We start from the raw sequence: 111,903 nt of genomic DNA on the forward strand, positions 1-111,903 counted from the left end.
TGCCGACCTGACGCTGGTCGATCATGGCGCCGGCAAGTCGTATCTCGGCTTCATCCTCTACGATCTGTTCTTCAAGACGCAGCAGGACCGCTCGCATATCTACGGCATCGAAACGCGCGAGGAGCTGGTGCGCTCATCCACCGCGCTTGCCGAGCGGCTCGGCTTCCCCGGCATGTCGTTCCTGAATCTGTCGGTGGCGGAGTCGATCACCTCGGACCGGCTGCCGGCGACGGTCGACATGGTCACCGCGCTGCATGCCTGCAATACCGCCACCGACGACGCGATCCGTTTCGCATTGACCAAGCGCGCGAAGTACATCGTCGTGGTCCCCTGCTGCCAGGCCGAGGTCGCGGCGGTGCTGCGCAGGAACAAGTCGAAGTCGCTCGGCAATCCGCTGACCGAGATCTGGCGCCATCCGCTGCATACGCGCGAATTCGGCAGCCAGGTCACCAACGTGCTGCGCTGCCTGCAGCTGGAGGCGCACGGCTACCAGGTCACGGTAACCGAGCTGGTCGGGTGGGAACACTCGATGAAGAACGAACTGATCGTCGCGCAGTACAAGGATTTGCCGCGCCGGCGGCCGGCGGAGCGGCTGGCTCACGTGCTCGAAACACTGGGGCTCGAGGAAATGCGCGAGCGGTTCTTTACGCCCGCCTGAGGTTCAGCAGCAGAGCGCCCGTGGCGGGAGCCCACTGACCGGCGCTTACTGGGCGTCTTCCCCCGCCATCCAACGCCGCCAGCCTTCGTGGCCGAGCCGGCGCATGGTCTCCTCGTTGCGCTCGTAGATGTCCGCCGCGTCGGGAAAGGCCTCGACCGCGCGCGCAATGCTGTCTTCGCGCAACAGATGCAGGATCGGATACGGTGCCCGGTTGGTGTAGTTCTCGATATCGTCCGCGTCGGTGCCGGCGAACTGGTATTGCGGGTGAAAGCTGGCGATTTGCAGCACGCCGGACAGGCCGAGGCTGTCGAGCACGCGCTCGGCCAGGTACAGAAAATCGTTGTAGTCGGCGAAGTCTGCCAGCATCCGCGGAACGATCAGCAGCGTGGTGTCGATGTGCGCGGGATCGGCCGCGGCCAACCCCTTCAGCTCGGCCTCGACCGTATCGAGCAGCGTCTCGGCATCGGTCGCTTCGCTGACCACGTAGCGGATCTGCTCCTTGACGTGGACGCTCTTGGCGAACGGGCACAGATTGAGCCCGATCACCGCGCGCGTCAGCCAGTGACGCGTGGCATCGACGATCTGCTGCTGCTCCGCCGGCGACATCACTCAGGCCGCCTTGCCGACCCGGTTGACGATATCGAGCGCGACCGCCTCGGCCACCTCGATGCCGTCGATCGCCGCGGAATAGATGCCCCCCGCGTAGCCCGCGCCCTCGCCGGCCGGATAGAGGCCCGCGACATTGACGCTCTGGTAGTCGTCCTTGCGGCGGATGCGCAGCGGCGACGAAGTCCGCGTTTCGACGCCGGTCAGCACGGCGTCGTCCATCGCGAAGCCGGGCACCTGCCGTTCGAATGCCGGCAGCGCCTCGCGAATCGCCTCGATCACGTAGTCCGGCAGCGCGGTGCTCAGATCGGTCGGCGTCACGCCCGGCTTGTACGACGGCTCGACCGTGCCGAGCGCGGTCGATGGCCGCCGCGCGAGGAAGTCGCCGACCAGCTGGCCCGGCGCGCAGTAGTTGCGTCCGCCCAGTTCGAAGGCGCGCTCTTCCCAATGCCGCTGGAAGTCGATGCCGGCCAGCGGTCCGCCCGGATAGTCGGCGGGCGTGATGCCGACGACGATGCCCGCATTGGCATTGCGCTCCGCGCGCTTGTACTGGCTCATGCCGTTGGTGACCACCCGCCCCGGCTCCGATGCCGCCGCTACCACGGTGCCGCCCGGGCACATGCAGAAGCTGTAGACCGAGCGGCCGTTGCTGCAGTGGTGCACGATCTTGTAGTCGGCCGCGCCCAGCAGCTTGTTGCCGGCAAACTTGCCGAAGCGGCTGCGGTTGATCATGCCCTGCGGATGTTCGATGCGAAAGCCCAGCGAGAACGGCTTGGCTTCCATGAACACGCCGCGTCGGTACAGCATCTCGAAGGTGTCGCGCGCGCTGTGGCCGACCGCCAGCACGACCTGCTCGCACGGCAGGTAGTCGCCGTTCGACAGCTGCAGGCCGCGGACGCGGCCGCCTTCGATGTCGATGTCGTCGACGCGCGTGCCGAACCGGATCTCGCCGCCGAGGGCGAAGATCTCGGCGCGGATGTTCTCGACCATCTTGACCAGCCGGAACGTGCCGATGTGCGGCCGCGCCTTGAACAGGATGTCCTCGGGCGCACCCGCCTTGACAAACTCGTGCAGCACCTTGCGGCCGTAGTGCTTCGGGTCCTTGATCTGGCTATAGAGCTTGCCGTCGGAGAAGGTGCCGGCCCCGCCCTCGCCGAACTGCACGTTCGATTCCGGATTGAGCACGCTCTTGCGCCATAGCCCGAAGGTGTCGCGAGTGCGCTCCCGCACTTCCTTGCCGCGCTCGAGAATGATCGGGCGAAAGCCCATCTGCGCGAGGATCAGCCCGGCCAGCAGGCCGCACGGGCCCATGCCGATCACCACCGGTCGCGGCGTCGCCGTGTGCTGCGGCGCCTGCGCGACGAAGCGGTACGTCATGTCCGGCGTCACGCTCCAGTTCGGCTTGCCGGCGATGCGCTTGCGCGCCGCGTCCTCGTCCTTCACCTCGATATCGACGATATACGTCAGCTTGATATCGGAGCGCTTGCGCGCGTCGTGCGCGCGGCGGAACACGGTAAAGGACACCATGCCATCGCCCTTGACGCCGATGTCGATCAGACGCGCACGGACAGCGGCCTCCAAGTCACTTTCGGAATGGTCGAGGGGGAGCTTGAGTTCACTGAGGCGTAGCATGGGGGACAAGGTATTCGGCGGCCGAGCGGCGGGTCCGATGGCCAACCCGCAATTCTAAAGCCTTTCGGTGCCGTCGGCCGCTCGCGACCGCCCCTTCCTTGCCCAGCCGGTCCGTCAGTCCTGCGCCGGCGCCCGCCCCAGCAGCGCGGCGTAGCGGGCCATGTCGACATTGCCGCCGGACAGGATGATGCCGACCCGCTTGCCGGCGATCTGGACCTTGCCCGCAAATGCCGCGGCGGCGGCCAGGCAGCCGGTGGGCTCGACCACCAGTTTCATGCGGCCGGCAAAGAAGCGCATCGCCTCGATCAGTTGAGCGTCGCTGACCGTGACGATATCGTCGACCAGTTGCTGCAGTACCGGGAAGGTGTGGCGGCCCAGATGCTGGGTCTGCGCGCCGTCGGCGATGGTGTCGGGCGTGCCGATTTCGACGATGCGCCCCGCGCGCAGGCTTTGCTGGCCGTCGTTGCCCGCTTCGGGCTCGACACCGATGATGGTGCAGCCCGGATGCATCGCCCGGGCCGCCACGGCGCAGCCCGACAGCAGACCGCCACCGCCCAGCGGCACCAGCAGCACGTCCAGCGGACCGGCCTGCTCGAACAGTTCCTTGGCGGCCGTGCCCTGGCCGGCCATCACGTCCGGATGGTCGAACGGCGGGATCAGCGTCAGTCCCTGCTCGCGCGCCAGCCGCTCGCTGATGGCCTGGCGGTCCTCGGTATAGCGGTCGTACAGCACGACTTCGCCGCCATAGCCGCGCGTCGCGGCGATCTTGGCCGCGGGTGCATCCTTGGGCATCACGATCACCGCGCGCGTACCGAACAGCCGCGCCGACAACGCGATCGCCTGTGCATGGTTGCCCGACGAGAAGGCCGCGACACCGGCGGCGCGCTGTGCGGCGGACAGCTGCGCGATCGCGTTGTAGCCGCCGCGAAACTTGAAGGCACCCATGCGCTGCAGGTTCTCGCATTTGAAGAACAGCCGCGCGCCGGTCTGCGCGTCGGCGGTGGCCGAAGTCAGCACCGGCGTATGGTGCGCGACGCCGCTGATGCGGCGGTGCGCCTCCACGACATCGATGAACGAGATGGCCAATTGCGTCATGGGACAGCACTCCTTGCAGGGAAAAAAAGTACGCGATTCGAATGGGACGGGCATCGGCCGGGCTCAGTGCGCCAGGCGCCGGCGGCGCCAGCCGGAGAGTATGCGCGCGATGCGGGCCCGGGAAAATACCCAGGCACGTTGGCGCAGCCGCACGGTGGTATCGCGCCGCGCACGCACGGAACACCAGCCCGAGCGGGACAGCGTGACCACGCTGCCGGACGCCAGCGTCCGGCGCGGCCAGTGCAGCGCGCCGGCCAGCAGCAGCGGCGGCTCGACCAACTCCACGTCGCCATCGGCGACATGCAGTTCGGTGCCGGCCCTGGCGTGGAAGCCCACCGCATGGCCGGCATGCAGCATCAGGGCGCGGTAGTGGTAGATCGGATGTGGCAGCAGCGACAGGATGGACATGAGGGGCCTCGGGCTCGGGCGTCAAATTCAGGGTCGGCGTCGGGGTCGGGTTCGGCTGCGGCAGCAACCGCGGCGGCGCCTCGTGCCGCCGGCACGACCAGACGGACCGGCCGGTTCGTCAGTGCCGCGATCGACTGAACGCAGCGTACCGGCCGCGGCCGCGGTGCGGCAGGCACACCGCACCGGAACGGACAGCAGAACAGAGCCCCATCCTTTGCTCTGTTACGATACGGCGGATACTTTTCTGTATCTGTTGCGCATCGGCCGGATGCGCCACCATGCCGCATGGACTCCGCCCCGCTGTATCGCCAACTCGCCGGCCACTATCGGCAGGCCATCGCCGCGGGCACGCTGCTGCCGGGCGAACGGATGCCCTCGATACGGGCCCTGATGGAGCGCCACGACGTCAGCCTGTCGACGGCGCTGCAGGCGTGCCGCGAGATGGAGGCGCAAGGGCTGCTCGAAGCGCGCCCCCGCTCCGGCTACTTCGTCCGCCCCCCGGCACCGCAGACCACACCGATCGCCGAACCGTCGGCATCGCTGCCCGATCCCGCCCAGTACGTCGGCATCCACGCGCGCATCTCGGCGATCATCGCGCGCGGCCGCCGGTATCCCGACGCGGTCAATCTTGCGGGCGCCTGCGCGCCGCCCGAGCTCTATCCGGTCGAAGCGCTGCGCCAGGCCACCGGCCGCGCGCTGCGCCGCCACCCCAATCTGCTGGGCAGCGCGGTCGAGCCCGACGGCCATCCGGCACTGCGCGCCGCGCTGGCGCGCCAGGCGCTGCAGGCCCGCATGACGCTGGCGCCGGAACAGATCGCCATCACGCATGGCTGCACCGAGGCGCTGAACCTCGCCTTGCGCGCAGTGGCCGGCCCGGGCGACGTCATCGCGGTCGAATCGCCGACCTATTACGGATTGCTGCAAATCCTCGAAAGCCTCGGCATGCGGGCGCTCGAGGTCCCGTGCAGTCCGCAGACAGGGCTGTCGCTGGAGGCGCTGGAACTGGCCGCGCAGACCTACGACAACATTCGCGCGGTGGTGGTGGTGCCGAACCTGCAGAACCCGCAGGGCAGCATCATGCCGGACGCGAACAAGGCGCGGCTGGTGCAATGGTGCGAGGCCCGCGGCATCGCGCTGATCGAGGACGACTGCTTCTCGACGCTGGCCGACGACGACACGCCGCTGGCGGCCGCCAAGGCATGGGACCGCAGCGGCAACGTGATCTACTGCGCGTCGCTGCACAAGAATCTGGCGCCCGGCATGCGGCTCGGCTGGATTGCCGCCGGCAGATGGCAGGCCCGCGTCGAGATGCTGAAGTTCAGCCAGTCGCGGCCGAACGAACTGCTGTCGCAGATCGCCGTGGCCGAGCTGATGGCGTCCGGCGATGTCGATCGGCATCTGCGGCGGCTGCGCGCGCGGCTGCGCCACCAGCGTCATTGGGCAGCGGAGACCATCGCGGCGCTGTTTCCGCCCGGCACGCGGCTGTCGGCACCGCAGGGCGGCATGCATCTATGGGTGGAATTGCCGGACCGGCTGTCGTCGGAGGCGGTGTTCGAGCAGGCGCTCGAAGCCGGCGTGCGCGTGATGCCAGGCGTGGTGTTCTCCAACTCGAGCCGCTTCGACCATTGCCTGCGGATCAATATCGGCGCGCCGCGCTCGACCGCGCTGGAGCGGGCGTATCGGAAGCTGGCGGGAGTGGTGGCGCGGCTGTCGCCACGCTAGGAGGAGCGGTGGGACGCGGTGCATGGCACCGCGTCCTTGCAGCGGCTGCGGTCCCGAAGCCGGCAGCGCTACAGGAAGACGATCAGCGCGACGCCGGCGGCGATCAGGCCGAACTTCACCACGTAATAGACCTGGCGGTTCCACGCTTTCAGGCGGCGGCGATATTGGCCGCCCAACCAGACGATGCGGAACAGCTTGTTGATCATGCCGGTCTGGTCGTTCTCGTCGTTCGGCGAACTGGCGGCGCTCATCACCTTGCGGCCCAGCCAGCGATTGATCTTGCCGGCCCAGCCATAACGCATCGGCCGTTCGATGTCGCAGAACAGGATCAGCCGGTTCTGGTCGCTGCGGTTCTCCGCCCAGTGCAGATAGGTCTCGTCGAAGACCACGCCCTGCCCGTCGCGCCAGCTGTGCCGCTCCCCGTCGACCTCGATGAAGCAGCGGTCGTCGTTCGGCGTGGCCAGCCCGAGGTGGTAGCGCAGCGAACCGGCGAACGGATCGCGGTGCGGATTGAGCTTGCCGCCCGGCGGCAGCTCGGCAAACATCGCGGCCTTGACGAACGGCAGTTCGCGCAGCAGCGCGACCGTGCGCGGGCACAGCTGCTCGGCCGACGGGTGATGCGCCTCGTACCACTTCAGGTAAAAGCGCTTCCAGCCGTATTTGAAGAAGGAATTGAAGCCGGCATCGTCGTTCTTCTCGGCCGCCTTGATCTTGCGCATCGCGGCCAGCGCCAGCCCTTCGTCGCGGATCTCGGGCCAGGCGGCGCGCAGCTTCTCCAGTTCAGGGAAGCGCTCCACCGGGATGAACGGCGTGCGGGGAACGCCGGAGAACGCGTACATGAAGCAATTGACCGGCGCCACCAGCGCCGAATGATCCAGCAATTGCCGCCAGATGCGCAGACGCACCTTGCCGCGGAAATGCACATACAGAATCGCGCCGAGATAGGCCGCGACAATGATCCACTTGACCACCTCGAACTCCCCCTGAGCTGCCTGGTGCCAGCCTGTTGCCGTGCGGGCAAAGGCACACCATTAGCAATGAAGGATCGTAGTTTACCTAAATGGCAGGCTCGGCGCTGGAGAGCGGGATCAAGGCTTGCCGCGGGACTGGCGGGCGATGCGCTCGATCAGCGCGCGGGCGTCGTCGGGAGCGCCCTGCAAGGTCAGAAGGCGCGCGTTCAGCACCATGTTTTCGAGGACCAGCTTGGCGGTCGAGGCCCACATGGTGGCCAGCACCGCGTCGACCGGCATGCCGGCCGCTTCCATTGCCTGCGAGCGCTCGGCCACCAGACGGCAGACCAGGGACCGCAGCGCGCCGTCGTCGAATGGCAGGTTCGCATAGTCGATCGGATCTTCCTTCTCGACCTCCACCATCAATTGCATCAGCATGTCCTCGGTCATCGGCAGCTCCTTGCGGGATGATGCGGGTGGCCCCTTGCGGGATCGGGCAGCGGCGGCGCGGGCGCGGGGCCGATGCGACCGAAGCTACGGCAAACGGCGCCGGGCTGTCAATTCCGGGCCCTCGCCCGGTGCGACGAATCGATCCCGGCCAGCGATAGAAAATGGCCTCGCACGCAAGCTGAACAAAGCGCGGGCGGCACGGTCAGATCACGTGGTTCTCATTCTCATTTCGACCGGAGACGCACGAACAATGACGAAGCGTTTGTTGTCCGCCATGCGGCAGTACGCATGGTTCCAGGGAGTCAAGCATCACGTCGTCCAGGGTGTCGAGGCGCTGGCCGAGCTGCTGAAGTCCCCTTCCGTCGCCGCGCGCGCGGTGGCCGCGATCATCGCCGAGACCGAGCACGGCGTGCAGGTGTGGGTGTCGTACTTCGGCAAGCCGCTCGACCCGCATACCAACTACGTGCTGTGGCCCACCCGCGCGCTGAAGGCGGCGCGCCGGCGCGTCGCGCTTCCGGTCTTTCCGGCCCGCGATCGGCCCGAAGGTTGACGGCGTAAAGTCGACGGCGTCAATCGCCATCGGACAGGCGTGCTGTAGGCCACGTCCCGACAGCAGGCGCCCCGGGGCCGCCACTAGAATGGACATCACACCGCCAACCCACAGCACGGAGGCCGAGATGGACATGCCCGAACCGGTACACGACGAAGCGCTGGTCAACCTTTACCTCGAGCGCATCTCGGCGCTGTCGGTCAGCGCGTTCGATGGCGCCGATGTCGGTGACGAACTGCAGCAGCTGATGACCGAGGCGGTCAGCGAATGCGACGCCAGCAAGACGGCTCCGGTCGGCAACAATCTGCAAGTCCTGGTGGCCAGGTTGCGCGAACGCGCCGAGGCCGCGGAGCGTGAAGATCAGCCGGCGATACGCGAGACGTTCGAACAGGCGATCGCGCTGGCGGGCGGTTCCGCGGTGTAAGCGCGGCAAGGCGCGGACGACCCGGCCCCGATGCATCGAACACGGAGGCAGTGAAGGCGGTACTTGTCAGGGGGATACTGCGAGGGACGGAACTGCGTGCCGCTGAGATGTCTGCACGGTACCTGGTTCAATGGCCAGGCACCGTGCGTAACGACGACATCTCGGGAATCTGGTTGCGGGGGCAGGATTTGAACCTGCGACCTTCGGGTTATGAGCCCGACGAGCTGCCAGACTGCTCCACCCCGCGTCTGGAAGAACAACATTATGCAGCAATCGCGCCGCCATTGCAAGCCTTATTGTCGGCACGAACTCCGGCCGCGAAGCGGCAATCCATCACAACGTGACATGATGGCGCACGACTCCCGCGATGCCGCCACGGGCCTCAGCACTCCGGACCGAGAATGCGATCGACGCGCGCGTAACCCGCGCTGAAGGCCGCGACCTCGGCGGCATGGCGGGTCGCAAAGACCTGCTCGCCGCTGGAGATCATCTCGACATCGCCGGCATCGCTCGGATCGCCACCCTCCTGCCCGATGCGGACCTCGTAGGTCCATCCCGAGGCTCCGCCACCCTCTCGCTCGGACACCAGCACATAAACGTCCATGCCGCGATAGTCCTCGACACGCCAGTCGTCGTCATGCATCGCACCTCCTGCAATGGGCCTGGTACACAGGTTCAGGCTAGCCAGCGTGCGGCGCAGGCGCAAGGCGGCGAAGGCTGACGCGGCTGTCGGAGAACGGCGCAGTCGAAACGCAATTTGACAGTGAGCCTGCTCGATTCGTGCCATCATCCTCGCCATTGCAGAACCCATGTCAGCCAGGCATTCCCGCCTGGCCGCAAGCCCGGCCAGAACCCCGCACCAACGTCAATGCATCATGGAAAATCGCAAGATGGACCGAATCGATCGACTGGAACAATCGGTGACCCGGCTCGAGGGCGACGTCTCGATGTTGAAGACCGACGTGTCGACTCTAAAGGCCGACGTCTCATCGCTGAAGACGGACGTCTCGTCCCTGAAGACGGACGTGTCGTCCCTGAAGACCGATGTCGCCCACCTGACCACCAGTGTCGCGGACATCCAGACCACGCTGACGCGCCTCGACGCCAAGCTTGACCTCGGCGAGATCCGGGCCTCGGTCGAACGCGCGCATACCGACATCTACAAGTGGGTCGCCACGCTTGCCATCTCCGTCGCCGCGCTAGGCTTCGCGGCATACGCTGGACTGAAGGCCGGCGCCAACGTCCAGAGCGGCCGCCCAAGCGCGGTGGCAAACAGCGAGAATCCGGCCGCGCTGTAAGGGGGAGCGCTCGATCAGCGTCGATCGCCACGCTGACGGCCGGGCATCCGCGGCAATCCAGCCCCCACCGGCAACACCAAAACAAAAACGGCCTGGAGAGAAGACTCTCCAGGCCGTTCGTACTGCATGTAGGTGGCGCGGCTGGCAGGATTCGAACCCACGACCCCTTGGTTCGTAGCCAAGTACTCTATCCAACTGAGCTACAGCCGCACGCGAGAAAGAGATTATATCGCGTTTTTTGTTTTTGGGAAGCCCCCGGCGCCATCTTTTTCGGCGTCACCGTTGCAGGCCGCTGTTCCTATAATGTCTGCCTGCCAAGAAGTGATCCGTACCATGAGCAAGGCATTTGTCAAAGAACCGTCGGACGACGAAGACGACGACCTTCCCGAAGGCGCGACCCCGCTGCCTGCCGGCACCAAGAACTACATCACCGCGCAGGGCTACCAGCGGCTGCGCGGCGAGTTGATGCACCTGATCGATGTCGAGCGACCCGAGATCGTACAGATCGTTTCGTGGGCCGCGTCGAACGGCGATCGTTCGGAAAACGGCGACTACCTGTACGGCAAGAAGCGTCTGCGCGAGATCGATCGGCGCATCCGCTTCCTGACCCGCCGGCTCGACAAGGCCGAGGTGGTCGACCCTTCGCTGCAGGGCGACAACGACCAGATCTTCTTCGGCGCGACGGTGACCTACGCCAACCAGTCCGGCGAGGAAAACACCATCACGATCGTCGGCATGGACGAGGTCGATCTGGACGCGCACCGGGTCAGCTGGATCTCGCCGATCGCCAAGGCGCTGATCAAGGCCCGCGAAGGCGATACCGTGCCGCTGCGCACGCCGAGCGGCATCGAACAGATCGATATTCTGGAAGTCCGCTATCCGAAGCGCGGCGAGGCCTGAGGCCCTGCCGACCCCGGCCGCGCGTCAGCCGTCGTTGCGGTCGCGGAAGATGCGGATGACGTCGGTGTTGCGGCGCAGGGCCCGCATCACGTTGGCCAGGTGCAGGCGGTCGTGGACCTGGATCACGAACTGCATATAGGTCGCTTCCTGCCGGCCGTTGTCCTGGTGCTCCATCGCGACGTGGGCGACGTTGGCGTCGGCGGCGGTCAGGTCCGCCGCCACGCGCGCGACGATGCCCTTGACGTTGCGCACCAGCACCTTGATCGAGACGTCGAAGGCACGCGTGGTCTTGTTGGCCCACATGACCTCGATCCAGTGCTCGGGATCCTTGCTGTGCAGCCGCTTGGCCACCTTGCAGTCCTGGACATGGATCTGCAGCCCTTCGCCCTTGCCGAGATAGCCGACGATCGAATCGCCGGGAATCGGCCGGCAGCACGCCGAGAAGATCATCGACATGCCCTCGTCGCCGGTGATCGGCACCGCGGGCGCCTCCTCGCCGGCAAAGGTCTGCACCGCCGCCATCAGCGCGGTATCGAAGTCGCCGGACAGCTCCTGCAGCAGGATTTCCATGCGCTTGGCGACCACCGCCGGCACGCGCCGCCCCAGCGCCAGGTCGGCGAAGATGTCGTCGCGCTGCTTGTTACCGGTCCACTGGATCATCCGTTCCCAGACCGGCTGCGGCACCGCCTTCAGGTCGATGCCCAGCTGGCGCGCGGCCTGCTCCAGCAGCCGCTCGCCGAGCTGGATCGCCTCGTCGAGCTTGGTCGTCTTCAGATAGTGGCGGATCGCCGCGCGCGCCTTGCCGGTACGCACGAACGACAGCCAGGCGGGATTAGGCTTCGAATACGGCGCGGTGATGACCTCGACGATATCGCCGCTCTTCAGTTCGGTACGCAGCGGCAGCAGCTCGTTGTTGATCTTGACCGCGACGCACTGGTTGCCGAGATCGCTGTGCACCGCATAGGCGAAGTCCAGCGCCGTGGCCCCGCGCGGCAGCGCGCGGATATGGCCCTTGGGCGTGAACACATAGACCGCGTCCGGGAACAGGTCGATCTTGACGTGCTCGAGGAATTCCTGCGAATCGCCGGTCTGGCTCTGGATATCGAGCAGCGACTGCAGCCACTGGTGCGCCTGCTGCTGGATATCGTTGATCTGGTCGGCGTGATGCTTGTACATCCAGTGCGCGGCCACGCCAGCCTCGGCGATCTGGTGCATCTCGCGCGTGCGGATCTGGAACTCGACCGGCGTGCCGAACGGGCCGACCAGCGTCGTATGCAGCGACTGGTAGCCGTTGATCTTCGGGATCGCGATGTAGTCCTTGAACTTGCCGGGCATCGGCTTGTACAGCCCATGCAGCGCGCCGAGCGCCATGTAGCAGTGCATCTGCGTCTCGACCACCACGCGGAAGCCGTAGACGTCGAGCACCTGCGAGAACGACAGCTGCTTGTCGTGCATCTTGCGGTAGATGCTGTACAGGGTCTTCTCGCGGCCCGACAGCTCCGCCACGATGCCCGCGTTGGCCAGCGCGCTCTGCGCGGCCTCGAGGATGCGCGAGACCACCTCGCGGCGATTGCCGCGCGCCGCCTTGACGGCTTTCTCCAGCGTCGCGTAGCGGAACGGCGAGCCAACCTTGAACGACAGCTCCTGCAGCTCGCGATAGGTGCTGTTCAATCCGAGCCGATGCGCGATCGGCGCGTAGATCTCCATCGTCTCCAGCGCGATGCGCCGGCGCTTCTCGGGCGGCACGAAGTCCAGCGTCCGCATGTTGTGCGTGCGGTCCGCCAGCTTGACGAGGATCACGCGCACGTCGCGCGCCATCGCCAGCAGCATCTTGCGGAAGCTCTCCGCCTGCGCCTGCTCGCGGCTCTGGAATTCGAGCTTGTCCAGCTTGGTCAGGCCATCGACCAGTTCGGCGACCTTGGGACCGAACTTCTCGGCCAGCTCGCTCTTGGTGATGCCCTGGTCCTCGATCACGTCGTGCAGCAACGCCGCCATGATCGACTGCGCATCGAGCTTCCACTCGGCGCACAGCTCGGCGACCGCCACCGGATGCGTGATATAGGGCTCGCCGCTCTGCCGGTACTGGCCGAGGTGAGCTTCGTCGGAAAACTGGAAGGCCTCTCGGACGAGGGCCTGGTCGGCAGGCTTCAGGTAATTGAGCCTCTCCATCAGCCTGGAGATGGAGATTACCTGTTGCCGCGGCGGCACCGCGGGCTGCGAGGTCGGGCCGAAGAAATGCCGGTACGTCTGCGCGAGGACCGCGTCGATGAACAGGCCGTCCGCAGCCTGGGCAGCCGGCGCGGCCAGCGCGATGCCGTTGTCGATCTCGCGCGGCTGCGCGGACGCGGCGCTCGCGGCCCGGCCCTTGGCCGGTGCCATCGCCGGGGCGACGGCGCGCTCGCCGACCACGTCGTCGCCCAGGGGATCGGGCAGGTTCGGCGCGCCGGTACGCGCCGCGGCGCGCGTCTCCCCCGTGCTGCCCGGCTTGGGCGACGATCGCGAGGAAGAGCGCGGCGACGAGGGCATGATGGCGGCCTGTGGTTCAGACGTGGGCAACGAATGCGATCAGGACAATCCGGTCGACCAGGGCGACGATCGGGCGGGATTCCAGGATAGCTCGCAATGCCGTTGAAAACCGGGCCGCCGGCCGATCAGGTCGGAACCTTCTTCAGCATTTCGATGCCGACCTGGCCCGACGCGATCTCGCGCAGTGCCACCACGGTCGGCTTGTCCTTGGCCTCGACCTTCGGCGTGTGCCCCTGCACCAGCTGGCGCGCGCGGTAGGTCGCCGCGAGCGCGAGCTCGAAGCGGTTCGGGATGTGTTTCAGACAATCTTCGACGGTAATACGCGCCATATCAAATCTACCTTGAGACAGAACCTATGCGATGGCCGCCATTTTACCGCAGGTGGCCCGCGGCCCCGCGGCCTCGCCTTCAGTGGATGCCGAGTTCGATGAACAGATCGGCGTGCCGCGCCTTCTGCGACGAGAAACGCAGCCGCGTGGCACGCACCACGCAGCGCAGCTTTTCCAGCGCTTCGTCGAACACGTCGTTGATGATCACGTAGTCGGCTTCGGAGGCATGCGCCATCTCGCTGCCGGCCGCCAGCAGGCGCCGCACGATCACGTTGGGCTCGTCCTGCCCGCGCTTGCGCAGACGCTCTTCGAGCGCGGTCAGCGACGGCGGCAGGATGAAGACCTCGACCGCATTGGAGAAGCGCTTGTGCACCTGCTGCGCGCCCTGCCAGTCGATCTCCAGCAGCACGTCGTGGCCATGCGCCATCTGCTGCTCGATCCAGACGCGCGAGGTCGCGTAGTAGTTGCCGTGGACCTCGGCCCATTCGAGGAAGTCGCCGCGATCGCGCGCCTCGCGGAAGGCTTCGATCGTGGTGAAGTGGTACTCGCGTCCGTCCTGCTCGCCGGGACGCGGCGGCCGCGTGGTATGCGAGATCGACAGGCGGATCGACGGGTCCTGCGCCAGCAGCGCGTTGACCAGCGTGGATTTGCCCGCGCCGGACGGGGCCACCACCATGAACAGGTTGCCGGGGTAGACGGTGTCGATCGCGGTATGCGACTGCGCCGGCGCGTTGGACGCAGGATGGGGCTGAGTAGTGTCGCTCATGTTGGTCATTCGAGATTTTGAATCTGTTCGCGCATCTGCTCGATCAGCAGCTTGAGCTCCATCGACGCATCGGCCAGTTCCTTGGCCGCGGCCTTCGAGCCCAGCGTGTTGGCCTCGCGGTTCAGCTCCTGCATCATGAAGTCGAGCCGCTTGCCGACCTGGCCGCCCTTGTCGAGGATATGCCGGGTCTCGTTCAGATGCGCCTCGAGCCGGGACAGCTCCTCGGCGATATCGATGCGGATGCCGTAGACGGTCGCCTCCTGGCGGATGCGCTCGCCGATCTCGTCGCGCGACATCGACGGCATGCCGTTCGGCGCGACCAGGTTGAAGGCCTCCTGCAGCCGCTCGGTCAGCTTCTCCTGGTGCTGCGCGATCAGGTCCGGCACCGCGGGCGCGAGGCGCTGCACGATCGCCAGCATCGCGTCGATGCGGTCGACCAGCGCGGCCTTCAGCGCATCGCCCTCGCGGCGGCGCGCTTCGAGCAGCTGCGCCAGCGCGTCCTTGGCGGCGCCGAGCACCGCGTCGCGCAGCGCATCCTGCGACAGCTCGGGCTCGATCAGCACGCCGGGCCAGCGCAGGATCTCGCCCATGCGCAGCGTGCCGGCCTGATCGAAGGTCCTGGCGACGGTGGTTTCGAGCTCGCGCAGCTGCGCGAGCAGGCCGGTATTGAGCGCCAGCGCCGCGCCGCCCGCGTCGGTGCGCTGCAGATTGATGCGGCACTCGAGCTTGCCGCGCGACAGCTTGGCCATCAGCATCTCGCGCAGGGCCGGCTCGAACGCGCGGCACTCTTCCGGCGCGCGGAACAGCAGATCGAGGAAGCGCGAATTGACGGTGCGGAATTCGACCGACACGGCGGCGGTCCTGCCGCTGGGCGCGCCATGCGCGTCGGTCAGCGGTGCCTGGCGCGTCGCCAGGCCATATCCGGTCATGCTATGGATCATGGATTCGTCTCTTGAGGGGGCTGGCGGCGAGGGCCGCACGACGCGGCGACCGCGGCCTGCCCGGCAGTGGGCTGACCAACACTGATTGAACACAGTATTGTAAAGAACTTTGCCCGGCGGCCCCCTCGCCGCCCCGCTACCGCGCCACTGCCGCGCCGCCGCCGTGCGGGACCCGGCGCGGCGCGCGGCCGCCAGCATCCGCGGGCACCCGGCGTTAAAATCGCGCCTGTTCCCGATTTTCCTTCCAAGAGAGCCTCCATGCGACCCAGTGGACGCGCGGCCGACGCGCTGCGCCCGATCACCCTGACCCGCCACTACACCCGGCACGCCGAAGGTGCGGTGCTGACCGCCTTCGGCGACACCAAGGTACTGTGCACCGCCAGCGTGCTGGCCAAGGTGCCGCCGCACAAGAAAGGCAGCGGCGAAGGCTGGGTGACCGCCGAATACGGCATGCTGCCGCGCGCCACCCATACCCGCTCGGACCGCGAGGCCGCGCGCGGCAAGCAGTCGGGCCGCACCCAGGAGATCCAGCGGCTGATCGGCCGCGCGCTGCGCTCGGTATTCGATCTGTCGCGGCTGGGCGAATACACGCTGCAGCTTGATTGCGACGTGCTGCAGGCCGATGGCGGCACCCGCACCGCCGCGATCACCGGCGCCTTCGTCGCCGCCCATGACGCCGTCTCGGTGATGCTGCGCGACGGCCTGATCGCGGAAAGCCCGATCCGCGACTTCGTCGCCGCGGTATCGGTCGGCATGGTCGACGGCGTGCCGGTGCTCGACCTGGACTACGCCGAAGACAGCGCCTGCGACACCGACATGAACGTCGTGATGACGGGCAGCGGCGGCTTCGTCGAGGTCCAGGGCACCGCCGAGGGCGTGCCGTTCTCGCGCGCGCAGCTCGACGCGATGACGCAGCTGGCCGAGCGCGGCATCGCGCAGCTGGTCACGATGCAGCGCCAGGCGCTGGATCTGGCATGACGGCGGGCATGACGGCAAACATGACCGCGGGCATCGCCATGCGCGCCGCGCAACGCCTGGTGCTGGCCTCGAACAACGCCGGCAAGCTGCGCGAGTTCGGCGCGCTGCTGGCACCGCTGGGCTTCGACGTGGTGCCGCAGCGCGAGCTCGGCATCCCCGAGGCCGAGGAACCGCACGTGACCTTCGTCGAGAATGCGCTGGCCAAGGCGCGCCATGCCAGCCGCCTGTCGGGCCTGCCCGCACTGGCAGACGACTCCGGCATCAGCGTCGACGCGCTGGGCGGCGCGCCCGGCGTCTACTCGGCGCGCTACGCGCAACTGGCCGGCAAGGAGAAAAGCGACGCCGCCAACAATGCCCATCTGATCGCCGAGCTGGCAGGCCACAGCAATCGCCGCGCGCACTACTACTGCGTGCTGGTGCTGGTGCGCCATGCCGACGATCCCTGCCCGATCATCGCGGAAGGGCGCTGGGACGGCGAAGTGGTCGATGTCCCGCGCGGCGACGGCGGCTTCGGCTACGACCCCTACTTCCTGCTGCCGGCGCTGGGCAAGACCGCCGCCGAACTGTCGGCGGAAGAGAAAAACCGCGTCAGCCATCGCGCGCTGGCCCTGCAGGCACTGTGCGAGCGGCTGCGCCAGGACGCGGCCATGGATAGCGCCACGCAAAACGCCACCGATAGCGCGACCGATAGCGCGACCGATAGCGCCACCGATAGCGCTACCGAAAACGCCGCGAACACGTCCGCGCACGGCCGGCCATGATCCCGATCCTTCCCGTCACCGGCACCGCGCCCGCCCCCGCTTCGTCCGGCGGCGACAGCGTCGGCCTGTGGCTCAAGCCCGGGCAGATTTCGCTGCCGGCCTCGCCGCCGTTGTCGCTGTATGTGCACGTGCCCTGGTGCGTGCGCAAATGCCCGTATTGCGACTTCAATTCGCACGCGGCGCCCGACGGCAGCGAGATTCCCGAGGCCGCGTATCTCGACGCGCTGCGAGCGGACCTCGAGCAATCGCTGCCGCTGGTATGGGGACGCCCGGTCCATACGGTGTTCATCGGCGGGGGCACGCCGAGCCTGCTGTCGGCCGCCGGCATGGACCGGCTGCTGTCCGACATCCGCGCGCTGCTGCCGCTGGACGCCGATGCCGAGATCACGATGGAGGCCAACCCCGGCACCTTCGAGGCCGAGCGCTTCGCCAGCTATCGCGCCAGCGGCATCAACCGGCTGTCGATCGGCATCCAGAGCTTCAACGACGAACACCTGCGGGCGCTGGGCCGCATCCACGGCGGCGCCGAGGCCCGCGCCGCGATCGACATCGCGCTGCGCCACTTCGACAACGTCAATCTGGACCTGATGTACGCGCTGCCACAGCAAACGCTGGCGCAGTGCCGGCAGGACGTCGAGACGGCGCTGTCGTACCGCACTTCCCACCTGTCGCTGTACCACCTGACGCTGGAACCGAACACGCTGTTCGCGCGCTTTCCGCCGGCGCTGCCCGACGACGACACCGCCTACGAGATGCAGGACTGGATCGAGGCGCGCACGGCCGAAGCCGGCTATCGCCACTACGAGACCTCGGCCTATGCGCAGCCGCATCGCGAGGCGCGCCACAACCTGAACTACTGGCGCTTCGGCGACTACCTCGGTATCGGGGCCGGTGCGCACGGCAAGCTGTCGTTCCCGCATCGCGTGCTGCGCCAGATGCGCTACAAGCATCCGGCCACCTATATGGCGCAGGCGATGGCAGGCAACGCGGTGCAGGAAGCGCGCGATGTCGATGCCGCCGAGCTGCCGTTCGAATTCATGCTGAACGCGCTGCGGCTGACCGACGGCGTGCCGGCGAGCCTGTTCCACGACCATACCGGCCTGCCGCTGCATGCGATCCGCCGCGAGCTGGCGCAGGCAACCGAAAAGGGCCTGCTGGACCCGGACCCGACCGTGATCCGCCCGACCGAGCTGGGACGGCGCTTCCTGAACGACCTGCAGGAGATCTTCCTGAAGTCGTGAGTGGCAGCGGGACAACCCGCCGCACCCATGAAAAAAGGCCGCGATTCGCGGCCTTTCTCCATTCCATTGCTGCCCTCGCAGCGGCGGAACTCGCTCAGATCGGCGACGCCATGTCGTTGGCGACCTGCACCCGCTGGCCGACCTGCAGATTGTTGGCCTGGCGCTGCGTCACGGTGGCCATGCGGCCATCGTCGAGTCGTACGTGCACGCGATAGACGGTCTCCATGCCGCCGGTGGCGCGCTGTTCGATCTGGTTGCCGGCCACGCCGCCCGCCACCGCACCGCCAATCGTCGCGATGGTCTGGCCGCGGCCGCCGCCGATCTGGTGGCCGAGCAGGCCGCCGGCCAGACCGCCGATCACGGTGCCGAGCAGACCCGAGCTGGCGCCGCGCGGTTGTTGAATCGGTTCGATCGCTTCGACGCGACCGTAGAACACCGAGCCGGCCGGCGCCTGGTAGGACCCCTGGCCGTAACCCGTGTTGGCCGCCGGGGCGCCGTAGCCATAACCGCCACCGGGCGCCGCGCAGCCGGCGGTACCGATCGCGGCCGCCAGCGCGGCCATGCCAAACAAAGTCTTGCCATTCATTTAATGTTCTCCTGACTGGGACGAGAAGAGACGGGATGCGGCGCACCGCCGCTTCCCTCCTGCCCTAGGAGGTATACATCCAGACAAGGTTCCGCGATGTCGGACGGACGCCGACAGGGCCGGTTTCTTGTCTTCCCGCGGTGCAAGATGTGTAACGAGGCGTTTCCGACCCCACCGGGATACCGCCTTGCTATAATGCGCGGCCGGCGCAAGGCCGGCCCGTCATGGGACTGGAGACGTGGCCGAGTGGTTTAAGGCAGCAGTCTTGAAAACTGCCGATGGGGTGACCCATCCGTGAGTTCGAATCTCACCGTCTCCGCCAATCGCAGCACAAGACCCTCACGGCCACACATCCCCGACGCAATGAAAAAGCCCCGCATGACGCGGGGCCGGAACATCTCGTACGGCGGTCTTTCGATCGTCAATCGATCGTGATCTTGCCGGTCTCGATCACGTTCTTCCAGCGCTGCAGCTCCTGGTTCTCGAACTGCGCGAACTGCTCCGGCGTATTGGCGACGACCTCGAAGCCGGTCTCGGCCAGCTTGGCGCGCATCTTCGGATCGGTCAGCGAGCTGACCAGCGCGCCGTGCAGCCGCGTCTTGACGTTGGCGGGCAGCCCGCGCGGCGCGGCGACGGCCTGCCACGAATAGACCTCGACATCCTTGACCCCGGCTTCGGCCAGCGTCGGCACATCGGGCAGCAGCGGCGAGCGCTTCTCCGAGGTAATGGCCAGCGCCTTCAGCTTGCCGGCCTTGATGTGCTGGATCACCGCGTTGATGTTCTGGAACGAGACCTCGACCTGTCCTGCCAGCAGGTCCTGGATCGCCGGGCCGCCGCCCTTGTACGGCACGTGCAGGCCGTCGGTGCCGGTCTTCTGCCAGAACAGCGCCGCGGTCAGGTGGTCGGACGAACCCGCGCCCGACGACGCGAAGCTGACCTTGCCCGGATTCTTCTTCATATGGGCCACCAGGTCCTGCACGCTGCGCGCGGCGACCGACGGATTGGCGACCAGCACGTTGGGCGCGCGCACCGCGACCGTCAGCAGGTCGAAGTCCTTGGCCGGATCGTACGGCAGGTTCTTCTGCAGGAACGGGTTGACCGCATAGACGCCGATCGACGCAATCATGATCGTGTAGCCGTCGGCCGGCGCGCGCTTGACCATCGCCGCGCCGATCGCGCCGGTCGCGCCCGGGCGGTTCTCGATGACGAAGGGCTGGCCCAGCTTTTCATTCAGCGGCTGCGCCAGCATGCGGGCAATGGTGTCGGTCGATCCGCCAGGCGGGAACGGCACCACGACCGACACCGGTTTCTGCGGCCAGTCCTGCGCGGCCGCGGTACCGCTGGCCAGCAGGCCGCCGGCGAACGCGCCGGCCAGCATGCCCGCGGACAGCATCAGCCGCGGCAGGCGGCGCACACAGGTGATGAAGGACTTGCTCATGTTGTCTCCTGAATCTCTGTTCGTTGTCGAAGGGATCGCCGGCACCGGCTACCGGACCATGCACGGCGCCTTGTTGTCGAATTTCCAGCCGGGGATCAGGAACTGCATCGCCACCGCGTCGTCCCGCGCGCCCAGTCCCATGCTGCGATAGCGCTGATGGGCCTTGTCCAGTTCGGCCATGTCGATCTCCACGCCCAGCCCGGGCCGCTTTGGCACCTGCACCATGCCGCCCTCGATCTTCAACGGCTCCCTGGTCAGGCGCTGGCCGTCCTGCCAGATCCAGTGCGTGTCGATCGCGGTGATCCGTCCCGGCGCGGCCGCGGCCACATGCGTGAACATCGCCAGCGAGATGTCGAAGTGGTTGTTCGAATGCGAACCCCACGTCAGCCCCCACTCCGCGCACATCTGCGCGACGCGTACCGAGCCCTGCATCGTCCAGAAGTGCGGATCGGCGAGCGGAATGTCGACCGATTGCAGCCGCACCGCATGGCCCATCTGGCGCCAGTCGGTGGCGATCATGTTGGTCGCGGTCGGCAGGCCGGTCGCGGTGCGGAACTCGGCCATGATCTCGCGGCCCGAATAGCCATCTTCGGCGCCGCACGGGTCCTCGGCATAGGCGAGCACCCCGCGCTTGTCGCGGCACAGCCGGACCGCCTCGGCCAGCGACCAGGCGCCGTTCGGATCGAGCGTGATCCGCGCCTTGGGAAAGCGCTCGGCCAGCGCGACGATCGCCTCCATCTCCTCGTCGCCGCGCAGCACGCCGCCCTTGAGCTTGAAGTCGTTGAAGCCGTAGCGCTGATAGGCGGCCTCGGCCAGGCGCACCACCGCCTCGGGGGTCATCGCCTCCTCGTTGCGCAGCCGGAACCAGGCATCGTCGGCCTCGGCCTCCTGGCGATACGGCAGCGTGGTGCGCTTGCGGTCGCCGATATAGAACAGGTAGCCCAGCATCTCGACGGCGTCGCGCTGCTGCCCTTCGCCGAGCAGCGCGGCGACCGGCACATCCAGATGCTTGCCCAGCAGGTCGAGCAGCGCCGCTTCCAGCGCGGTGACCGCATGGATCGTGATGCGCAGGTCGAAGGTCTGCAGGCCGCGCCCGCCGGCATCGCGGCTGGCGAAGGCCTGGCGCACGCGATTGAGCACCGCCTGCCAGGCGCCGATGGGCTGGCCGACCACCAGCGGGCGGGCGTCCTCCAGCGTCTGGCGGATGCCCTCGCCGCCCGGCACTTCGCCGACGCCGGTGCGGCCAGCGCTGTCCTTGAGCAGCACCACATTGCGCGTGAAGAAGGGACCGTGGGCGCCGGACAGGTTCATCAGCATGCTGTCGTGGCCGGCGACCGGGATCACGGTCAGTTCGGTGACGACGGGCGTGGCGCCCGGCGCGGAGATCGAGGGGTCTGTCATGAAGCGTCTCGGAAGGCTGTCTCGAACGGCTTGTCGCTACGGCCCCTGCCGCACCGGATGGTGGCAACGAGAGGCGTGCGATAAAGTCGGTTATCAGTCGTCGTATAACTTACGACGCAGTATAATGAGCCGTTCGCGAACCGGTCAAGCACCGTACATACCCTATGAAAGCCTCGACCCTGGCCCCCACTCCGCTGCGCCGCCGCGGCCGTACGCTGGCCGAAGAAGCGGTCGCCAGCCTGACCGACAGCATTCGCCAGGGCACGCTGCGCCCCGGCGACAAGCTGCCCACCGAATCGGAAATCATGGCCACGCTCGGCGTCAGCCGCACCGTGGTGCGGGAGGCGCTGTCGCGCCTGCAGGCGAGCGGCCTGGTCGAGACCCGCCACGGCATCGGCACCTTCGTGCTGACGCCGCCCCCGGCCGAATCGGCCTCCCCCTTCCGCATCGATCCGTCGGCCATGGTCACGGCGATGGACGTGCTGGCGATGCTGGAATTCCGCGTCAGCATCGAAGCGGAAGCCGCGGGCCTGGCGGCCGTGCGGCGCAGCGACGCGGATCTGGCCGAGATGCGGCGCGCGCTGGACGAACTGAAGCGCACCGCCGCGTCCGGCGGCGACTCGGTCGCCTCGGACTTCGCCTTCCACCTGGCCGTGGCGCGCGCCACCGGCAACCGCTACTTCAGCGAGATGCTGGGCCACCTGGGCGCCTCGGTGATTCCGCGCGGCCGGCTGCACGTCACCCCGGGCGACCGCGAGCAGTATCTGGAACGGGTCAATTTCGAACACGACAGCATCTACGACGCGATCGAGCGCCGCGACCCCGATGGCGCCAAGGCGGCGATGCGCATGCACCTGACCAACAGCCGCGAACGCCTGCGCAAGGCGTCGGCCGCGGCGGCCAATACGCAGGCCTGACTCCGCAAGCCTGATTCCGCAAGCCGGATTCCGACGCCCTGCCCACCGCCCCTCCGGGGGTTAACCCCCGATGCGAAACGCTTGCACTTAAGTTGTATGATGTCTTACGATATCGACCATCGAAGGACGCCCCCCTGCCGCGGCGCCTTCACCGTCCAATGTTGCGCATCGGGCAGGACGCCCGGCCTTTTCATCGGTAAATCGGAAAATCGGAAACCACCATGTCCCTGAATCCCCAAGACCTCAAACAGATCATCAGCGCCGGCCTGCTGTCGTTCCCGGTGACCGATTTCGACGCCAACGGCGACTTCGCCGCCGCGTCCTACGCCAGGCGCCTCGAATGGCTGGCTCCGTACGGTGCCAGCGCGCTGTTCGCGGCCGGCGGCACCGGCGAGTTCTTCTCGCTGGCCCCGAGCGAGTACAGCGACATCATTCGCACCGCGGTCGACACCTGCCGCGGCAAGGTGCCGATCATCGCCGGCGCCGGCGGTCCGACCCGCGTCGCGATCGCCTATGCGCAGGAGGCCGAGCGCCTGGGCGCCCACGGCGTGCTGCTGCTGCCCCACTACCTGACCGAGGCCAGCCCCGAAGGCATCGCCAACCACGTCGAGGCGGTCTGCCGCTCGGTGTCCTGCGGCGTGATCGTCTACAACCGCGCGGTGTGCCGCCTGAACGCGGTGCAGCTGGAACGGCTGGCCGAGCGCTGCCCGAACCTGATCGGCTACAAGGACGGCCTGGGCGACATCGAGCTGATGGTGTCGATCCGCCGCCGGCTGGGCGAACGCTTCGCCTATCTGGGCGGCCTGCCGACGGCCGAGGTCTACGCCGCCGCCTATCGCGCGCTGGGCGTGCCGGTCTACTCGTCGGCGGTGTTCAACTTCATTCCGAAGACCGCGATGGACTTCTATCGCGCAATCGCCGCCGAGGACCACGAGACCGTCGGCCGCCTGATCGACACGTTCTTCCTGCCCTACCTCGACATCCGCAACCGCAAGCAGGGCTACGCGGTCAGCATCATCAAGGCGGGCGCCCGCCTGGTCGGCCACGATGCCGGCCCGGTGCGCGCGCCGCTGACCGATCTGAGCGAAGAGGAATGCGCGATGCTGCAACGGCTGATCGACAAGGTCGGCGGCCAGTAACTCCTTCCGTACGCGCCGTGTCCGGCCTTGCCGGCGCGGCGCGCGCCATCATGCCTCCGGCGCATCGGCCGCTCGCGGTATCGCACCGCGGCGGCCGTTGCGCCATCGACGTTTTCAGGAGAAGCCAATGAAGATCACCGGAGAGATGCTGATCGGCGCCAGCGCCGTGCGCGGCCACGACGCCGTGCTGCAGGCGATCGACCCCGCCACCGGCGCGACGCTGGGCCCAGACTTCCATGGCGGCGGCGCGGCCGAAGTCGACCGTGCCTGCGCGCTGGCCGAACAGGCCTTCGACGCCTTCCGCAACACGCTGCCGGCGCAACGCGCGGCCTTTCTGGAGCGCATCGCCGACGGCATCGAGGCGCTCGGCGACACGCTGATCGAACGCGCCCATCGTGAAAGCGGCCTGCCGCTGGCGCGGCTGCAGGGCGAGCGCGGCCGCACCGCCAATCAGCTGCGCCTGTTCGCGCGCGTGCTGCGCGACGGCCGCTGGCAGCAGGCCACCTGGGACAGCGCGCTGCCCGAGCGCACGCCGCCGCGCCCCGACCTGCGCATGCAGAACATCGCGCTGGGCCCGGTGGCGGTATTCGGCGCCAGCAACTTCCCGCTGGCGTTCTCGGTGGCCGGTGGCGATACCGCGTCGGCGCTGGCCGCGGGCTGCCCGGTGGTCGCCAAATCGCACCCGGCCCATCTGGGCACCTCCGAGCTGGTCGGCCGCGTGATTCAGCAGGCGGTGGCCGACGCCGGCCTGCCCGAGGGCGTGTTTTCGCTGGTGCTCGGCGCCGGCAACGAGATCGGCACGGCGCTGGTCGCGCATCCGGCGATCCAGGCGGTCGGCTTCACCGGCTCGCGCGCCGGCGGCCTGGCGCTGACGCGCGTGGCGCAGCAGCGGCCGCAGCCGATCCCGGTCTATGCCGAGATGAGCAGCATCAATCCGGTGTTCCTGTTGCCGGCGGCATTGGCCGCGCGCGGCGAGCGCATCGCCACGGAGCTGGTCGATTCGCTGGTGCTCGGCGTCGGCCAGTTCTGCACCAACCCCGGCCTGGTGATCGCGATCGACGGGCCGGCGCTCGCCGCGTTCCGCGCGGCCGCGGTGCAGGCGCTGGGCGGCAAGCCCGCCGGCACGATGCTGACGCCGGGCATCCACCAGGCCTATCAGCAGGGCGTGGCAAGCCTGGGCGAGATCAACGGCCTGCAGCGCATCGGCACGGGTCTGGCCGGCAGCGGACCCAATCAGGCCTGCGCCGCGATGTTCGAGACCAGCGCCGCGCAGTTCATCGCCGATCATCGGATGCAGGCGGAGGTGTTCGGCCCGTCGTCGGTGCTGGTGGTCTGCCGCGACATCGACGAGATGGCCGCGCTGACGCGCAGCCTCGAGGGACAGCTGACCGCCACCGTGCATGCCGATGCCGGCGACCATGCGGCGGCCGCGCAGCTGCTGCCGGTGCTCGAGCGCAAGGCCGGACGCGTGCTGTTCAACGGCTATCCGACCGGCGTCGAGGTGTCGTATGCGATGGTGCATGGCGGCCCCTTCCCCGCGACCTCGGACGCGCGCACGACCTCGGTCGGCGCCGCGGCGATCTCGCGTTTCCTGCGCCCGGTCTGCTATCAGAACGTGCCGGCCGAATTGCTGCCGCCGGCGCTGCACGACGACAATCCGCTCGGCCTGTGGCGGCTGCGGGACGGGGAGCTGGGCCGCACGTGACCGCCGGCGTTGTCGCCGCCGCGCAGGCAGCGGTTCCGGCGGCGCTCAGGGACGCCGCGCTCCCGCCGGCGCGGGAACGACGGCGCGGGAACGACGGCGCGGGAACGGCGGCGCGGGAACGACGGGGTGCCCGGCCATGACCGGCGGCGACTGTGTGATCCATCCCACAGTCGCTGCAGGTCGACGTACGTACAGTGACGGTGTCACCGCAACGTGTGCCAGCCGGCCACAGAGGATCGCCATCATGACCACCCCGCCGCCCCTGCGCATCCCGCCCGAATCCGCCCATGTCGCGGTGGTCGGGCCGGTGCGGAATTGCGGCGCGACGATCGCGGGTGAAGTGGCGCACCTGCGCAAGGTCCTGGCCGGCTTCGCGTCGGTCAGCTTCCTGCTGGTCGAGAGCGATTCCTCCGACGATTCCGTGCAGCAGCTGCGGCAGCTCGCCGCGCAGGTCCCCCGCTTCGCCTTCGAGTCGATGGGCTCGCTGCGCGAGCGTCATCCGGCGCGCTGCGACCGCATCGCGCTCTGCCGCAATGTCTATGTCGAGCGCCTGGCCAGCGATCCGCGGTACGCGAAGATCGATTACGTGATTGCCGCCGACCTGGACGACATCAACCATGGGCTGACCGCCGACGCGGTGCTCAGCTGCTGGCGCAGCGAGGTGGACTGGGCCGGCATGACGGCCAACCAGCGGCTGGGTTACTACGATATCTGGGCGCTGCGCCACCCGGCCTGGTCGCCGGTCGACTGCTGGGCCGCCTATCGCGACATCGTCGACGTGGTGGGGCATCGCCAGGCACTGGAGATGTGCGTGGCCTCGAAGCAGATCCGCGTGCCGGCCGACGCCGCGCCGATCGAAGTCGAATCGGCCTTCGGCGGCTTCGCGGTGTACCGGCGCGATGCCTTCGTGACGGGGCGCTATGTCGGGCTCGACGCCAACGGCGGCGAGATCAACGAGCACGTGTCCTTCCACGCCGACCTGCGCGCGCGGGGATATCGCATCTATATCAATCCGGCGATGATCAACGCCGATTTCACCGAACACACCTATCACAAGACGCGCCTGGGCCATCTGCGCAAGGAGCTGATGTGGCGCGTGCGCGAGACCGCCGATTCGCTGCATTGCCGCGAGCAGCTCGAATCGGCGATCGACGCGATCAAGCGGCGGCTGGCGGGCCCGATCGACCCACCCGGCAGGCTGCGCTGACGCCGCGGCGCATCAGCGCATCAGCGCATCAGCTCACCGGCACACCGCCGGGCCGTACGTCCTCAAGCCGCCGCGCGCAGCGGCGCGGCAGCGCTCGCTGCCGAAGCCGGCGCCGCCGAAGCCGCGGGCGCCGCGATGGCGCCGCTGCGCGAGCGCCCCGAACTCAGATAGCCCGCGATCGATTCCTGCGTGACCTCGCCCAGGTAGACGCCGTCGGCATCGACCACCGGCAGCCAGCTGGTGTTGTGCTGATACATCCGCGACAGCACGATGCGCAGATGCTCGTCGAACGCCGCGGTCGCGGCGAACGGACGCAGCACGTCGCCGCAGAACTGCTTGCCCGCGGCCGGATTGCGCGCGTCGCGGCGCGCCACATAGCCGAGCGCGCGCTGGTCGCGATCGAGCACCGGCAGATAGCGCACGTCGGCGTCGTCCATCAGCGCCAGCGCCTGCGCCAGCGGCATCTGCGGCGTCGCGGTGGCGCCCATCGTGGCGGCATCGCCGGCGCGCACCAGCAGCAGACGCTTGAGCGTGTTGTCGTGGCCGACGAAGGCCTGCACGAACTCATCGGCCGGATGCGCCAGCAGCGCGTCGGGATGGTCGAACTGGACCAGCTTGCCGGCGCGGAACACGGCGACCTTGTCGGCCAGCTTGATCGCCTCGTCGATGTCGTGCGAGACCATGATCACGGTCTTGCCCAGCTGGCGCTGCATCTGCAGGAACTCGTTCTGGATGCTTTCGCGGTTGATCGGATCGACCGCGCCGAAGGGCTCGTCCATCAGCAGCACCGGCGCGTCGGCGGCGAGCGCGCGGATCACGCCGATGCGCTGCTGCTGGCCGCCGGACAGCTCGCGCGGATAGCGCGACAGCATCCGGTTCGGATCGAGCTGCACCATCGCCATCAGCTCGCGCGCGCGTTCGCGGCAACGCTGCTTGTCCCAGCCCAGCAGGCGCGGCACCACGGTGATGTTCTGCTCGATCGTCATGTTGGGGAACAGGCCGATCTGCTGGATCACGTAGCCGATCTTGCGGCGCAGCGCCACCTCGTCGATGCCCGCGGTGTCCTCGCCCTCGATCAGCACGCGGCCCGAGGTCGGCGGGATCAACCGGTTGATCATCTTCAGCGTGGTGGTCTTGCCGCAGCCCGACGGGCCGAGGAACACGCAGATCTCGCCGCGCGGCACCGTCAGCGACACCGAGTCGACCGCGCGCACCAGCGCGCCATCCTTCTGCGTGAACGATTTGCTCAGTTGGTCCAGTTCGATCATGTGCGGATTCCTTTGGGCGTCAGCACGCGCTGCAACCACTGCAGGCACGCGTCCGCCACGATGGCGAGCAGGCTGACCAGGACGGCGCCCACCGCGAGTTTGCTCATATTGCTCTGGCTGATCGCTTGCAGGATCAGCACGCCGAGACCGCCGGCGCCGATCAGCGCGGCGATGGTCGCCACGCCGATGTTCATCACGACCGCGGTGCGCACACCGCCGAGGATCACCGGCACCGCCAGCGGCAGGTCGACCAGCCGCATCCGTTGCCAGGTGGTCATGCCGATGCCGCGCCCGGCCTCCTGGATGCCGCTGTCGATGCCGGCCAGCGCCACGTAGGTGTTGCGCAGGATCGGCAGCAGCGAATAAAGGAACACCGCGGTGACGGCCGGCAGGTAGCCGAGCGCGTGGCCGAAGCGCGCGAACACCGGGATCATCAGGCCGAACAGCGCGATCGACGGGATCGTCAGCACGATCGTGGCCAGCGTCATCATCGGCGTGGCCAGCCAGCGCCAGCGCGTGGCCAGGATGCCGAGCGGCACGCCGATCAGGATCGCCAGCCCGACCGCCGCGCCGACCAGCGCGAGATGCTCGCCGGTCATCTTCAGCAGCGTGGGCCAGCTGTGTTGCAGATAGGAAATCAGGTCCATGGAGTGTCCGTGCTTGTCCTTGGTTGTCCTTCGTTATCCCGGCCGGGCCGTCAGATCAGCCCGCGCTGGCGCAGGAAGTCGGCCGCGACGGCATCGACTGGTTTCTGCTCGATGTCGACGCGGTAGTTCATCTCCGTCATCGACGCGTTGTCGAGCGCCGCAGCCAGCGCGTTCAGCAGCTCGGCCAGTTGCGGGTGCGCGTCGAGCACCGCCTTGCGCACCACCGGCACCGCCTGGTAGGCCGGGAAGAAGCCCTTGTCGTCGCGCAGCAGCACCAGATCGAAGCCCTTGACGCGACCGTCGGTGGCGTAGACGAGGCCGGTCTCGACCTGGTCGTTGCGCAGCGCGGTATAGACCAGGCCCGGATCGAGCTGGATCACGTCGCGGCGCGTCCATGGCAGCCCGTAGGCGGCCTTCAGCGGCTCAAGGCCGTCGGGCCGCGCGGCGAACTCCATGTCGACCGCGAAGTTGTGGCGCTTGTCCTCGCCCCCGGCGCGGATCTTGTCGGCGAGCTCGGACAGCGAGGTCACGCCGGCCGCCTCCGCACGGTGGCGCGGCATCGCCAGCGCATAGGTGTTGTTGATCGTCGAAGGTTGCAGCCACACCAGGCCCTTGGCCGCGTCGAGCGACTTGACCCGGGCGTAGCTCTGCTCGGCATCGAGCTTCTCTTCGACGCGGTTGAAGACGACCAGCGCGGTGCCGGTGTAGTCCCACACCACGTCGAGCTGTCCGCTCTCCATCGCCTGCCGCATCAGCGTGCTGCCCAGGCCCGCGGTCAGCTCGGTGTTCAAGCCCTTGGCGCGCAGATATTGCGAGGTCATCGACGACAGGATCAGCTGCTCGGTGAAATTCTTGCCGCCCACGCGCACCGGCGCGGCATCGGCGGCCGTCGCGGGGGTGTTCGCCACCAGCGCGGCGGCGCCGAGCAGCGCGGCCAGCCACGCGCGCGGACGAAGCGATCGCATCAGCGTCATGGTGTTCTCCTTGATGTTCCGCTTCATGCCGCCAACCCTCGCCGGCGCAGATAGAAGCGTCCGCCCGCGGCGAACAGCGCATCGAGCGCCAGCGCCAGCAGCGCGGTGGCCGCGGCGCCGAGCAGCAGCAGCGACGGCTTGTTCAGATAGATGCCGGGGAAGATCAGTTCGCCGAGGCTGTTGGCGCCGATCAGGAACGACAGCGGCACGGTGCCGACGTTGATCACCAGGCTGGTACGCACGCCGGCCAGGATCACCGGCATCGCGTTGGGCAGCTCGACCCGCAGCAGCCGCTGGCGCGGCGTCATGCCGATGCCCTTGGCCGCCTCGAGCAGCGCGGGCGGCAGGCCGCGCAGGCCCTCGCAGGTATTGCGCACGATCGGCAGCAGCGAGGCCAGCCACAGCGCCAGTATCGCGGGGCGCTCGCCGATGCCGAGCACCGCCAGCGACAGCGCCAGCACCGCCAGCGACGGCACGGTATTGCCGATGTTGAAGACCTGCATCAGCCGGTCGGCCCAGCGCCGCAGCGCCGGCCGCGACAGCAGGATGCCGGCCGGCACGCCAGTGGCGAGCGCCAGGGCCATCGACCACGCCACCAGGCGCAGGTGGTCGGCCACGTCGAACAGCAGGCGTCCGCGGTGTTCCGCGATCGTGTCGACGCCGACCCAGGCCAGCAGGCCGGCCAATGCCAACACGATGAAACCGGTCCAGCCGAGTCCACGCCAGATTCGCTGAGACATCTTTTCTCCCGTAAGCCAGCCGGCGTCGCGATCGGCGGATCGGCGGATCGGCCAAACGGCGACAGGCGGCGACAAAAGCACGGCACGACAGGCGCAACAAGGCGCGACGGCCGCGACGGCGGTCCATGAAGGACGACGGCGACGGACCAGCGCGATGGCGGACCCGATGGGGACATGCGCCATGGCGGCGGACCCGGCCGGGTCCAGACTAGATTGGTGCTGTCCGCCATGACCGGCGGGATGCCGGCGGACGGACGGTGGGCGCCCATTGCCGCACGAGGGGGCGAGGCGATGGGGGCCCGGTGACGGACCGCGGGTGCCGCCCGGAACGGGCAGGCGCCAGCGGCCCTGGCGCGGCGCTGCGGATCGTTGCGACGGTCGGTGCGGCGTCGGCAGGAGCCAGACGGACGCGGACGATCGCAGACGGTAAGTCCAGACCTCGCAGGCCAGTGGCAGCGCAAAATTGAAGGTTCCGACGCGCCGCCGGTCAATCGGCCGTGGTCGCGAAATCGGCCACGGCGAGCGCTAAGCTCAAGCGGCTAATTTGCAACAACGGATGGCAAAGAGGTCGCTATTCTAACCAACTTCAGCGATCTTGTCACCCCGCCCGTCAACCGGCCGTCTTTTGGCGTCTTTTTGCGCGTCCCGCGGCTTGGCCAAACGCCTGAGAAGGCACCCAGCATGGCGGCGATCCGCGTTCCAGTGGCGTTCCAGTGGCGTTCACAAACCAGGCCCTATCATTCCATCCACAGAACGCTCTTTTGCCCTGCTCCCGGCTACCGCTTTCCCGCCAAACCCTTACATTGAGGGGGTACCGCGGCGCGAGGCGCCGCTCGCCAAGACACAGGAGATCGACATGGACGACATCCGCAACCTGAACGAATTGACCACCGTGCCGGCGGCCGCCGAGGAAGCGGTGCGGCGCACCCGTACCATCGACCGCGTGGTGCGCGGCATCGCCACCTCCGATGGCGCCGGCGTCAAGCTGACGCGCGTGCTGACGCAGAACCTGCAGCGCCGGCTCGACCCGTTCCTGATGCTCGACGCCTTCGGCACGGACCGGGCCGACGACTACATCGGCGGCTTTCCGGCCCACCCGCATCGCGGCTTCGAGACCATCACTTACATGCTGGCCGGACGCATGCGCCATCGCGACAGCGCCGGCAACGAGGGCCTGCTGGAAAACGGCGGCGCGCAATGGATGGTGGCCGGTGCCGGCGTCGTGCATTCGGAGATGCCGGAACAGCAGGATGGCCGCATGGAGGGCTTCCAGCTGTGGCTTAACCTGCCGGCCAGCGACAAGATGACGGCGCCCTGGTATCGCGACCTGCCGGCCGCGGCGATCCCGACCGTCGCGCTGCCGGGCGGCGCCACGGTGCGCGTGCTGGCCGGCGCCTCGCACGGCGTGCAGGGCGCGATGACGCGACCCGTCACCGAGCCGCTGTATCTCGACGTATCGCTGCCGGCGGGCCAATCGTTCGCGCAGACGGTCCCCGCCGGGCATAACGCCCTGGTCTACGTCTATCGGGGCGAGGTCAGCATCGGCGAGGGCGACGCGCTGGCCGCGCTCGACGCGCAGCGGATGGGCGTGCTGGCCAACGAGGCGGATGCCGACGGCGTGATCGTCAAGGCCACGCAGGACGCGCGCTTCCTGCTGATCGCCGGCAAGCCGCTGGGCGAGCCGATCGTGCAGTACGGACCGTTCGTGATGAACAGCGAGGCCCAGATCCACCAGGCGCTCAGCGACTTCCGCGACGGCCGGTTCGAGGGGAAGGTGCAGAGCGCGGGGTAAGGCGGCCCTCTCCCCGACCCTCTCCCGCAAGCGGGAGAGGGAGAACACCCACCCGACCCCTGACATGCTGCCGGTTTGCTCCCCTCTCCCGCTTGCGGGAGAGGGGCCGGGGGAGAGGGCAGCGCCGTGCCAGCCCTACCCGTTCCCCTCCACCGCCGCCACCCCCTTGCCCTTGCGCAGCCGCGCGCGCAGGTCGCCCATCATCGGCCAGATCAGCACCAGGATGGCCAACGTCATGATCGTGCCGACCAGCCCGTTGGACCAGAAGATATCGAGCGAACCCGACGACACCAGCATGGTCTGCCGGAACGCGTCCTCGGCGCGATCGCCGAGCACCAGCGCCAGCACCAGCGGCGCCAGCGGATAGTCGAGCTTCTTGAGCACGTAGCCGATCACGCCGAAGCCGAGCATCAGCCAGACATCGAACAGCGCGTTGTTGACCGTATAGGCGCCGATCGCGCAGACCACCAGGATCAGCGGCGCGATGATCGAGAACGGGATCCGCAGGATCGCGGCGAACAGCGGCACCGTCGACAGCACCACCAGCAGCCCGACGATATTGCCCAGGTACATGCTGGCGATCAGCCCCCAGACGAACGGACCCTGCTCCTGGAACAGCAGCGGCCCCGGCTGCAGGCCCCAGATCATCAGGCCGCCAAGCAGCACCGCGGCGGTCGCCGAGCCCGGAATGCCGAGCGCCAGCATCGGCAGCAGCGCGCTGGTGCCGGCCGCGTGCGCGGCGGTCTCGGGCGCGACCACGCCCTCGATATTGCCCTTGCCGAACGAGTCCGGATCGCGCGCCATCCGCTTGGCCACGCCATACCCCATGAACGACGCCGCGGTGGCGCCGCCCGGCGTGATGCCGAGCCAGCAGCCGATCGCCGACGAGCGCAGCACCGTCATCCAGTAGCGCGGCAGCTCGGCCCAGGTACGCAACACCACCTTCAGGTCGATGCGCGCCTGCTTGCCGCGGAAGGCCACGCCCTCCTCCATCGTCATCAGGATCTCGCTGATGCCGAACAGCCCGATCACCGCCACCAGGAAGTCGAAGCCGCGCAGCAGCTCGGTCGAGCCGAACGTCATCCGCAGCGTGCCCGAGACCGTGTCCATGCCGACCGCCGCCAGCAGGAAGCCCGCGCACATCGCGATCAGGATCTTGGGCTTGGCCTCCTTGCCCATGCCGACGAAGCTGCAGAAGGTCAGCAGATAGACCGCGAAATATTCCGGCGGGCCGAAGCGCAGCGCGAACTTCGCCACCAGCGGCGCGAGGCAGGTGATCAGCAGCACGCCGGCCATCGCGCCGAGGCACGAGCCGGTGAAGGCCGACGTCAGCGCGCGGCCTGCCTCGCCGCGCTGCGCCAGCGGATAGCCATCGAAGGTGGTCGCCACCGACCAGGCCTCGCCCGGGATATTGAACAGGATCGACGTGATCGCGCCGCCGAACAGCGCCCCCCAGTAGATGCAGGACAGCATGATGATGGCCGAGGTCGGATCCATCGAGAACGTCAGCGGCAGCAGGATCGCGACGCCGTTGGGGCCGCCCAGCCCGGGCAGCACGCCGACCACGATGCCGAGCAGGATGCCGACGAACATCAGGCCGACGTTCTGCCACGACAGCGCGACCGAGAAGCCGTGCATCAGCGCGTTGAATTCCTCCATGGTGCCCCTCCTAGAAGCCGAGCGCCGCTTCCAGCGGCCCCTTCGGCAGCGGCACCCGGAACTGGATCTCGAAGATCCAGAACAGCACCAGATTGATCCCCGCGCCCAGCAGCACCGCCCGCCACCATTCGGCCTTGCCCACCGCCATCATGAAGCCGGCGATGAAGATCGCCGATGCGACGTAGATGCCGAGCCAGCCGATCAGCGCGACATAGACGGACAGCGGCAGCAGGATCACGCAGACCTGCCGCAATTGCTGCCAGCTGGCGAAGATCGCGTCCGCTGGCGTGCGCCACGCCTGCCATGCCACGGCCAGGCTGCACACCAGCACGATCACGCCGACGCGCAGCGGAAAGTAGCCGGCCTCCGGACCGTCGGCGGCCCAACCGGCGCCGATGCGGTGATTGCTCCAGATCACCACCGCCGCGGCCGCCAGCAGCAGCGCGGCCACCGCCAGCTCGACCGCGCGCAGCGACATGCCGCGTGCGCCCGCATCGGCATGATCAGCGCGGTCGGCGTGCGCGGCGGCGGCCGCATGCTCTTGCTGTGTTTCCATCGAAAGCTCTCCCAGTCGGTGCGCGCGGCGGCCCGCGTCGAGCCGGCCGCGCGTCGTTGGCGGTGCCGGCTCAGCGCGCGGCCATGAAGCCCGCGTCCTTCAGGATGTCGCGGTGCGCGTTCTCGTCCTTGACGAGGAAATCCTCGAGCGCCTTGCCCGCGACGAATTCGCTCTTCAGCGCATTGCGCTCGAGGTACTCCTTCCACTCGGGCGTGGCGACGATCTTGCGCATCAGCTCGACGTAGTACTTCTGTTGATCGGGCGTGATGCCGCCGGGCATCATGAACACGCGCAGCATCTGGTACTGGACGTCGAGCCCCTGCTCCTTGCAGGTCGGCACGTCGCGCCAGCTCTGCGACTGGGTGACCTTGGTGGTGTAGCCCATCCGTTCGGGCGCGAACACGCACAGCGCGCGATGCTCGCCGGCGCGCCACTGGCCGATCGATTCGGACGGGTTGTTGACGTTTGCGTCGATATGCTTGCCCGACAGCTGCGTGGCCGCCTCGCCGCCGCCCTTGTACGGCACGTAGATGAACTTCGCGCCGGTCTTCTTCTGGATCAGCGTGGTGATGATCTGGTCCTCGCGCTTGGAGCTGGTGCCGCCCATCTTGACCTTGCCGGCGCCGGCCCTGGCGCCCTCGACGAACTCGGCGACGGTCTTGTACGGGGCCTCGGCATTGGTCCACAGCACGAACTCGTCCTGCGCGACCATCGCGATCGGCGTCAGGTCGCGCCAGCTGAACGGCAGGTGGCTGACCATCGGCACCGTGTACAGCGCCGACGATGTCACCAGCAGCTTGTGCGCATTGCCCTGCGACGCCTTGGTGTCCATCAGGCCCTCGGCGCCGCTGGCGCCGGCCTTGTTGACCACGATCACCGGCTGGTTCATCAGCTTGTGCTTGGCGATGATGCTCTGGATCGAGCGCGCCATCTGGTCGGACGCGCCGCCCGCGCTGAACGGCACGACGATCTCGACCGGCTTGGTCGGCTCCCATGCCCATGCCGCGGCCGGCGCGCCGCCGATCGCGAGCGCGGCCGCGCCGAACGCCAGCATCGAACGCTTGCCCTGCTTGCTGTGCTTGCTTTGCATTGCCTGTCTCCTCGTTGGAATGTCACATCGGCCCGCCGCGTGCCGGCCGTCGAGCGGCCTTGTCCGGTCTGTGCGGCGGACTGGTTTGCGGCCGGAACGGCAACGGTGCCGGCCTGTCCTCCCTGTATTGCTACCCCCTCGCTAGTCCGTCACCGCCGCCGCTGCGCGTACCGTCAACGCCGCGGCCAGCACGCGCGCCACGTGCCAGGCCTGCGCGTCGGCACCGTCAAGGATCTGATGGCGGCAACTGGTGCCGTCGGCAACGACGATGGCATCGTCCGTCCGCGCACGCACGGCCGGCAGCAGCGACAGCTCGGCCATCGCCAGCGACGCCTCGTAGTGCTCGGCCTCGTAGCCGAAGCTGCCGGCCATGCCGCAGCACGAGGACTGGATCGGCGTGACCTTCAGCTCGGGAATCCAGCGCAGCACCGTCTGCACCGGCGTGAACGCGTCGAAGGCCTTCTGGTGGCAGTGGCCATGCACCAGCGCCTCGCGCTGCGGCAGCGGCTGCAGCGCCAGCTGCTTCAGGCTCAGGCGCCCCGCCTGGCGCTCGCGCACCAGGAACTCCTCGAACAGGAAGGCGCCGGCGGCCAGCCGCGCCGCCTCGTCGCCATAGCCGTAGCCGAGGAATTCGTCACGCAGCGACAGCAGGCACGACGGCTCGAGCCCGACGATCGGCACGCCGCGCGCGACGTACGGCTGCACCGCGTCGAGCAGCCGCCGCGCCTCCTGCCGTGCCTGCTCGACCAGGCCCGCGGCCAGGAAAGTGCGGCCGCAGCAGAGCGGCCGCTCGCCCGGCCGCATCAGCGGATGCACGGTGTAGCCGGCGGCTTCGAGCACGGCCTGCGCGGCGCGCGCGTTCTCGGGCTCCATGTGGTTGTTGAAGGTGTCGACGAACAGCACCACCTCCCGAATTCCTCCGGAGGCCGCATCGCGCAGCGGTTGGCTTGACGATGCGGCCAGGGAAGCGGTGCCCGTCGCAGCGCCGGCGGTGGCCGGGGTGGCATCGCCGCGGCCGGCACGCGCGATCGTCGACAGAAACGAACGCTGCCAGCGCGGCAGGCTGCGCTGCGGCGCGAAGCCGAGCGCGCGCCTGGCCCACGCCGACAGCAGCGGAATGCGGTCGGCCAGCGCCATCAGCGCCGGCATCCGGCTTGCCAGCGGCGCATAGCGCGGCATGAAGGCCACCAGCCGGTCGCGCAGCGTCAGCCCATGGCGCCGTGCCCACGCATGGCGCGCCTCGATTTTCATCCGCGCCATGTCGACGCCGGTCGGACAGTCGCGCTTGCAGCCCTTGCACGACACGCACAGGTCCAGCGCCGCCTTGACGTCCTCGCTCGCCAGGCCTTCCTCGCCCAGCTGGCCCGACACCGCGAGCCGCAGCGTGTTGGCGCGTCCGCGCGTGACGTGCTGCTCGTCCCGCGTGACCCGGTAGCTCGGGCACATGGTGCCGGCGTCGAACTTGCGGCAGTGGCCGTTGTTGTTGCACATCTCGACCGCGGCGGCGAGCCCGCCGGTGCGATCGCCGCCGCTGCCCGGCGGCGTTTCCTCGCCGCTCAAAGGATCGCGGCTGACGTTCCACGCCGACCAGTCCAGCGCCGGCTGCAGCGGCAGCCGCTGGTAGCCGGGCGGGAAGCGGAACAGCTCGCGCGTGTCCATCTTCGGCGGCCGCACGATCTTGTCGGGATTGAAGCGGTTGTCCGGGTCGAACAGCGCCTTGATCTCGCCGAAGGCCGCATGGATGCGCGGGCCGTATTGCCAGGCCACCCATTCGCCGCGGCACAGGCCGTCGCCGTGCTCGCCCGAATAGGCGCCCTTGTACTCGCGCACCAGCGCGGCGGCCTCCTCGGCAATCGCGCGCATCTTCTGCGCGCCGTCGCGGCGCATGTCCAGGATCGGCCGCACGTGCAGCGTGCCGACGCTGGCGTGCGCGTACCAGGTGCCCTCGGTGCCGTGGCGATGGAACACCTCGGTCAGCCGGCGCGTGTACTCGGCCAGATGCGGCAGCGGCACCGCGCAGTCCTCGATGAAGGAGACCGGCTTGCCGTCGCCCTTCATGCTCATCATGATGTTCAGGCCCGCCTTGCGCACTTCCCACAGCGCCTTCTGCGCGCCGGCGTCCGGCATCTTGACCACCGAACCGGGCAGGCCGAGGTCGCCCATCAGTTCGTCGAGCGCATCGAGGTCGGCGCGCAGCGCGGCGGCATCCTCGCCGGCGAACTCGACCAGCAGGATCGCCTGCGGCTCGCCGCGCAGCGCCGACGCGATCACCGGGCGGAAGGCCGGGTTGGCCATCGACAGGTCGATCATCGTGCGGTCGACCAGCTCGACCGCGACCGGCGCCAGCCCGACGATATGCTGGGTCATTTCCATCGCCTGGTAGAAGGTCGGGAAATTGACCACGCCCAGCACCTTGTGCGCCGGCAGCGGTGCGAGCTTCAGCGTGATCTGCCGGCTGTAGGCCAGCGTGCCTTCGGAGCCGACCAGCAGGTGCGACAGGTTGGCGTGGCCGTCGTCGGTATAGGCGCGCGGGTTCTGGCAGTCGAACAGATCGATGTTGTAGCCGGCGACGCGGCGCAGCACCTTGGGCATGCGCTCGGCGATCTCGTCGCGTTCGCGCGTGGCGATCGCGCGCAGCTGCCCCAGCATGGCCTGCACGCGCGGATCGGTGGGCGCCTGCGCCAGCGATCCGAAATGGCACTGCGCGCCGTCGGCCAGCACGGCGTCGATCGCCAGCACGTTGTGCACCATGTTGCCGTAGGCCAGCGAGCGCGAACCGCAGGAGTTGTTGCCCGCCATGCCGCCGATCGTGCATTGCGCGCCGGTCGAGACATCGACCGGAAACCACAGCCCATGCGGCTTGAGCCAGGCGTTCAGGTGATCGAGCACGATGCCCGGCTCGACCGTGACGGTGGCCGCGACCGGATCGAAGTCGATCACCTGGTTCAGCCACTTGCTGTTGTCGATCACCAGCGCCTCGCCGACGGTCTGGCCGCACTGGCTGGTGCCGGCGCCGCGCGCAAGCACCGGCGCATGCGCGTCGCGTGCAATCTCCAGCGCCAGCAGCAGGTCGCGCTGGTCGCGCGGCACCACCACGCCGACCGGCATGATCTGGTAGATCGACGCGTCGGTCGCATAGCGGCCGCGGCTGGCGCGGTCGAACAGCACGTCGCCGCGCAGCTCGCGCCGCAGCCGCGTGGCCAGCGGCGAGCCGGGCCCGCCTTCGGCGCGGACGAAGTGCAGCGGCTTGACGATCGGCGAGGCCAACGAAGGGCTCAATGGCGTGGACAGATCCGTCATCGCAGCTCCATCCGCTCAGGCAGCGGCCTTCAGCACCGGCGTGTCGGCATGGGAAGTCAGGTACTCCATCGCCGCCGCGACGCCGCTGCCGTGCAGCGGCACGCCCGACAGCTTCAGCCCCATCTCGCAGCCCGACAGCGTCGCCATCAGCGTCAGGTCGTTGCAGTCGCCGAGATGGCCGATGCGGAACATCTTGCCGCGCATCTTGCCCAGCGCCTGGCCCAGCGACATGTTGAACCGTTCGTAGATGCGCTTGCGCACCGCGTCCGCGTCGACGCCCTCGGGCATCATCACGCCGGTCAGCACCGGGCTGTAGACGGCCGGATCGGCGCACTGGATCTCCAGGCCCCAGGCGCGCACCGCACGGCGGGTCGCCTCGCCGAGGCGCTGGTGGCGCGCGAACACGTTGTCCAGCCCCTCCTCCAGGATCATGTCGAGCGCCTCGGACAGGCCGTACAGCAGGTTGGTGTTCGGCGTGTACGGCCAGTAGCCGTTCTTGTTGGCCTCGATGATCTCGTCCCAGCGCCAGAAGCTGCGCGGCATGCGCGCCTCCTTGCTGGCGGCGATGGCCTTCGGCGACAGCGCATTGAAGCTGATGCCCGGCGGCAGCATCAGGCCCTTCTGCGAGCCCGACACCGTCACGTCCACGCCCCACTCGTCGTGCCGATAGTCGGCCGAAGCCAGGCCCGAGATCGTATCGACCATCAGCAGCGCCGGATGGCCCGCCGCATCGATCGCGCGGCGCACCGCGGCGATGTCGGAGGTCACGCCGGTCGAGGTCTCGTTGTGCACCACGCAGACCGCGCGGATCCGATGGCCGCTGTCCTCGCGCAGCCGCGCCTCGATCATGTCGGGCTGCACGCCGCGCCGCCACCCCTCGATGCCCGGCAGGCCGAGGAATTCCGGCTGCAGGCCGAGCGACTCGGCCATCGACTTCCACAGCGTGGCGAAATGCCCGGTCTCGTACATCAGCACGGTATCGCCCGGGCTGGTCGTGTTCGACAGCGCGGCCTCCCAGGCGCCGGTGCCCGAGGCCGGATAGATGATCACCGGATGCTCGGTCTTGAAGATCTTGCGGATGTCGGCCAGCACCTTGCGCCCGAGCGCCCCGAATTCCGGCCCGCGATGATCGATGGTCGGATAGCTGATCGCACGCAGGATGCGATCCGGTACCGGGCTGGGTCCCGGGATCTGCAGGAAGTGGCGGCCGGCGGGGTGAAAGTCGAGCGAGATCATGGGACTGGTGCCTCCTTGTTGAATTTTGAATTCAAAATACTGTAGCAGCCGAGGTCGGCCAGCCCAAGCGGAAATTGCCGCATAAGCGCGCTCGTTTACCCCGATTGCCGGCGCCATGCGGGCTGGGGGACAGTTCCGCGCGACTCTGCGCTAGAATGGCCGGGACATCACGGATAAGGACGTTGAATGCAAAATTCCGCCGAAGGGGCGCCGCTGCCCGACAGCGGCGCCACCCCGCTGCTGCCCCGGCTGGAGCGCCAGCGCCTGCACGACACCGTGGTCGAGCACCTGCGCAAGTTCATCACCGAAGGCGTGCTCAAGCCCGGCATGAAGCTCAACGAGCGCGAGCTGTGCGAGACGCTGGGGATTTCGCGCACGCCGCTGCGCGAGGCGTTCAAGGTGCTGGCCGCCGAGAACCTGATCGAGATCTCGCCGAACCGCGGCGCCAGCGTGTCGCGGATGACCGAGGCCGAGATCTGGGAGACCTTCGAGCTGATGGCCGGCCTGGAAGCCTTTGCCGGCGAACTGGCCTGCGAACGCATCACGCCGGCCGAGCTGGCGCAGATCAAGGCGCTGCATTACGCGATGCTGGCCTGCCGCGCGCAGAACGATCTGTCGGGCTACTACAGCCGCAACCAGGAGATCCACGACCGCATCAACGCGGCCGCGCGCAATGGCGTGCTGCGCCAGACCTATCTGTCGATCAACCGCCGGCTCAAGGCGCTGCGCTTCCGCTCCAACCAGCAGACCCAGAAATGGGACCGCGCGGTGCAGGACCACGAGGCCATGATCCAGGCGCTGGAAGCGCGCGACGGCAAGCGGCTCGCCGCGATCCTGCGCCAGCATCTGCTGGAAAAGCGCGAGGCGGTGATGCAGGGCTCGCTGGCCGCGGAGCGTACCGGCGGCGAGGCGGGCGACAACACGGGGGCTTCGGCGTCCGCGGCCTGAGCGCGCCGGCCGGACTTTCCAGGCCCGCGCTCGCCGGGCCTTCCCCCTCCTTTCCCTTCCCTCGCCGCGCATCCGGCATGCGACTTGCAACCGTCCGCCATCCGTTGCGGGGCCTGCGGCGGCGGTCATGGCGGCCGTTGCGGGACCCGCGCACTTATATAATCCCGACCTGATAACAGGCATTACGCTTCCGTGATGACGCGGCCAGGTGCGCCGGCCATGCTGGCCCCGCCTTGCCGCTGTTCACTGCTGACCGCTGCCGCCGTGCCGTGGCGCCGCTTCCCCGCGGTCTGCCCCGGCGCCGCGCAGTGCCGACGGACGAAGCTGCCACGACAACCAGAGCCGCCTCAGTGACATCCAATTCCACCCCCAGGCTGGCGCTTGCCCATATCGTCAAGCGCTATCCCGGCGTGACCGCCAACGACGACGTCTCGCTGACCGTCGCTCCCGGCGAAATCCATGCCGTGCTCGGCGAGAACGGCGCCGGCAAGTCGACCCTGATGAAAATCATCTTCGGCGCGGTCAAGCCCGACGCCGGCCAGATGCACTTCAACGGCGCGCCGGTCGTCATCGACAGTCCGCACGACGCCCGCGACCTGGGCATCGCGATGGTGTTCCAGCATTTCTCGCTGTTCGACACGCTGACCGTGACCGAGAACATCGCGCTCGGCCTGCCGGCCGCGCAGCGCGGCGGCACCTCGATGAAGGCGCTGGCCGCGCGCATCCGCGAGACGGCCGCGCGCTACGGCCTGCCGCTCGAGCCCGAGCGCCATGTGCATACTCTGTCGGTCGGCGAGCGCCAGCGCGTCGAGATCGTCCGCGCGCTGCTGGCGCGGCCGCAATTGCTGATCCTCGACGAACCGACCTCGGTGCTGACGCCGCAGGCGGTGCAGACGCTGTTCGTCACGCTGCGCCAGCTCGCCGACGAAGGCACCAGCATCCTCTACATCAGCCACAAGCTCGACGAGATCCGCGCGCTGTGCCATCGCGCCACCGTGATGCGGATGGGCCGGGTCACCGGCCTGTGCGATCCGCGCCAGGAAAGCGCGGCCTCGCTCTCGCGCATGATGATCGGCGGCGAGCCGCCGCGCGAGGCGCGCGTGGCGACGCCGCGCGGCACGCTGCGGCTGTCGGTGCGCGCGCTGTCGCTGCCGCGCGCGCATGCCTTCGCCACCGCGCTCGAAGACATCTCGCTCGATCTGCATGCCGGCGAGATCGTCGGCATCGCCGGCGTGTCGGGCAACGGCCAGCAGGAACTGCTGGCGGCGCTGTCCGGCGAGGACACGCGCGCCGCGCGCGAGGCGATCGCGCTCGACGGCAAACCGGTCGGCCGGCTCGATGCCCGGGCGCGCCGGCGCGCGGGCCTGGCCTTCGTGCCCGAGGAGCGGCTGGGCCGCGGGGCGGTACCCGGCATGAGCCTGGCCGACAATACGCTGCTGTCGCACCAGGACCCGCCCTATGTGCGGCGTGGCCTGGTCTCGCCGAAGGCGGCGGCCGGGCTCGCCGCCGCGATCATCCAGCGCTTTCGCGTCAAGGCCGGGGGCCCCGACGCGCTGGCGCGCAGCCTGTCGGGCGGCAACCTGCAGAAGTTCATCGTCGGCCGCGAGATCGAAAGCGGCCCCGGCGTGCTGATCGTCGCGCAGCCGACCTGGGGCGTCGACGTCGGCGCCGCCGCGCAGATCCACAACGAGCTGCTGGCGCTGAAGGCCACCGGTTGCGCGATCCTGGTCGTCTCGGAGGAGCTCGACGAGCTGTTCGCGATCTGCGACCGGCTGCACGTGATCGCCAAGGGGCGGCTGTCGCCGTCGATCCCGGTCGAGGACGCCACGCGCGAACAGGTCGGCCTGTGGATGAGCGGACTGTGGCAGGGCGGACCCGGCGGCCAGGACGAAGGCCGGCAGGATGTCACGGAGGCGCGCGTCCATGGCTAGATCGCCCGGCTTCGCCTTTCCCCTGTCGCTGGCCCCGCGCGGCCTGCCGTCGCGCCCGATGGCCTATGCCTCGCCGGTGATCGCGCTGGCGCTGACGCTCGCTTTCGGTGCGCTGCTGTTCGTGCTGCTCGGCAAGGACCCGATGGCCGCGCTGAAAGTCTTCCTGGTCGATCCGGTCAAGGACAAGCGCGCGCTCGGCGAGGTGCTGCTCAAGACCGTGCCGCTGGTGCTGTGCGCGCTCGGGCTGTCGGTCTGCTACCGGGCCAACGTCTGGAACATCGGCGCCGAGGGCCAGCTGATCCTCGGCGGCATCTTCGCCGCGGCGACGGTGCTGTGGTTCGACGTGCCCGGCCATGCGGTCAGCGGCGTCGCGGTGCTGGTGCTCGCTTCGCTCGCCGGCATCGCCGGCGGCATGCTGTGGGCCGGCATCACGGCGCTGCTGCGCGACCGCTTCAACGCCAACGAGATCCTGGTCTCGCTGATGCTGACCTATATCGCGCAGCAGCTGATCCTGTACGTGGTCAACGGCCCGCTGAAGGATCCGCAGGGCATGAACTTTCCGCAGTCCAAGGTGTTCTCGTCGGAATTCCTGCTGCCCAACCTGATGTCGGGCTCGCGGCTGCATGCCGGCTTCGTCGTGATGCTGGTGCTGGTGGCCGTGATGACGGTGTTCCTGTTCCGCAGCTTCGCCGGCTATCGGCTGCAGATTGGCGGCACCGCGCCGTCGGCCGCGCGCTATGCGGGCTTCTCGGCGCGTGCCTCGCTGTGGATGGCGCTGCTGATCTCCGGCGGCTTCGCCGGCCTGGCCGGCGCCTTCGAAGTGGTGGGACCGATCGGCCAGCTGCTGCCGTCGATCTCGCCGGGCTACGGCTTCACCGCGATCATCGTCGCGTTCGTCGGCCGGCTGCATCCGGTCGGCGCGGTGTTCGGCGGCATCGTGATGTCGCTGTTCTATATCGGCGGCGAGATGGCGCAATCGCGCCTGGGCCTGCCGTCGGCCATCGGCTGGGTGTTCCAGGGGATGCTGCTGTTCTTCCTGCTGGCCTGCGACAGCCTGATCGACCACCGCCTGCGCTGGCGCGCGGCGGCCGCCCGTTGATCCGGCGACTCTACCGATATCCGCTCATGGAACAATTCGCTCCCCTTGTCGCCACCGCGATCAATGCCGGCACGCCGCTGCTGCTGGCCGCGCTCGGCCTCTTGATCAACGAACGCGCCGGCGTGCTGAACCTCGGCGCCGAGGGCATGATGCTGGTCGCCGCGGTGTTCGGCTTCATGGTCGGCTACCAGACCCAGTCGCCGCTGCTCGGCTTCGTCGCCGGCGCGCTGGCCGGCATGGCAATGGCCACGCTGTTCGCCTGGCTGGCGCTGGTGCTGGCCACCAACCAGGTCGCCACGGGCCTCGCGCTGTCGATCTTCGGCACCGGCCTGTCGGCCTTCATGGGCCAGCGCTTCGTCGGCCATGCGATGCCCGCGCAGGGCAGCAAGGTGCCGGTGCTCGGCGACCTGCCCTTCGTCGGCCCGGCCTTGTTCCAGCATCACTGGATGGTCTATGCCAGCGTGCTGCTGTGCCTGGCCATCATGTGGTTCCTGTTCCGCACGCGCGCCGGGCTGACGCTGCGCGCGATCGGCGAATCGCCGGAGTCGGCGCACGCGCTCGGCTATCCGGTGCGCTGGATCCGCTTCGCCGCGCTGCTGTTCGGCGGCGGCTGCTGCGGGCTGGCGGGCGCCTACCTGTCGCTGGTCTATACGCCGATGTGGGTCGAGAACCTGGTCGCCGGGCGCGGCTGGATCGCGCTGGCGTTGACCACCTTCGCCACCTGGCGGCCCGGCCGCGTGCTGGTCGGCGCCTGGCTGTTCGGCGGCGTGACGATCCTGCAGTTCTATCTGCAGGGCATCGGCGTGTCGGTGCCGTCGCAGATCCTGTCGATGCTGCCGTATGCGGCCACCATCGTCGTGCTGGCGCTGATCTCGCGCAATCCGGCGTGGATCCGCCTGAATATGCCGGCGTCGCTGGGACGGCCGTTCCGTCCCGGCAACGCCTGACCCGTTTCGATCGACGGCGCGGCGAACAGGGGTCGCCGCGGGGCCGCGCCGCCGTCTGCAAGCAGAGCCAACCCGCCATCCATCCCGCAAGCATTCGCGCATTCAACACAAGGAGAAATCGATGAACGTCACGCGCAGGAAGTCCCTCGCGACGCTGGCCGCCACCACGCTGCTGGCGGCCGCCACGCTGGCCGGCTGCGGCAAGAAGGAGGCCGAACAGCCGGCCCCGGGTGCCGCCTCCGCGCCGGCCGCCGCCGGCCAGGCGGGAGAGCCGTTGAAGGTCGCCTTCGTCTATATCGGACCGGTCGGCGACGCCGGCTGGACCTATGCGCACGACCGCGGCCGCAAGGCGGTCGAGGAGAAGTTCGGCGACAAGGTCAAGACCACCTATGTCGAGAACGTGCCCGAGTCGGCCGCGGACGCCGAGCGCGTGTTCCGCGACCTGGCCAGCCAGGGCAACAAGCTGATCTTCGGCACGACGTTCGGCTACATGGAATCGATGCTGAAGGTCGCCCGCGAATTTCCGGACGTCCGCTTCGAGCACGCGACCGGCTTCAAGACCGCGGAGAACGTCGCGCAGTACGACGTTCGCACCTACGAGGGCGCCTACCTGGCCGGCGTGGTCGCCGGCAAGATGAGCAAGACCGGCAAGATGGGCGTGGTCGCGTCGGTGCCGATTCCCGAGGTGATCCGCAATATCGACTCGTTCGCGCTCGGCGCGCGCAGCGTCAATCCGAACGCGACCGTCAAGGTGGTCTGGGTCAACAAGTGGTTCGATCCGGGCAAGGAACGCGAGGCCGCGACCACGCTGATCGGCCAAGGCGTCGACATGCTGATGCAGAACACCGACTCGGCCGCCGTGGTGCAGACCGCACAGGAAAAGGGCGTGCACGCGTTCGGCTGGGACAGCGACATGAGCAAGTTCGGTCCGAAGGCCCACCTGGCGGCGTCGGTGATCTCGTGGGGCGTCTACTACAACAAGGTGGTCGGCGACGTGCTCGGCGGCACCTGGACCAACGGCACGACCTGGTGGGGCCTGAAGGAAAACATGATCGACCTGACCGGCTTCAACGCCGATGTGCCCGAGGACGTCAAGGCGCTGGTCGCCGAGCGCCGCCGCGGCATCATCGAGGGCAGCGCGCCGATCTGGAAGGGCCCGATCAAGGACAACACCGGCAAGGAGCAACTGGCCGAAGGCCAGGTCGCCGACGACAAGTTCCTGCACGGCATCAAGTTCTATGTCGAGGGTGTGGAGGGGCAGATTCCGGGTTGACCGGAACGCTCCGGCAGTGCCCTTTACCGCCTGTTTGCCCCCTCTCCCGCCGCGCGGGAGAGGGGAGCAAACCCTACCCCCTACCCTTCACCGCATCCCCCTAGGGAACTTGAACCGCGGCGAACCGGCCCAAGCTATCCTGTTGTCGTGCCGCGCATTTCCAGCCGCGGGTGCACAGTGTGAAGGAGGCCTCTCATGTGGAAACGATTCTCGGCGCTTTGGACGCTCGTGCGGCGGGATGGGCGCCTGCTCTGGCATGCGCTGCGGCACCCGGACGCGCCCGGCTGGCTCAAGCCGGCGGTGATAGGCGTGGTGCTGTACGCGCTGTCGCCGATCGACCTGATTCCGGACGTGGTGGCGGGACCGGGCATCGTCGACGATCTGGTGCTGATTCCGCTGGCGGTCCATCTGATCCTGAAGCGCCTGCCACCGCATATCCTGCGGCAGGCGCAGATGCGGACGCAGTCGACCACGGTCAGGCCGCACTGACCTCGCGGTAGCGGGCAAGAAGAAAGGGCGCCAACCGGCGCCCTTTGTCGTTGCGATCCCGCCGTTGCCGTCCCCGCGCAGGCGGGGATCCAGTGACACCGCAAGTCGCCGGGTTCCCGCTTGCGCGGGAACGACAGCCGCTCACCTTATGGAATCAGCACGGTCGAGCCGGTGGTCTTGCGCGCCTCCAGCCCGCGATGCGCCTGCGCAACCTCGGACAGCGGATAGCGCTGCCGCACCTCGATCCTGACCTTGCCGCTGCGCACGATGTCGAACAGCTCGGCCGCCATCGGCTCGAGCAGCTCGCGCTGCGTCACATAGGTCATGATGGTCGGCCGCGTCAGCTTCAGCGAGCCCTTCGCGCCCAGCACCGAGATATCGACCGGCGGCACCGGACCGGAGGCATTGCCGAAGCTGACCATGGTGCCGCGCGGCGCCAGGCAGTCCAGCGAATCGTTGAAGGTGTCCTTGCCGATCGAGTCGTAGACGACCGCCACACCCTTGCCGCCGGTGATCTCCTTGACGCGGTCCAGGAACGACTCGCGCGTGTAGACGATGGTGTGGTCGCAGCCGTGCGCGCGCGCCAGCGCGGCCTTGTCATCGTTGCCGACGGTGCCGATCACGGTGGCACCCAGCGCCTTCAGCCACTGCGATGCGATCAGGCCGATGCCGCCGGCGGCGGCGTGCAGCAGCACGGTGTCGCCCGGCTGCACGCGGTAGGTGTCGCGCACCAGGTACTGCACCGTCATGCCCTGCAGCATCATCGCGGCGGCCTGCTCGAACGAGATATCGTCCGGCAGCTTGACGACGATGTCGGCCGGCATCACGCGCACCTGTGCATAGGCGCCGGTGGGACGGCCGGCATAGGCGACGCGATCGCCTTCGCGCAGATGCGTGACACCCGGCCCGACCGCCTCGACCACGCCGGCGCCTTCCATGCCGATGCCGCCGGGCAGCGGCTGCTTGTACAGGCCGGTGCGGAAGTAGACGTCGATGTAGTTCAGGCCGACCGCCTCCTGCCGGATGCGGATCTCGCCCGGGCCGGGCTCGCCGACCTCGACGTCGACCCACTGCATCACTTCAGGACCGCCGTTCTCGAAGATGCGGATGGCTTTGCTCATGGTTCGGTTCTCCTTGGGGATCATCGGATGGGAAGCGCCGCGGCGCTGCCGCACCGGCTCAGGCCGCCGGCGTCTCGGCGCGCCGCCGCATTTCGGCGATCAGCATGTCGGCGGTCGCCACATTGGTCGCGCACGGTACGTCGTGCACGTCGCAGGCGCGCACCAGCGCGTTGATGTCGGGCTCGTGCGGCTGCGGCGTCATCGGGTCACGCAGGAAGATCACCGCGGCCACCCGGCCCTCGGCCAGCTGCGCGCCGATCTGCAGGTCGCCGCCCCACGGGCCCGACAGCATGCGCGTGACGGGCAGCCCCACCTCGTCGATCAGCCGGCCGCCGGTGGTACCGGTGGCCAGCAGTTCGCAGTGCACGAGGAAGTCGCGGTGGCGGCGGGCGAAGGCGACGATATCGTCCTTCTTGCGGTCGTGGGCGATCAGCGCGATGCGCGGCGGAACCGCGGCCACAGGGATGGTCGTCATGCGCGCGCTCAGAAGGTGCCGGGGTAGGCGCCGCCGTCCAGCAGGATGTTCTGCGCGGTGATGTAGGCCGCCTGCTTGCTGCACAGGAATGCGCAGGTCGCGCCGAACTCGGCCGGGTCGCCGAAGCGGCGCGACGGGTTCTGCGCGGCGCGGCGCTGCGCGACTTCATCGACGGTCAGATTGGCCTTCTTCGCCGCGCCTTCCATCGTCTTGTACAGCCGGTCCGTATTGAACGGCCCCGGCAGCAGGTTGTTGATGGTCACGCCATGCTGCGCGACCTCGCGCGCCACGCCGGCGACGAAGCCGGTCAGGCCCGAACGCGCGCCGTTGGACAGGCCCAGCACATCGATCGGCGCCTTGACCGCGCCGCTGGTGATGTTGATGATGCGGCCCCACTTGCGCGCGATCATGCCGTCCACCGTCGCCTTGATCAGTTCGATCGGCGTCAGCATGTTGGCGTCGAGCGCGGCGATCCAGTCCTCGCGGTTCCAGTCGCGGAAGTTGCCCGGCGGCGGGCCGCCCGCGTTGTTGACCAGGATGTCGAGCTCGCCCAGCTTGGCCGCGGCCTCGAGCGCCTGCTGGCGGCCTTCCGGCGTCGTGATGTCGGTCGCCACCGCGATCACGCGGCGGCCATGGCGCGCGCGCAGATCGGCGGCGGCCTTGTCCAGCGCCTCGGCGCCGCGCGCGACGATCACCACATCGACGCCCTCGGCGGCCAGCGCATCGGCGCAGGCAAAGCCCAGGCCCTTGCTCGCGCCGCACACCAGCGCATGCTTGCCTCGCAGTCCGAAATCCATGCTCCCTTTCTCCTTGATTCGCTAGTTTGTATTCACGCCTGAGTTCAAGCCCGCGCGGCCTTGCCGCGCGACAGCAGATAGATGCCGCCCATCACCAGTGCGCTGCCGGCCAGCTGCACCACGGTGATCGGCTCGCCCAGCAGCCAGAAGCCGAGGAACAGCGTCGACACCGGGCCGATCATGCCCGCCTGCGAGGCCATCGGCGCGCCGATGCGCGCGACCGCCATCATCGTCAGCGACACCGGCAACACGGTGCAGAACACCGCGTTGATCACGGACAGCCACATCACCGGCGCCGGCTGCAGCAGTTCGCCCCAGGGGCGTCCCAGCACCAGATATTGCACCACGCAGCAGGCGGTGGACACGCACATCGCATAGGCGACCAGCCGCAGCGAGCCGATGCGCGCGACCAGCTCGCCGCTGGCGATCAGATAGACCGCGTAGCTCAGCGCGCTGCCGAGCACCAGCGCGGCGCCGAGCCATACCTGGCTGCCGCTGACGTCGAGGTCGTGGGCCAGCACCAGCACGATGCCGGCATAGGCCAGCAGCAGCGAGATCCACTGCTGCCGGCTGATATGGCGCTTGAAGCCGAAGGCGGTGGCCAGCACGACGAAGGACGGCGTCAGGAACAGGATCAGCCGCTCCAGCCCCGCGGTGATGTATTGCAGGCCGAGGAAATCGAGAAAGCTCGACAGGTAGTAGCCGATGAAGCCGAGCATCAGCACGCGAGCGCGATCGGCCCAGGACAGCGGCGGCAGCCGCAGCGACTGCCACCAGCCGATCGCCATGAACAGCGGCACCGCGAACAGCATGCGCAGCGTGATGACCATCACGGCGTCGACGTTGTAGCGGTACATCAGCTTGGCGACGATGGCCTTGCCGGAGAACAGCACCGCGCCGATCGCGGCGACGGCAAGCCCGGTGCGCTGCCGCGCACCGGCGGAAGCGCTGGCGGGGCTGGCGAGGGATTTCTGGGAAGCGGGCACGGGTATGGTGCAAACGGCCTGTCCGCGCACGGTCGCCGACAGGCGGGCGCGGCAAGGCACGACATCGGGAAAGGTTGGGAATTGCCGTCGCGTCGGCAACGCTTGAAGTTGTCGTCCGACAGACGCGAGGATTGTATGTCAAAAGGCGCAAAGGCATCGGAGGCCCGCTCGAAGCCGCTGGGTCCCCGCTTTCGCGGCGACGACGCGGAGTCGATCCATTACAATCCCGCACCAACGGCCAACCAGACCGACAAGCCAGACGTCCCGGCCTGACCCAGGCCCCCGCCCTTCCCGCCCAGCCGCTACCCGCCATGAAGCAAGATCCGCGTTTCCCCAACCTGTTCATCCTCGACCACCCGCTGATCCAGCACAAGCTGTCGCACATGCGCGACCGCGACACGTCGACGCGGACCTTTCGCGAGCTGCTGCGCGAAATCACGCTGCTGATGGGTTACGAGATCACGCGCAGCCTGCCGCTGACCACGCGCCATATCGACACGCCGCTGGTCAGCATGGATGCGCCGGTGATCGCCGGCAAGAAGCTGACCATCGTGCCGGTGCTGCGCGCCGGCGTGGGCATGAGCGACGGCCTGGTCGAGCTGATCCCGTCGGCGCGGATCGGCCATATCGGCGTCTATCGCGACGAGCATCATCGTCCGGTCGAATACCTGGTACGGCTGCCCGACCTGGAGGACCGCAGCTTCATCCTGTGCGATCCGATGGTCGCCACCGGCTATTCGGCGGCGCATGCGGTCGATGTGCTCAAGCGCCGCGGCGTCAAGGACGAGGCGATCACCTTCGTCGCGCTGGTGGCAGCGCCCGAAGGGGTCGAGGTCTTCCAGAAGGCCCACCCGAACGTCAGGCTGTACGTGGCCTCGCTCGACAGCCATCTGGACGAGCACGCGTACATCGTGCCGGGCCTGGGGGATGCGGGCGACCGGTTGTTCGGCACCAAGAACTGAGTCGGCGGCTGGGGGCGCTTGCCCTCACCGCCGCGCCCTTCCGCCGCGCCCATCCGCCGTGCGGCGGAAGATGGCCGGGGAAAAGCGCAGCGCCGCTGGCTACCGGCGCTTGCGCCCCGACCCCAGCAGGCTGCCGAGCACGCCGCGGATCAGTTCGCGGCCGACCTGCGAACCCATGGTGCGCGCCGCCGACTTGGCCATCGATTCGAGGATCGAATCGCCGCGGCCGCTCTTGCCGGTGCCGCGCGTCAGGCCGCCGAACAGATCGCCCGCCTCGTCGAGCCAGCCGCGTTCGCCGGCCTGCTGCTGCGCGGGCTCGCCACCGGCCTGCCCGCCGTTCTGCGCCCCGTCCTGCCCCGTCTGTGCCTCCGCGCTCTGCGCGGCCCTGCCCTTGAGCCGCTCGTAGGCCGATTCCCGGTCCACGGCCTTCTCGTAGGTGCCCGCCACCAGCGACGAGGCCAGCAGCTGCTTGCGCTCGGCCTCGTCGATCGGGCCGATGCGGCTGCCCGGCGCCAGCACCCAGGCGCGCTGCGTGATGCCGGGCGTGCCCTTGGCGTCGAGCAGCGAGATCAGCGCCTCGCCGACCGCCAGCTCGCCGATCGCCTTCTCGACGTCCAGCTCGGGATTGGCGCGCATCGTCGTGGCGGCCACCTTGACCGCCTTCTGGTCGCGCGGCGTGAAGGCGCGCAGCGCATGCTGGACGCGGTTGCCGAGCTGGCCCAGCACGGTGTCGGGAATATCGATCGGGTTCTGCGTGACGAAGTACACGCCGACGCCCTTCGAACGGATCAGCCGCACCACCTGCTCGATCTTTTCCAGCAGTGCCTTCGGCGCGTCGTTGAACAGCAGGTGGGCCTCGTCGAAGAAGAACACCAGCTTGGGCTTGTCGAGATCGCCCGCCTCGGGCAGCTTCTCGAACAGCTCGGACAGCAGCCACAGCAGGAAGGTCGCGTACAGCCGCGGCGCGTGCAGCAGCTTGTCGGCGGCCAGGATATTGACCATGCCCAGACCCTTGTCGGTCTGCATGAAGTCGTCCAGGTTCAGCATCGGCTCGCCGAAGAACACGTCGGCGCCCTGCGATTCGAGCGCGACCAGGCCGCGCTGGATCGCGCCGATCGACGCGGCCGAGATATTGCCGTACTCGGTGGTGAACTGCGACGCGTTGTCGCCGACGTACTGCAGCATCGCGCGCAGGTCCTTGGCGTCGAGCAGCAGCAGGCCGTTGGCATCGGCGATGCGGAACACCAGGTTCAGCACGCCCTGCTGGGTGTCGTTGAGCTCGAGCATGCGCGACAGCAGCAGCGGGCCCATGTCGGACACGGTGGCGCGCACAGGATGGCCCTTCTCGCCGAACACGTCCCACAGCGTGGTCGGGCAGGCGCCCCAGACCGGTTCGGGCAGGCCCAGGTCGGCCAGCCGCCTGGCCAGCTTGTCGGACAGCTGGCCGGGCTGCGAGATGCCGGTCAGGTCGCCCTTGACGTCGGCCATGAAGACCGGCACGCCGAGCCGCGAAAAGCCTTGTGCCAGCGCTTGCAGCGTCACGGTCTTGCCGGTGCCGGTGGCGCCGGTGATCAAGCCGTGGCGATTGCCCATCTGCGGCAGCAGGGCCAGTTCGTGCTGGGCGTTCTTGGCGATAACGATGGGGTCGGCCATGCTGGGGCTCCGGTGAATGACGAGGCGAGGAATGAATCGAGGATCGCGCGATGGTGCGGCGCCACGGAGCGGGCCTTTGGCCGGTGCGGCAAAGGCCGGGCCGGCGGTCTGGCGCGCGGGGGCGCGTGATAAAATCCCCGGCTGATTATATCCAGCAGTGATTGCCAGCAGTCATGGCCTGCCGCTGATGATTCCATCACCCGGCGCGTGCATCGCAACAAGCCGAGGGCGTCCTCGAACGTCCGCCGGCCCGGCCGCCACCTTCGGCCATGCTGCGCTTGCCGCGCTGCACGCGCATCGCGTACCTGTTCCGCCTCGGAGAGAAACATGGCCGGTCATTCCAAATGGGCCAATATCAAGCATAAGAAAGCCGCCGCCGACGCCAAGCGCGGCAAGATCTGGACCCGCCTGATCAAGGAAATCACCGTCGCCGCCAAGCTGGGCGGCGGCGATCCCGACTCCAATCCGCGCCTGCGCCTGGCCATGGACAAGGCCACGGACGCCAACATGCCGAAGGACAACATCCAGCGCGCGATCCAGCGCGGCGTGGGCGGTCTGGAAGGCGCCAGCTACGAGGAAATCCGCTACGAGGGCTACGGCCTGTCCGGCGCCGCGATCATCGTCGATTGCCTGACCGACAACCGCACCCGCACCGTCGCCGAAGTGCGCCACGCCTTCTCCAAGCACGGCGGCAACATGGGCACCGAGGGTTCGGTCGCGTTCATGTTCACGCACTGCGGCCAGTTCCTGTTTGCCCCGGGCACGCCCGAGGACAAGCTGATGGAAGCCGCGCTCGAGGCCGGCGCCGACGACGTCGTGACGCACGAGGACGGCGCGATCGAGGTCACCTGCCCGCCCAACGACTTCGGTGCCGTCAAGGCGGCGCTGGAAGCGGCCGGCTTCAAGGCCGAGGTCGCTGACGTCGTGATGAAGCCGCAGAACGAAGTCAGCTTCACCGGCGACGATGCCGTCAAGATGCAGAAGCTGCTCGACGCGCTGGAAAATCTCGACGACGTGCAGGAAGTCTTCACCAACGCGGTGATCGAGGACTGAGCCGGCGCTCCGCCCCTCCCCTCTCCCCGGCGGCCGCCGCCCACGCAATGCGGCGGCCGCCCTCCCCAAAGCTTTATCTTCTGGCAGTGGATCATGAAAGTATTGGTTGTCGGCTCGGGCGGACGTGAACACGCGCTGGCCTGGAAACTGGCCCAGTCGCCCAAGGTGCAGGTCGTCTACGTGGCGCCGGGCAACGGCGGCACGGCGCTGGACAAGCGGCTGCAGAACGTCCCGGTGACCGATCCGGCGGCGCTGGCCGAGTTTGCCCGGCAGCAGAGCGTGCATTTCACCGTGGTCGGTCCCGAGGCGCCGCTGGCGGCCGGCATCGTCGACGTGTTCCGCGCGCAGGGCCTGCGGATCTTCGGCCCGAGCAAGGCGGCCGCGCAGCTGGAATCGTCGAAGGACTTCGCCAAGGCCTTCATGCACCGGCACCAGATTCCGACCGCCGCCTACCAGACCTTCGCCGACGCCGGCCAGGCGCACGCCTATATCGATGCGCAGGGCGCGCCGATCGTGATCAAGGCCGACGGCCTGGCCGCGGGCAAGGGCGTGGTGGTCGCCACCACGCTGGAAGAGGCGCACGCCGCGGTCGACATGATGCTGGCCGACAACAAGCTCGGCGATGCCGGCGCGCGCGTGGTCATCGAGGAATTCCTCGAGGGCGAGGAAGCCAGCTTCATCGTGATGGTCGACGGCGCCAACGTGCTGGCACTGGCGACCAGCCAGGACCACAAGCGCCTGCTCGACGGCGACGCCGGCCCCAATACCGGCGGCATGGGCGCCTATTCGCCGGCGCCGGTGGTCACGCCGGCGCTGCATGCGCGCGTGCTGCGCGAGATCATCATGCCGACCGTGCGCGGCATGGAGAAGGACGGCATCCCGTACACCGGCTTCCTGTACGCCGGCCTGATGATCGACAGCGAAGGCAATCCGAAGACGCTCGAATTCAATTGCCGCATGGGCGATCCCGAGACGCAGCCGATCATGGCGCGGCTGAAGACCGACCTGTTCGACGTGATGGAGCACGCGGTCAATGGCCGGCTCGACGCGGTCGAGCTCGACTGGGACCGCCGTACCGCGCTGGGCGTGGTGATGGCCGCGCACGGCTACCCCGATGCGCCGCGCAAGGGCGACCTGATCACCGGCATCCCGGCCGAGACCGACGACAGCGTGACGTTCCACGCCGGCACCACGCTGGCCGACGGCAAGCTGCTGACCGCCGGCGGCCGCGTGCTGTGCGTGGTCGGGCTGGCCGATACCGTCAAGGCGGCGCAGCGCGCGGCCTATGCGGCGGCCCAGCAGATCCACTTCGACGGCATGCAGTACCGCTCCGATATCGGGTATCGCGCGATCAAGCGCTGAAGTCTTTCCCTGACCCGGCCCTCTCCCCGCGGGAGAGGGAGAACACCCTCGCAGCACAAGCCGCCCGCGTGCCGGTCCCGCCGCACCATGACGGGGCAGCGGCTACAATCCTGACCATGCTGATGATCGACTCCCAGGCAGTCCGCGCCTATCTGCTGGATCTGCAAGACCGCATCACGGATGCCGTCGCCGCCATCGACGGGCAGCCGTTCGCCACCGATGCCTGGGAAAAGCCGCCGACCGAACGCCTGCGCGGCAGCGGCCGCACCCGCATCCTCGAAGGCGGCGCGGTGATGGAGCGCGCCGGCGTCGGCTTCTCGCACGTGCGCGGCGACGCGCTGCCGCCTTCGGCCAGCGCCAACCGGCCCGAACTGGCCGGGCGCGGCTTCGAGGCGATGGGCGTGTCGCTGGTGTTCCATCCGCGCAATCCCTACGTGCCCACGGTCCATATGAACGTGCGCTGCTTCCTCGCGGTCAAGGAAGGCGCCGACCCGGTCTGGTGGTTCGGCGGCGGCATGGACCTGACGCCCTACTACGGTAATGCCGACGACTGCCGGCATTTCCACGCGACCTGCAAGGCCGCGCTCGATCCGTTCGGCGCCGATCTCTATCCGCGCTTCAAGCGCTGGTGCGACGACTACTTCTTCCTGAAGCATCGCGGCGAGGCGCGCGGCGTCGGCGGCGTGTTCTTCGACGACTTTTCCGCGCTCGGCTTCGACGACAGCTTCGCGATGATGCGCGCGGTCGGCGACGGCTTCCTCGACGCCTACCTGCCGATCCTGCGGGCGCGCAAGGACACGCCCTACGGCCCGCGCGAACGCGACTTCCAGGCCTATCGCCGCGGCCGCTATGTCGAATTCAACCTGGTGTTCGACCGCGGCACGCTGTTCGGCCTGCAATCGGGCGGACGCACCGAATCGATCCTGATGTCGATGCCGCCGCAGGCCGCCTGGCGCTACGACTGGCAGCCCGAGCCGGACAGTGCCGAAGCGGCGTTGTACACCGACTTCCTGCCGGCGCGCGACTGGGTCTGAACCTCACCGATGAACACCACCGCCTCCGCCGCCAGCGCGCCGATCCGGCCGGGCCCGGCCGACGATCCGGGTCCCGCCGGGCACGGCCGCCCCTGGCGCCTCGGCATCCTCGGCGGCACCTTCGATCCGCCCCATGTCGGCCACCTGGCGCTGGCGCGGCTGTGCATCGACCATCTGCAGCTCGACGAACTGCTGTGGATCCCGACCGGCCAGTCCTGGCAGAAGGGCAACGACGTGACGCCGGCCGCCGACCGGCTGGCGATGACCGAGCTGGCCGCCGCGGCGCTGGCCGACGCGCCGGCGCGCGTCCACGCCAGCCGCATGGAGGTCGATCGCGCCGGCCCGAGCTACACCATCGACACGGTGCGCCAGCTGCGCGAGCATTACGGCGCCGAGGCCTCGCTGGCCTGGCTGATGGGCGCCGACCAATTGCTGCGCCTGCACACCTGGCATGGCTGGGAGGACCTGCTCGACTACGTCCACCTGTGCGTCGCGACCCGGCCCGGTTTCGCGCTGGAGCAGCTCGATGGCCCGGTGCGCGATGCGCTGGCCCAACGCCGCGCCGACGCGCACCTGATACAATCCACGCCCTCCGGCCGGATGTGGATCGACCAGACGCTCGCCGTCGACCTCTCCTCCACCGCCCTGCGCCAGCGCCTTGCCGCCGGCCAGCGCGCGGATGACCAACTCCCCCCGGGCGTGGCACACTACATCGCCACCCACGGACTCTATCGCCAGGACTGAGCAGGACCGTGGAACCGGGCCGGCCTTGGCACTGGCCCGGGACGCGGCTACGGCCACCGATCCCTCGCTGACAAAATACAAGGGCACCACCAAGGCACCATGGATATTCGCAAACTGCAACGCGCCATCGTCGATGGCCTCGAGGACGTCAAGGCACAGGACATCAAGGTGTTCGACACCACGCACCTGACCGAACTGTTCGACCGCGTGGTGATCGCCAGCGGCACCTCGAACCGGCAGACCAAGGCGCTGGCCGCCTCGGTGCGCGACACCGTCAAGGAGGCCGGCGGCCACATCATCGCGGTGGAAGGCATGGAGACCGGCGAATGGGTGCTGGTCGACTGCGGCGACGCGGTGGTGCATATCCTGCAGCCGCAGCTGCGCCAGTACTACAACCTGGAAGAGATCTGGGGCGACAAGCCGGTGCGGATCAAGCTCGGCGCGGGCGCCAAGGGCCTGGCCAAGGCCAGCGAGCGGATGGACGAAGAGGAGGACGCCGAGGAGGCGCCGCGCACCCGCACGCGCCGCGCCGTCGGCGAACGCCCGGCGCTGGCCCGCCTGCCCGAAGGCATGAAGGAGCCGTCGCCGCCGATGGGCCACGAGGACACCGACCCGGACGCGATCGCCACGCAACGCAAGCCGGTCGCGCGCGCCCGCACCACCAGCGTCAGCGGCGCCGCGCCGGCGCGCAAGGCTCCGGCCCGCACGGGCACCGGCAGCGGTGCCGCGCGCAAGACGGCGGCCAAGACCGCCACGAAGACGGCCACCAAGACGGCCACCAAGACGGCGGCAAAGACGGGAACCGGTACCGGCGCCCGCACCGCGGCCAGGACCACCGCCACGCGCAGCGCCGCCGCCAAGACCGCGGCGCCGCGCAAGCGCGCCACCCGCTCGGCCTGAGCCGCCCCCGCTCCCGCAGCAGCGCGTCGCCGTGCAGTTGCTGATCGTCGCGGTCGGGCACAAGATGCCGGCCTGGATCGAGTCCGGCTTCGCCGAGTATGCCAAGCGCATGCCGCCGGAGCTGCGTATCGTGCTGCGCGAAATCAAGCCCGAGGCGCGTACCGCCAGCAATAACGCGGCGACCGTGATGCAGCGCGAGGCCGCGCGCATCGAGGCCGCGCTGCCGCGCCAGTGCCGCATCGTCGCACTGGACGAACGCGGCCGCGACCTGACCACGATGCAGCTGGCCGAGCAGCTGACCGGCTGGCAGCGCGAGGGCGGCGACGTCGCCTTCCTGATCGGCGGGGCCGACGGGCTCGATCCGGCGCTGAAGGCGCGCGCGCAGACGCTGCTGCGGCTGTCCAGCCTGACGCTGCCGCACGGCATGGTGCGCGTGCTGCTGGCCGAGCAGCTGTACCGCGCCTGGACGGTCACGCAGAACCACCCTTACCATCGGGTCTGATCCCGCTCCCCGGTATCAACCGGCGTTCCATCCCGTCGTTCCACCCTTGTCCCTGAGCGCGCCCGCCGCGCCCGTGCCACCGTGCTCCACGACGTCCTCTACCTCGCCTCCCAAAGCCCCCGCCGCCGCGAACTGCTGACGCAGCTCGGCGTGTCCTACCAGTTGCTGCTGCCCGACGACGACGAAGACGCGGAGGCGCTCGAAGCGGTGCTGCCCGGCGAGACGCCGGACGACTATGTGCAGCGGGTCTGCGCGCTGAAGGCCGAGGCCGCACTGCGCCGCCGCGAACGCCGCGCGTTGCCCGACGCCCCGATCCTGACCTCCGACACCACGGTCTGCCTGGGCGGGCGCATCCTCGGCAAACCCGAGCATGCCGACGACGCCGCGGCGATGCTGGCGGCGCTGTCCGGCACCACGCATCGCGTGCTGACCGCGGTGACCGTGGTCTCGACCCTCGGCGCGCACCATGCGCTGTCGATCTCCGAGGTCAGTTTCCGCGCGATGCGGGAGGACGAGATCGCCCGCTACGTGGCCAGCGGCGAGCCGCTCGGCAAGGCCGGCGCGTATGGCATCCAGGGCCGCGCCGCCGAGTTCGTGCAGCGGATCGCGGGGAGCTATTCGGGTATCATGGGCCTGCCCCTGTTCGAGACGGCAGCACTGTTGCGACAGGCCGGCCTGCGCTTCTGAAGCGCACCGCCACGCAACGCCGAGCAAGGCGCCGGTTCGCCCGCCGACCGCGCCGCACGGCATCCAGGGGACCAACCTGCTCCGCCGCGACGGATCACCGTCGGCGGAGCCAGCCAGCCGGCGACGGATCGCACACAACATGACCGAAGACATCCTCGTCAATATCACCCCGCAGGAAACGCGCGTGGCCATCGTGCAGCAGGCCGCGGTGCAGGAGCTTCATGTCGAGCGCACGCTGACGCGCGGACTGGTCGGCAATATCTATCTGGGCAAGGTCGTGCGCGTGCTGCCCGGCATGCAATCGGCCTTCATCGACATCGGGCTGGAGCGCGCCGCCTTCCTGCACGTTGCCGATATCTGGCACCGGCGCGAACCGGACCGCAACGGCAGCACGCAGCTGGCGATCGAGAAGACGCTGTTCGAAGGCCAGGCGCTGATGGTGCAGGTGATCAAGGACCCGATCGGCACCAAGGGCGCGCGGCTGTCGACCCAGGTCAGCATCGCCGGCCGTACGCTGGTCTATCTGCCGCAGGACCCGCATATCGGCATCTCGCAGCGCATCGAGGGCGAGGTCGATCGCGAGGCGCTGCGCGCCCGCGTGCAGGGGCTGGTGCCCGAGGACGAGCGCGGCGGCTTCATCGTGCGCACCATCGCCGAGGAGGCGACCGACGAGGAGCTCGGCAACGACATCGCCTATCTGCGCAAGATCTGGGGCGCGATCCGGCTCAACGCCACCACGCTGCCGGCGCCCAGCCTGCTGTATCAGGATCTGAGCCTGGCGCAGCGCGTGCTGCGCGATTTCGTCAACGACGCCACCGGCGTGATTCAGGTCGACTCGCGCGAGAACTACCAGAAGCTGGTCGAGTTCGCGCAGGAATACACGCCGGCGGTGCTGCCGCGGCTGTCGCACTACACCGGCGAGCGGCCGATCTTCGACCTGTTCAATATCGACGCGGAGATCGAGCGCGCGCTGTCGCGGCGCGTCGACCTGAAGTCCGGCGGGTATCTGATGATCGACCAGACCGAGGCGATGACGACGATCGACGTCAACACCGGCGGCTATGTCGGCGCGCGCAATTTCGACGACACGATCTTCAAGACCAATCTCGAGGCGGCGCACACGATCGCGCGCCAGCTGCGGCTGCGCAACCTGGGCGGCATCATCATCATCGACTTCATCGATATGGAGAACGCGGAGCACCGCGACGCGGTGCTGTCGGAACTGAAGCGCGCGCTGTCGCGCGACCGCACCCGCATCACCGTCAACGGCTTCTCGCAGCTGGGCCTGGTCGAGATGACCCGCAAGCGCACGCGCGAATCGCTGGCGCACGTGCTGTGCGAGCAGTGCCCGGTCTGCCAGGGCAAGGGGCAGGTCAAGACGCCGCGCACGGTGTGCTACGAGATCCTGCGCGAGATCATGCGCGAGTCGCGCCAGTTCAATCCGCGCGAGTTCCGCATCCTGGCCTCGCAGGAAGTGATCGACCTCTTCCTCGAAGAGGAAAGCCAGCACATGGCGATGCTCGGCGACTTCATCGGCAAGCCGATTTCGCTGCAGGTCGAATCGACCTTCCATCAGGAGCAGTACGACATCATCCTGATGTAGCGCAACCCGTCCGGATTTCCACTAGGGTCTGACCGCATGTCATTGCCGCCGCGATCCCCTATAACGAATGCAGGAATGGCACGGCAGGAGCGGACCATGACGGGGCGGCAAGCGACGAGGGCCGGACTGGCCTGGACCTGGCAAGGCGCGCCGTGGGTGGGCGCGATGCTGATCGCAATCTGCGGCATCCAGGGCTGCGCGCCCGTGCAGGAACTGGCCAAACGCGCGCCCTCGTTGCCGCCGGCCGCGCCCGAACGCCAGGTTACCCCTGCCCCGCCGCCACCGATCGCTGCGCGCGTGATCGAACTGGCCGGCTACTGCAGCCGTACCGAGGACGACGGCTTTCGCGAAGAGGCGCGGGTGCGCGTGATCGCCAACGAGGTACAGGCGCTGAACTGGAAGCTGTGGGTGCCGCGGCGCCGCGGCTCGTGCGCCTTCGATCTGAGCGAATTCCGGCAGGTCCAGAAGGCCCCGCATATCGAGCTGGTCGCACGCGACGACAGCGGCTGCAAGCTGATGGTCTGGCAGGATCCGCGGCGCGTCACGCTGGCGCATGCCAACTGCCAGAAGCGCTGCACGCCGGGAATCTACGAGGAAGCGTGGCCGGTGATGTTCGACCCGGGCAGCGGCATGTGCGCGCAGGTCAAATAGGGCGGCAATCAGGGCGGCAATCAGGGGGGCAATCAGGGCGGAACCTCGCCGCGCACCGGCCGGCCTGAACCGCGACCGTCGCCGGCGCCGTGCGAGCGATCATTCGGCCCGACCGCCGCCGGTGCCGCCAGTTCGCGGCCGATGCATATCAAGGTTGCCAGCCGCGCCAGGCAGCTTGCCGGCCACGTATCCGAGCGCCGCGCACATCCCCACCAACGCAACGATCCCCGCTGCCGCGAAGAGGGCGGGGATCGCCATGCCAGTCATGACGAGGGCACAGACGATGCCGCCAACCACCGCGCCCTGCGCTACCCTGACCAGCACGCGGCCAACAATGCGACCGGCGCCCGGCACCGGAGCCTGCGGCATGCCGCGCGCCCGCACGAGCCACCAGAGCCCGCTCTTGAGCCGCTCCGCCAGCCGGGGCGCTGCCGGAGCCTGCGGCGCCTGCCATGCGGGCAACAGCGGCGCGGCTTGCTGGGCGCCAACCGCGGGGGCGTTGCGGGGCGCTCGGCCCAGATGGGACGGCACGGACACCGTGCGCGTGGGTTGCGATGGCGATTGCGGGAGACTAACGCGGTGCCCGACTCTCATGTGGCGGCCTCGATGTTGGCGAATTGACTGGGGAAGGATGCGGTGATCCGGTTCGGCGAACCGTCACCGCAAGCAAGACCCGGATCATCCGCAATCGAGGCCGCGGTTGCTTTCGCAATCGCCGTGCCCTATTGCAATTGGTCCACCAACGTCGGCATTGGCATGCCGACGTTCAGCCGCGCTTGACCCAGACCACGAGCCCACCCGCGATGCCGAGCGTGCGGCGGTCCGGACGGTAATCCATGGTGCCGGGAAACTGCTGCGCGTCGCGCTGGCCGATGCGCCAGGCGCAGCCGTCCAGCAGCGCGATCGCCTCGGCCTCGGGCTTGCCGACCAGCGCGTCGTCGGCGAGCTTGTCGGCGGCGCAGCCTTGCGGCGTGGCCGCGCCTCCCATCGGCGGCGGCGGCGGGCCAGGCGGCGGTTCGCTGGCGCAGGCGGTCAGCATGGCCGCGCCGGCAGCGGCGCCAGCCAGCCGGCCCAGGCCACCGAGGCCAATCCAGCGCGAAAGCAGGCGGGAAACAAGCGATCGGTCGACGATCCGGTGCATGCAATCTCCTTGCAGGTCGATGGCGGACAGCGTGTGCCGCCGGGAGTCATGGGGGCCTTGGTCATCAGGGCAGTGACCACGACGGCCGTGGCGAGAACGGCCGTGGTCGGGACGGCGTCGTCAGGACGACTTTGCCTTGGGCACGCGCCCCATCAGGAAGAACTCGTCGTTGGGGCGCATGCCGATGGTGTTGGCCATGCGGTTCGACAGGCCGAAGAAGGCGGTGATCGCGGCGATATCCCAGGCGTCCTCGTCGGAGAAGCCGTGCGGGCGCAGCGCGTCGAAGTCCGCCTCGTCGATCTCGTGCGAGGCCTGGCAGACCTTCATCGCGAAATCGAGCATCGCGCGCTGCCGCGGCGGCAGGTCGGCCTTGCGGTAATTGACCGCGACCTGGTCGGCCAGCAGCGGCTTCTTCTCGTAGATGCGCAGGATCGCGCCGTGCGCGACCACGCAATAGAGGCACTGGTTGACGCCGGAGGTGGCGACCACGATCATCTCGCGCTCGCCCTTGGTCAGCCCGCCCTCCTTGTCCATCAGCGCGTCGTGATAGGCGAAGAAGGCGCGAAACTCGGCCGGCCGGTGCGCCAGCGCGAGAAAGACATTGGGCACGAAGCCCGCCTTCTCCTGCACCGCCAGGATCCGCTCGCGGATATCGTCGGGGACCTGCTCCAGTGTCGGCACGGGGTAGCGGCTGATCGGCTTGTCGGCCGATGCAGTCGAGGACGGACTGGCTTGCTGCGATTCGCTCATCGTGGTCTCCTCGGTGGGTTCCGGTTGATCCGGCTGTCGGCATGGCCCCGCGCGGTGTGCGGGGGCCTGCGACAGTATCGGCCAGCCACGGCGGCACGCCAAGCCTCGCCGGCCGGCGGCTAAGCGCGCGGCCGGTTTACTGCGAGGCCGGCTTACTGCGAGGCCAACTTACTGCGTCGCGAACTGGATCCGGTGCAGCCCGGCGTACAACCCGTTGGCGGCCAGCAGTTCGGCATGGGTGCCGTGCTCGGCGATGCGGCCCTGGTCCAGCACCGCGATGCGGTCGGCGTTCTCGATGGTCGACAGCCGGTGCGCGATCACCAGCGTGGTACGGCCGACCATCAGCGATTCGAGCGCGGCCTGGACCTGGCGCTCGGACTCGGAGTCCAGCGCCGAGGTGGCCTCGTCCAGGATCAGGATTGGCGCGTCCTTGTACAGCGCACGCGCGATCGCCAGGCGCTGGCGCTGCCCGCCGGACAGCTTCATGCCGTTGTCGCCGATATTGGTCTGCAGGCCCTCGGGCAACGCCTTGACGACGTCGGTCAGATAGGCGGCTTCCAGCGCGCGTTCGACCCGCGCCGTGTCGATCTGATCGGCCGAGTGCACGCCATAGGCCACGTTGGCCGCGACGGTGTCGTTGAACAGCACCACGTCCTGGCTGACGAAGGCGATCTGGCGGCGCAGGTCCTTCAGCGCCAGCGCATCGAGCGGCTGGCCATCGAGCAGGATGCGTCCTTCGGTCGGGTCGAAGAAGCGCGGCACCAGATTGACCAGCGTGGTCTTGCCGCTGCCCGACGGGCCGACCAGCGCCAGCACCTCGCCCGGGCTCACGCGCAGCGACACGTCCTGCAGCGCCGGCCGCCCGGCATCGCCGTAGCGGAAGCCGACGCGCTCGAACACCAGCTCGCCGCGCGCGCGCTCCAGCGGCAGTCCGCCATGCTGCGGCTCGACCGGCTCGTCGATCAGCCGGAAGATCATTTCGGCGGCGGTCATGCCGCGCGTCAGCGGCTGGTTGATGTCCGTCAGATGCTTCAGCGGCGAGATCAGCAGCAGCATCGCCATCACGAAGCCGGTGAAGCCGCCGATGGTGGTCTGATTGCCCTGCGCCTGCACCATCGCGATGGTGATGATCACCGACAGCGCCAGCGCCGCCAGGAACGCGGTGACCGGCTGATTCAGCCCGCCCGCGACCGCCATCCGCATCGAGTAGTTCTTCAGCCGCTCGGCCATCGCGCGAAAGCGCGCCAGTTCGTAGGTCTCGCCGCCGTGCAGCTTGACCACCTTGAAACCGCCGGCCGCTTCCTCGACGACGTAGGCGGCGCTGTTGGTCAGCGTCTGGTGCTCGCGGTTGAGCTTGCGCAGGCGCCGGTTGATCTTCGACATCAGGTAGCCGATCACCGGCAGGATCACCGCCACGATCAGCGTCAGCCGCCAATTCGTGTAGAACAGGTAGATCAACAGCGCGACCACGGTCAGCGAGTCCCGCACCAGCGTGATGAACACGCTGGTCAGGATCTGCAGCACCTGGTTGACCTCGAAGATCACCGCATTGATCAGCGACGCCGCGGTATTGCGATGGAAGAACATCGCGGGCACATGCAGCATCCGCTCGAACATCTGCAGCCGCATCTTCAGCAGCACGCGGTTGGAGATCAGGCTCAGCAGATAGCCCGAGGCGAACTGCGCCAGGCCGCGAATCAGCGCGACGCCGGTCAGGATCGCCGGCACATGCCAAAGCTTGCCGGCGTAGTCACCGCCGAAGCCCTTGTCCAGCAGATCGTTGACGACCTTGGGGATCACCCCTTCGCTGGCGGCCACGACGGCCATCGCGACGATGGCGGCGATAAAGATGCGCAACTCCGGGCGCAGGTAGGACCAGAGTCGGGCGGGTATGGTTTGCACACCTGGCGTCGATGGGCGGGACAAGAACACTCCTTCGGAATAATCAGAGGCACCGGTGAGCCCGGGCCGGGGACCGGAAGCGGGCACCGGCGGGGTCGGCGCGGCGCAGGGGCCGGCAGGGGCCGGGGTACAATGGCGCCGCGCTCGACCGGGGCGATACCGTGCCGATGGCGGTCGGATCGCGGCTCGGTCGCGTCAATACAGCAGGCCATACGACCACGTCAATGAAACTCTCCGTCGTCATCATCACCCGCAACGAAGCCCACAATATCCAGGCCTGTCTGGAGAGCGTGAAGTGGTGTGACGAGGCGATTATAGTGGATTGCATGAGCGCGGACGCCACCCCGGCGATTGCCCGGGACATGGGCGCGCGCGTGATCCAGACCGAAGACTGGCCCGGCTTCGGGCCGCAGAAGAATCGCGCGGTCGACGCCGCGACGGGCGACTGGATCCTCAGCATCGATGCCGACGAGCGCGTCAGCCCGGCGCTGCGCGACGAGATCCTCGCCGCGATCGCCACTGACAGCGCCGACGGCTACGAAATGCCGCGGCTGTCGCAATTCTGCGGCCGCTTCATCCGCCATGGCGGCTGGTATCCCGACTATGTGACGCGGCTCGTGCGCCGAGGCCATGGGCGCTTCAGCGATGCGCTGGTGCACGAGAGCCTGATCGTGCAGGGCCGGCTCGGCCGGCTGCGCGAACCGCTGACGCACTACAGCTATCGCGACTACTCCGACGTGCTGCGCAAGATCGACAGCTATTCGTCGGCCGGCGCGCGCCAGGCATTCAGCCGCGGCAAGCGTTCGTCGCCCCTGGCCGCCGCGGGCCACGGCCTGTGGGCCTTCGTGCGGACCTGGCTGCTTCGCCGCAGCATTCTCGACGGCGCCGAGGGCTTCGGCGTCGCGCTGATGAACGCGCAGGCGAGCTATTACAAATATCTGAAGCTGTGGTACCTGGGCCGGCAGCAGGCCGGCGGCCAATGAACGGCCGCCCATGACCCCGGCTTTCCTTCCGTCCCGATATCCGTGTCCATGAAGATCGGCATCTCCTGCAACCGCTTCGGCAAAGGCGGCGGCTTCGAACGCTATGCGCTGGACCTGGCGCGCGGCCTGATCGCGCGCGGCGAGCGCCCGGCGGTGTTCGCGCGCCGTTTCGACACCGACATCCCGGAGTACGGTCAGGTCGACCGCCATCTGGTGCGCGTGCGCTGGCTGCCCGGCAAGATGCGCGACACCGCGTTCTCGTGGGGCATGCGCGACGCGCATCGCCACTGCGATCTGCTGATCGGCTGCAACCGCGTGGTCGGCGCCGACCTGGCGGTCTGCGGCGGCACCCATCGCGGCTACCTGCGCGCATCGGGACGCGCGTCGACCTTCTGGGACCGGCGCCAGATCGAACTGGAATCGCGCCACTATGCTGCCGCGCGCTGCGTGGTCGCGCATTCGCAAATGATGGCCGACGAGCTGGCCGAGCTCTATGGCGTGCCGGAGGACCGGCTCGCGCTGCTCTATCCGCCGGTGGACATCGCGCGCTTCCGCCCGATCGACGATGCCGCGCGTGCGGCATTGCGCCAGCGCTTCGGCTTCGGCGACACGCCGGTGTTCCTGTTCCCGTCGTCCGACCACTCCCGCAAGGGGCTCGATGTGCTGGCCCGCGCGCTGGCCGACAGCGGCCTCGATGCAACGCTCGCCGTCGCCGGCCGGCCGGTCGGCAAGTCACTGCCCGGCGTGCGCGAACTGGGCTACTGCGCCAACATGGCCGAGCTCTATGCCGCCGCCGATTTCACCGTGCTGGCGTCCAGCTACGAGCCGTTCGGGCTGGTCGGCATCGAGTCGGTGCTGTGCGGCACCCCTGTGCTGCTCGCGGACAATATCGCCTGCCTCGAGGTGATGGACGATGCGGTGGCGCGGCGCTTCCCGCGCACCGACGTGGCGGCGATCGCCGCCGCGATGCGCGAGGCCGTCGCCTGGTCGAAGGATGGCGGCGCGCGGATCGCCGAGCCGCGCCGTCATCTGCGCTACAACCCCGAACCGGCGGCGCATCTCGATGCGCTGCTGCGGCTGGGTGGCGCCTGAGAGAATTCCGCCTCGGGTCCGGGACCTACGGTCCGCTCAGCGCTGCCTGGTGGCAGCCGCGGCTTCCAGCTGCCGGGTGCGGTTGGCGATGATGCCCAGCAGCGTCGCCGACGTCAGCCCGAAGAAGGCGGTGTTCATCACCAGCGTGAAGACGTCGATGGTCAGCCCGAACACCACCGTCCCCAGCGTCAGCACCAGGCCCATCGCGGCCGCGGTCGCGATGTCGGGATCCGGCGAATGACGATGGCGCCAGAAATGGATCGTCGAGCCGTAGTACAGCAGCAGCAGTGCCGCCAGCCCCAGCAGCCCCATCTCGGCCAGCGTCGAGAACAGCTCGTTGTGCGCGTGCGGATGGACGATCGCCGGCGAAGCCTCGCCGCGCTCGGCCAGCACCTGCAGATTGTCCTTCAACGTGCCCTTGCCGACGCCCAGCGCCGGCTCCCGCTCGAACAGCGTCCAGGCCGCCTGCCACAGCTGCAATCGCAGGCCGATCGAGGTATCGGCGTCGCCGTGCGCCAGCCGCTCGAAGTCCGAGGTCGCCGCGGCAATCCGGCTCTGCACCACCGGCGTATTGAGCGCCGCCATCGCCCCCAGCGTCAGCGACGCGGCAAACACCAGCATCAGCCGGCGCGGGCGCACGCGCGCCAGGTCGAAGCGGCACAGCAGCACCCACAGCATCACCGGAATGGCGATCCAGCCGCCGCGGCTCTCCGACGCGTACGACGCATAGCAGCCGGCCGCCAGCCCCAGCAGGCGCAGCACCTGCTCCCAGCGCGGGCGCCCGCGTTCGGCCAGCGGAATCGCGCCCATGAAGCCGAGCACCAGCGCGGTGTCGCCGAACGGAATCGGATTGGTGAAGGGGTTGCCGGCGCGGCCGGACATCACCCACTCGGCCGGCGAGAACAGGATCAGCACGGACCAGAAGCAGGCGCCCAGCGCGCCGGCCACGCAGCCCCACTGGAACGGCCGCAGCCGCTCGGCCGGCACCGCGGCGAGCAGCAGGAAGATCGGCACGGACAGCAGCAGCCGCGATGGCGAGTCGAAGGCGCGTGACGGCACCTCGCCGGTCAGCAGCGCCTGCAGGCCGATCGCCAGCGGATAGGCCGTCATCGCGACGACATACCACTTGTAGCGCAGCAACAGTTCGCGGCTTTGGCGGCGGTTCTCGGCCTGGCTCAGCCACAGCAGGCTGAAGGCCAGCACGACGAAGAAGCAGTAGCCGGTGCCGCCCTGCAGGGTCAGCATCAGCACAGGGGACAGCGCCGCGGCGATCGCCGCGACACCGATGGAAACACGATGCATGCTCATGGGGTGAAATACGGATCGGCGCCGGAACGGCGTTGGCGGGCACATTGGCCATGAGCCGGAAACAAGGGGCGGCCAGGGCCGCCACGCGGCGCATTATACCGTTGCGCCTTGCGCCACCCTCCCTGCGAGGGGGGGGCCGGAGCGGCATGGTATCGTTCGGCCTTGCCGCGATGGGGCCAAATGCGGGCCACGCGCGTGGCGAGCGCAAATGCAAGCAGATTGGCAAGCGCAAGCGGATTGGCAAGCGGATTGGCAGGTAGAGAGGGAGCGAGGATGAGCGGTACGGTGAATGGCGGCGAGGTGCGGGCGACGGCCGACACGGCCGACACGGCGGACGCGGCGGACGCGGCGAATGCGCGGGACCGCGCGTGGCCGTCCGCGACGCTGCTGCTGATCACCTACAACCAGCGACGCTTCATCGCCGACGCGATCGCCGGCGCGCTGGCCCAGGACTACCCGGACCTGGAGATCATCGTCTCGGACGACGCCTCGACCGACGACACCTTCGCCGCCGCGCAGCAGGCGCTGCAGGGCTACGCCGGCCCGCATCGCGTGACGCTGCGGCGCAATCCGGTCAACCTCGGCATCAGCGGACACCTGAGCCAGCTGGTCGAGCTGTCGCACGGCGAGCTGATCTTCGTCGCCGCCGGCGACGATATCTCGCTGCCGACGCGCTGCCGCGAGGTCGCCCAGGCCTGGCTCGCGCACGGCCGCAAGCCGGACCTGATCGCCACCGACCTGATCGACATGGACTACGAGGGCATCGACCACGGCACCATCGCGCACAGCGAGCTCGGCATCTATGACGGCGTGGACCGCTGGATGGCCGAACCGCCGGTCGTCATCGGCGCCTCGCATACCTGGACCCGCCGGCAGTTCGAACGCTTCGGCCCGATCGCGCCGGGCATGATCTCCGAAGACCAGATCACCACGCTGCGCGCCGTGCTCGGCGGCGGCGCCATCACGCTGCGGCGGCCGCTGGTGCGCTATCGCCGCGGCGGCGTCTCGGGCAAGCGCAAGTGGCGCACGCCTGCCGACTTCGTCAGGCGAATCCAGCTGACCAACCGCAGCTCGCTGGCCGAGACGCTGCAATTCATCCAGGACGCCGAACTGGCAGGCGCCGGCGATGCGATGCGGCGCCACAAGGCCGGCAAGCTGGCGCGCGAAACCTTCACGCGGGACATCTTTGCCGCCACCAGCACCGGCGAGCGCCTGCGGCTGCTGTTCGGCTCGCGCGGCGTACGGCTGGGCCATCGGCTGCGGATGTTCCTCTATGCCGCCTGCCCCGGCGTCTATGCGCCGTTCTTCGCACTGGGGAATCTGGTGAAGGGGATGAAGGGATGAAGGGGTCAGGGGATGAAGCGCTGAGGGGCTTCGGTACTCCTCTCTGCCGCGTGCGGGAGAGAGGCTTGGAGAGAGGAAGCGGGCGCTTCCTGTAACCCTCAACGCTCGCTGAACCGCCCTGTTGGCTCTCCCCTACCCTCTCCCGCAAGCGGGAGAGGGAGCCGGTAACACCCGATATCGGGAAGGCACGCGTCCCGCCAGATCGATGCCTCGCTGGCCCCTCACTCGTACAGCGTACTGACGCACTCCGGCGACAGCGCCGCGCGCAGCGCCGCCAGCGTGTCGTCCGACGGCACCACCTGCCAGGCCTGGCCCAGCACCGCCTCGCAGACCGCCGAGGCGCTCGCGTACTGGATGCAGACCGGCAAGCCCGCGCCGCCGGCGGATTGCGCCAGATGCGGGGTCAGCAGTTCGCGCAGCATCGCGGTCGACGAATTGCCGTTCAGCGACAGCTTCAGCGCGCGCGCATGGCGGATGCGGGCAGTGGTCAGATCCATCACCGTTTCCGCGGTGAAGCGCACGCCGCCGGTGAAGGTGTCGTGGCGCGCATTGCCCTGCGCGATCAGCAGTTCGTCCTCGCGGAACATGTGCCGGTTGGCGTCGAACAGCTCGTTGAACACCGTCATCTCGATCTGTCCGGTGCCGTCGTCGAGCAGCACGATCAGCATCTTGCCGCGCTGGGTCATCTGGGTGCGGATGCCGGTGATCACGCCGGCGACCATCTTGCCGCGCACGTCGCGGCCATAGCCGCCGCCGTTGCCCTGCACTTCCTTTTCCAGCGCGGCCAGCGTGCCCTTGACGAAGCGCCGCACCTCGTCGCGATAGGCATCGAACAGGTGGCCGGAGAAGTAGTAGCCGAGCGCCTGCTTTTCTTCCTGCAGCATGCGCTTGGGCGTCCACGCCGGCTCGTCGATCAGCTCGGGACGGTGCGCGTCGCCGTCGTCGGCCATCAGGTCGAACAGCGACACCTGGTTGGCCGATTCGGCCTTCTGCTCGGCCGCCTCCATCGCGCGCGGCACCGAGGCCAGCAGCTGGGCGCGGTTCGGATGCAGCGTGTCGAAGGCGCCGGCGCGGATCAGCGCCTCGATCGTGCGGCGGTTGACCTGGCGGCGGTCGACACGCTCGCAGAAGTCGAACAGGTCGGTAAAGGGCCGTTCCTCGCGCGCGCGCAGGATGTCCTCGATCGCGCCCTGGCCCGAGCCCTTGATGCCGCCCAGTCCGTAGCGGATCGTCTTCGCATCGGTCGGGGCGAAACGGTATTCGCTGGCATTGACGTCCGGCGGCAGCACGCGCAGCCCGTTGGCGCGGCAATCCTCGTAGAGGATCTTGACCTTGTCGGTGTCGTCCATCGCCAGCGACATGTTGGCCGCCATGAATTCGGCCGGATGATGCGCCTTCAGCCATGCGGTGTAGTAGGCCAGCAAGGCATAGGCGGCCGCGTGCGACTTGTTGAAGCCGTAGCCGGCGAACTTCTCCATCAGGTCGAAGATCTCGTCCGCCTTGTCGGCCGACAGCCCGTTCTTCGCGGCGCCCTCGCGGAACAGCTCGCGATGCTTGGCCATCTCCTCGGGCTTCTTCTTGCCCATCGCGCGGCGCAGCAGGTCGGCGCCACCGAGCGAGTAGCCGCCGATGATCTGCGCCATCTGCATCACCTGCTCCTGATAGACCATGATGCCGTAGGTCTCTTTCAGGACGGGTTCGACGCGCGGGTCCGGATATTCCACCTTCTCGCGCCCGTGCTTGCGCGCGCAGAAACTGGGGATCAGGTCCATCGGACCCGGGCGGTACAGCGACACCAGCGCGATGATGTCCTCGAAGCGGTCGGGCTTGGCGTCCTTGAGCATGCCCTGCATGCCGCGGCTTTCCAGCTGGAACACCGCCACCGTGTTGGCGGACTTCAGGATGTCGAAGGCGGCCGGATCGTCGAGCGGGATCTGGCTGCAGTTCCAGTCGGCCTTGCCCGGATCGAGCCGGCGGATATAGCGCTCGGCCCAGTCGAGGATCGTCAGCGTGGTCAGGCCCAGAAAGTCGAACTTGACCAGGCCGGCGGCCTCGACGTCGTCCTTGTCGTACTGGCTGACCACGCCGCTCATGCCGTCGTTCTGGCCGCCCTGCGTGTACAGCGGACAGAAGTCCGTCAGCTTGCCCGGCGCGATCAGCACGCCGCCGGCGTGCATGCCGACGTTGCGGGTCATGCCTTCGACGCGCTGCGCCAGCTCGAGCAGCTGGCGCACTTCCTCCTCGTTGTTCTCGCGCTCGGTCAGCAGCGGCTCTTCCTTCTTGGCCTCCTCGATCGTCACCAGCTTGCCGGGCTTGAACGGGATCAGCTTGGCCACGCCGTCGACGAAGTTGTAGCCCAGATCGAGCACGCGGCCGACGTCGCGCACCGCGGCCTTGGCCGCCATGGTGCCGAAGGTGGCGATCTGCGACACCGCGTCCTTGCCGTACTTCTCCTTGACGTACTGGATCACGCGATCGCGGCCGTGCTGGCAGAAGTCGATATCGAAGTCGGGCATCGACACCCGCTCCGGATTCAGGAAACGCTCGAACAGCAGCGCGTATTTCAGCGGATCGAGGTCGGTGATGCCCAGTGCGTAGGCGACCAGCGAGCCGGCGCCCGAGCCGCGCCCCGGACCGACCGGCACGCCGTTGTTCTTGGCCCAGTTGATGAAGTCGGCCACGATCAGGAAGTAGCCGGGGAACCCCATCTTGATGATGATGCCGGTCTCGAACTCGAGCCGCGCGTAGTACTCGGGACGCTTGGCCTCGCGCGTCGCCTCGTCGGGGAACAGCACTTCGAGACGGCGCTCCAGCCCTTCCTTCGACATGTGCACCAGATAGTCGTCCAGCGACATGCCGTCCGGCGTCGGGAACAGCGGCAGGCGCGGCTTGCCGAGCTCGAGCGTCAGGTTGCAGCGGCGCGCGATCTGCACCGCGTTCTCGAGCGCCGACGGGATGTCGGCGAACAACGCGGACATCTCGTCCTGCGTCTTGAAATACTGGTCGGTGGTGAAGCGGCGCGCGCGGCGCGGATTGGCCAGCAGCTCGCCCTCGGCGATACAGACGCGCGCCTCGTGCGCGGTATGGTCGTCGGGGGTCATGAACTGGACCGGATGCGTCGCGACCACCGGCAGCTGCAGCGCCGCGGCCAGCTGCACCGCGCGTTGCACATAGGCCTCGGTGCCAGGATGGCCGGCGCGCTGCAGCTCGATGTAATAGCGCTGCGGGAACACGGTCGCCCAGTGCCGCGCGGCGCGCTGAGCGGCCGCCTCGTTGCCGTTGGCCAGCGCCTGGCCGACGTCGCCGCCCATCGCGCCGGACAGCGCGATCAGGCCGCTCGACAGCGGCAGGCCGTCCTCGCCGGGTTCCTCGAACCACCCCGGCTCGAGCTCGGCGCGGCCGCGGTACTGGTTCGACAGCCAGGCGCGCGACAGCAGCACGCACAGGTTCAGATAGCCGCGCCGGTCCTGCACCAGCAGCAGCATGCGCGCGGGCTTGTCGCGATCGTCGGCGTTGGTCAGCCAGACGTCCGCGCCGACGATCGGCTTGACGCCGCCGCCGCGCGCCTCCTTGTAGAAGCGGATCAGGCCGAAGGCATTGGCCAGGTCGGTCAGCGCGAGCGCGCCCATGCCATCGGCGGCGGCGGCCTTGACCGCATCCTCGAGGCGGACGATGCCGTCGACGATCGAGTATTCGGAATGGAGACGGAGATGTACGAAGCGGGGCGAAGACATGGGCGCCATTGTACCGGCGCGCGCTGGCCGCCGGGCCGCCGGCGGGTAACGAAATCCGCATGCGCAAGCGGTTGCGCGGCGATCCGCGCTTCAGGCACGGCGCCGCCCGCCTGCCCGAGCCGCTATAATTTCGCGTTTCCAATCAGGCAGTTAATGGCGGCAGCGCGGCACGGTTCACGGACCGGCCCCGGCACCTGCGCGGGCACCGCCCGGCACGACCGGCATGCCGCCACGCCATCCTCCGCAGTCCATGCAGATCGTCAATATTTCCGCCTACAAGTTCGTCACCCTGAACGACATCGACACGCTGCGCCCCGCCCTGCGCGAGCGCTGCGAGGCGGCCGGGCTCAAGGGCACCATCCTGCTCGCTCCCGAGGGGATCAATCTGTTCCTGGCCGGCGGCCGTGAAGGCATCGACGATGTGGTGGGCTGGCTGCGCGCCGATCCGCGCTTTGCCGACCTGGAGCCGAAGGAGAGCCTGTCGGAGACCCAGCCGTTCAAGCGGATGCTGGTGCGGATCAAGCGCGAGATCATCACGATGAAGATGCCGCTGATCCGGCCGGAGGAAGGCCGCGCGCCGTCGGTACGCCCCGCCGACCTGAAGCGCTGGCTCGACCAGGGCCATGACGACGAAGGCCGCCCGGTGGTGATGCTCGACACGCGCAATGCGTTCGAGGTCGCGGTCGGCACCTTCGAGCAGGCGGTCGACTACGGGCTGCAGAAGTTCAGCGACTTCCCGGCCGTGGTGGCGCAGCACAAGGACGAGTTCGCCGGCAAGACCGTGGTGTCGTTCTGCACCGGCGGCATCCGTTGCGAGAAGGGTGCGATCCATATGCAGCAGGCCGGCATCGAACGCGTCTATCAGCTCGAGGGCGGCATCCTGAAGTACTTCGAGGAGGTCGGCGGCAGCCACTATCGCGGCGACTGCTTCGTCTTCGACTACCGCACCGCGCTCAATCCCGAATTGCAGCCAGCCGGCCCCAGGCAATGCTTCGCCTGCCGTGCGGTGGTCACGCCGGAGGAGCAGCAGAGCCCGCACTACGTCGTGGGCGTCAGCTGCCCGCACTGCCATGCCGACCGTGCGGCGCAGCGCGATTCCGAATCGAAGCAGGAAGGGAAAGCGGCGCGGGCCTGATCGCCTGCACGCCGTCGCCAGGCATGCGCCCGCGCGCTAGGCCGCCAGCAGGTGGTACAGATTGCGCAGCATGCCCGCGGTCGCGCCCCAGATGAAACGATGCCCGCCGCCCTCGCGCGGATACGGCATCGCGTAGAACATCCGCTCGCCGTCGACCCAGCGGAACAGCCGCCGCTGATGGCGCGACGGATCCATCAGAAAGGCCAGCGGCACCTCGAACACATCGGCGACCTCGCGCGCATCGGGGCGCAGCGTGAAGCCATCGCGCACCAGAGCCACGACCGGGCTGACATGAAAGCCGGTGCCGGTGATGTAGTCCGGCAGCGCGCCCAGCACCTCGATGTAATCCCGCTCCAGCCCGATCTCTTCTTCGGTTTCCCGCAGCGCGGTGGCAACGCGATTGGCATCCTCGGGCTCCCAGCGGCCGCCCGGAAAGCTGATCTGTCCCGCGTGCGCGCTGAGGTTCGCGTTGCGCTGCGTCAGCAGCACGGTCAGGCCGTCGGCGCGCTGCACCAGCGGCACCAGCACCGCGGCGTCGCGCAGGCTCTGCCTGGGGTCGTAGGCGCGCGACTCGTCGGTCAGCTCGGGCTGCCAGGCCGGCGGGCTCAGGAAACGATGGCGGATGAAGTCGGGCCGCAGGCGCGGCTCGGAAAGCGGCGGGTGTTGGCTGTCGACCGAGACGATCGGCAGCGCTTCGGGATCGAAGGCGGGGCGCATAGCGGCACAAGTATGACAGACCTCGCCGCGGCGCATCGGCCGCCGGGCGGCAGCCTGTCCACCATGCGGGCCATCGTCCATGGCCCGGGCAGAAGGGCACCAAGCAAAAAGGGCACCCGAAGGTGCCCTCGAAGACGGGGCGCGAACCCCGTCCATGGCTCTGGCCGGCGTGCCGGCCAGGCGCTGCGTCTTACTCGGCAGCCGCGACCTTCGAGGCCTTGGTGACGAGCTTTTCCTTGATGCGAGCGGACTTGCCCGAACGCTGGCGCAGATAGTACAGCTTGGCGCGGCGCACATCGCCGCGGCGCTTGACTTCGATGCCGGCGATCAGCGGCGAGTACAGCTGGAACGTACGCTCCACGCCCTCACCCGACGAGATCTTGCGCACGATGAAGGACGAATTCAGGCCACGGTTGCGCTTGGCGATCACCACGCCTTCGTAAGCCTGCACGCGCTTGCGGTTGCCTTCGACCACGTTCACGTTGACGACAACGGTGTCGCCCGGCGCGAATGCGGGGATGGTCTTGTTCGCGGTCAGACGCGCGATCTCTTCCTTCTCGATCTGCTCGATGATGTTCATCGTTTCTTCTCCTGTGCCATCGTGACGGCGTTGCATGCCTCGCCTGATGGCGCGGCCCCGACAGAGGATGGGGTTTCAACTGGCGGAGGCTTGCCCCCGCCCTTCCTTCGCCGCCCACTCCGACAAGAACTTCTCGTCGGCCTTGGTCAGCAAACCTTGGCGGCGCGCGGACTCGATCAGGTCGGGCCGCTTGCGCGCCGTATTGGCCAGCGCCTGACGGCGCCGCCATTTTTCGATCTCGGCATGATGGCCGCCGAGCAATATCTCGGGGACCCGCACGCCTTCATATTCCTCGGGCCGCGTGTAGTGCGGACAATCGAGCAGCCCGTTGACGAAGCTGTCCTGCACCGCGGATTGCGCGTCGCCCAGCACGCCGGGCAGCAGCCGCACCACCGCGTCGATCAGCGCCATCGCCGGCAGCTCGCCGCCCGACAGCACGAAATCGCCGAGGCTGATTTCCTCGTCGACACGGCGGTCGATCAGGCGCTGGTCGATCGCCTCGTAGCGGCCGCAGATCAGCACCAGCCCGGGGCGCTGCGCCAGCTCGACCACCTTGGCGTGCGTCAGCGGCGCGCCCTGCGGCGACATCAGCACCACGTGGGCAGCGCTGGCACCGGCGTCCGCCTGCGCCGCAACCGCGGCGTCGATGGCGTCTTCCAGCGGCCTGGCCAGCATCACCATGCCCGGACCGCCCCCATAGGGACGGTCGTCGATGGTGCGGTAGTTGTCGGTGGTGAAGTCCCGCGGATTCCAGCTGCGCACCGTATAGCGCTGCTGCTTGGCAGCCCGGCTGGTGATGCCCCAGTCGGTCAGCGCGCGGAACATCTCCGGGAACAGCGTGATCACGTCGAACTGCATCCGTCTCACTCCTGTTCCATTGCCGCCATTGCCTGCCGTTGCCTTGCCGCCCTTGCTGCCGCGGCTAGTAGTCCAGCCCCCAGTCCACCACGATGCGCCTGCCCTCGATATCGACGTGGCGCAGATAGGCGTCGACGAAGGGAATCAGACGCTCGCCGGGCTTGCCATCGGGCAGCACGTAGGCAACCTGCAGGATCTGGTGGGCGCCGTTGTCGATCAGCCCGGCGACTTCGCCCAGGGCTTCGCCCTGCTCGTTGCTCACCGCGCAGCCGATCAGATCGACCCAGTAAAACTCGTTCTCTTCGGGCGCGGGGAAATCCTCGCGCCGGATCCAGACGCGGCGCCCCTTGAGCGCCTCGGCCAGATTGCGGTCCGCCACACCGGATGCCTGTGCCACCACCGTGCCGCTATGCTCGCGCGACTGGGCGATCTTCAGGCACAGCGGCTCCGACTCGCGCGCCGCGGACTGGGCCACCGGCCTCGAAGCCGGAGCCTCGGGCTGCAGCAGCCACCAGCGCCGCGCATGCAGCAAGGCACCGGCGTCCTGCGCATGGGGCTGGACCTTGATCCAGCCGCGCACGCCATACGCGGCAGCCACATAGCCGACCTCGATCAGGTCTTCGGGCAGGGCTTGCGCATGCACCAGCGCGGCCGGGATACGGGCCTCGCGCACCTGGCGCACCTCGCGCGGCGTGCCGGTCCCTGTCCCTTTCCCGGTGGCACCGGGCGGCAGGTTCAACGGCCGCCGTTGCGTACCGCGCGCGGACGTGGCCACGGCAGACTAGCGGTAGCGAAATCGGACAGCGAAAATCAGGCAGCGGCCTTGGCGCCCTGCTTGACCAGACGGGCAACGGTCGGCGACAGTTGGGCGCCAACGCCTTGCCAGTAGGTCAGGCGGTCTTGCGCCAGGCGCAGACCTTCTTCGCCTTGCGAAGCCAGCGGGTTGTAGAAGCCGATACGCTCGATGAAACGGCCGTCGCGGCGGTTGCGCGAGTCGGCTGCAACGATATTGAAGAACGGGCGCTTCTTGCTGCCGCCACGGGCCAGACGGATTACGACCATGGGTGAATTCCTCGAAAAACGGGGTGTTCGAACACGAAACACAAGAGTATAGCCCAATTACTGAGGCCAAACAAACACTTAGGGTGTCTGACGGCGGTGCGGGCCGATTGACGGGCGCGCCACGCGTCGGCATCGTGGCAAAAACACCAATCGCAGGAGGGGTCGTGCGCTACTTCAGTCACTTTTCCACCGTCCTGGCCGGGCTTGCCGCCCTGCTGTCCCACGCGATCGCGCCGAGCGCGCAGGCCCAGTCGCTCGAGCAGATCCAGTTGCCGCCCGGGTTTCGGATCGAGCGCTTGACCGGGGACGTGCCGGAGGCGCGCGGCATGACGTTTTCTCCGGGCGGCACACTGTACGTCGGCAGCCGCGGCGCCGGCAAGGTCTACGCGGTGCAGGCGCCGCTGAGCGGCAAGCCCGTGGTTCATACGGTTGCCAGCGGCCTGACACTGCCGATCGGCGTGGCCTGGCGCGACGGCGCGCTCTATACCTCGTCGGTCTCGCGCATCCTGCGGCTGGACGGCATCGAACAGCGCCTGTCCAATCCGCCCAAGCCGGTCGTCATCAACAACCAGCTGCCCAGCGAGACCCACCACGGCGGACGCTTCATCGCCTTCGGTCCGGACGGCTACCTGTACGTGCCGATCGGCGCCCCATGCAATGTCTGCACGCGCGACGAGGGGCGCTACGCCAACGTGATGAAGATGAAGCCGGACGGCACGGACCTGCAGGTCGTGGCCAAGGGCGTGCGCAACACCGTCGGCTTCGACTGGCATCCAACCACCGGCGAGCTGTGGTTCACCGACAACGGCCGCGACTGGCTCGGCGACGACCAGCCGCCTGACGAGCTGAACCGCGCGCCGCGCGCCGGGCTGCATTTCGGCTTTCCCTATTGCCACGCCGGCAATCTGCGCGATCCCGAATTCGGCAAGCAGCGTCCGTGCTCGGCGTTCGAGCCGCCGGTGGCCCGCCTGGGTCCGCACGTGGCCGCGCTCGGCATGCGGTTCTACACCGGCACGCAGTTCCCCGCCGAATATCGCAACAACATCTTCATCGCCGAGCACGGCAGCTGGAACCGCAGCGAACGAATCGGCTACCGCATCACGCGCGTGGTGCTCGACGACAGCGGCAAGGCGGTCCGGCAGGAGGTGTTCGCGCAGGGGTGGCTGCAGGACGGTCAACCGTGGGGTCGGCCCGCCGATGTCGAGGTCGCGCCCGACGGTTCGTTGCTGGTCAGCGACGACATGGCCGGCGCAATCTACCGCATCCGCTATGCGCCATAGCGACGCCATCCACCGTCGAACGCCGCCCCGGACGGCGCCCGCGCAGGCGTCGCCGAAGATGAGAACAGACCGCATTCGCAGGCGAAACAATCCGTTACACCGGTAACGGGATTGGCATAGGCGCCTGCTGGCAGCGCTGCGTACCATGATCCCAATCTTCTCGATAACGACAGCAAGCGAAGGCTTTGGGATTCCGCATGCTTTTCCGCTCTCTCCTGCGCGACGCCGCGGCCGCCACCGTGCTGGTGGCGTCTGTGCTCGGCCTTGCGGCCCTGAGCCATGCTCAGGGCGGCTGGTCGCGGCAAGGTGCCGACATGCGGGACGGCTTCGGCTTCGGTGCACGCCTGCTGCCGACCGGCATGGAACGCACCGTGATGCGCGCGGAAAGCCCTGATCACGTACGTGCCCAGATCGAGCGGATGGAAGCGCGCGCCCGCGCCGACAGCCGGCTGAACGGGCGCCCGAACCCACCGGCCGAACGCGGCCTCCCCGAACGTACGCAGACTTCCGACCGCAGCGCGCAGAACGGCGGCGGCGTGTCCGGAGACAATCGGCCCGCCAATGTCGGACCGGGCTGGCAAGGCTCCGGACGCGAGACCACCCGCTAGTCCCCCGCGAACTTTCCCCGTCCGGATACGATCGGCGACCGCGCCAAGGCGGTCGCCCTGACCTTTCGCGTTTGCCGGCGCCCCTTTCGCCCTTTCGCCCTTTCGCCCTTTCGCCCTTTCGCCGATCGCGATGGGCGCGGAATCCCGCACCGGAACTCCACCCGCCTTCCAACGGTCCAACAGCTTGTGGCGGCCGAAGCTGCGCCGCCACCAGGCTGCCGCCCGGCGCTGACCGGTGTTCAGCAGCGTGCCGTCGATCGCAGGCGGCGAACGCACACTGACATGCCCTCTCCTTCGGATCGTGTCGCGATGGGCGCGGCCTTCGTCCAACCAACCGACGAGGTTCGTATGCTATCCATGCTGACCGACCTGGCTCGACACGCGGGCCAGCTCACTCTGACCGTATTGTTCATGGGAATTCTGGCTGCCGTGCTGTACGGCGAAACCAATCTCGGCGTCCTGCTGGGCGTCGTGTCGAACGCGCCGCGCTGACGGCAATCGGACGCTGCTGCAAGACAGGTCATTGCAGGTTTTGCACCAGCGCCCCGGGCCGGTGATCGGATCAACGATCCACCGGCCTTCCAACGGGTCATCGAAGCGGGCGGTGCGGCGTACAATGTGCGCTGCACTGCCCGCTTCTACCGTATGGCCGCGTCTGAGTCTGCTTCCTGGCAGATTCTCCCTTCCTCATGTCCACGCCCATGTCCGCCGCTCCGTCCTCCGCCTCGTCCGCCTCTCCCGCCATTGCCGCCGGCATGGGCCGCGCGCCGATGCGCAAGTCCAAGCTGCTGACCGTTGCGCTGGCGTTCCTGCTCGGCAGCCTCGGCGCCCACCGCTTCTATCTGGGCGGGCTGCGCGACCGCTATGGCTGGCTGCACCTGCTGGCCACGCTGGCTGGCGCGCTCGGCATCGCTTCCATGGTGCTGCACGCCGGCTCGCCGGCGCTGAACTGGACCTTCGCGGTCGCCGGCGGCGCCTCGGTGATCAGCGCCTTCCTGGCGGCCATCGTCTATGGGCTGCGGCCGGACGAGCGTTGGGACGCGCGCTTCAATCCGGACGGCGAACCGACCCGCTCCGGCTGGCCCGTCGTGATCCTGGTGATCCTGTCGCTGCTGATCGGCACCGGCCTGCTGATGGCAGGACTGGCCATCAGCTTCCAGACCTTCTTCGAGTCGCAGGTCGAAGCGGCGCGCGAGCTGTCGCAATAGCGCGGAACGACATTGCCGCGGCGGACATCGCAGCCGTGCGCGTGCGCCGTTCGTTTTGCTGATCCACGTCAACCCCATTGCGCCGTTCGTCGACCATACTGAACGCGATGTTTGCAAGGTCGGTGAACTCCAGGAGTGGACATGAACGTTCCCAGCTATGAAGTGGGCCGGGTGGCCGCGTTGACCGTCAGACTGATGCGCGCGTCCGGCCTGTCGCACGACGACGCGGTCGCCGCGCTGGACCTGGCCTGCAGGATGATGGACGACGACATGGCGCCGCGATCGGCCGGCCCGGTGCGGGCAGGCGCGGTGCGGCCCCATGCCGCGGCGAACCCTGTGCGGCCCGGCCGGCAATGAACTAGGCCGCCGCGAGCCAGCGGCGCACCGCGGGATGCACCGTCTCGCGCCAGCGTGCGCCGCTGAACAGACCATAGTGGTCGCAACGTTCGATCGTCAGCCGTTCGCGGCATCGTGTCGGCAGGCCGCTGCACAGGCCCTGCGCAGCATGCGTCTGTCCGGGCCCGGAAATGTCGTCGCGCTCGGCCTCGACGGTCAGCAGGCGGGTTCGCCGCAGACTGTCGGGACGCACCATCTCGCCGGCAACCCGCCACGCGCCCTTGGGCAGCAGCATCTGCTGGAACACCACGCGCAGCGTGTCGAAGAAGAATTCCGCGGTCATGTCGAGCACGGCACCGTATTGCGCGACGGCACGCTCGATCTCGCGCGCGGTATCCGCATCCACGGCCTGGCGCCGGCATAGCCAGTCGAACATCAGCGTCGCGTGCCGGTCCGGCTGCGCCGCGACCAGCGCCGGATATTGCAGGAAGCCCGGATAGATGCGCCGCCCCGCACCGGCATAGCCGCTGGGCACCACATCGATCGCGGTCGCCTCGAGCCACGGCAGCGACAGCGTGGCGGCGACGCGATCGAGCGTGGTGGGCCCGAGCCGCGGATCGATCGGCCCGCCCATCAGCGTCAGCGTCGCCGGCTCGGCGCCATCGGCTTGCGCGACGCGCGAGACCGCGGCCAGCACCGGCACCGTCGCCTGGCAGACCGCAAGCACATGCAGACCGGCGGGATCGAGCTGACGGATGAAGCGCTCCACCAGCAGCACGTAATCGTCAAGGCCGAAGGCGCCGGCTTCACGCGGCACATCGCGCGCATCGGCCCAGTCGGTGACGTAGACGTCCGCATGCGGCAGCAATGCCGCGACGGTATCGCGCATCAGCACCGCGCGATGGCCGGCCAGCGGCGCGCACAGCAGCACGCGCGCGCGCGGCTTGCGGCGGGACGGCGAAGGACACTGGAATGCCCGCAGCGTGCAGAACGGCGTCACGGCTACCGTGCTCTCGCTGACCGGCTTGCGCATGCCATCTACCTCGATGTCATCGAAGTCGAAACGGGCCGTGCCGAACGGCGCGAGCCAGGTCTGGAACCAGCGGTAGCAGTGTTCGAAACGGCGGCGGTGCGTGGCCGCGGCCAGCGGATACGGCCCGGCAGCGAGCGCCTGCTGGGTCAGCTCGCCCCACATCACGACCGGATCGAAGGCCGCGCGGCCGCCGTGCTGCATCAGATGGATCATGGCTTCCCCAAGGCGACGCCGAGATGGCCGGCAGCGCGACCGCACCGCAGGCGGCGGCGGCGGGCGCGGCGGATCGAACAGCCATTATGGACAGCGGGTCGCACTTGTACAAACCCGCAGGTTCAGAACAGCGAACCTTGTGCGTCGTCCTGTTGCTTGCGGGGACCCCGTGCGCCGCGGCGCATGCCGGCGGGCGGCGCGGGCGGGACAAACTGCGAGGTATCCAGATCGAAGCGGTGATAGCGAAAGCCGAGGCGATCGGCGGCCTTGTGGAAGCGCTGGCGCATCAGGTCCGCCCAGACCCCGGTGCCGCGCATGCGGGTCGAGAAATCCGCATCGTAATCCTTGCCGCCACGCATCTCGCGGACGCGATTCATCACGCGCTCGGCCCGGTCGGGGAAATGCGCCTCCAGCCATTGCTGGAACAGTGGCGCGACCTCCCACGGCAGGCGCAGCACGATGTAGTTCGCATAGACCGCGCCGGCCTCGCGCGCCGCCTCCAGAATGCGCTCCAGATCGGGCTCGGTGATGAAGGGAATGACCGGCGCCACGCTGACCGCGACCGGAATGCCGGCCTCCGACAGCGTGCGGATCGTCCGCAGCCGTCGCGACGGCGTGGCCGCGCGCGGCTCCAGCGTGCGTGCGATCTCGGCATCGAGCGTCGTGATCGTGATCGCGGCGACCGCGAGCCGCCGGGCGGCCATCGGCGCCAGCAGATCGATGTCGCGCTCGATCAGCGACGACTTGGTGATCAGCGCGACCGGATGGTGGCATTCGTGCAGCACCTCCAGCACCTGGCGCGTGATGCGCTGGGTCCGCTCGATCGGTTGATAGGCGTCGGTGTTGACGCCCAGCGCGATCAGCTCGCATCGGTAGGACGGCCGCGACAGCGTCTCGCGCAGCCGCTCGGCGGCATTGGCCTTGGCGAACAGCTGCGTCTCGAAGTCCAGCCCCGGCGACAGGTCGAGATAGGCGTGCGTCGGACGCGCGAAGCAATAGATGCAGCCATGCTCGCAACCGCGATAGGGATTCAGCGAGACGCCGAACGGAATGTCCGGCGACGAATTCCGGCTGAGGATGGAGCGGGCCTGCTCCTGCGTGACGCGGGTGATCAGCTTCGGCGGGGCCGGTTCGGCGGCGGCGCCTTCCCGGCTCTCGCCACCCGCGGCGGCCTCGTGCTCGCCGATGTCGGCCGGACCCCAGCCATCGTCAAAGGGCTCGCGGGTATCCCGCTCGAAACGCCCCTGCAGATTGCTGACGGCACCACGCCCCTTCAGCGGTCGAGGCGGTGGCCGCAGCATCGCCGGCTCGGCGGCGGCGTCATCCGCCGTCCGGCCCGCTTCGCGAGAGCCGGTGTGGCGTCCCTTGCGCGCGTTGTCCTTCATCTCATGCAGGCTGGCTCTTCTCGTCGACGGGGATGGCCAGCGTCTCCTTGATCTCTTCCATCACGACATAACTCTTGGACTGGGCGGCACCTGGTAGTTGCAGCAGGATGTCGCCGAGCAGCCGGCGATATTCGCCGATCTCGCGGATGCGCGCCTTGATCAGGTAGTCGAAATCGCCCGACACCAGATGACACTCCATCACCTCGGGAATGCGCAGCACCTCGCGCCGGAACTGCTCGAACATGTTGCCGGCCTTGTTGTTCAGCGTGATCTCGACGAAGACCAGCAGCGCGCTGCCCAGCAGGGCCGGATTCAGGCGGGCGTAATAGCCCATGATGACACCGTCGCGCTCCATCCGCTTGACCCGCTCGATGCACGGCGTGATGGTCAGCCCGACCGCCTCGGCGAGGTCTTTCATCGAGATGCGGCCATCGGCCTGCAGCACGGCGAGAATGCGGCGGTCGAGGCGATCCAGGCCGCGTACCGGCTGGCGGGTCGTTCTCATGATTTTTTCCTTTTTTGGGGAAATTTTCGGTAATTATGACTGGTTTGATTGCAATACCATAGCGGATATACCTTCATAAAACCGACATCCTGGTTGGGGTCCATCGCAATGCGTGTTCTCGTTCTTGGCAGTGGCGTGATCGGCGTGACCAGCGCCTGGTATCTGGCCCGTGCCGGCCATCAGGTCACCGTGATCGATCGCGAAGCGGCGCCGGCGCTCGGCACCAGCTTTGCCAATGCCGGCCAGATCTCCCCCGGCTATGCCTCGCCGTGGGCGGCGCCCGGCGTGCCGCTGAAGGCCATCAAATGGATGTTCCAGCAGCATGCGCCGCTGTCGATCCGGCCCGACGGCACGCTGTTCCAGCTGCAATGGATGTGGCAGATGCTGATGAACTGCAGCGCCGACCGCTACGCGGTCAACAAGGAGCGCATGGTGCGGCTGGCCGAATACAGCCGCGACTGCATCCGCGCGCTGCGCGCCGAAACCGGCATCGCCTACGAGGGCCGGCAGCAAGGCACGCTGCAGGTGTTCCGCACCGACGAGCAGCTCGAAGGCGCGGCCAGGGACATTGCCGTGCTCGAGGAAGCCGGCGTGCCCTATCAATTGCTGTCGCGCGAGGATCTCGCCGCGAGCGAACCGGCGCTGGCCGCGGTCAGCCACAAGCTGACCGGCGGCCTGCGCCTGCCCAACGACGAAACCGGCGACTGCCAGCTGTTTACCCAACGGCTGGCGGCCATGGCCGAGGGCCTGGGCGTGCAGTTCCTGTACAACCGGTCGATCGACAGCCTGATGACCCAGGGCACCGCGGTGACCGGCGCCATCGTCGGCGGCGAGCCGATCTTCGCCGATGCCGTGGTGGTCGCGCTGGGCAGCTGGTCGACGCCGTTCATCAAGGACTTCGTGCGCATTCCGGTCTATCCGCTGAAGGGGTTCTCGATCACCGTGCCGATGACCGACGCCGCGCGCAGCCCGGTGTCGACGGTGCTGGACGAGACCTACAAGGTCGCGATCACCCGCTTCGACGACCGCATCCGCGTCGGCGGCATGGCGCAGATCGTCGGCTATGACCGTTCGCTCGATCCGGCCAAGCGCCGCACGCTGGAACACGTGGTGACGGACCTGTTCCCGGGCGCCGGCGACGTGGCGCGCGCCTCGTTCTGGACCGGCCTGCGCCCGATGACGCCGGACGGCACGCCGATCGTCGGCCCGACGCCGGTCAAGGGGCTATGGCTCAATACCGGCCACGGCACGCTGGGCTGGACCATGGCCTGCGGCTCCGGCAAGCTGCTCGCCGACCTGGTGTCCGGCGCCTCGCCCGCGATCCGCGCGGACGATCTGTCGGTGGCGCGCTATCTGCAGCAGACGGCCCGGCAGCCGGCACCGCGTCCGGCCACGGCCTGAGAAAAGACTGCGCAAAAAAAAGACGGCCACCCGGCCGTCTTTTTTTTGCCTCCACCTCCGCCGCCGTCAGAACTGCGCCTCGCTCAGTGCCAGCGCCGCCGGTGCGCCGGCCACGATCGCATCGCGAATGCCGCCGGCCTGCGACAGCACGTGCTCGGCGAAGAAATGCGCGGTAGCGATCTTGGCCTCGTGGAAGGCCGGGTCCTCGGCACGCCGCGCGTCGGCGGCCAGCATCGCGCGCCCGAGCTGCCAGCCCGAGAACACGATGCCGCACAGCTTCAGATACGGCACGCTGCCGGCAAATGCCGCGTTGGGATCGGTCTTGCCATTGGCCACGATGAAGTCGAGCGCCTGCTCCAGCGCGGCACGGCCCCTGGCCAGCTGCGCCTGCATCGCGGCGAACGGCGCGCCGCCGTGCGCGGCCAGCGCGGCCTCGGTCTCGGCAATTCGCGCGCAGATGCCGCGCGCGACCGCACCGCCATCGCGCACCGTCTTGCGGCCGACCAGATCGTTGGCCTGGATCGCGGTGGTGCCCTCGTAGATCGGCAAAATGCGCGCATCGCGATAATGCTGCGCCGCGCCGGTCTCCTCGATGAAGCCCATGCCGCCGTGGACCTGCACACCCAGGCTGGTCACGTCGATCGACAGCTCGGTGCTCCAGCCCTTGATCACCGGCACCAGGAATTCGTAGAACGCCTGGTGTTCGCGGCGTACCGCCTCGTCCGGATGCTGGTGCGCGGTATCGCAGGCCGCCGCGCCGACGTAGGCCAGCGCCCGCGCCCCTTCGGTCAGCGCGCGCATCGTCATCAGCATGCGCCTGACGTCCGGATGATGGATGATCGTGACCGCCTGCCGGGCCGAACCGTCGACCGGGCGGCTCTGCACGCGCTCGCGGGCATAGGCCACGGCCTGCTGATAGGCGCGCTCGGACACCGCGATGCCCTGCATGCCGACCGAGAAGCGGGCCGCATTCATCATGATGAACATGTACTCGAGGCCGCGGTTCTCCTCTCCGACCAGCGTGCCGATCGCGCCGCCGTGGTCGCCGAACTGCAGCACCGCGGTCGGGCTGGCCTTGATGCCCAGCTTGTGCTCGATCGACACGCAATGCACGTCGTTGCGCGCGCCCAGCGAGCCGTCCTGGTTGACCAGGAACTTCGGCACGATGAACAGCGAGATGCCCTTGACGCCTTCCGGTGCATTCGGCGTCCGCGCGAGCACGAGATGGACGATGTTCTCGGCCATGTCGTGCTCGCCGTAGGTGATGAAGATCTTGGTGCCGAACAGCTTGTAGGTGCCGTCGCCCTGCGGCTCGGCGCGCGTGCGCACCGCCGCCAGGTCCGAACCGGCCTGCGGCTCCGTCAGGTTCATCGTGCCGGTCCACTGGCCCGAGATCAGCTTGGGCAGGAAGACCTGGCGCTGCGCGTCGCTGCCGGCGGTCAGCAGTGCCTCGATGGCGCCGTCGGTCAGCAGCGGGCACAGCGCGAACGACAGGTTGGCCGAATTCAGCATCTCGTTGCAGGCGGTGGCGATCAGCTTGGGCAGACCCTGGCCGCCGAATTCCTGCGGATGCAGCACGCCCTGCCAGCCGCCCTCGCCGAACTGGCGGAACGCCTCGCGAAATCCCGGCGTGGTGGTGACCGCGCCGTCCTTCCAGCTGCTCGGCTCGATGTCGCCGGCGCGGTTCAGCGGCGCGATCACCTGCTCGGTGAACTTGGCCGCTTCCTCGAGCACCGCCTGCGCGGTGTCGGCCGTCGCTTCCTCGAAGCCTGGCAGCTGGCTGATGGCATCCAGCCCGGCCAGTTCGTTGATCGCGAACAGCATGTCCTTGAGCGGGGCGCGGTAGGTCATCGAAGTCTCCGTTATCGCAATGGGTCGCTGCAGCCTGCTGACTGCGACCGTTCGATGCAGCGTATAAAAAAGCCGCTCGCGGGCGGGCCCGGAACGGCTTGTCTTGGCTTTTCCTTTTTCTTGTGCTGGCCGGCTTCGTCCTGCCGCGGCACCGGGCGGCGCCGCGGCAGGGCCTGCGATCAGCCCAGCGCCGCCACCAGCTCCGGCACCACGGTGTTCAGGTCGCCCACCAGGCCGTAGTCGGCGACCGAGAAGATCGGCGCCTCGGCGTCCTTGTTGATCGCGACGATCACCTTGGAGTCCTTCATGCCGGCCAGATGCTGGATCGCGCCCGAGATACCGACGGCGATATACAGCTGGGGCGCGACGATCTTGCCGGTCTGGCCGACCTGGTAGTCGTTCGGCACGAAGCCGGCGTCCACCGCCGCGCGCGAGGCGCCCAGCGCGGCGCCCAGCTTGTCGGCCAGCGGCGTCAGCACCTTGGTGTAGTTCTCGCCCGAGCCCACGCCACGGCCGCCCGACACGATGATCTTGGCGGCGGTCAGTTCGGGGCGATCGCTCTTGGTCACTTCACGCGACACGAATTGCGAGATGCCGGCATCGGCCACGGCGGGCACGGTGTCGACCGAGGCCGAACCGCCTTCCGCGGCGGCCGGATCGAAGGCGGTGCCGCGCACGGTGATCACCTTGGTCTTGTCCGACGACTTGACCGTGGCGATCGCGTTGCCGGCATAGATCGGGCGCTCGAAGGTGTCCGGGCCGTCGACCTTGGTGATGTCCGACAGCTGGGCCACGTCCAGCTTGGCGGCGACGCGCGGCAGCACGTTCTTGCCGTAGGCGGTGGCCGGCGCCAGGATGTGGCTGTAGTCGCTGGCGATCGCCAGCACCTGCTCGGCGACGTTCTCGGCCAGGCCTTCGCCGAAGTACGGCGCGTCGGCCAGCAGCACCTTGGTGACGCCGGCGATCTTCGCGGCGGCCTCGGCGGCGGCCTGGGCGTTGGCGCCTGCCACCAGCACGTGGACGTCGCCGCCGCACTGGGCCGCGGCGGTCACGGTATTCAGGGTCGCGCCCTTGATCGATTGATTGTCGTGTTCAGCAATGACGAGTGCAGTCATGTTCGTATCTCCTGGCGCGCTTAGATGACCTTGGCTTCGTTCTTGAGCTTCTGCACCAGCGTCGCGACGTCCGGCACCATCACGCCCGCGCTGCGCTTGGGCGGCTCGACGACCTTCAGCGTCTGCAGACGCGGCGCCACGTCGACGCCCAGGTCTTCCGGCTTCACGGTTTCCAGCGGCTTCTTCTTGGCCTTCATGATGTTCGGCAGCGTGACATAGCGCGGCTCGTTCAGGCGCAGGTCGGTGGTCACCACCGCCGGCAGCTTGACCGACAGCGTTTCGAGGCCGCCGTCGACTTCGCGGGTCACCGAGGCCTTGCCATCCGCGATCACGACCTTCGAGGCGAAGGTCGCCTGCGGCAGGCCGGCCAGCGCGGCCACCATCTGGCCGGTCTGGTTGGAGTCGTCGTCGATCGCCTGCTTGCCCAGGATCACCAGCTGCGGCTGCTCCTTGTCGATCAGCGCCTTCAGCAGCTTGGCCACGGCCAGCGGCTGCAGGTCTTCGCTGCTCTCGACCAGGATGCCGCGGTCGGCGCCGATCGCCATCGCGGTGCGCAGCGTTTCCTGGCATTGCGCCACGCCGCAGGAGACCGCCACGACCTCGGTGGCCACGCCGGCTTCCTTCAAGCGGACCGCCTCTTCCACGGCGATCTCGTCGAACGGGTTCATGCTCATCTTCACGTTGGCCAGGTCGACGCCCGAGCCATCGGACTTCACACGGACCTTGACGTTGTAGTCAACCACGCGCTTGACTGCGACGAGTACTTTCATGCGCTCACTCCACTGATTGTCAGAAATTTGGTTCGCTCGCCATTATAACCACCGGGTCGGCGGCGCCCGGAATTTTCGAACGACCGTACTATTTTATAGGCAAAGAATTGCCGGGCATAGCCCGGCAAGCGATCTGGTGACCCGTATTGTGCCGCAGAAAACCCATCGCGGCACAGCGCCAGCGGCCGGATTCGAGGTTTTGTTCGATACCCGGCCGTGACGCCCGGCTCGCGGCTTACCAGGCCGTGATCACCGAATCCTTGAAGGTCGTGGTCACGTACTGCTTGATCTCCGGCGAGTGATAGGCCTTGATCAGCTTGGCGACCCAAGGCTTGTTCTTGTCGGCCTCGCGCACGGCGATCAGGTTGGCGTACGGACCCTTCGGGCCTTCCATCGCGATCGCGTCCTTGGTCGGCGACAGGCCGGCCGATTCCGCGTAGTTGCCGTTGATCGCTGCGGCATCCAGGTCGTCCAGCGAGCGCGGCAGTTGCGCGGCGTCCAGTTCGACGATGCGCAGCTTCTTCGGATTCGCGACGATGTCCAGCGGCGTGGCCTTCAGGCCGGCGTCCGCGCGCAGCTTGATCACGCCCTTGCTCTGCAGCAGCAGCAGGCCGCGGCCGCCGTTGGTCGGGTCGTTGGGCACGCCGACGCGCGCACCTTGCTTGAGCTGGTCCAGCGACTTGATCTTCTTCGAGTAGACGCCCATCGGGAACGTGACGGTGTAGCCGACGTTGGCGAACTTGTAGCCGCGGTCCTTCATCTGGGCTTCGAGGTACGGCAGGTGCTGGTAGCTGTTGGCATCGAGATCGCCCGCAGCCAGCGCGGCGTTCGGCTGGATGTAGTCGCTGAACTCGACGACCTGGATATTGAGACCATCCTTGGCGGCGACCTTCTTGACCTGTTCCATGATCTGGGCGTGCGGACCACCGGTCACGCCGATCTTGATCGGCTTGTCCTGCGCCACCGCGGCGGTGGCGAGGCTGGCGCCGAGCGCGGCGCCGATGATCCATTGCAGCAGGCTACGACGTTGCATGTCTGACTTCCTTTGCGATGCGTTCTGGGTTGAGTCTGGGGTAAAGCAAAAATGAAACGGAAAACGAAACGATCCCGGCCGGTGCGACATGGCGCTCAGCGATGGCTGATCCGGCGGACCAGCCAGTCGCCGAAGCTCTGCACGGCCTGCACCAGCACGATCAGGATCAGCACCACGGCCACCATCACCTCGGTGATGTAGCGCTGGTAGCCATAGCGGATGCCGAGGTCGCCCAGGCCCCCGCCGCCGATCGCGCCGGCCATCGCCGAGTAGCCGACCAGGCTGACGAAGGTGATGGTCAGGCCGGCGACGATGCCGGGCATCGCCTCGGGCAGCAGCACCTTCCAGACGATCTGGCCGGTGCTGGCGCCCATCGATTGCGCCGCCTCGACCAGGCCCTTGTCGACCTCGCGCAGCGCGCTCTCGACCAGCCGCGCGATGAACGGAATCGCGGCGATCGTCAGCGGCACCACGGCCGCCGCGGTACCGATCGACGAGCCGGCGAGGAAACGGGTAAACGGAATCACCACCACCAGCAGGATGATGAACGGGATCGAGCGCACGGCGTTGACGACCACGCCGATCAGCCGGTTGAACAACGGGTGCGCCAGCGGGCCGCCGCGGTCGGTCAGATGCAGCACCACGCCGAGCGGCACGCCCAGCAGCGCGCCGATCACGCCCGAGATGCCGACCATCACCAGGGTCTCGCCCAGCGAGGTCACAAACAGGTCGAACAGCTCAGACCACATGCTCGTACTCCTCCACCACCACGCCCTGCTGCTGCAGGAATGCCATTGCCGCCCGGACGTTGTCGGTCTCGCCGGTGGCCATGATGGCCAGCGAGCCGAACGCCTGTCCCTGGATCTCGTCGATATGCCCGTGCAGGATGTTGAAGTCCAGCCCGTAGCGGCGGATCGCCTGCGCCAGCACCGGCTGGTCGACGCCCTCGCCGGTGAACGCGAGACGATAGACGTGGTCACGCCCGTTGCCGAGCCGGCTCTCGACGCGCTTGAGCACGCTCGGCGGCAGCTCCTGCGAGATCACGTCGCCGATCATTGCGCGCGTGACCGCATGCTGCGGCCGCAGGAAGACGTCGATGACCTGGCCCTGCTCGACCACGCAGCCGGCGTCGAGCACCGCGACGCGATCGCAGACCTGTTTGATGACCTCCATCTGGTGCGTGATCATCACGATGGTCAGCCCCAGGTCGCGGTTGATCTGCTTGAGCAGATCGAGAATGGAGCGCGTGGTTTCCGGGTCGAGCGCCGAAGTGGCCTCGTCCGACAGCAGCACCTTGGGCTTGCTGGCCAGCGCGCGCGCAATGCCGACGCGCTGCTTCTGCCCGCCGCTGATCTGCGCCGGATAACGATCCTTCAGCGCCGACAGGCCGACCAGGTCCAGCAGCGGCAGTACCGTCGCGGCGATCTCGTCGCGGCTCTTGCCGGCCAGCTCCAGCGGCAGCGCCACGTTGTCGTAGACGGTGCGCGAGGACAGCAGGTTGAAATGCTGGAAGATCATGCCGATGTCGCGGCGCGCCAGCCGCAGCGCCGACGCGTCGAGCGCGGTCAGGTCCTGCCCGGCGACGATCACGCGGCCGGCGGTCGGACGGTTCAGCAGATTGATGGCGCGCACCAGCGTACTCTTGCCGGCGCCGCTGCGGCCGATGATGCCGAAGACTTCGCCGGCCGCGATGGACAGGCTGACATCCCGCAAAGCGTGCACATCCCCGGTCGCACCGGGGAATCGCTGCGAGAGACCTTGCAGTTCGATCATGAGACAGAGCGAAAAGAAAACGGCAACAGCCGGGACGGGGTCTCCAGCGCTGCTGCCGCATTTATCGTTTTTGGATTAACGGGCTATTTTAAGCGATCCGCTTCTTACCAGAAACGACTTTTTGCCGATGTCTTTAGACGAAAAGGGAATAAGGCGCCCGCTCGGAGTGCCGGTATATCAACTCGAGCGCCAGGCCGGCGGCCGCTTGTCGATGAACGCCTGCACGCCCTCCAGCGCCGACTCGTCCATCATGTTGCACGCCATGGTCTGCCCGGCCAGCTGGTAGGCGGCCTCCACGCCCATTTCGAGCTGGCGGTAGAACAGGCCCTTGCCCGCGGCGATCGCCGCCGCGGGCTTCGCGCAGATGCTGGCGGCCAGCTTCGCCACCTCGCCGTCCAGCTCGGCGGCCGGCACCACACGGTTGACTAGGCCGCGTGACTGCGCTTCGTGGGCGCCGATCATCTCGCCGGTCAGCAGCATCTCCATCGCGTGCTTGCGATGCAGATTGCGCGACAGCGCCACGCCGGGAGTCGAGCAGAACAGACCGAGGTTGACGCCCGAGACCGCAAAGCGTGCGTCGTCGGCCGCGACCGCGAGGTCGCACATCGCCACCAGCTGGCAGCCGGCCGCGGTGGCGATGCCGTGCACGCGCGCGATCACCGGCTGCGGCATGCGCTGGATCGCCAGCATCATGCGCGTGCAGCGGTCGAACAGCCGGCGGTAGTAATCGTGGGAAGGCTGGGCGCGCATCTCGCGCAGATCGTGCCCGGCGCAGAAGGCCCGGCCCGCGCCGGCGAGCACCACGACCCGCACGGCGGGATCGGCGGCGATGCGGGTCAGCGCCTCGGTCACCGCGTCGATCAGCGCCTCGGACAGCGCATTGAAGGCGTCGGGACGTTGCAGCGTCAGGCGCAGCACGCCCGGGGCATCTTCGCTTTGCCTCAGCAGTACGCCGGCGGCTTGCGCGTGTTCCGATTCGGCCATGATGGTCTCCTGGTTTGCTGATCTGACATTGTCGTGCCGCGGTGGCCCCGCCGCGGCCTATTTCTCCAGCAGCACCTTCAGATGCGCCAGCACGCTGCGGCCCAGCGCGCTGAGGTTGTAGCCGCCTTCGAGGCAGCTGACGATGCGCCCCTGCGCGTGCTGCCGCGCCAGCGCCATCAGCTCCGTCGTGATCCAGGCGTAGTCCTGCTCCACGAGCCCCATCTGGCCCAGGTCGTCCTCGCGATGCGCGTCGAAGCCCGCCGAGATGAACAGCATCTGCGGGCGGAAGGCCTGCAGCCGCGGCATCCAGATCGTCTCGACCACCTCGCGCACCGCCATGCCGTTGGTATAGGCCGGCAGCGGAATATTGGCCATGTTGTTGGCGACGTGCTCGGTGCCGCTGTACGGGTAGAACGGATGCTGGAAAAAGCTGCACATCAGCACACGCTCGTCGCCGCGGAAGGCGGCCTCGGTGCCGTTGCCGTGATGCACGTCGAAGTCGATGATCGCCACGCGCTCGAGCCCGTGGGCGTCGAGCGCATGGCGGGCGGCGATCGCGACGTTGTTGTAGAAGCAGAAGCCCATCGCGCGATCGGGCTCGGCGTGGTGGCCGGGCGGCCGCACGCAGCAGAAGGCGTTCTCCAGTTCGCCGGCGATCACCGCGTCGGTCGCGGCCACCGCGGCACCCGCCGCATGCGTGGCCGCGGCCAGCGTATGCGCGTTCATCGCGGTATCGGGATCGATCGCATGGTAGCCGCTGGCGGGACTGGCCTGGTGCAGCCCGTCGACATAGCCGGGCAGGTGCACGCGCTCGATCTGCTCGCGGCTGGCGGCCGGCGCCTCGCGGCGGTCCAGCAGGCCGTCGATGCCGTGCGAGATCAGATGGTCTTCGATGGCGGTCAGACGTTCCGGGCACTCGGGATGGAAGTGACCCATCTCGTGCAGCAGGAATTCGGGATGCGTGTAGTAGCCGGTCGGCATGGGATGTTTCAGCGCGTTTATCGAGGCGTTGTTGGGCGCGTGGCGGGCACGCCGTCGGGGCGCGCCGCTGTCTCCATCCCCGTACGTTAGCACAGCGGATGGCCCGGCAACGCGGGCCCGCCTTCGCCGCCGGGTCGTATCGTCCCGTGATGTTTTGCGTCGGATGCGTCCGCTATACTCGGTCCGACTTGCAAAGGACACCATGACCGAACACACGCGTAACCTGCGCCGTCCGCTGCTGGGCGCCGCGCTCTGCTCCGTGGCGCTTGGCCTGTGCGGCGCCACCCCCTCGCTGCTGGCGGCCGGCAAGCGCCGCGTCAGCCTTCAGGAAGAAGAGATCGATCCCGGCCGCTATCGCAACGGCAGCAACCCGCAGGCGGCCGCCTTCATCGACGAGATGGTCGCCAGGCACGGCTTCTCGCGCGCGACCCTGAACGACTGGTTTGGACAGGCCGTCTACTCGGCCACGGTGGCGCGGCTGATCATGCCGCCGACCACGCCGGGCCGCAAAAGCTGGCGCGCCTACCGCTCGCGCTTCATCGAACCGATTCGCATCAATGCGGGCGTGCGCTTCTGGCAGCAGCACCGCGACACGCTGCGCCGCGCCGAAAGCGAATTCGGCGTGCCGGCCTCGGTCATCGTCGGCATCATCGGCGTCGAGACGATCTACGGACGGGACATGGGCAACTTCCGCGTGCTCGACTCGCTGTCGACGCTGGCCTTCGACTATCCCGATACGCCCAACCGTGCCAGCCGCTCGGCCATGTTCCGCGCGCAACTGCAGGACTACCTGCTGTGGTGCCGCGATACCCGTACCGACGTGTTCTCGGTGCTCGGCTCGTACGCGGGCGCGATCGGCATTCCGCAGTTCATGCCGACCAGCCTGCGCGAATACGCGACCGACTACGACCGCGACGGCCATATCGACCTGCGCAACAGCCCGGTCGACGCGATCGGCAGCGTCGGCCGCTTCCTGCAACTGCACGGATGGGAGGCCGGCCGGCCGGTGGTGTGGCGCCTGGCGCAGGACGAAGGCAGCCGCGGCATCGCGGCGGCCGCGGCGGACGGCGAACCGTGGCCGACGCGCACGCTCAATCAGCTGACGCGCGCCGGGCTGCGGCTGGACGAGCCGATCGACGTGGCGCGCGAAGGCGAGACCGGGGTGCTTGTGGTGGACCTGCCGACGCCCGATGCGCCCACCGACTACATGCTCGGGCTGCGCAACTTCTACGTGCTGACGCGCTACAACCGCAGCTTCTTCTACGCGCTGGCGGTCTATCAGCTGGGCGAGGCCGTCAAGGCGGCGATGGTGTAAGGACCAATGGTCGGGTCGGCGCCTGCCCCGCTTCTGGCGGACGGCGCCGGCCCTGGCCGACTCGGTTCAGGCGGGGAAAACGCCGGTCGACAGATAGCGGTCGCCGCGATCGCAGACGACAAACACGATCGTTGCGTCGCGGACCTCCTCGGCGATCCGCAGCGCCACGCACAGCGCGCCGGCGGCCGAGATACCGCAGAAGATGCCTTCCTCGCGCGCCATCCGGCGGGCCATGTGTTCGGCGTCGGCCTGGCTGACCGGCTCGGTGCGGTCGATATGGCGCGGATCGTAGATCTTCGGCATATAGGCTTCCGGCCATTTGCGGATGCCCGGAATACGCGAGCCTTCGGCCGGTTGCGCGCCGACGATCTGGATCGCCGGGTTCTGTTCCTTCAGATAGCGCGACACCCCGGTAATGGTGCCGGTGGTGCCCATCGCCGAGACGAAATGCGTGACGCGTCCTTCGGTGTCGCGCCAGATTTCGGGACCGGTGGTCTCGTAGTGGGACTGCGGATTATCGGGATTGGCGAACTGGTCGAGGATGATGCCCTTGCCGTCGCGCTCCATCGAATCGGCCAGATCGCGCGCGTATTCCATGCCGCCCTTGACCGGGGTCAGGATGATCTCGGCGCCGTAGGCCGCCATGCTCTGGCGGCGCTCCATGCTGAGGTCCTCGGGCATGATCAGCACCATCTTGTAGCCGCGGATCGCGGCGGCCATCGCCAGCGCGATGCCGGTATTGCCCGACGTCGCTTCGATCAGCGTGTCGCCGGGCTTGATGCGGCCGCGCGCTTCGGCACGCGCGATCATCGACAGCGCGGGGCGGTCCTTGACGGAGCCGGCGGGATTGTTGCCTTCGAGCTTGCCGAGAATCACATTGCCGCGCTCGGCGTTGGCGGCTCCGGGAATACGCTGCAGTTGCACCAGCGGCGTATTGCCGATGGTGTCTTCGATCGTCTTGTAGGCCATGATGGGGCGAGTCCAAATGTCGGCGCCCATTGTAATGCAGTCGTCATGACCCTGCCGCCAGCGCGGCGGCAAGCGCGGCGAGGCAGCTTGCGCGTGCCCCGCCCCGGTTCATCAGGCGCGCGCGCGCCCCTTGCCGAGCAGGTGATACAGCAGGATCGCGCCGAAGGTGGCGGTCCCGATGCCGCCCAGCGTCATGCCGCCGAAGCGCAGCGTCAGATCGCCGGCAGCGACCGTCAGCGTGGCGCCGACGGTGATCAGATTGCGCGAATCGGAGAAGTCGACGCGGTTCTCGACCCAGATCCGGCCCGCGGTGGCCGCGATCAGGCCGAACACGACGATGGTCAGGCCGCCGATCACCGGACCGGGAATGGTCAGGATCAGCGCACCGAACTTGGGCGAGAAGCCCAGCAGGATCGCCACCAGCGCGGCGACCACGAAGATCAGCGTCGAATAGATGCGCGTCACTGCCATCACGCCCATGTTCTCGGCATAGGTCGTCACGCCGGTACCGCCGCCGGCGGCCGACAGCATCGTCGCGACGCCGTCGCCGATAAAGGCGCGGCCGATATACGGGTCCAGATTGCGGCCGGTCATCACGCCGATCGCCTTGATATGGCCCAGGTTCTCCGCGACCAGCACGATCGCCACCGGCGCGATCAGCAGCATCGCGTTGAGCTCGAACACCGGCGTGGTGAAGGCCGGCAGGCCGAACCAGCTGGCGCTGGCGACGCCGGAGAAATCGATCGGCTTGCCCAGGCCGAACGCATTGGCGCAGACCCAGTAGGCCAGATAGCCGATCAGCCCGCCGATCAGCACGGGCAGCCGGCCGATCATGCCGGGCGCGCGCACCGCCACCAGCCCGACCGCGACCACCGTCAGCAGGCCGATCCAGGTATCGAGCGCGGCGGCGCTGACCGCCTTGACCGCAACCGGCGCCAGGTTCAGCCCGATCGCGGCGACGATGGCGCCGGTCACCACCGGCGGCATCAGCCGTTCGACCCAGCCATAGCCGGCGGCCTGCACCACCAGGCCGATCACGGTGTAAAGCAGGCCGGCGGCGATGATGCCGCCGAGCGCCAACGGAATATTCGGATTCGGGCCGCTGCCGGCATAGCCGGTGGCCGCGATCACGACGGCGATGAAGGCAAAGCTGGAACCGAGGTAGCTCGGCACGCGGCCGCGCACGCACAGGAAGAAGATCAGCGTGCCGATGCCCGAGAACAGGATCGCGATATTGGGGTTGAAGCCCATCAGGATCGGCGCGATCGCGGTCGAGCCGAACATCGCCACCACGTGCTGGATGCCGGCCAGCACGGTCTGCCCCGCGGGCAGCCGTTCATCGGGCGCGATCACGCCTTCGGTCTTCAGTGTCCAGCGCGGCAGGAATCCCGCCTCGTCGCCATTCGCCATCGTTGAGCTCCCGTTCTGAGGTGGCCGCTGGCGCGCCGCGCCCGGCCGTTTCTGGTGATGTGTTGGTGATGTGTTGTGGCCGGCAGCGCTTGCCGCGGCGGCGCGGCATGCGTTCCCCGGTGGCTCCCGGTCCGCGCATCGCGCGCCGCCAGCCCCCTTCGCTCTCCATCGAGAGACGAACGAGGCGCCCTGCCGCAGCGCCCGCATCATACTCCCTGGCCCAGGGCCTGCGAAGCGCCGCGGGATCCGATTGGCGGCGCCGCGACATTGCCGTGCCGCTCAGGCGTTAGCACGAGCCATACCAGCACAGGATGGCGGCATCGGCCGACGGCGGCCGCCAGGCCGCTCAGTGCGCGGCCTTGCTGGTCTTGCCGGAACCCTTGCCGGCCGGCGGGACTACCGCCGCGGTCGGTGCGGCAGCGGGCTGCTTGCCGCCCTTTGCCGCGGGAAGCGCCCCACCCTTGCCGATGTTCAATCCCTCGCCCTGCAGACGCACCACCGACTTCGGCCCCAGGCCCTTGACCCGCTCGACCAGATCGTTGGCGTCCTTGAACGCGCCCTGCTTGCCGCGCTCCTCGACGATGCGGCGCGCCATCGCCGGTCCGATTCCCTTGACCGTGGTCAGCGCCGCCTCGTCGGCACTGTTGACGTCGACAGCGGCCAGCGCGCTGCCGGCCGGCGCCATCGACATGCCCAGGCAGCATGCCAGCGCCAGCAAGGTTTGCTTGATCATGAACAGGCTCCTTCTCCGGTGACCGGAGTTCGGCTTCGTTGGCGATGCCCGGACGGGCATGCCGCCCCGCCGTCGCGACGGGGTAGGCCGAGAATAAGAGCCAGGGAGACAGGCGGCGCGCCGTGCAACAAAAGTTGACGCGATTCGAGCGGAAAGCGCGGCGCCGGTTTGCGGGGAAACGACAGCGGGGAAGCGGCCGCCGCCCGTCACAGAGTCGGGCGGCCGCCGGCTTCAGCCGCCGCGCTCGAGCAGCCAGCGGCAATAACGCGCGACGCCTTCCTCGACCGTATAGAACGGCGCGGTATAGCCGGCGCCGCGCAGGCGCGAGACGTCGGACTGCGTGAAGCACTGGTACTTGCCGCGCAGCGCATCGGGGAACTTGATGTATTCGATCAGCCCTTCCTGCTCCATCTCGTCCAGCGTCAGCGGCGGCTTGCCTTCCGCGCCGCGCAGCGTGTTGACCACGGTGGTCGCGATGTCGTTGAACGGCTGCGCGCGCCCAGTGCCGAGATTGAAGATGCCAGACTTCTCGGGATGATCGAGGAAGAACAGGTTGACCTTGACCACGTCCTCGACCGAGACGAAATCGCGGCTGTGGCCGCCCGGGCCATAGCCGCCGTATTCGCCGAACAGCTTGACGGTGCCGTCGGCGCGGAACTGGTTGAAGTTGTGGAAGGCCACCGAAGCCATGCGGCCCTTGTGCGCCTCGCGCGGACCATAGACGTTGAAGTAGCGGAACCCGACGATCTGCGAGTGGGCGTTCGGCAGCGTGCGCCGCACCAGCTGGTCGAACAGGAACTTCGAGTAGCCGTAGACGTTCAGCGGCTTCTCGTATTCGCGGTCTTCCTTGAAGGTCTGCGAGGCGCCGTAGGTCGCCGCCGACGACGCATAGAGAAACTGCACGCCCTGCTCCAGGCACGCTTGCATCAGCGCCTTGGTGTAGCGGTAGTTGTTCTCCATCATGTAGCGGCCGTCGGTCTCCATCGTGTCCGAACAGGCGCCCTCGTGGAAGATCGCGCGGACCTTGCCGAATTCGCCGCGCGCGAAGCGGTCCAGGAAGTCGGTCTTGTCCAGGTAGTCGGCGATCTCGCAATCGACCAGGTTGTGGAACTTGTCGGCGCGGGTCAGGTTGTCGACCGCGATGACGTTGTTCTCGCCGCGCTCGTTCAGCCCCTTGACGAGGTTGCTGCCGACGAAACCGGCGGCGCCGGTGACGATGATGGTCATGGTGAATCCAGCAGTGATAAGGGGCGTCAGCCTTGCGCCGCGCCGAACAGTTCGGGGTAGCTGACCACGGCCGTGCCCAGCTTGCCGACCACGATGCCGCCGGCGCGGTTGGCATGCTGCACCGCTTCCTTCAGCGGAATGCCGGCGCCGAGCATGGTGGCCAGCGTTGCGATCACGGTGTCGCCGGCGCCGGACACGTCGTAGACCTCGCGCGCCTGCGCGGAGACGTGCAACACTTCGGCCTCGGTGTACAGCGTCATGCCTTCCTCGGAGCGCGTCAGCAGCAGCGCTTCGAGCCGCAGCGCGCGGCGCAGGTTCTGCGCGCGGATGGTCAGGTCGGCCTCGGTCTTCCAGGCGCCGACCACATGGCGCATCTCGGCGCGGTTCGGCGTGATCAGCGTGGCGCCGCGATAGCGCGAATAGTCGTCGCCTTTCGGGTCGACCAGCACCATCTTGCCGGCGGCGCGGCCGCCCTCGACCATGCGCGCGACATGGGTCAGTCCGCCCTTGCCGTAGTCGGACAGCACCAGCACCTGGTAGTCGCCGATCAGCGCCTGGAAACGGTCCTGCACCGACAGCAGCACCTCGTGCGCCGGCGGGTTCTCGAAGTCGACGCGCAGCAGCTGCTGCTGGTGCGCGACCACGCGCAGCTTGATCGTCGTATTGACGCTGCGGTCGCGGTAGAGAAACGGCTGCACGTGCTCGGCGGTCAGCAGGTTCTCCAGCATGCTGCCGGGTTCGTCGTCGCCCACCACCCCCAGCATGCCGACCGTCGCGCCCAGCGCGGCGGCGTTGCGCGCCACGTTGGCGGCGCCACCCAGGCGCTCCTCGCTGCGCTTGACCTGGACCACCGGGACCGGGGCCTCGGGCGAGATCCGTTCGACATCGCCGAACCAGTAGCGGTCCAGCATCATGTCGCCCACCACCAGGATGCGCGATTGCCGGATCTGTTCGCGAGAGATCGGGTTCCTGTTCATCAGCTTCCTTTTGGCCGGCGCGCCGCCCGGCGGCCGCACCGGCATGTTGCGTCAGGCCGCCGCCGCGGGCCGGCCGATCGCGTGATACTCGATACCGGCCTCCTGCATCGCGGCCGGCTCATACAGATTGCGCCCGTCGAACACGACCGGCGTCTTCAGGCGGCGCCGGATCTGCGCGAAGTCCGGGCTGCGGAACACCTTCCATTCGGTGACGATCGCCAGCGCGTCGGCGCCGTCCAGCGTCTCCATCTGCGCATCGCAGAACGTCACGCGCTCGAAGCCGCCTTCGATGCCGGCCAGGTCCTGCGCCAGCGCGCGCCGCGCCTCCTGCATCGCGACCGGATCGTGCACCCGCAGCGACGCGCCGCGCGAGACCAGATCGCGGGCCAGCACCCGCGACGGCGCCTCGCGCATGTCGTCGGTATTGGGCTTGAACGCCAGGCCCCAGATGGCGAAGGTGCGCCCGCTCAGATCCTCGCCGAAGCGCCGCACGACCTTGTCGCCGAGCACGCGCTTCTGCGCCTCGTTGACCGCCTCGACGGCCTCCAGCACCCGCATCGCCTTGCCGCTCGCGGCGGCCGTGCGCATCAGCGCCTGCACGTCCTTCGGAAAGCACGAACCGCCGTAGCCGGCGCCGGCATAGAGGAAACTGTAGCCGATCCGCGGATCGGAACCGATTCCCAGGCGCACCAGCTCGATATCGGCGCCGACCTCGTCGGCCAGGTTGGCCAGTTCGTTCATGAACGAGATCCGCGTCGCCAGCATCGAGTTGGCCGCGTACTTGGTGAACTCGGCCGAGCGCACGTCCATATAGAAGGTGCGCTCGTGATTGCGGTTGAATGGCGCGTACAGCGCCCGCATGATCGCCTTGGCATGGCGGCCGGCGGCGTCGTTGTTGCAGCCGAGCACGATGCGGTCGGGCCGCATGAAGTCCTCGACCGCGGCGCCTTCCTTCAGGAATTCGGGATTGGAGACCACCGAGAACTGCAGGTCCTCGAGCCCGCGCGCGGCGAGCTCCTCGCGGATCACCGCGGCGACGCGGTCGCCGGTCCCGACCGGCACGGTCGACTTGTCGACCACGATCTTGAAGCCGGTCATGTGCCGGCCGATATTGCGCGCGGCCGCCAGCACATACTGCAGATCGGCCGAGCCGTCCTCGTCCGGCGGCGTGCCGACCGCGATGAATTGCACGTCGGCGTGGTCGACCGCCGCGGCGACGTCGGTGGAGAACACCAGCCGTCCCGCTTCGCGGTTGCGCTGGATCAGGTCCTTCAGGCCGGGCTCGTAGATCGGCACGCCGCCATCGTTGAGCAGCGCGATCTTCTCTTCATCGACGTCGAGGCAGAACACATCGTTGCCGAGCTCGGCCAGGCAGGCGCCGGTGACCAGGCCGACATAACCGCTGCCGATGATGGTGACTTTCATGAGGACGACTCCGTGAGACGGGGCGGATCAGGCTGGACGCAGGCTCAGCCGAGCGCTTCGGTGCGCCGCGGCGCGTAGGATTCCCAGCGGTTGCAGCCGGGGCACTGCCAGTAGAACAGGCGCGCGCGGAAGCCGCACTCGCGGCAGGTGTAGCGCGCCAGATTGCGGGTGCGCAGCTGCAGCAGGTCGCGAATGGCGGCGTCTTCCTGTGCGGTCGCGTCGGCCGGCGTCGCATCGGCGGCGGTTCCATCCGCGGCAGGCGCGCCATTGCCTTCGGCGACATCGGCCGTCGCCGGCGCCGGCGCGGCCAGCGCGGCGCGCGCATCGAAATAGCGCGTCAGCGCCTGCAGCGACGGCTGCCGGCGCAGCTGGTCGCGCATCAGCGCGGCCGCGGCGGCGGGACCTTCGAGTTCGAGTTCGGTGCGATAGGCGGTGTCGAGCAGCTCGGCCGCGAGGCCCGTCTTCAGCAGGCCGCGCAGCCATTCGAGCGCCTTGCCCTGCTCGCCCAGTTCGCGATATGCCTTGACTACGCGATCGGCGACAAGCGGCAGATAGCTGGCATCCTGGCGTTCGATGCCGAGCCAGTGGCCCAGCGCCGCGCCGAGATCACCCGACGCCATCGCGACATCGCCGAGCAGGATCGGCGCGCGCACGTTCTTCGGGTTCTCGCGCAGCGCCTGCTCGAGCCAGCCGACCGCCTCGTCGGGCTGCTTGCGCTGCAGCGCATCCTGCGCCAGTTCGCAGCAGAACTGCGCAATCTGCACGCTGTAGTCCTGCTGGGTCGCGCTCTGCAGCTCGCGCGCGGCGTCGATCGCCTTGCGCCATTCCTTCTCGACCTCGTACAGCTCCAGCAGCACGCGCTTGGCCGATGCGGCATACGGGCCGGACATCAGCGCACGCAGCGCGTCCTCGGCGCGGTCAAGCAGGCCGGCGCGCAGATAGTCCTGGCCCAGCTCGTACAGCGCATGCTCGCGCTCGGTGTCGGGCAGATCGGGGCGCGTGGCCAGATTCTGGTGCACGCGGATCGCGCGTTCGGTCTCGCCGCGGCGGCGGAACAGCGCCCCGAGCGCGAAGTGCAGCTCGGTGGTTTCCGGGTCGAGCCGCGCGACCTCGATGAAGGCGTCGATCGCCTTGTCGGGCTGCTCGTTGAGCAGGAAGTTCAGGCCCTTGAAATACGAGCGCGGCAAGGCGCCCTGCTCGCTGATCGCCTGCCGCAGGTCGAGGCGGGCCGCCATCCAGCCGAGCCCGAATACGAGCGGAAGGGCGAGCAGCCACCAGGTTTCAAAATTCATTGCTTAGACTTTCGGGCCGATTACGTTGTAAGGCGCCACGGCCTTGGAAGAAGACGCGCCGGCGCCGTCCTCGGCCGGCGTGCGCGCGTTGCCGACCGCACGGCGCAGCCGCGCGATCTCGAGCCGCTGCCGCATCAGGCCCGGCGCCACCGAGATCAACGCCGCCAGCGCGCCCAGCACGAAGGCGGCCAGCAGGATCAGGATCAGCGGCGCGCGCCACACCGCGTCGAAGAACAGCTGCAGCGACACATCGGCGGTATTGCGCAGGGCGAGCACGAACAGCAGCGCGAACAGGACGATACGGATAATCCAGGCGACAAGTTTCATGCGATTGACGAAGTGTCTGCGGCGGCGTGGCGGCAAAAAGGGGCGAAAGGACGAGGACGCGCCATGCGGGTGCCGGTTGCCGGGTATCTCGAACGGCAGGCCGGCCGCGGGCGGCGGCTCCCCGGCATTGTAGCGGAATCGATTGGCGCACACGGCGCGATCGGGGCTGGCGCCGCAGGCAAATTGGCAAGTCCTATGGGGATACGGAGAGGTCACTCAGACACCCGCGCCCGCGCCGCGGTTCCACGCCTGCGGATGCGCCAGGCATAAAAAAAAGCGCTCCTTGCGGAGCGCCTTTTCGATTCCGTAGCCGGCTTCGTCGCCGAAGCGGCCGGGATTCAGGACTGCGCCAGATTCAGGCCGGAGCCTTCCTGCTGGACGCCAGGCATCGCGGTGCCATGCGTCAGCGAGCCGCGTTCACCGCCGAGCGGGACATGCCCGTTGGCGGCGGCGCCGCCGCCGTTGCCGTTGCCGTTGCCATGCAGGCCCAGCGCGGTGCCATCGACACCATTGCGGCCGTTGCCGTTGACGCCGTGATCGCCGTTGCCGCCGCCATTGCCGGCCGCCGGGTTGCGGTCGACCCGCTCGCGCAACTCCTTGCCCGCCTTGAAGTGAGGCACCCGCTTCTCGGGCACCAGCACCCGTTCACCGGACTTGGGATTGCGCCCCACGCGCGGCGGCCTGCGATTCAGGCCGAAGCTGCCGAACCCGCGGATCTCGATGCGATGGCCATCGGCCAGCGCATCGGACATCGCGTCCAGGATCGTTTTGACCGAGATGTCCGCGTCCCGCAGCAGCAACTGCGGAAAGCGGGCAGCCAGCTTTTCGACGAGCTCGGACTTGGTCATGGCATCCGCGCGTGAGTTGGACGGTCGCGATGGACGCGATTACTGGTTGTCCTGGCCCAGCTTGGCCTTCAGCAGCGCGCCCAGGTTGGTCGTGCCAGCCGTGCCGGTGTCGGCCTGGAACTTCTGCAGGGCTTCTTGCTGCTCCGCCGAGTCCTTGGCCTTGATCGACACGTTGATGTTGCGCGACTTGCGATCGATGTTGACGATCACCGCGGTCACCTGCTCGCCTTCCTTCAGCACGTTGCGGGCGTCCTCGACACGGTCGGCCGAGATTTCCGAGGCGCGCAGATAGCCTTCGACGTCGTCGGCCAGCTGGACCACGGCACCCTTCGGATCGACGGTCTTGATCGTCGCGGTGACGATCGAGCCCTTGTCATTGGCCGAGATGAAGTTGTTGAACGGATCGCCCGACAGCTGCTTGATGCCCAGCGAGATGCGTTCCTTGTCCACATCGATGCCCAGCACCACGGCCTCGACTTCGTCGCCCTTCTTGTACTTGCGCACGGCCTCTTCGCCCGACTCTTGCCAGGACAGGTCCGACAGGTGCACCAGGCCGTCGATGCCGCCCGGCAGGCCGATGAACACGCCGAAGTCGGTGATCGACTTGATCTGGCCGGTCAGCTTGTCGCCCTTCTTGTGGTTGCGGCTGAAGTCGTCCCACGGATTGGCCTTGCACTGCTTCATGCCCAGGCTGATACGACGCTTGTCTTCGTCGATATCCAGCACCATGACTTCGACTTCGTCGCCCAGCTGGACAACCTTGGACGGGGCCACGTTCTTGTTGGTCCAGTCCATTTCCGACACGTGAACCAGGCCCTCGATGCCGGCTTCGATCTCGACGAACGCGCCGTAGTCGGTCAGGTTGGTGACCTTGCCGAACAGGCGGGTGCCTTGCGGGTAGCGGCGCGAGATGCCGACCCACGGATCTTCGCCCAGCTGCTTGACGCCCAGCGAGACGCGGTTCTTTTCCTGGTCGAACTTGAGGATCTTGGCGGTGATTTCCTGGCCAACCGACAGCACTTCGCTCGGATGGCGAACGCGGCGCCATGCCAGGTCGGTGATGTGCAGCAGACCGTCGATGCCGCCCAGGTCGACGAACGCACCGTAGTCGGTGATGTTCTTGACGATGCCGTTGACGATGGCGCCTTCCTTCAGGGTTTCCATCAGCTTCTGGCGCTCTTCGCCCAGGGTCGCTTCGACGACGGCGCGGCGCGACAGCACCACGTTGTTGCGCTTGCGATCCAGCTTGATGACCTTGAATTCCAGGGTCTTGCCTTCGTACGGCGTGGTGTCCTTGATCGGACGCACATCGACCAGCGAACCGGGCAGGAACGCGCGGATGCCGTTGACCATCACGGTCAGGCCGCCCTTGACCTTGCCGGTCACGGTACCCGAGATGATTTCGCCGTCTTCCAGCGCCTTCTCGAGGTTCAGCCACGATGCCAGGCGCTTGGCCTTGTCGCGGGACAGGATGGTGTCGCCATAGCCGTTCTCGAGCGCGTCGATGGCCACGGAAACGTAGTCGCCGGCCTGCACTTCGAGTTCGCCCTGGTCGTTCAGGAACTCCTCCACCGGCACGAAGGCTTCAGACTTCAGGCCGGCGTTGACGACCACGAAGTTGTGGTCGATCCGCACCACTTCGGCGGAAATCACTTCGCCAGCCTTCATATTGGAGCGGGCGATCGATTCCTCGAACAGTGCGGCAAAGGATTCGTTGTTTTGCAGGTCGGACATAAACGTAAGTTAGCAATCCGCAATACCGTGGCCGGCGCGACGATCGCGCTCAGTCTGCCAGGGCAGCGGGGTCAGGTTGAACCATGCCGGCGGCGCGCTCCGCTTGCGGCGCGATCGTTGTCGCGTTCGCCGCGGCCGGCTGCCGGCGCCTCGTGGCGCTGCGCGGTCACCCCTGGGTCAGCGGACCCAGCTCGGCGTGCCACGCCAGCACCTGCGCCACCGCCTGATCCACCGTCATGTCGGAGGTATCGAGCAGCCGCGCATCTTCCGCGGGACGCAGCGGCGCGGCGGCACGGGAACGATCCCGCGCGTCGCGTGCTTCCAAATCACGCAAAAGGTTTTCGATACTAGCAGAAATTCCCTTATCAATCAATTGTTTATAGCGTCTGCGAGCGCGCGCCTCGACGCTTGCGGTCAGGAACACCTTCAGCCGCGCGTCCGGGAAGATCACCGTGCCCATGTCGCGACCGTCGGCCACCAGGCCGGGCAGTTTGCGAAAGCCCCGTTGCAGTGCCGTCAACGCATCGCGAACCGGCTGATGGACCGCCAGCGCCGAGGCCCGGTTGCCGATCGCCTCGGCGCGGATCGCCAGGCTGACCTCCTCGCCGGACAACCAGACCCGGTCCGGGCCGAACTTCACATCGAGGCGGCTCGCCAGATTTGCAAGGGCCGGCACGTCCCCTTCATCGACGCCGGCCCGTTCGCTGGCCAGCGCCACCAGACGGTACAACGCCCCGCTGTCGAGCAGATGGAAGCCCAGCGCGTCGGCGACCTTGTGCGCCACGGTTCCCTTGCCGGAGGCCGTTGGCCCGTCGATGGTGACGACTTCAGCGATAGTCATTTCTTATCAAAACGAAAGCAACGATCAATTTCTCGATCTAATTGAGAACCATTATCATTCTTCCATCGGTAGGGAGCGCGTCGATCCGCGGCTCCCGCAGACCAACGAGGCAATCTACCATGGCAAAAACCCTGTCGTTCGGCATCATGCACCTTGGCATCGCGTTCAGCGTGACCTATGCGCTGACGGGCAGCATTGCCATCAGCGGTGCCGTCACCTTCATCGAACCGGCCGTCAACACGGTGGCCCACTACTTCTTCGACCGCTACTGGGAGCAGCGCGAACGGCGCAAGGCGGCGCAGGCCGCCGCACCGGACTCCCCGCAGCATTCCGCACGGCACGACGCCGGCATGGCGATGACCCCGGCGCCGGCCCGATAAGCCGGGCGTGCTCGCGGCCAGTACTCAGCGGACCACCTGGCCGAACACGTCGAAATAGTCGGGAAAGGTCTTGGCCACGCAGCGCGGATCGTTGATGCGGATCGGCAAGGGACCAAACGTCGCCAGCGAGAAGCACATCGCCATCCGATGGTCATCATAGGTATCGATGCCGTCTGCGGGCGTGCGCCACTGCGCCGGCGGGGCGATACGCAGATGGTCCTGGCCCGCCTCGATGTCGGCGCCGAGCTTGCGCAGCTCGGCCGCCATCGCGTCGATGCGATCGGTCTCCTTGACGCGCCAGCTGCCGATGTTGGTCAGCGTGGTCGGGCCATCCGCGAACAGCGCCGCGACCGCCAGCGTCATCGCGGCATCGGGAATATGGTTGCAGTCCAGCGTGATGCCGTTCAGCCGGCCGTCGTCGCGGTCCACGCCGCGCACCTCGATCCAGTTGGCGCCGGCCATCACGTTGGCGCCCATCCGGTTCAGCGCATCGGCGAACTGCACGTCGCCCTGGATGCTGGCCAGTCCCACCCCTTCGACCCGGACCGGACCGCCGCCGATCGCGCCCGCGGCCAGGAAATACGATGCCGACGAGGCATCGCCTTCGACGAAGATCTCGCCCGGCGAGCGGTAACGCGCCCGAGCCGGCAGCACGAAGCGCGACCAGCCGTCGCGCTGGACCTCGATGCCGAAGCGTGCCAGCAGATTCAGCGTGATCTCGATATAGGGCTTCGAAATGAGCTCGCCCACCACCTCGATCTCGATGCGGCCGCCCGGCGCGTCGGCCAGCGGCAGCGCCATCAGCAGCGCGGTCAGGAACTGGCTGGACACGTCGCCGCGCACGCGGATCGGGCCATCGATGCGGATCGCCGACGGCTGCAGGTGCAGCGGCGGGTAGCCCTCGTTGCCCAGGTAGTCGATGCGCGCGCCGACCTGTCGCAGGCCGTCGACCAGGTCGCCGATCGGCCGCTCGTGCATGCGCGGCACGCCCGAGAGCCGATAGTCGCCGCCCTGCAGCGCCAACGCCGCGGTCAGCGGACGGATCGCGGTACCGGCATTACCCATGAACAGCTCGGCCGCCTTGACCGGAAAACGGCCGCCGGCGCCGGTGACCAGATGATCGTCGCCGTCCTTGCGCCACGCCACGCCCAACGCCTTCAGCGCGTCCAGCATCACGCGCGTGTCATCGGAATCGAGCAGGTCGCGAACCCAGGTCTCCCCCTCGCTGAGCGCTGCCAGCAGCAGCACGCGGTTGGAGATGCTCTTCGAGCCGGGAAGACGGACCGTGCCAGCGGCACGGGTGAAAGGGCCAAGCGTCAGATGTTCCATGGTCGGGCTGCGGTCGGTAGGGCTTGCAAGGGGCGGCAAGTGATCGCCGGCTCGGCGCAGATCACGACTCGACGTCGGCCGCGGCGGCACGCTCGGCGCCCCACTGCAGCCGGGCCTGGCTGGCGCGCGCGAACACGCGCTCGAGCGCGTCGCCATTGCCGGCCTCGATCTGCGCCTTCAGGTGCGCCAGCACCGATTGATAGGTATTGAGTTCGCGCAGCAGCGCGTCGCGGTTGGCCAGGCAGATGTCGCGCCACATCTCGGGCGACGACGCGGCGATCCGCGTGAAGTCGCGAAAGCCGCCGCCCGCGCAGGCGAGCTTGAGCGCCGCGTCCTCGGCATTCGCAACCTGCGCGACCAGCGCGTACGACAGCAGATGCGGCAGGTGGCTGACCGCGGCGAACACCGCGTCGTGCTGCACCGCGGACATGATCTCGCAGACGCCGCCGGCAGTCTCCCACATCGCGCGTACCGCCGCGACATCGGCCCGGCTGTTCTCCTGCAGCGGGCACAGCACCACCTTCTTGCCGTCGTACAGATCGTCGAGCGCCGCTTCCACGCCGTTCAGTTCGCGTCCCGCGATCGGATGAGCCGGCACGAACTGCGCGACCTTGTCGCCCAGCGCGGTCTTGGCCGCCATGATCACGTCGGACTTGGTGCTGCCCGCGTCGGTGACGATGGTGCCGGGCTGCAGGTGCGGCTCCAGCGCGTGCAGCAGCGCGAAGGTCTGCGCGACCGGCGCGCACAGCACGATCATGCTGGCGCCCTGCGCGGCGTCTTCCAGCGAGGCAGCCCGGTCGATCACGCCGAGGGCCAGTGCCCGTTCCAGCGAGGCGGGCGAACGGCCGACACCGACCACTTCGCCGACAACGCCGGCGCGCTTCAGGGCTCGAGCGAGGGAACCGCCGATCAGGCCGACGCCGACGATCACGACACGGGAAAAATGCAGGGCACTCACGACAGTACGCCGAGACCGGCGGCGGAAAGGAGAAAACCGGCATTGTAGCCGCTCGCTGCACGGCGGCGGGCGCGATCGGTACACGCGGGCCGGATATGGCAAACAGGGCGCCAGCGGCGCCCCGTCGAATGTTCAACCACGGCGCCGCCGCCGCACGGCGGCAACCCTATTGCAGCGCGCGCTCGAGCGCCGCGATAAACGCGGCATTTTCATCCGGCAACCCGATCGTCACGCGCAGCCACTGCGGCAGCCCGTAGCTGCCGACCGGACGCACGATCACGCCCTGCTTGAGCAGCGCGAGATTGACGCGCGCGCCGGCCTCGTCATCGTCGCCGACGCGGACCAGCACGAAGTTGCCGTACGAAGGCACATACTGCAGCCCGAGCCGCTCGAAGGCCGCCACGAGCTGCGCCTTGCCCTCGCGATTGAGCGTCGCGCTCCTGCGCAGGAAGGCCTCGTCGCCCAACGCCGCCACCGCGGCCGCCTGCGCCAGGCTGTTGACGTTGAATGGCTGGCGGATGCGGTTCAGCAGATCGGTCAGCGCGGGCTGCGCGACCGCATAGCCGACCCGCAGCCCGGCCAGCCCATAGGCCTTCGAGAACGTGCGCGAGACCATCAGGTTCGGATGCTTGCGTACCCACTGCACCGACTCGTACTGGTCCTCGGGGTCCAGATACTCGTTGTACGCCTCGTCGAGCACCACCGCCACATCGGCCGGCACCTTGGCCAGAAACGCTTCGATCTGCGCGGCAGGCAGGAAGGTCCCGGTCGGATTGTTGGGATTGGCGATGAAGACCAGCCGGGTATCGGGCGCGATCGCCGCGGCCATCGCGTCCAGATCGTGGCCGTAGTCGCGCGCCGGCACCTCGATCGCGCGCGCGCCGATTTCCTGCGTCGCCAGCGCGTAGACCGCAAACGAATACTGCGCATAGACGATCGACTCGCCCGGCTTGACCAGCGCATGCGCGGCCAGCTCGAGGATGTCGTTGCTGCCATTGCCCAGCGTCAGCCAGTCGGCCGGCACATCGTAGCGCGCCGACAGCGCGGCCTTCAGTTCGAAGCCGTTCGAATCGGGATAGCGGCCGAGCTCGGCCACCGCGGCGGCCATTGCCGTCCTGGCCGAGTCGGGCATGCCGAGCGGATTCTCGTTGGAGGCCAGCTTGACGATGCCGGCCTCGTCCAGGCCGAACTCGCGCGCGACCTCGGAGATCGGCTTGCCTGCCACGTAAGGAGAAATCGCCCGCACATATTCCGGACCGAACTGCCTGCCCTGCTCTGCCATATCGACTCCTGATTGCTTTGCCTCGGCCCGCTGCGGGCCGATGTTCGTGTTGCCGCTGCCCGCCAGCTTGCTACTTGCTCGACGGATACGAGCCCAGCACCTTGAAGTACGCCGCGTTGGCGCGCAGCTGCTGCAACGCCCGCTCGACGGCGGCATCGCGCTGATGGCCCTCGATATCGACGTAGAAGTAGTACTCCCAGGCCCCGCTGCGCGCCGGCCGGGATTCGAAGCGGCACATCGACACGCCGTTGTCGGCCAGCGGCGCCAGCAACTGGTACACCGCGCCCGCCTTGTTCGGCACCGACAGGATCAGCGAGGTCTGGTCGCTGCCCGAGGGCTCGGTCTCGTAGCGGCCGATCACCGCGAAGCGCGTCCGATTGTGCGGATCGTCCTGGATATGCGAGCGGATGATGTGCAGGTGATAGCGATTGGCCGCGGTCTCGGCGGCAATCGCGGCCACGGTCGGGTCTTCGCTGGCCATGCGCGCCGCCTCGCCGTTGCTCGACACCGCCTGCCGCTCCAGATGCGGATAGTTGGCGGTCAGCCAGTGCTGGCACTGGGCCAGCGCCTGCGGATGGGCGCGGACCACGGTCACGCCCTTCATGTCCGGCGACGACGCCATCAGGTTGTGATGGACCTTCAGCGCGATCTCGCCGCTGATCTTCAG

General features: G+C 68.2%; 106 protein-coding genes, 3 tRNA genes and 1 pseudogene (2 of these 110 running past the window's edge). 43 read left to right on the plus strand and 67 right to left on the minus strand.

Features of this window, described 5'->3' with window-relative positions; translation table 11 throughout:
* Positions 1-658, plus strand: partial view of a class I SAM-dependent methyltransferase gene (locus tag F7Q96_RS03025; protein WP_053821388.1) — the 3' portion only. Its footprint begins 170 nt before the window's first position; only the last 658 of its 828 coding nucleotides appear in the window; its start codon lies beyond the left edge, outside the window; its stop codon occupies positions 656-658.
* A 45-nt stretch (positions 659-703) separates the two neighbouring features.
* Here the strand turns inward: F7Q96_RS03025 and F7Q96_RS03030 are convergent, their stop codons facing one another.
* The 4 genes from F7Q96_RS03030 to F7Q96_RS03045 all read right to left on the minus strand — a co-directional run bounded on the left by F7Q96_RS03030 (position 704) and on the right by F7Q96_RS03045 (position 4,399).
* Positions 704-1,264, minus strand: coding sequence for a DUF1415 domain-containing protein (locus F7Q96_RS03030; protein ID WP_053821387.1), 561 nt, complete (start codon positions 1,262-1,264; stop codon positions 704-706).
* Positions 1,265-1,267: 3 nt separating this feature from the next.
* Entirely contained in the window at positions 1,268-2,896 is a 1,629-nt protein-coding gene (locus F7Q96_RS03035) for an NAD(P)/FAD-dependent oxidoreductase (protein ID WP_053821386.1), read from the minus strand.
* Between the two features lie 114 nt (positions 2,897-3,010).
* Positions 3,011-3,991 (minus strand): threo-3-hydroxy-L-aspartate ammonia-lyase, encoded by a 981-nt coding sequence (locus tag F7Q96_RS03040; RefSeq protein WP_053821385.1) that lies wholly within the window; start codon positions 3,989-3,991, stop codon positions 3,011-3,013.
* Positions 3,992-4,054: 63 nt separating this feature from the next.
* A complete protein-coding gene (locus F7Q96_RS03045) occupies positions 4,055-4,399 on the minus strand; it encodes a hypothetical protein (RefSeq protein WP_053821384.1) in 345 nt (114 codons plus the stop codon).
* Between the two features lie 285 nt (positions 4,400-4,684).
* Between F7Q96_RS03045 and F7Q96_RS03050 the strand changes: the two genes are divergently transcribed.
* Positions 4,685-6,121: an aminotransferase-like domain-containing protein gene (locus F7Q96_RS03050; RefSeq protein WP_053821383.1), complete on the plus strand. Its 1,437-nt coding sequence runs from the start codon at positions 4,685-4,687 to the stop codon at positions 6,119-6,121.
* Between the two features lie 68 nt (positions 6,122-6,189).
* Here F7Q96_RS03050 and lpxO read toward each other — a convergent pair whose 3' ends face one another.
* Both lpxO and F7Q96_RS03060 read right to left on the minus strand, forming a co-directional pair.
* The gene (gene lpxO / locus F7Q96_RS03055) at positions 6,190-7,092 is read right to left on the minus strand and encodes a lipid A hydroxylase LpxO (RefSeq protein ID WP_006579274.1); all 903 of its coding nucleotides are present in this window, start codon (positions 7,090-7,092) and stop codon (positions 6,190-6,192) included.
* Positions 7,093-7,209: 117 nt separating this feature from the next.
* Positions 7,210-7,521 carry a hypothetical protein gene (locus F7Q96_RS03060; RefSeq protein WP_053821382.1) on the minus strand — a complete coding sequence of 104 codons (312 nt, stop codon included), beginning with the start codon at positions 7,519-7,521 and terminating at the stop codon, positions 7,210-7,212.
* 250 nt (positions 7,522-7,771) lie between these two features.
* Here F7Q96_RS03060 and F7Q96_RS03065 point away from each other — a divergent pair, with 250 nt between their 5' ends.
* Both F7Q96_RS03065 and F7Q96_RS03070 read left to right on the plus strand, forming a co-directional pair.
* Positions 7,772-8,071 (plus strand): hypothetical protein, encoded by a 300-nt coding sequence (locus tag F7Q96_RS03065; protein WP_053821381.1) that lies wholly within the window; start codon positions 7,772-7,774, stop codon positions 8,069-8,071.
* Between the two features lie 133 nt (positions 8,072-8,204).
* Positions 8,205-8,495, plus strand: a complete 291-nt coding sequence (locus F7Q96_RS03070) for a hypothetical protein (protein WP_043440599.1) — start codon at positions 8,205-8,207, stop codon at positions 8,493-8,495.
* A gap of 170 nt (positions 8,496-8,665) precedes the next feature.
* On the opposite strand, the gene F7Q96_RS03075 is transcribed toward F7Q96_RS03070, so the two are convergent.
* Positions 8,666-8,742 (minus strand) — tRNA-Met (locus F7Q96_RS03075).
* A 135-nt stretch (positions 8,743-8,877) separates the two neighbouring features.
* The gene (locus F7Q96_RS03080; RefSeq protein WP_053821380.1) at positions 8,878-9,138 is read right to left on the minus strand and encodes a hypothetical protein; all 261 of its coding nucleotides are present in this window, start codon (positions 9,136-9,138) and stop codon (positions 8,878-8,880) included.
* 247 nt (positions 9,139-9,385) lie between these two features.
* Here F7Q96_RS03080 and F7Q96_RS03085 point away from each other — a divergent pair, with 247 nt between their 5' ends.
* A complete protein-coding gene (locus F7Q96_RS03085) occupies positions 9,386-9,793 on the plus strand; it encodes a hypothetical protein (protein ID WP_144425753.1) in 408 nt (135 codons plus the stop codon).
* Between the two features lie 133 nt (positions 9,794-9,926).
* Here the strand turns inward: F7Q96_RS03085 and F7Q96_RS03090 are convergent.
* Positions 9,927-10,003: transfer RNA gene (locus F7Q96_RS03090), tRNA-Arg, on the minus strand.
* Positions 10,004-10,126: 123 nt separating this feature from the next.
* Here F7Q96_RS03090 and greB point away from each other — a divergent pair.
* Positions 10,127-10,693 (plus strand): transcription elongation factor GreB, encoded by a 567-nt coding sequence (gene greB / locus F7Q96_RS03095; RefSeq protein WP_053821378.1) that lies wholly within the window; start codon positions 10,127-10,129, stop codon positions 10,691-10,693.
* A 24-nt stretch (positions 10,694-10,717) separates the two neighbouring features.
* Here the strand turns inward: greB and F7Q96_RS03100 are convergent, their stop codons facing one another.
* The 4 genes from F7Q96_RS03100 to F7Q96_RS03115 all read right to left on the minus strand — a co-directional run bounded on the left by F7Q96_RS03100 (position 10,718) and on the right by F7Q96_RS03115 (position 15,255).
* Positions 10,718-13,219, minus strand: a complete 2,502-nt coding sequence (locus F7Q96_RS03100) for a RelA/SpoT family protein (protein ID WP_082371411.1) — start codon at positions 13,217-13,219, stop codon at positions 10,718-10,720.
* A 125-nt stretch (positions 13,220-13,344) separates the two neighbouring features.
* A complete protein-coding gene (rpoZ, locus tag F7Q96_RS03105; protein WP_006578656.1) occupies positions 13,345-13,548 on the minus strand; it encodes a DNA-directed RNA polymerase subunit omega in 204 nt (67 codons plus the stop codon).
* A gap of 79 nt (positions 13,549-13,627) precedes the next feature.
* Positions 13,628-14,224 carry a guanylate kinase gene (gene gmk / locus F7Q96_RS03110; RefSeq protein WP_226994888.1) on the minus strand — a complete coding sequence of 199 codons (597 nt, stop codon included), beginning with the start codon at positions 14,222-14,224 and terminating at the stop codon, positions 13,628-13,630.
* A 95-nt stretch (positions 14,225-14,319) separates the two neighbouring features.
* Positions 14,320-15,255 (minus strand): YicC/YloC family endoribonuclease, encoded by a 936-nt coding sequence (locus F7Q96_RS03115; protein ID WP_053821377.1) that lies wholly within the window; start codon positions 15,253-15,255, stop codon positions 14,320-14,322.
* Positions 15,256-15,513: 258 nt separating this feature from the next.
* Here F7Q96_RS03115 and rph point away from each other — a divergent pair, with 258 nt between their 5' ends.
* The 3 genes and pseudogenes from rph (at position 15,514) to hemW (ending at position 18,235) form a co-directional block, all read left to right on the plus strand.
* The gene (rph, locus tag F7Q96_RS03120) at positions 15,514-16,233 is read left to right on the plus strand and encodes a ribonuclease PH (RefSeq protein WP_053821376.1); all 720 of its coding nucleotides are present in this window, start codon (positions 15,514-15,516) and stop codon (positions 16,231-16,233) included.
* Positions 16,230-16,880, plus strand: a pseudogene (rdgB, locus tag F7Q96_RS03125) (RdgB/HAM1 family non-canonical purine NTP pyrophosphatase); the annotation flags it as partial. The gene rph and the pseudogene rdgB, both read left to right, overlap by 4 nt.
* A gap of 110 nt (positions 16,881-16,990) precedes the next feature.
* Positions 16,991-18,235: a radical SAM family heme chaperone HemW gene (gene hemW / locus F7Q96_RS03130; RefSeq protein ID WP_053821375.1), complete on the plus strand. Its 1,245-nt coding sequence runs from the start codon at positions 16,991-16,993 to the stop codon at positions 18,233-18,235.
* Positions 18,236-18,329: 94 nt separating this feature from the next.
* Here hemW and F7Q96_RS03135 read toward each other — a convergent pair whose 3' ends face one another.
* Positions 18,330-18,821: an outer membrane lipoprotein gene (locus tag F7Q96_RS03135; protein ID WP_006578288.1), complete on the minus strand. Its 492-nt coding sequence runs from the start codon at positions 18,819-18,821 to the stop codon at positions 18,330-18,332.
* Between the two features lie 232 nt (positions 18,822-19,053).
* Here F7Q96_RS03135 and F7Q96_RS03140 point away from each other — a divergent pair.
* Positions 19,054-19,143, plus strand: a tRNA-Ser gene (locus F7Q96_RS03140).
* A gap of 99 nt (positions 19,144-19,242) precedes the next feature.
* On the opposite strand, the gene F7Q96_RS03145 is transcribed toward F7Q96_RS03140, so the two are convergent.
* Positions 19,243-20,199, minus strand: coding sequence for a Bug family tripartite tricarboxylate transporter substrate binding protein (locus F7Q96_RS03145; RefSeq protein WP_144425878.1), 957 nt, complete (start codon positions 20,197-20,199; stop codon positions 19,243-19,245).
* Between the two features lie 108 nt (positions 20,200-20,307).
* Positions 20,308-21,660 carry a glucarate dehydratase gene (gudD, locus tag F7Q96_RS03150; protein ID WP_053821374.1) on the minus strand — a complete coding sequence of 451 codons (1,353 nt, stop codon included), beginning with the start codon at positions 21,658-21,660 and terminating at the stop codon, positions 20,308-20,310.
* A 164-nt stretch (positions 21,661-21,824) separates the two neighbouring features.
* Between gudD and F7Q96_RS03155 the strand changes: the two genes are divergently transcribed.
* The 4 genes from F7Q96_RS03155 (at position 21,825) to F7Q96_RS03170 (ending at position 26,628) form a co-directional block, all read left to right on the plus strand.
* Entirely contained in the window at positions 21,825-22,577 is a 753-nt protein-coding gene (locus F7Q96_RS03155) for a FadR/GntR family transcriptional regulator (RefSeq protein ID WP_053821373.1), read from the plus strand.
* Between the two features lie 221 nt (positions 22,578-22,798).
* Positions 22,799-23,716, plus strand: a complete 918-nt coding sequence (gene kdgD / locus F7Q96_RS03160; protein ID WP_198751505.1) for a 5-dehydro-4-deoxyglucarate dehydratase — start codon at positions 22,799-22,801, stop codon at positions 23,714-23,716.
* 127 nt (positions 23,717-23,843) lie between these two features.
* Positions 23,844-25,421 (plus strand): aldehyde dehydrogenase (NADP(+)), encoded by a 1,578-nt coding sequence (locus tag F7Q96_RS03165; protein ID WP_053821372.1) that lies wholly within the window; start codon positions 23,844-23,846, stop codon positions 25,419-25,421.
* Between the two features lie 244 nt (positions 25,422-25,665).
* A complete protein-coding gene (locus F7Q96_RS03170; RefSeq protein ID WP_053821371.1) occupies positions 25,666-26,628 on the plus strand; it encodes a hypothetical protein in 963 nt (320 codons plus the stop codon).
* 62 nt (positions 26,629-26,690) lie between these two features.
* Here the strand turns inward: F7Q96_RS03170 and F7Q96_RS03175 are convergent, their stop codons facing one another.
* Genes F7Q96_RS03175 through F7Q96_RS03190 form a run of 4 tightly spaced genes read right to left on the minus strand, consistent with a single transcriptional unit; the run spans position 26,691 to position 30,257 of the window.
* Complete coding sequence (locus F7Q96_RS03175) at positions 26,691-27,896, minus strand: osmoprotectant ABC transporter ATP-binding protein OsmV (protein ID WP_053821370.1); 1,206 nt, start codon at positions 27,894-27,896, stop codon at positions 26,691-26,693.
* Entirely contained in the window at positions 27,893-28,543 is a 651-nt protein-coding gene (locus F7Q96_RS03180; protein WP_053821369.1) for an ABC transporter permease, read from the minus strand. The genes F7Q96_RS03175 and F7Q96_RS03180 overlap by 4 nt, the downstream gene beginning before the upstream one ends.
* Before the next feature lie 50 nt (positions 28,544-28,593).
* The gene (locus F7Q96_RS03185; protein WP_390885735.1) at positions 28,594-29,508 is read right to left on the minus strand and encodes a glycine betaine ABC transporter substrate-binding protein; all 915 of its coding nucleotides are present in this window, start codon (positions 29,506-29,508) and stop codon (positions 28,594-28,596) included.
* 32 nt (positions 29,509-29,540) lie between these two features.
* Complete coding sequence (locus tag F7Q96_RS03190; RefSeq protein ID WP_053821368.1) at positions 29,541-30,257, minus strand: ABC transporter permease; 717 nt, start codon at positions 30,255-30,257, stop codon at positions 29,541-29,543.
* 856 nt (positions 30,258-31,113) lie between these two features.
* Here F7Q96_RS03190 and F7Q96_RS03195 point away from each other — a divergent pair.
* Positions 31,114-32,049, plus strand: a complete 936-nt coding sequence (locus F7Q96_RS03195) for a pirin family protein (protein WP_053821367.1) — start codon at positions 31,114-31,116, stop codon at positions 32,047-32,049.
* Between the two features lie 135 nt (positions 32,050-32,184).
* Here F7Q96_RS03195 and F7Q96_RS03200 read toward each other — a convergent pair whose 3' ends face one another.
* The 5 genes from F7Q96_RS03200 to F7Q96_RS03220 form a co-directional block, all read right to left on the minus strand.
* On the minus strand, positions 32,185-33,708 hold the full coding sequence (locus F7Q96_RS03200) for a tripartite tricarboxylate transporter permease (protein ID WP_053821366.1): 1,524 nt from the start codon (positions 33,706-33,708) through the stop codon (positions 32,185-32,187).
* Positions 33,709-33,718: 10 nt separating this feature from the next.
* A complete protein-coding gene (locus F7Q96_RS03205; RefSeq protein WP_053821365.1) occupies positions 33,719-34,264 on the minus strand; it encodes a tripartite tricarboxylate transporter TctB family protein in 546 nt (181 codons plus the stop codon).
* Positions 34,265-34,334: 70 nt separating this feature from the next.
* The gene (locus F7Q96_RS03210) at positions 34,335-35,318 is read right to left on the minus strand and encodes a tripartite tricarboxylate transporter substrate binding protein (protein ID WP_053823027.1); all 984 of its coding nucleotides are present in this window, start codon (positions 35,316-35,318) and stop codon (positions 34,335-34,337) included.
* 177 nt (positions 35,319-35,495) lie between these two features.
* Positions 35,496-38,654, minus strand: a complete 3,159-nt coding sequence (locus tag F7Q96_RS03215) for an FAD-binding and (Fe-S)-binding domain-containing protein (RefSeq protein WP_053821364.1) — start codon at positions 38,652-38,654, stop codon at positions 35,496-35,498.
* A gap of 15 nt (positions 38,655-38,669) precedes the next feature.
* Entirely contained in the window at positions 38,670-39,890 is a 1,221-nt protein-coding gene (locus F7Q96_RS03220; protein ID WP_151022065.1) for a pyridoxal-phosphate-dependent aminotransferase family protein, read from the minus strand.
* 186 nt (positions 39,891-40,076) lie between these two features.
* Between F7Q96_RS03220 and F7Q96_RS03225 the strand changes: the two genes are divergently transcribed.
* The 6 genes from F7Q96_RS03225 to F7Q96_RS03250 all read left to right on the plus strand — a co-directional run bounded on the left by F7Q96_RS03225 (position 40,077) and on the right by F7Q96_RS03250 (position 46,577).
* Positions 40,077-40,838 (plus strand): GntR family transcriptional regulator, encoded by a 762-nt coding sequence (locus tag F7Q96_RS03225; protein ID WP_053821363.1) that lies wholly within the window; start codon positions 40,077-40,079, stop codon positions 40,836-40,838.
* 350 nt (positions 40,839-41,188) lie between these two features.
* Complete coding sequence (locus F7Q96_RS03230) at positions 41,189-42,769, plus strand: ABC transporter ATP-binding protein (protein ID WP_053821362.1); 1,581 nt, start codon at positions 41,189-41,191, stop codon at positions 42,767-42,769.
* On the plus strand, positions 42,762-43,868 hold the full coding sequence (locus tag F7Q96_RS03235; protein WP_053821361.1) for an ABC transporter permease: 1,107 nt from the start codon (positions 42,762-42,764) through the stop codon (positions 43,866-43,868). The genes F7Q96_RS03230 and F7Q96_RS03235 overlap by 8 nt, the downstream gene beginning before the upstream one ends.
* Before the next feature lie 26 nt (positions 43,869-43,894).
* Positions 43,895-44,815 carry an ABC transporter permease gene (locus F7Q96_RS03240; protein ID WP_053821360.1) on the plus strand — a complete coding sequence of 307 codons (921 nt, stop codon included), beginning with the start codon at positions 43,895-43,897 and terminating at the stop codon, positions 44,813-44,815.
* Positions 44,816-44,936: 121 nt separating this feature from the next.
* Positions 44,937-46,088 carry a BMP family ABC transporter substrate-binding protein gene (locus F7Q96_RS03245; protein WP_053821359.1) on the plus strand — a complete coding sequence of 384 codons (1,152 nt, stop codon included), beginning with the start codon at positions 44,937-44,939 and terminating at the stop codon, positions 46,086-46,088.
* Positions 46,089-46,283: 195 nt separating this feature from the next.
* Positions 46,284-46,577, plus strand: coding sequence for a YkvA family protein (locus F7Q96_RS03250; protein WP_053821358.1), 294 nt, complete (start codon positions 46,284-46,286; stop codon positions 46,575-46,577).
* Positions 46,578-46,723: 146 nt separating this feature from the next.
* On the opposite strand, the gene F7Q96_RS03255 is transcribed toward F7Q96_RS03250, so the two are convergent.
* Genes F7Q96_RS03255 through F7Q96_RS03270 form a run of 4 tightly spaced genes read right to left on the minus strand, consistent with a single transcriptional unit; the run spans position 46,724 to position 49,956 of the window.
* Positions 46,724-47,698: a quinone oxidoreductase family protein gene (locus tag F7Q96_RS03255; protein WP_053821357.1), complete on the minus strand. Its 975-nt coding sequence runs from the start codon at positions 47,696-47,698 to the stop codon at positions 46,724-46,726.
* Positions 47,699-47,756: 58 nt separating this feature from the next.
* A complete protein-coding gene (locus tag F7Q96_RS03260; protein ID WP_053821356.1) occupies positions 47,757-48,173 on the minus strand; it encodes a methylglyoxal synthase in 417 nt (138 codons plus the stop codon).
* Positions 48,174-48,181: 8 nt separating this feature from the next.
* Entirely contained in the window at positions 48,182-48,970 is a 789-nt protein-coding gene (locus F7Q96_RS03265) for an SDR family oxidoreductase (RefSeq protein WP_053821355.1), read from the minus strand.
* A gap of 44 nt (positions 48,971-49,014) precedes the next feature.
* The gene (locus tag F7Q96_RS03270) at positions 49,015-49,956 is read right to left on the minus strand and encodes a DMT family transporter (RefSeq protein WP_053821354.1); all 942 of its coding nucleotides are present in this window, start codon (positions 49,954-49,956) and stop codon (positions 49,015-49,017) included.
* A gap of 311 nt (positions 49,957-50,267) precedes the next feature.
* Here F7Q96_RS03270 and upp point away from each other — a divergent pair, with 311 nt between their 5' ends.
* Positions 50,268-50,918 (plus strand): uracil phosphoribosyltransferase, encoded by a 651-nt coding sequence (gene upp / locus F7Q96_RS03275; protein WP_053821353.1) that lies wholly within the window; start codon positions 50,268-50,270, stop codon positions 50,916-50,918.
* A 99-nt stretch (positions 50,919-51,017) separates the two neighbouring features.
* Here the strand turns inward: upp and F7Q96_RS03280 are convergent, their stop codons facing one another.
* The gene (locus F7Q96_RS03280; protein WP_053821352.1) at positions 51,018-52,571 is read right to left on the minus strand and encodes a helicase HerA-like C-terminal domain-containing protein; all 1,554 of its coding nucleotides are present in this window, start codon (positions 52,569-52,571) and stop codon (positions 51,018-51,020) included.
* Between the two features lie 327 nt (positions 52,572-52,898).
* On the opposite strand from F7Q96_RS03280, the gene F7Q96_RS03285 reads away from it, so the two are divergent.
* The 9 genes from F7Q96_RS03285 (at position 52,899) to F7Q96_RS03325 (ending at position 61,107) form a co-directional block, all read left to right on the plus strand.
* The gene (locus F7Q96_RS03285; RefSeq protein ID WP_053821351.1) at positions 52,899-53,624 is read left to right on the plus strand and encodes a YebC/PmpR family DNA-binding transcriptional regulator; all 726 of its coding nucleotides are present in this window, start codon (positions 52,899-52,901) and stop codon (positions 53,622-53,624) included.
* A gap of 93 nt (positions 53,625-53,717) precedes the next feature.
* Positions 53,718-54,986, plus strand: coding sequence for a phosphoribosylamine--glycine ligase (gene purD, locus F7Q96_RS03290; RefSeq protein WP_053821350.1), 1,269 nt, complete (start codon positions 53,718-53,720; stop codon positions 54,984-54,986).
* A 122-nt stretch (positions 54,987-55,108) separates the two neighbouring features.
* Complete coding sequence (gene hemF, locus F7Q96_RS03295; protein WP_053823026.1) at positions 55,109-56,020, plus strand: oxygen-dependent coproporphyrinogen oxidase; 912 nt, start codon at positions 55,109-55,111, stop codon at positions 56,018-56,020.
* A gap of 9 nt (positions 56,021-56,029) precedes the next feature.
* Positions 56,030-56,764 carry a nicotinate-nucleotide adenylyltransferase gene (locus tag F7Q96_RS03300; RefSeq protein WP_082371410.1) on the plus strand — a complete coding sequence of 245 codons (735 nt, stop codon included), beginning with the start codon at positions 56,030-56,032 and terminating at the stop codon, positions 56,762-56,764.
* A gap of 99 nt (positions 56,765-56,863) precedes the next feature.
* The gene (rsfS, locus tag F7Q96_RS03305) at positions 56,864-57,664 is read left to right on the plus strand and encodes a ribosome silencing factor (RefSeq protein ID WP_170265832.1); all 801 of its coding nucleotides are present in this window, start codon (positions 56,864-56,866) and stop codon (positions 57,662-57,664) included.
* A gap of 31 nt (positions 57,665-57,695) precedes the next feature.
* The gene (gene rlmH / locus F7Q96_RS03310) at positions 57,696-58,166 is read left to right on the plus strand and encodes a 23S rRNA (pseudouridine(1915)-N(3))-methyltransferase RlmH (protein WP_053821348.1); all 471 of its coding nucleotides are present in this window, start codon (positions 57,696-57,698) and stop codon (positions 58,164-58,166) included.
* A gap of 81 nt (positions 58,167-58,247) precedes the next feature.
* On the plus strand, positions 58,248-58,853 hold the full coding sequence (locus tag F7Q96_RS03315; RefSeq protein ID WP_053821347.1) for a Maf family protein: 606 nt from the start codon (positions 58,248-58,250) through the stop codon (positions 58,851-58,853).
* Positions 58,854-58,992: 139 nt separating this feature from the next.
* The gene (rng, locus tag F7Q96_RS03320; protein ID WP_023264366.1) at positions 58,993-60,456 is read left to right on the plus strand and encodes a ribonuclease G; all 1,464 of its coding nucleotides are present in this window, start codon (positions 58,993-58,995) and stop codon (positions 60,454-60,456) included.
* A gap of 165 nt (positions 60,457-60,621) precedes the next feature.
* The gene (locus F7Q96_RS03325; protein WP_053823024.1) at positions 60,622-61,107 is read left to right on the plus strand and encodes a hypothetical protein; all 486 of its coding nucleotides are present in this window, start codon (positions 60,622-60,624) and stop codon (positions 61,105-61,107) included.
* Between the two features lie 99 nt (positions 61,108-61,206).
* Here F7Q96_RS03325 and F7Q96_RS03330 read toward each other — a convergent pair whose 3' ends face one another.
* The 4 genes from F7Q96_RS03330 to msbA form a co-directional block, all read right to left on the minus strand.
* On the minus strand, positions 61,207-61,569 hold the full coding sequence (locus F7Q96_RS03330; RefSeq protein ID WP_151022067.1) for a hypothetical protein: 363 nt from the start codon (positions 61,567-61,569) through the stop codon (positions 61,207-61,209).
* Positions 61,570-61,873: 304 nt separating this feature from the next.
* Entirely contained in the window at positions 61,874-62,248 is a 375-nt protein-coding gene (locus F7Q96_RS03335; protein WP_390884807.1) for a hypothetical protein, read from the minus strand.
* Positions 62,249-62,368: 120 nt separating this feature from the next.
* Entirely contained in the window at positions 62,369-62,998 is a 630-nt protein-coding gene (locus F7Q96_RS03340; RefSeq protein WP_053821345.1) for a peroxidase-related enzyme, read from the minus strand.
* Positions 62,999-63,166: 168 nt separating this feature from the next.
* The gene (msbA, locus tag F7Q96_RS03345) at positions 63,167-64,891 is read right to left on the minus strand and encodes a lipid A export permease/ATP-binding protein MsbA (protein WP_170265840.1); all 1,725 of its coding nucleotides are present in this window, start codon (positions 64,889-64,891) and stop codon (positions 63,167-63,169) included.
* 233 nt (positions 64,892-65,124) lie between these two features.
* On the opposite strand from msbA, the gene F7Q96_RS03350 reads away from it, so the two are divergent.
* Both F7Q96_RS03350 and F7Q96_RS03355 read left to right on the plus strand, forming a co-directional pair.
* A complete protein-coding gene (locus F7Q96_RS03350) occupies positions 65,125-65,883 on the plus strand; it encodes a glycosyltransferase family 2 protein (protein WP_053821343.1) in 759 nt (252 codons plus the stop codon).
* Between the two features lie 48 nt (positions 65,884-65,931).
* Positions 65,932-66,975 carry a glycosyltransferase family 4 protein gene (locus F7Q96_RS03355; protein ID WP_151022068.1) on the plus strand — a complete coding sequence of 348 codons (1,044 nt, stop codon included), beginning with the start codon at positions 65,932-65,934 and terminating at the stop codon, positions 66,973-66,975.
* Between the two features lie 36 nt (positions 66,976-67,011).
* On the opposite strand, the gene F7Q96_RS03360 is transcribed toward F7Q96_RS03355, so the two are convergent.
* A complete protein-coding gene (locus F7Q96_RS03360) occupies positions 67,012-68,277 on the minus strand; it encodes an O-antigen ligase family protein (protein WP_158507246.1) in 1,266 nt (421 codons plus the stop codon).
* Positions 68,278-68,556: 279 nt separating this feature from the next.
* Here F7Q96_RS03360 and F7Q96_RS03365 point away from each other — a divergent pair, with 279 nt between their 5' ends.
* Positions 68,557-69,627: a glycosyltransferase gene (locus tag F7Q96_RS03365; protein ID WP_053821341.1), complete on the plus strand. Its 1,071-nt coding sequence runs from the start codon at positions 68,557-68,559 to the stop codon at positions 69,625-69,627.
* Positions 69,628-69,848: 221 nt separating this feature from the next.
* Here F7Q96_RS03365 and dnaE read toward each other — a convergent pair whose 3' ends face one another.
* On the minus strand, positions 69,849-73,361 hold the full coding sequence (dnaE, locus tag F7Q96_RS03370) for a DNA polymerase III subunit alpha (RefSeq protein WP_053823022.1): 3,513 nt from the start codon (positions 73,359-73,361) through the stop codon (positions 69,849-69,851).
* 250 nt (positions 73,362-73,611) lie between these two features.
* Between dnaE and F7Q96_RS03375 the strand changes: the two genes are divergently transcribed.
* Positions 73,612-74,496 carry a sulfurtransferase gene (locus tag F7Q96_RS03375; protein WP_053821340.1) on the plus strand — a complete coding sequence of 295 codons (885 nt, stop codon included), beginning with the start codon at positions 73,612-73,614 and terminating at the stop codon, positions 74,494-74,496.
* A 36-nt stretch (positions 74,497-74,532) separates the two neighbouring features.
* Here the strand turns inward: F7Q96_RS03375 and F7Q96_RS03380 are convergent, their stop codons facing one another.
* The 5 genes from F7Q96_RS03380 to rpsP all read right to left on the minus strand — a co-directional run bounded on the left by F7Q96_RS03380 (position 74,533) and on the right by rpsP (position 77,713).
* Positions 74,533-75,213 carry a CoA pyrophosphatase gene (locus F7Q96_RS03380; protein ID WP_053821339.1) on the minus strand — a complete coding sequence of 227 codons (681 nt, stop codon included), beginning with the start codon at positions 75,211-75,213 and terminating at the stop codon, positions 74,533-74,535.
* Between the two features lie 190 nt (positions 75,214-75,403).
* The gene (rplS, locus tag F7Q96_RS03385; RefSeq protein WP_053821338.1) at positions 75,404-75,793 is read right to left on the minus strand and encodes a 50S ribosomal protein L19; all 390 of its coding nucleotides are present in this window, start codon (positions 75,791-75,793) and stop codon (positions 75,404-75,406) included.
* Between the two features lie 75 nt (positions 75,794-75,868).
* The gene (gene trmD / locus F7Q96_RS03390; protein WP_151022070.1) at positions 75,869-76,651 is read right to left on the minus strand and encodes a tRNA (guanosine(37)-N1)-methyltransferase TrmD; all 783 of its coding nucleotides are present in this window, start codon (positions 76,649-76,651) and stop codon (positions 75,869-75,871) included.
* A 64-nt stretch (positions 76,652-76,715) separates the two neighbouring features.
* A complete protein-coding gene (rimM, locus tag F7Q96_RS03395) occupies positions 76,716-77,426 on the minus strand; it encodes a ribosome maturation factor RimM (RefSeq protein ID WP_053821337.1) in 711 nt (236 codons plus the stop codon).
* A 35-nt stretch (positions 77,427-77,461) separates the two neighbouring features.
* Positions 77,462-77,713 carry a 30S ribosomal protein S16 gene (gene rpsP, locus F7Q96_RS03400; protein ID WP_006577009.1) on the minus strand — a complete coding sequence of 84 codons (252 nt, stop codon included), beginning with the start codon at positions 77,711-77,713 and terminating at the stop codon, positions 77,462-77,464.
* Between the two features lie 164 nt (positions 77,714-77,877).
* Between rpsP and F7Q96_RS03405 the strand changes: the two genes are divergently transcribed.
* From F7Q96_RS03405 to F7Q96_RS03425, 5 genes are all read left to right on the plus strand, one after another.
* Entirely contained in the window at positions 77,878-78,993 is a 1,116-nt protein-coding gene (locus F7Q96_RS03405) for a PQQ-dependent sugar dehydrogenase (RefSeq protein ID WP_053821336.1), read from the plus strand.
* Positions 78,994-79,190: 197 nt separating this feature from the next.
* On the plus strand, positions 79,191-79,601 hold the full coding sequence (locus F7Q96_RS03410) for a hypothetical protein (RefSeq protein ID WP_053821335.1): 411 nt from the start codon (positions 79,191-79,193) through the stop codon (positions 79,599-79,601).
* Between the two features lie 282 nt (positions 79,602-79,883).
* Positions 79,884-80,093 (plus strand): hypothetical protein, encoded by a 210-nt coding sequence (locus tag F7Q96_RS03415; RefSeq protein ID WP_144425751.1) that lies wholly within the window; start codon positions 79,884-79,886, stop codon positions 80,091-80,093.
* A 209-nt stretch (positions 80,094-80,302) separates the two neighbouring features.
* Positions 80,303-80,809: a TM2 domain-containing protein gene (locus F7Q96_RS03420; protein WP_053821333.1), complete on the plus strand. Its 507-nt coding sequence runs from the start codon at positions 80,303-80,305 to the stop codon at positions 80,807-80,809.
* 141 nt (positions 80,810-80,950) lie between these two features.
* Positions 80,951-81,166 carry a hypothetical protein gene (locus tag F7Q96_RS03425; protein ID WP_053821332.1) on the plus strand — a complete coding sequence of 72 codons (216 nt, stop codon included), beginning with the start codon at positions 80,951-80,953 and terminating at the stop codon, positions 81,164-81,166.
* Between the two features lies 1 nt (position 81,167).
* Here F7Q96_RS03425 and phaZ read toward each other — a convergent pair whose 3' ends face one another.
* The 3 genes from phaZ to F7Q96_RS03440 form a co-directional block, all read right to left on the minus strand.
* Positions 81,168-82,391, minus strand: coding sequence for a polyhydroxyalkanoate depolymerase (phaZ, locus tag F7Q96_RS03430; RefSeq protein ID WP_053821331.1), 1,224 nt, complete (start codon positions 82,389-82,391; stop codon positions 81,168-81,170).
* A gap of 122 nt (positions 82,392-82,513) precedes the next feature.
* Positions 82,514-83,692, minus strand: coding sequence for a PA0069 family radical SAM protein (locus tag F7Q96_RS03435; protein ID WP_053823021.1), 1,179 nt, complete (start codon positions 83,690-83,692; stop codon positions 82,514-82,516).
* An 85-nt stretch (positions 83,693-83,777) separates the two neighbouring features.
* On the minus strand, positions 83,778-84,281 hold the full coding sequence (locus tag F7Q96_RS03440; RefSeq protein WP_053821330.1) for an Lrp/AsnC ligand binding domain-containing protein: 504 nt from the start codon (positions 84,279-84,281) through the stop codon (positions 83,778-83,780).
* A 108-nt stretch (positions 84,282-84,389) separates the two neighbouring features.
* Between F7Q96_RS03440 and F7Q96_RS03445 the strand changes: the two genes are divergently transcribed.
* Entirely contained in the window at positions 84,390-85,682 is a 1,293-nt protein-coding gene (locus tag F7Q96_RS03445) for a D-amino acid dehydrogenase (RefSeq protein ID WP_053821329.1), read from the plus strand.
* A 66-nt stretch (positions 85,683-85,748) separates the two neighbouring features.
* Here the strand turns inward: F7Q96_RS03445 and F7Q96_RS03450 are convergent, their stop codons facing one another.
* From F7Q96_RS03450 to F7Q96_RS03485, 8 genes are all read right to left on the minus strand, one after another.
* Complete coding sequence (locus F7Q96_RS03450; RefSeq protein WP_053821328.1) at positions 85,749-87,533, minus strand: acyl-CoA dehydrogenase; 1,785 nt, start codon at positions 87,531-87,533, stop codon at positions 85,749-85,751.
* Between the two features lie 179 nt (positions 87,534-87,712).
* Positions 87,713-88,648, minus strand: a complete 936-nt coding sequence (locus F7Q96_RS03455; RefSeq protein ID WP_053821327.1) for an electron transfer flavoprotein subunit alpha/FixB family protein — start codon at positions 88,646-88,648, stop codon at positions 87,713-87,715.
* Positions 88,649-88,668: 20 nt separating this feature from the next.
* The gene (locus tag F7Q96_RS03460) at positions 88,669-89,418 is read right to left on the minus strand and encodes an electron transfer flavoprotein subunit beta/FixA family protein (RefSeq protein WP_053821326.1); all 750 of its coding nucleotides are present in this window, start codon (positions 89,416-89,418) and stop codon (positions 88,669-88,671) included.
* Positions 89,419-89,653: 235 nt separating this feature from the next.
* Positions 89,654-90,451, minus strand: a complete 798-nt coding sequence (locus tag F7Q96_RS03465; RefSeq protein WP_053821325.1) for a MetQ/NlpA family ABC transporter substrate-binding protein — start codon at positions 90,449-90,451, stop codon at positions 89,654-89,656.
* 95 nt (positions 90,452-90,546) lie between these two features.
* A complete protein-coding gene (locus F7Q96_RS03470) occupies positions 90,547-91,200 on the minus strand; it encodes a methionine ABC transporter permease (RefSeq protein WP_053821324.1) in 654 nt (217 codons plus the stop codon).
* Positions 91,190-92,224, minus strand: a complete 1,035-nt coding sequence (locus F7Q96_RS03475; RefSeq protein ID WP_053821323.1) for a methionine ABC transporter ATP-binding protein — start codon at positions 92,222-92,224, stop codon at positions 91,190-91,192. Before F7Q96_RS03475 ends, F7Q96_RS03470 begins: the two co-directional genes overlap by 11 nt.
* A gap of 177 nt (positions 92,225-92,401) precedes the next feature.
* Complete coding sequence (locus F7Q96_RS03480; protein WP_053821322.1) at positions 92,402-93,208, minus strand: enoyl-CoA hydratase; 807 nt, start codon at positions 93,206-93,208, stop codon at positions 92,402-92,404.
* A gap of 57 nt (positions 93,209-93,265) precedes the next feature.
* On the minus strand, positions 93,266-94,189 hold the full coding sequence (locus tag F7Q96_RS03485; protein WP_053821321.1) for a histone deacetylase family protein: 924 nt from the start codon (positions 94,187-94,189) through the stop codon (positions 93,266-93,268).
* A gap of 202 nt (positions 94,190-94,391) precedes the next feature.
* Here F7Q96_RS03485 and mltB point away from each other — a divergent pair, with 202 nt between their 5' ends.
* On the plus strand, positions 94,392-95,504 hold the full coding sequence (mltB, locus tag F7Q96_RS03490) for a lytic murein transglycosylase B (protein WP_053821320.1): 1,113 nt from the start codon (positions 94,392-94,394) through the stop codon (positions 95,502-95,504).
* 66 nt (positions 95,505-95,570) lie between these two features.
* Here mltB and cysM read toward each other — a convergent pair whose 3' ends face one another.
* The 11 genes from cysM to cmk all read right to left on the minus strand — a co-directional run bounded on the left by cysM (position 95,571) and on the right by cmk (position 107,287).
* Positions 95,571-96,473: a cysteine synthase CysM gene (cysM, locus tag F7Q96_RS03495; protein WP_053821319.1), complete on the minus strand. Its 903-nt coding sequence runs from the start codon at positions 96,471-96,473 to the stop codon at positions 95,571-95,573.
* A 111-nt stretch (positions 96,474-96,584) separates the two neighbouring features.
* Positions 96,585-97,883: a solute carrier family 23 protein gene (locus F7Q96_RS03500; protein ID WP_053821318.1), complete on the minus strand. Its 1,299-nt coding sequence runs from the start codon at positions 97,881-97,883 to the stop codon at positions 96,585-96,587.
* A 346-nt stretch (positions 97,884-98,229) separates the two neighbouring features.
* Entirely contained in the window at positions 98,230-98,616 is a 387-nt protein-coding gene (locus F7Q96_RS03505; protein WP_053821317.1) for a ComEA family DNA-binding protein, read from the minus strand.
* 231 nt (positions 98,617-98,847) lie between these two features.
* Positions 98,848-99,843: an ADP-glyceromanno-heptose 6-epimerase gene (rfaD, locus tag F7Q96_RS03510; RefSeq protein ID WP_053821316.1), complete on the minus strand. Its 996-nt coding sequence runs from the start codon at positions 99,841-99,843 to the stop codon at positions 98,848-98,850.
* A gap of 26 nt (positions 99,844-99,869) precedes the next feature.
* The gene (gene rfaE1, locus F7Q96_RS03515) at positions 99,870-100,820 is read right to left on the minus strand and encodes a D-glycero-beta-D-manno-heptose-7-phosphate kinase (RefSeq protein ID WP_082371610.1); all 951 of its coding nucleotides are present in this window, start codon (positions 100,818-100,820) and stop codon (positions 99,870-99,872) included.
* Positions 100,821-100,871: 51 nt separating this feature from the next.
* Complete coding sequence (locus tag F7Q96_RS03520; protein WP_053821314.1) at positions 100,872-102,245, minus strand: UDP-glucose dehydrogenase family protein; 1,374 nt, start codon at positions 102,243-102,245, stop codon at positions 100,872-100,874.
* A gap of 44 nt (positions 102,246-102,289) precedes the next feature.
* Entirely contained in the window at positions 102,290-103,537 is a 1,248-nt protein-coding gene (lapB, locus tag F7Q96_RS03525) for a lipopolysaccharide assembly protein LapB (protein ID WP_053821313.1), read from the minus strand.
* Positions 103,538-103,540: 3 nt separating this feature from the next.
* Complete coding sequence (locus F7Q96_RS03530) at positions 103,541-103,864, minus strand: LapA family protein (RefSeq protein ID WP_006576293.1); 324 nt, start codon at positions 103,862-103,864, stop codon at positions 103,541-103,543.
* A 338-nt stretch (positions 103,865-104,202) separates the two neighbouring features.
* Complete coding sequence (locus tag F7Q96_RS03535) at positions 104,203-104,712, minus strand: integration host factor subunit beta (protein WP_053821312.1); 510 nt, start codon at positions 104,710-104,712, stop codon at positions 104,203-104,205.
* Positions 104,713-104,751: 39 nt separating this feature from the next.
* Positions 104,752-106,446, minus strand: coding sequence for a 30S ribosomal protein S1 (gene rpsA / locus F7Q96_RS03540; RefSeq protein ID WP_006576291.1), 1,695 nt, complete (start codon positions 106,444-106,446; stop codon positions 104,752-104,754).
* A gap of 166 nt (positions 106,447-106,612) precedes the next feature.
* Positions 106,613-107,287 (minus strand): (d)CMP kinase, encoded by a 675-nt coding sequence (gene cmk / locus F7Q96_RS03545; RefSeq protein WP_006576193.1) that lies wholly within the window; start codon positions 107,285-107,287, stop codon positions 106,613-106,615.
* A gap of 119 nt (positions 107,288-107,406) precedes the next feature.
* Between cmk and F7Q96_RS03550 the strand changes: the two genes are divergently transcribed.
* Positions 107,407-107,667, plus strand: coding sequence for a DUF2061 domain-containing protein (locus F7Q96_RS03550; RefSeq protein WP_053821311.1), 261 nt, complete (start codon positions 107,407-107,409; stop codon positions 107,665-107,667).
* A 24-nt stretch (positions 107,668-107,691) separates the two neighbouring features.
* On the opposite strand, the gene aroA is transcribed toward F7Q96_RS03550, so the two are convergent.
* From aroA to pheA, 4 genes are all read right to left on the minus strand, one after another.
* Positions 107,692-108,996 carry a 3-phosphoshikimate 1-carboxyvinyltransferase gene (gene aroA / locus F7Q96_RS03555; RefSeq protein WP_053821310.1) on the minus strand — a complete coding sequence of 435 codons (1,305 nt, stop codon included), beginning with the start codon at positions 108,994-108,996 and terminating at the stop codon, positions 107,692-107,694.
* Positions 108,997-109,057: 61 nt separating this feature from the next.
* Positions 109,058-109,954, minus strand: a complete 897-nt coding sequence (locus F7Q96_RS03560; protein WP_053821309.1) for a prephenate dehydrogenase — start codon at positions 109,952-109,954, stop codon at positions 109,058-109,060.
* Between the two features lie 166 nt (positions 109,955-110,120).
* Positions 110,121-111,236: a histidinol-phosphate transaminase gene (gene hisC, locus F7Q96_RS03565; RefSeq protein ID WP_053821308.1), complete on the minus strand. Its 1,116-nt coding sequence runs from the start codon at positions 111,234-111,236 to the stop codon at positions 110,121-110,123.
* 70 nt (positions 111,237-111,306) lie between these two features.
* Positions 111,307-111,903, minus strand: the 3' portion of a protein-coding gene (pheA, locus tag F7Q96_RS03570) for a prephenate dehydratase (RefSeq protein ID WP_053821307.1). Its footprint extends 555 nt past the window's final position; only the last 597 of its 1,152 coding nucleotides appear in the window; its start codon lies beyond the right edge, outside the window; the stop codon is at positions 111,307-111,309.

Source organism: Cupriavidus gilardii, assembly GCF_008801915.1.
In the GTDB taxonomy this organism is placed as follows: domain Bacteria; phylum Pseudomonadota; class Gammaproteobacteria; order Burkholderiales; family Burkholderiaceae; genus Cupriavidus; species Cupriavidus gilardii.

Coding starts and splice junctions, on each gene's coding strand:
- F7Q96_RS03030 (WP_053821387.1), bottom strand. CDS start 1,264: ATGTCGCCGGCGGAGCAGCAGCAGATCGTCGATGCCACGCGTCACTGG.
- F7Q96_RS03035 (WP_053821386.1), bottom strand. CDS start 2,896: ATGCTACGCCTCAGTGAACTCAAGCTCCCCCTCGACCATTCCGAAAGT.
- F7Q96_RS03040 (WP_053821385.1), bottom strand. CDS start 3,991: ATGACGCAATTGGCCATCTCGTTCATCGATGTCGTGGAGGCGCACCGC.
- F7Q96_RS03045 (WP_053821384.1), bottom strand. CDS start 4,399: ATGTCCATCCTGTCGCTGCTGCCACATCCGATCTACCACTACCGCGCC.
- F7Q96_RS03050 (WP_053821383.1), top strand. CDS start 4,685: ATGGACTCCGCCCCGCTGTATCGCCAACTCGCCGGCCACTATCGGCAG.
- F7Q96_RS03060 (WP_053821382.1), bottom strand. CDS start 7,521: ATGACCGAGGACATGCTGATGCAATTGATGGTGGAGGTCGAGAAGGAA.
- F7Q96_RS03065 (WP_053821381.1), top strand. CDS start 7,772: ATGACGAAGCGTTTGTTGTCCGCCATGCGGCAGTACGCATGGTTCCAG.
- F7Q96_RS03070 (WP_043440599.1), top strand. CDS start 8,205: ATGCCCGAACCGGTACACGACGAAGCGCTGGTCAACCTTTACCTCGAG.
- F7Q96_RS03080 (WP_053821380.1), bottom strand. CDS start 9,138: ATGCATGACGACGACTGGCGTGTCGAGGACTATCGCGGCATGGACGTT.
- F7Q96_RS03085 (WP_144425753.1), top strand. CDS start 9,386: ATGGACCGAATCGATCGACTGGAACAATCGGTGACCCGGCTCGAGGGC.
- greB (WP_053821378.1), top strand. CDS start 10,127: ATGAGCAAGGCATTTGTCAAAGAACCGTCGGACGACGAAGACGACGAC.
- F7Q96_RS03100 (WP_082371411.1), bottom strand. CDS start 13,219: ATGCCCTCGTCGCCGCGCTCTTCCTCGCGATCGTCGCCCAAGCCGGGC.
- rpoZ (WP_006578656.1), bottom strand. CDS start 13,548: ATGGCGCGTATTACCGTCGAAGATTGTCTGAAACACATCCCGAACCGC.
- gmk (WP_226994888.1), bottom strand. CDS start 14,224: ATGGTGGTGGCCCCGTCCGGCGCGGGCAAATCCACGCTGGTCAACGCG.
- F7Q96_RS03115 (WP_053821377.1), bottom strand. CDS start 15,255: ATGATCCATAGCATGACCGGATATGGCCTGGCGACGCGCCAGGCACCG.
- rph (WP_053821376.1), top strand. CDS start 15,514: ATGCGACCCAGTGGACGCGCGGCCGACGCGCTGCGCCCGATCACCCTG.
- hemW (WP_053821375.1), top strand. CDS start 16,991: ATGATCCCGATCCTTCCCGTCACCGGCACCGCGCCCGCCCCCGCTTCG.
- F7Q96_RS03135 (WP_006578288.1), bottom strand. CDS start 18,821: ATGAATGGCAAGACTTTGTTTGGCATGGCCGCGCTGGCGGCCGCGATC.
- F7Q96_RS03145 (WP_144425878.1), bottom strand. CDS start 20,199: ATGCTGGCCGGCGCGTTCGCCGGCGGCCTGCTGGCCAGCGGTACCGCG.
- gudD (WP_053821374.1), bottom strand. CDS start 21,660: ATGACAGACCCCTCGATCTCCGCGCCGGGCGCCACGCCCGTCGTCACC.
- F7Q96_RS03155 (WP_053821373.1), top strand. CDS start 21,825: ATGAAAGCCTCGACCCTGGCCCCCACTCCGCTGCGCCGCCGCGGCCGT.
- kdgD (WP_198751505.1), top strand. CDS start 22,799: ATGTCCCTGAATCCCCAAGACCTCAAACAGATCATCAGCGCCGGCCTG.
- F7Q96_RS03165 (WP_053821372.1), top strand. CDS start 23,844: ATGAAGATCACCGGAGAGATGCTGATCGGCGCCAGCGCCGTGCGCGGC.
- F7Q96_RS03170 (WP_053821371.1), top strand. CDS start 25,666: ATGACCACCCCGCCGCCCCTGCGCATCCCGCCCGAATCCGCCCATGTC.
- F7Q96_RS03175 (WP_053821370.1), bottom strand. CDS start 27,896: ATGATCGAACTGGACCAACTGAGCAAATCGTTCACGCAGAAGGATGGC.
- F7Q96_RS03180 (WP_053821369.1), bottom strand. CDS start 28,543: ATGGACCTGATTTCCTATCTGCAACACAGCTGGCCCACGCTGCTGAAG.
- F7Q96_RS03185 (WP_390885735.1), bottom strand. CDS start 29,508: ATGCGATCGCTTCGTCCGCGCGCGTGGCTGGCCGCGCTGCTCGGCGCC.
- F7Q96_RS03190 (WP_053821368.1), bottom strand. CDS start 30,257: ATGTCTCAGCGAATCTGGCGTGGACTCGGCTGGACCGGTTTCATCGTG.
- F7Q96_RS03195 (WP_053821367.1), top strand. CDS start 31,114: ATGGACGACATCCGCAACCTGAACGAATTGACCACCGTGCCGGCGGCC.
- F7Q96_RS03200 (WP_053821366.1), bottom strand. CDS start 33,708: ATGGAGGAATTCAACGCGCTGATGCACGGCTTCTCGGTCGCGCTGTCG.
- F7Q96_RS03205 (WP_053821365.1), bottom strand. CDS start 34,264: ATGGAAACACAGCAAGAGCATGCGGCCGCCGCCGCGCACGCCGACCGC.
- F7Q96_RS03210 (WP_053823027.1), bottom strand. CDS start 35,318: ATGCTGGCGTTCGGCGCGGCCGCGCTCGCGATCGGCGGCGCGCCGGCC.
- F7Q96_RS03215 (WP_053821364.1), bottom strand. CDS start 38,654: ATGACGGATCTGTCCACGCCATTGAGCCCTTCGTTGGCCTCGCCGATC.
- F7Q96_RS03220 (WP_151022065.1), bottom strand. CDS start 39,890: ATGATCTCGCTCGACTTTCACCCCGCCGGCCGCCACTTCCTGCAGATC.
- F7Q96_RS03225 (WP_053821363.1), top strand. CDS start 40,077: ATGCAAAATTCCGCCGAAGGGGCGCCGCTGCCCGACAGCGGCGCCACC.
- F7Q96_RS03235 (WP_053821361.1), top strand. CDS start 42,762: ATGGCTAGATCGCCCGGCTTCGCCTTTCCCCTGTCGCTGGCCCCGCGC.
- F7Q96_RS03240 (WP_053821360.1), top strand. CDS start 43,895: ATGGAACAATTCGCTCCCCTTGTCGCCACCGCGATCAATGCCGGCACG.
- F7Q96_RS03245 (WP_053821359.1), top strand. CDS start 44,937: ATGAACGTCACGCGCAGGAAGTCCCTCGCGACGCTGGCCGCCACCACG.
- F7Q96_RS03250 (WP_053821358.1), top strand. CDS start 46,284: ATGTGGAAACGATTCTCGGCGCTTTGGACGCTCGTGCGGCGGGATGGG.
- F7Q96_RS03255 (WP_053821357.1), bottom strand. CDS start 47,698: ATGAGCAAAGCCATCCGCATCTTCGAGAACGGCGGTCCTGAAGTGATG.
- F7Q96_RS03260 (WP_053821356.1), bottom strand. CDS start 48,173: ATGACGACCATCCCTGTGGCCGCGGTTCCGCCGCGCATCGCGCTGATC.
- F7Q96_RS03265 (WP_053821355.1), bottom strand. CDS start 48,970: ATGGATTTCGGACTGCGAGGCAAGCATGCGCTGGTGTGCGGCGCGAGC.
- upp (WP_053821353.1), top strand. CDS start 50,268: ATGAAGCAAGATCCGCGTTTCCCCAACCTGTTCATCCTCGACCACCCG.
- F7Q96_RS03280 (WP_053821352.1), bottom strand. CDS start 52,571: ATGGCCGACCCCATCGTTATCGCCAAGAACGCCCAGCACGAACTGGCC.
- F7Q96_RS03285 (WP_053821351.1), top strand. CDS start 52,899: ATGGCCGGTCATTCCAAATGGGCCAATATCAAGCATAAGAAAGCCGCC.
- purD (WP_053821350.1), top strand. CDS start 53,718: ATGAAAGTATTGGTTGTCGGCTCGGGCGGACGTGAACACGCGCTGGCC.
- hemF (WP_053823026.1), top strand. CDS start 55,109: ATGATCGACTCCCAGGCAGTCCGCGCCTATCTGCTGGATCTGCAAGAC.
- F7Q96_RS03300 (WP_082371410.1), top strand. CDS start 56,030: ATGAACACCACCGCCTCCGCCGCCAGCGCGCCGATCCGGCCGGGCCCG.
- rsfS (WP_170265832.1), top strand. CDS start 56,864: ATGGATATTCGCAAACTGCAACGCGCCATCGTCGATGGCCTCGAGGAC.
- rng (WP_023264366.1), top strand. CDS start 58,993: ATGACCGAAGACATCCTCGTCAATATCACCCCGCAGGAAACGCGCGTG.
- F7Q96_RS03325 (WP_053823024.1), top strand. CDS start 60,622: ATGCTGATCGCAATCTGCGGCATCCAGGGCTGCGCGCCCGTGCAGGAA.
- F7Q96_RS03335 (WP_390884807.1), bottom strand. CDS start 62,248: ATGCACCGGATCGTCGACCGATCGCTTGTTTCCCGCCTGCTTTCGCGC.
- F7Q96_RS03340 (WP_053821345.1), bottom strand. CDS start 62,998: ATGAGCGAATCGCAGCAAGCCAGTCCGTCCTCGACTGCATCGGCCGAC.
- F7Q96_RS03350 (WP_053821343.1), top strand. CDS start 65,125: ATGAAACTCTCCGTCGTCATCATCACCCGCAACGAAGCCCACAATATC.
- F7Q96_RS03355 (WP_151022068.1), top strand. CDS start 65,932: ATGAAGATCGGCATCTCCTGCAACCGCTTCGGCAAAGGCGGCGGCTTC.
- F7Q96_RS03360 (WP_158507246.1), bottom strand. CDS start 68,277: ATGCATCGTGTTTCCATCGGTGTCGCGGCGATCGCCGCGGCGCTGTCC.
- F7Q96_RS03365 (WP_053821341.1), top strand. CDS start 68,557: ATGAGCGGTACGGTGAATGGCGGCGAGGTGCGGGCGACGGCCGACACG.
- dnaE (WP_053823022.1), bottom strand. CDS start 73,361: ATGTCTTCGCCCCGCTTCGTACATCTCCGTCTCCATTCCGAATACTCG.
- F7Q96_RS03375 (WP_053821340.1), top strand. CDS start 73,612: ATGCAGATCGTCAATATTTCCGCCTACAAGTTCGTCACCCTGAACGAC.
- F7Q96_RS03380 (WP_053821339.1), bottom strand. CDS start 75,213: ATGCGCCCCGCCTTCGATCCCGAAGCGCTGCCGATCGTCTCGGTCGAC.
- rplS (WP_053821338.1), bottom strand. CDS start 75,793: ATGAACATCATCGAGCAGATCGAGAAGGAAGAGATCGCGCGTCTGACC.
- trmD (WP_151022070.1), bottom strand. CDS start 76,651: ATGCAGTTCGACGTGATCACGCTGTTCCCGGAGATGTTCCGCGCGCTG.
- rpsP (WP_006577009.1), bottom strand. CDS start 77,713: ATGGTCGTAATCCGTCTGGCCCGTGGCGGCAGCAAGAAGCGCCCGTTC.
- F7Q96_RS03410 (WP_053821335.1), top strand. CDS start 79,191: ATGCTTTTCCGCTCTCTCCTGCGCGACGCCGCGGCCGCCACCGTGCTG.
- F7Q96_RS03415 (WP_144425751.1), top strand. CDS start 79,884: ATGCCCTCTCCTTCGGATCGTGTCGCGATGGGCGCGGCCTTCGTCCAA.
- F7Q96_RS03420 (WP_053821333.1), top strand. CDS start 80,303: ATGTCCGCCGCTCCGTCCTCCGCCTCGTCCGCCTCTCCCGCCATTGCC.
- F7Q96_RS03425 (WP_053821332.1), top strand. CDS start 80,951: ATGAACGTTCCCAGCTATGAAGTGGGCCGGGTGGCCGCGTTGACCGTC.
- phaZ (WP_053821331.1), bottom strand. CDS start 82,391: ATGATCCATCTGATGCAGCACGGCGGCCGCGCGGCCTTCGATCCGGTC.
- F7Q96_RS03435 (WP_053823021.1), bottom strand. CDS start 83,692: ATGCTGCGGCCACCGCCTCGACCGCTGAAGGGGCGTGGTGCCGTCAGC.
- F7Q96_RS03440 (WP_053821330.1), bottom strand. CDS start 84,281: ATGAGAACGACCCGCCAGCCGGTACGCGGCCTGGATCGCCTCGACCGC.
- F7Q96_RS03445 (WP_053821329.1), top strand. CDS start 84,390: ATGCGTGTTCTCGTTCTTGGCAGTGGCGTGATCGGCGTGACCAGCGCC.
- F7Q96_RS03450 (WP_053821328.1), bottom strand. CDS start 87,533: ATGACCTACCGCGCCCCGCTCAAGGACATGCTGTTCGCGATCAACGAA.
- F7Q96_RS03455 (WP_053821327.1), bottom strand. CDS start 88,648: ATGACTGCACTCGTCATTGCTGAACACGACAATCAATCGATCAAGGGC.
- F7Q96_RS03460 (WP_053821326.1), bottom strand. CDS start 89,418: ATGAAAGTACTCGTCGCAGTCAAGCGCGTGGTTGACTACAACGTCAAG.
- F7Q96_RS03465 (WP_053821325.1), bottom strand. CDS start 90,451: ATGCAACGTCGTAGCCTGCTGCAATGGATCATCGGCGCCGCGCTCGGC.
- F7Q96_RS03470 (WP_053821324.1), bottom strand. CDS start 91,200: ATGTGGTCTGAGCTGTTCGACCTGTTTGTGACCTCGCTGGGCGAGACC.
- F7Q96_RS03475 (WP_053821323.1), bottom strand. CDS start 92,224: ATGATCGAACTGCAAGGTCTCTCGCAGCGATTCCCCGGTGCGACCGGG.
- F7Q96_RS03480 (WP_053821322.1), bottom strand. CDS start 93,208: ATGGCCGAATCGGAACACGCGCAAGCCGCCGGCGTACTGCTGAGGCAA.
- F7Q96_RS03485 (WP_053821321.1), bottom strand. CDS start 94,189: ATGCCGACCGGCTACTACACGCATCCCGAATTCCTGCTGCACGAGATG.
- mltB (WP_053821320.1), top strand. CDS start 94,392: ATGACCGAACACACGCGTAACCTGCGCCGTCCGCTGCTGGGCGCCGCG.
- cysM (WP_053821319.1), bottom strand. CDS start 96,473: ATGGCCTACAAGACGATCGAAGACACCATCGGCAATACGCCGCTGGTG.
- F7Q96_RS03500 (WP_053821318.1), bottom strand. CDS start 97,883: ATGGCGAATGGCGACGAGGCGGGATTCCTGCCGCGCTGGACACTGAAG.
- F7Q96_RS03505 (WP_053821317.1), bottom strand. CDS start 98,616: ATGATCAAGCAAACCTTGCTGGCGCTGGCATGCTGCCTGGGCATGTCG.
- rfaD (WP_053821316.1), bottom strand. CDS start 99,843: ATGACCATCATCGTCACCGGCGCCGCCGGTTTCGTCGGCAGCAACCTC.
- rfaE1 (WP_082371610.1), bottom strand. CDS start 100,820: ATGAACAGGAACCCGATCTCTCGCGAACAGATCCGGCAATCGCGCATC.
- F7Q96_RS03520 (WP_053821314.1), bottom strand. CDS start 102,245: ATGAAAGTCACCATCATCGGCAGCGGTTATGTCGGCCTGGTCACCGGC.
- lapB (WP_053821313.1), bottom strand. CDS start 103,537: ATGAATTTTGAAACCTGGTGGCTGCTCGCCCTTCCGCTCGTATTCGGG.
- F7Q96_RS03530 (WP_006576293.1), bottom strand. CDS start 103,864: ATGAAACTTGTCGCCTGGATTATCCGTATCGTCCTGTTCGCGCTGCTG.
- F7Q96_RS03535 (WP_053821312.1), bottom strand. CDS start 104,712: ATGACCAAGTCCGAGCTCGTCGAAAAGCTGGCTGCCCGCTTTCCGCAG.
- rpsA (WP_006576291.1), bottom strand. CDS start 106,446: ATGTCCGACCTGCAAAACAACGAATCCTTTGCCGCACTGTTCGAGGAA.
- cmk (WP_006576193.1), bottom strand. CDS start 107,287: ATGACTATCGCTGAAGTCGTCACCATCGACGGGCCAACGGCCTCCGGC.
- F7Q96_RS03550 (WP_053821311.1), top strand. CDS start 107,407: ATGGCAAAAACCCTGTCGTTCGGCATCATGCACCTTGGCATCGCGTTC.
- aroA (WP_053821310.1), bottom strand. CDS start 108,996: ATGGAACATCTGACGCTTGGCCCTTTCACCCGTGCCGCTGGCACGGTC.
- hisC (WP_053821308.1), bottom strand. CDS start 111,236: ATGGCAGAGCAGGGCAGGCAGTTCGGTCCGGAATATGTGCGGGCGATT.